This is a genomic window from Alteromonas sp. Cnat2-8, from assembly GCF_022348355.1.
In the GTDB taxonomy this organism is placed as follows: Bacteria; Pseudomonadota; Gammaproteobacteria; order Enterobacterales; family Alteromonadaceae; genus Alteromonas; species Alteromonas macleodii.
Genome location: NZ_JAKREX010000006.1, coordinates 1 through 115,343 on the forward strand (window position 1 = coordinate 1; position 115,343 = coordinate 115,343).

The 115,343-nt window shown below is 44.3% G+C and carries 107 protein-coding genes, 1 rRNA gene, 1 pseudogene and 1 other annotated feature (1 of these 110 running past the window's edge); of the genes and pseudogenes, 70 read left to right on the plus strand and 39 right to left on the minus strand.

What is annotated here, in order from left to right:
• The first annotated feature begins 7 nt into the window (after positions 1–7).
• Together rrf and MHN00_RS15910 are read left to right on the plus strand one after the other, a co-directional pair.
• Positions 8–123, plus strand: a 5S ribosomal RNA gene (gene rrf, locus MHN00_RS15905).
• A gap of 326 nt (positions 124–449) precedes the next feature.
• Entirely contained in the window at positions 450–1,187 is a 738-nt protein-coding gene (locus tag MHN00_RS15910) for a transporter substrate-binding domain-containing protein (RefSeq protein ID WP_239301756.1), read from the plus strand.
• A gap of 212 nt (positions 1,188–1,399) precedes the next feature.
• On the opposite strand, the pseudogene MHN00_RS15915 reads toward MHN00_RS15910, so the two are convergent.
• Positions 1,400–1,756: pseudogene (locus MHN00_RS15915) on the minus strand (transcriptional regulator); the annotation flags it as partial.
• A 47-nt stretch (positions 1,757–1,803) separates the two neighbouring features.
• On the opposite strand from MHN00_RS15915, the gene MHN00_RS15920 reads away from it, so the two are divergent.
• From MHN00_RS15920 to MHN00_RS15945, 7 genes are all read left to right on the plus strand, one after another.
• Positions 1,804–2,235, plus strand: coding sequence for a hypothetical protein (locus tag MHN00_RS15920; RefSeq protein WP_014976963.1), 432 nt, complete (start codon positions 1,804–1,806; stop codon positions 2,233–2,235).
• A 150-nt stretch (positions 2,236–2,385) separates the two neighbouring features.
• Complete coding sequence (locus tag MHN00_RS15925; RefSeq protein WP_039225174.1) at positions 2,386–3,237, plus strand: DUF692 domain-containing protein; 852 nt, start codon at positions 2,386–2,388, stop codon at positions 3,235–3,237.
• Positions 3,234–3,998, plus strand: coding sequence for a putative DNA-binding domain-containing protein (locus MHN00_RS15930; protein WP_239301758.1), 765 nt, complete (start codon positions 3,234–3,236; stop codon positions 3,996–3,998). The genes MHN00_RS15925 and MHN00_RS15930 overlap by 4 nt, the downstream gene beginning before the upstream one ends.
• Positions 3,999–4,151: 153 nt before the next feature.
• Positions 4,152–4,274, plus strand: a complete 123-nt coding sequence (locus MHN00_RS20500; protein WP_256253717.1) for a hypothetical protein — start codon at positions 4,152–4,154, stop codon at positions 4,272–4,274.
• 22 nt (positions 4,275–4,296) lie between these two features.
• Positions 4,297–4,833 (plus strand): adenine phosphoribosyltransferase, encoded by a 537-nt coding sequence (apt, locus tag MHN00_RS15935; protein WP_014950051.1) that lies wholly within the window; start codon positions 4,297–4,299, stop codon positions 4,831–4,833.
• Positions 4,834–4,874: 41 nt separating this feature from the next.
• Positions 4,875–7,949, plus strand: a complete 3,075-nt coding sequence (gene dnaX / locus MHN00_RS15940) for a DNA polymerase III subunit gamma/tau (RefSeq protein WP_239301760.1) — start codon at positions 4,875–4,877, stop codon at positions 7,947–7,949.
• Positions 7,950–7,987: 38 nt separating this feature from the next.
• Complete coding sequence (locus MHN00_RS15945; protein ID WP_014950049.1) at positions 7,988–8,314, plus strand: YbaB/EbfC family nucleoid-associated protein; 327 nt, start codon at positions 7,988–7,990, stop codon at positions 8,312–8,314.
• Positions 8,315–8,450: 136 nt separating this feature from the next.
• Here MHN00_RS15945 and MHN00_RS15950 read toward each other — a convergent pair whose 3' ends face one another.
• Complete coding sequence (locus MHN00_RS15950) at positions 8,451–9,239, minus strand: ferredoxin--NADP reductase (protein WP_239301762.1); 789 nt, start codon at positions 9,237–9,239, stop codon at positions 8,451–8,453.
• Between the two features lie 267 nt (positions 9,240–9,506).
• Between MHN00_RS15950 and MHN00_RS15955 the strand changes: the two genes are divergently transcribed.
• The 6 genes from MHN00_RS15955 (at position 9,507) to MHN00_RS15980 (ending at position 15,682) form a co-directional block, all read left to right on the plus strand.
• On the plus strand, positions 9,507–10,199 hold the full coding sequence (locus MHN00_RS15955; protein WP_232300868.1) for a hypothetical protein: 693 nt from the start codon (positions 9,507–9,509) through the stop codon (positions 10,197–10,199).
• Positions 10,200–10,440: 241 nt separating this feature from the next.
• Positions 10,441–11,388, plus strand: coding sequence for a hypothetical protein (locus MHN00_RS15960; RefSeq protein ID WP_014950046.1), 948 nt, complete (start codon positions 10,441–10,443; stop codon positions 11,386–11,388).
• Positions 11,389–11,393: 5 nt separating this feature from the next.
• Positions 11,394–11,993, plus strand: coding sequence for a recombination mediator RecR (gene recR, locus MHN00_RS15965; protein WP_014950045.1), 600 nt, complete (start codon positions 11,394–11,396; stop codon positions 11,991–11,993).
• 240 nt (positions 11,994–12,233) lie between these two features.
• Entirely contained in the window at positions 12,234–14,156 is a 1,923-nt protein-coding gene (htpG, locus tag MHN00_RS15970) for a molecular chaperone HtpG (protein WP_039236292.1), read from the plus strand.
• 338 nt (positions 14,157–14,494) lie between these two features.
• On the plus strand, positions 14,495–15,139 hold the full coding sequence (adk, locus tag MHN00_RS15975) for an adenylate kinase (protein WP_014950043.1): 645 nt from the start codon (positions 14,495–14,497) through the stop codon (positions 15,137–15,139).
• 147 nt (positions 15,140–15,286) lie between these two features.
• The gene (locus tag MHN00_RS15980) at positions 15,287–15,682 is read left to right on the plus strand and encodes an MAPEG family protein (protein WP_014976958.1); all 396 of its coding nucleotides are present in this window, start codon (positions 15,287–15,289) and stop codon (positions 15,680–15,682) included.
• 91 nt (positions 15,683–15,773) lie between these two features.
• On the opposite strand, the gene MHN00_RS15985 is transcribed toward MHN00_RS15980, so the two are convergent.
• Together MHN00_RS15985 and lepB are read right to left on the minus strand one after the other, a co-directional pair.
• Positions 15,774–18,368, minus strand: coding sequence for a TonB-dependent receptor (locus MHN00_RS15985; RefSeq protein ID WP_239301764.1), 2,595 nt, complete (start codon positions 18,366–18,368; stop codon positions 15,774–15,776).
• Between the two features lie 448 nt (positions 18,369–18,816).
• On the minus strand, positions 18,817–19,470 hold the full coding sequence (gene lepB, locus MHN00_RS15990; protein ID WP_061486123.1) for a signal peptidase I: 654 nt from the start codon (positions 19,468–19,470) through the stop codon (positions 18,817–18,819).
• Between the two features lie 330 nt (positions 19,471–19,800).
• Here lepB and MHN00_RS15995 point away from each other — a divergent pair, with 330 nt between their 5' ends.
• The 3 genes from MHN00_RS15995 to MHN00_RS16005 all read left to right on the plus strand — a co-directional run bounded on the left by MHN00_RS15995 (position 19,801) and on the right by MHN00_RS16005 (position 24,771).
• Entirely contained in the window at positions 19,801–22,716 is a 2,916-nt protein-coding gene (locus MHN00_RS15995; RefSeq protein WP_343213224.1) for a pitrilysin family protein, read from the plus strand.
• A gap of 257 nt (positions 22,717–22,973) precedes the next feature.
• Positions 22,974–23,819 carry a formate/nitrite transporter family protein gene (locus tag MHN00_RS16000; protein WP_014950037.1) on the plus strand — a complete coding sequence of 282 codons (846 nt, stop codon included), beginning with the start codon at positions 22,974–22,976 and terminating at the stop codon, positions 23,817–23,819.
• 91 nt (positions 23,820–23,910) lie between these two features.
• On the plus strand, positions 23,911–24,771 hold the full coding sequence (locus MHN00_RS16005) for an alpha/beta hydrolase-fold protein (protein WP_239301767.1): 861 nt from the start codon (positions 23,911–23,913) through the stop codon (positions 24,769–24,771).
• A 218-nt stretch (positions 24,772–24,989) separates the two neighbouring features.
• Here the strand turns inward: MHN00_RS16005 and MHN00_RS16010 are convergent, their stop codons facing one another.
• From MHN00_RS16010 to hisG, 9 genes are all read right to left on the minus strand, one after another.
• The gene (locus MHN00_RS16010; protein WP_239301768.1) at positions 24,990–25,817 is read right to left on the minus strand and encodes a hypothetical protein; all 828 of its coding nucleotides are present in this window, start codon (positions 25,815–25,817) and stop codon (positions 24,990–24,992) included.
• 261 nt (positions 25,818–26,078) lie between these two features.
• Positions 26,079–26,696 (minus strand): bifunctional phosphoribosyl-AMP cyclohydrolase/phosphoribosyl-ATP diphosphatase HisIE, encoded by a 618-nt coding sequence (gene hisIE / locus MHN00_RS16015; protein ID WP_239301769.1) that lies wholly within the window; start codon positions 26,694–26,696, stop codon positions 26,079–26,081.
• A complete protein-coding gene (gene hisF / locus MHN00_RS16020) occupies positions 26,693–27,505 on the minus strand; it encodes an imidazole glycerol phosphate synthase subunit HisF (protein WP_239301770.1) in 813 nt (270 codons plus the stop codon). Before hisF ends, hisIE begins: the two co-directional genes overlap by 4 nt.
• A complete protein-coding gene (hisA, locus tag MHN00_RS16025; protein WP_014979741.1) occupies positions 27,487–28,224 on the minus strand; it encodes a 1-(5-phosphoribosyl)-5-[(5-phosphoribosylamino)methylideneamino]imidazole-4-carboxamide isomerase in 738 nt (245 codons plus the stop codon). Before hisA ends, hisF begins: the two co-directional genes overlap by 19 nt.
• A complete protein-coding gene (gene hisH / locus MHN00_RS16030) occupies positions 28,224–28,853 on the minus strand; it encodes an imidazole glycerol phosphate synthase subunit HisH (RefSeq protein ID WP_039225202.1) in 630 nt (209 codons plus the stop codon). Before hisH ends, hisA begins: the two co-directional genes overlap by 1 nt.
• Entirely contained in the window at positions 28,853–29,923 is a 1,071-nt protein-coding gene (gene hisB, locus MHN00_RS16035; RefSeq protein ID WP_014950030.1) for a bifunctional histidinol-phosphatase/imidazoleglycerol-phosphate dehydratase HisB, read from the minus strand. The genes hisH and hisB overlap by 1 nt, the downstream gene beginning before the upstream one ends.
• Positions 29,920–30,999 (minus strand): histidinol-phosphate transaminase, encoded by a 1,080-nt coding sequence (hisC, locus tag MHN00_RS16040; protein ID WP_239301771.1) that lies wholly within the window; start codon positions 30,997–30,999, stop codon positions 29,920–29,922. Before hisC ends, hisB begins: the two co-directional genes overlap by 4 nt.
• A complete protein-coding gene (hisD, locus tag MHN00_RS16045) occupies positions 30,999–32,303 on the minus strand; it encodes a histidinol dehydrogenase (RefSeq protein ID WP_239301772.1) in 1,305 nt (434 codons plus the stop codon). The genes hisC and hisD overlap by 1 nt, the downstream gene beginning before the upstream one ends.
• Before the next feature lie 13 nt (positions 32,304–32,316).
• Positions 32,317–33,219 carry an ATP phosphoribosyltransferase gene (gene hisG, locus MHN00_RS16050; protein WP_014950027.1) on the minus strand — a complete coding sequence of 301 codons (903 nt, stop codon included), beginning with the start codon at positions 33,217–33,219 and terminating at the stop codon, positions 32,317–32,319.
• 50 nt (positions 33,220–33,269) lie between these two features.
• Positions 33,270–33,388: a sequence feature (His leader region), on the minus strand.
• Positions 33,389–33,618: 230 nt separating this feature from the next.
• Here hisG and MHN00_RS16055 point away from each other — a divergent pair.
• Entirely contained in the window at positions 33,619–33,858 is a 240-nt protein-coding gene (locus MHN00_RS16055) for a hypothetical protein (RefSeq protein ID WP_014950026.1), read from the plus strand.
• A 15-nt stretch (positions 33,859–33,873) separates the two neighbouring features.
• On the opposite strand, the gene MHN00_RS16060 is transcribed toward MHN00_RS16055, so the two are convergent.
• The gene (locus MHN00_RS16060; RefSeq protein WP_239301773.1) at positions 33,874–34,647 is read right to left on the minus strand and encodes a ParA family protein; all 774 of its coding nucleotides are present in this window, start codon (positions 34,645–34,647) and stop codon (positions 33,874–33,876) included.
• 219 nt (positions 34,648–34,866) lie between these two features.
• Here MHN00_RS16060 and MHN00_RS16065 point away from each other — a divergent pair, with 219 nt between their 5' ends.
• Positions 34,867–35,850, plus strand: a complete 984-nt coding sequence (locus MHN00_RS16065; RefSeq protein ID WP_239301774.1) for an MBL fold metallo-hydrolase — start codon at positions 34,867–34,869, stop codon at positions 35,848–35,850.
• Positions 35,851–35,928: 78 nt separating this feature from the next.
• Here MHN00_RS16065 and MHN00_RS16070 read toward each other — a convergent pair whose 3' ends face one another.
• The 4 genes from MHN00_RS16070 to MHN00_RS16085 form a co-directional block, all read right to left on the minus strand.
• Entirely contained in the window at positions 35,929–36,918 is a 990-nt protein-coding gene (locus MHN00_RS16070; protein WP_232375939.1) for a hypothetical protein, read from the minus strand.
• A 302-nt stretch (positions 36,919–37,220) separates the two neighbouring features.
• Positions 37,221–37,793: a YSC84-related protein gene (locus MHN00_RS16075; RefSeq protein WP_014950022.1), complete on the minus strand. Its 573-nt coding sequence runs from the start codon at positions 37,791–37,793 to the stop codon at positions 37,221–37,223.
• 180 nt (positions 37,794–37,973) lie between these two features.
• Complete coding sequence (locus MHN00_RS16080) at positions 37,974–38,243, minus strand: DUF6482 family protein (RefSeq protein WP_257721543.1); 270 nt, start codon at positions 38,241–38,243, stop codon at positions 37,974–37,976.
• Positions 38,244–38,359: 116 nt separating this feature from the next.
• The gene (locus MHN00_RS16085; RefSeq protein WP_101565160.1) at positions 38,360–38,842 is read right to left on the minus strand and encodes a DUF2244 domain-containing protein; all 483 of its coding nucleotides are present in this window, start codon (positions 38,840–38,842) and stop codon (positions 38,360–38,362) included.
• A gap of 153 nt (positions 38,843–38,995) precedes the next feature.
• On the opposite strand from MHN00_RS16085, the gene MHN00_RS16090 reads away from it, so the two are divergent.
• The 3 genes from MHN00_RS16090 to MHN00_RS16100 all read left to right on the plus strand — a co-directional run bounded on the left by MHN00_RS16090 (position 38,996) and on the right by MHN00_RS16100 (position 41,626).
• On the plus strand, positions 38,996–39,904 hold the full coding sequence (locus MHN00_RS16090) for a sulfite exporter TauE/SafE family protein (protein WP_239301775.1): 909 nt from the start codon (positions 38,996–38,998) through the stop codon (positions 39,902–39,904).
• Between the two features lie 113 nt (positions 39,905–40,017).
• Positions 40,018–41,322, plus strand: coding sequence for an alpha-amylase family glycosyl hydrolase (locus tag MHN00_RS16095; protein WP_239301777.1), 1,305 nt, complete (start codon positions 40,018–40,020; stop codon positions 41,320–41,322).
• Positions 41,323–41,407: 85 nt separating this feature from the next.
• A complete protein-coding gene (locus tag MHN00_RS16100; protein WP_110288592.1) occupies positions 41,408–41,626 on the plus strand; it encodes a hypothetical protein in 219 nt (72 codons plus the stop codon).
• A gap of 50 nt (positions 41,627–41,676) precedes the next feature.
• Here MHN00_RS16100 and MHN00_RS16105 read toward each other — a convergent pair whose 3' ends face one another.
• The 3 genes from MHN00_RS16105 to MHN00_RS16115 form a co-directional block, all read right to left on the minus strand.
• The gene (locus MHN00_RS16105) at positions 41,677–42,372 is read right to left on the minus strand and encodes a calcium-binding protein (RefSeq protein ID WP_239301778.1); all 696 of its coding nucleotides are present in this window, start codon (positions 42,370–42,372) and stop codon (positions 41,677–41,679) included.
• Between the two features lie 320 nt (positions 42,373–42,692).
• Positions 42,693–43,091 carry a GFA family protein gene (locus MHN00_RS16110; protein ID WP_014950015.1) on the minus strand — a complete coding sequence of 133 codons (399 nt, stop codon included), beginning with the start codon at positions 43,089–43,091 and terminating at the stop codon, positions 42,693–42,695.
• A gap of 47 nt (positions 43,092–43,138) precedes the next feature.
• Entirely contained in the window at positions 43,139–44,194 is a 1,056-nt protein-coding gene (locus MHN00_RS16115) for an SRPBCC family protein (protein ID WP_239301779.1), read from the minus strand.
• A gap of 161 nt (positions 44,195–44,355) precedes the next feature.
• Here MHN00_RS16115 and MHN00_RS16120 point away from each other — a divergent pair, with 161 nt between their 5' ends.
• Both MHN00_RS16120 and MHN00_RS16125 read left to right on the plus strand, forming a co-directional pair.
• Positions 44,356–45,276, plus strand: coding sequence for a cation diffusion facilitator family transporter (locus MHN00_RS16120; RefSeq protein WP_014950013.1), 921 nt, complete (start codon positions 44,356–44,358; stop codon positions 45,274–45,276).
• Positions 45,277–45,378: 102 nt separating this feature from the next.
• A complete protein-coding gene (locus MHN00_RS16125) occupies positions 45,379–45,711 on the plus strand; it encodes a hypothetical protein (protein WP_014950012.1) in 333 nt (110 codons plus the stop codon).
• Between the two features lie 157 nt (positions 45,712–45,868).
• Here the strand turns inward: MHN00_RS16125 and MHN00_RS16130 are convergent, their stop codons facing one another.
• On the minus strand, positions 45,869–46,108 hold the full coding sequence (locus MHN00_RS16130) for a hypothetical protein (protein WP_014976932.1): 240 nt from the start codon (positions 46,106–46,108) through the stop codon (positions 45,869–45,871).
• A gap of 252 nt (positions 46,109–46,360) precedes the next feature.
• On the opposite strand from MHN00_RS16130, the gene MHN00_RS16135 reads away from it, so the two are divergent.
• The 11 genes from MHN00_RS16135 (at position 46,361) to MHN00_RS16185 (ending at position 57,092) form a co-directional block, all read left to right on the plus strand.
• Positions 46,361–48,280, plus strand: a complete 1,920-nt coding sequence (locus MHN00_RS16135) for an ATP-dependent DNA helicase (protein WP_014950010.1) — start codon at positions 46,361–46,363, stop codon at positions 48,278–48,280.
• A 78-nt stretch (positions 48,281–48,358) separates the two neighbouring features.
• Positions 48,359–49,075, plus strand: a complete 717-nt coding sequence (tsaB, locus tag MHN00_RS16140; RefSeq protein WP_014976930.1) for a tRNA (adenosine(37)-N6)-threonylcarbamoyltransferase complex dimerization subunit type 1 TsaB — start codon at positions 48,359–48,361, stop codon at positions 49,073–49,075.
• Positions 49,076–49,203: 128 nt separating this feature from the next.
• Positions 49,204–49,497, plus strand: coding sequence for a hypothetical protein (locus tag MHN00_RS16145; protein ID WP_014950008.1), 294 nt, complete (start codon positions 49,204–49,206; stop codon positions 49,495–49,497).
• Between the two features lie 343 nt (positions 49,498–49,840).
• A complete protein-coding gene (locus tag MHN00_RS16150) occupies positions 49,841–50,494 on the plus strand; it encodes a Slp family lipoprotein (protein ID WP_014950007.1) in 654 nt (217 codons plus the stop codon).
• A gap of 99 nt (positions 50,495–50,593) precedes the next feature.
• Positions 50,594–51,433, plus strand: a complete 840-nt coding sequence (locus tag MHN00_RS16155) for an alpha/beta hydrolase (RefSeq protein ID WP_239301780.1) — start codon at positions 50,594–50,596, stop codon at positions 51,431–51,433.
• Between the two features lie 121 nt (positions 51,434–51,554).
• Positions 51,555–53,207, plus strand: coding sequence for a long-chain-fatty-acid--CoA ligase FadD (fadD, locus tag MHN00_RS16160; RefSeq protein WP_014950005.1), 1,653 nt, complete (start codon positions 51,555–51,557; stop codon positions 53,205–53,207).
• 62 nt (positions 53,208–53,269) lie between these two features.
• The gene (gene rnd, locus MHN00_RS16165; RefSeq protein WP_014950004.1) at positions 53,270–54,427 is read left to right on the plus strand and encodes a ribonuclease D; all 1,158 of its coding nucleotides are present in this window, start codon (positions 53,270–53,272) and stop codon (positions 54,425–54,427) included.
• A gap of 120 nt (positions 54,428–54,547) precedes the next feature.
• A complete protein-coding gene (locus MHN00_RS16170; RefSeq protein ID WP_239301781.1) occupies positions 54,548–54,844 on the plus strand; it encodes a YcgL domain-containing protein in 297 nt (98 codons plus the stop codon).
• 6 nt (positions 54,845–54,850) lie between these two features.
• Positions 54,851–55,933: a lytic murein transglycosylase gene (locus tag MHN00_RS16175; RefSeq protein ID WP_239301782.1), complete on the plus strand. Its 1,083-nt coding sequence runs from the start codon at positions 54,851–54,853 to the stop codon at positions 55,931–55,933.
• Positions 55,933–56,601 carry a fumarylacetoacetate hydrolase family protein gene (locus tag MHN00_RS16180; RefSeq protein WP_014976926.1) on the plus strand — a complete coding sequence of 223 codons (669 nt, stop codon included), beginning with the start codon at positions 55,933–55,935 and terminating at the stop codon, positions 56,599–56,601. The genes MHN00_RS16175 and MHN00_RS16180 overlap by 1 nt, the downstream gene beginning before the upstream one ends.
• Positions 56,598–57,092 (plus strand): YcgN family cysteine cluster protein, encoded by a 495-nt coding sequence (locus MHN00_RS16185; protein ID WP_014950000.1) that lies wholly within the window; start codon positions 56,598–56,600, stop codon positions 57,090–57,092. Before MHN00_RS16180 ends, MHN00_RS16185 begins: the two co-directional genes overlap by 4 nt.
• A 15-nt stretch (positions 57,093–57,107) precedes the next feature.
• Here the strand turns inward: MHN00_RS16185 and MHN00_RS16190 are convergent, their stop codons facing one another.
• From MHN00_RS16190 to nhaB, 3 genes are read right to left on the minus strand one after another with little or no spacing between them, the layout of a single operon-like run.
• Positions 57,108–57,662 (minus strand): GNAT family N-acetyltransferase, encoded by a 555-nt coding sequence (locus MHN00_RS16190; protein ID WP_101565138.1) that lies wholly within the window; start codon positions 57,660–57,662, stop codon positions 57,108–57,110.
• Positions 57,659–58,186, minus strand: coding sequence for a disulfide bond formation protein DsbB (dsbB, locus tag MHN00_RS16195; protein WP_101565136.1), 528 nt, complete (start codon positions 58,184–58,186; stop codon positions 57,659–57,661). The genes MHN00_RS16190 and dsbB overlap by 4 nt, the downstream gene beginning before the upstream one ends.
• A gap of 3 nt (positions 58,187–58,189) precedes the next feature.
• Positions 58,190–59,764 (minus strand): sodium/proton antiporter NhaB, encoded by a 1,575-nt coding sequence (nhaB, locus tag MHN00_RS16200; protein ID WP_014949997.1) that lies wholly within the window; start codon positions 59,762–59,764, stop codon positions 58,190–58,192.
• Positions 59,765–60,194: 430 nt separating this feature from the next.
• On the opposite strand from nhaB, the gene fadR reads away from it, so the two are divergent.
• From fadR to MHN00_RS16220, 4 genes are all read left to right on the plus strand, one after another.
• Positions 60,195–60,905, plus strand: coding sequence for a fatty acid metabolism transcriptional regulator FadR (fadR, locus tag MHN00_RS16205; RefSeq protein WP_069944570.1), 711 nt, complete (start codon positions 60,195–60,197; stop codon positions 60,903–60,905).
• 354 nt (positions 60,906–61,259) lie between these two features.
• Positions 61,260–63,437, plus strand: coding sequence for a S9 family peptidase (locus MHN00_RS16210; RefSeq protein WP_239301783.1), 2,178 nt, complete (start codon positions 61,260–61,262; stop codon positions 63,435–63,437).
• A gap of 176 nt (positions 63,438–63,613) precedes the next feature.
• Positions 63,614–63,973, plus strand: a complete 360-nt coding sequence (locus MHN00_RS16215; RefSeq protein ID WP_014949994.1) for a phasin family protein — start codon at positions 63,614–63,616, stop codon at positions 63,971–63,973.
• A 183-nt stretch (positions 63,974–64,156) separates the two neighbouring features.
• Positions 64,157–64,906, plus strand: coding sequence for a hypothetical protein (locus MHN00_RS16220; protein ID WP_239301784.1), 750 nt, complete (start codon positions 64,157–64,159; stop codon positions 64,904–64,906).
• A 228-nt stretch (positions 64,907–65,134) separates the two neighbouring features.
• Here the strand turns inward: MHN00_RS16220 and MHN00_RS16225 are convergent, their stop codons facing one another.
• Entirely contained in the window at positions 65,135–66,568 is a 1,434-nt protein-coding gene (locus MHN00_RS16225) for a hypothetical protein (protein WP_239301785.1), read from the minus strand.
• 78 nt (positions 66,569–66,646) lie between these two features.
• A complete protein-coding gene (locus MHN00_RS16230; protein ID WP_187446654.1) occupies positions 66,647–68,107 on the minus strand; it encodes a DUF3336 domain-containing protein in 1,461 nt (486 codons plus the stop codon).
• Between the two features lie 414 nt (positions 68,108–68,521).
• Between MHN00_RS16230 and MHN00_RS16235 the strand changes: the two genes are divergently transcribed.
• Genes MHN00_RS16235 through MHN00_RS16245 form a run of 3 tightly spaced genes read left to right on the plus strand, consistent with a single transcriptional unit; the run spans position 68,522 to position 71,902 of the window.
• Entirely contained in the window at positions 68,522–69,730 is a 1,209-nt protein-coding gene (locus tag MHN00_RS16235; protein WP_239301786.1) for a DUF445 family protein, read from the plus strand.
• Positions 69,731–69,786: 56 nt separating this feature from the next.
• On the plus strand, positions 69,787–70,452 hold the full coding sequence (locus MHN00_RS16240; RefSeq protein WP_075177515.1) for a TetR/AcrR family transcriptional regulator: 666 nt from the start codon (positions 69,787–69,789) through the stop codon (positions 70,450–70,452).
• 10 nt (positions 70,453–70,462) lie between these two features.
• Positions 70,463–71,902, plus strand: coding sequence for a wax ester/triacylglycerol synthase domain-containing protein (locus MHN00_RS16245; RefSeq protein ID WP_014949988.1), 1,440 nt, complete (start codon positions 70,463–70,465; stop codon positions 71,900–71,902).
• A 28-nt stretch (positions 71,903–71,930) separates the two neighbouring features.
• Here the strand turns inward: MHN00_RS16245 and MHN00_RS16250 are convergent, their stop codons facing one another.
• Positions 71,931–72,656, minus strand: coding sequence for a DUF1439 domain-containing protein (locus MHN00_RS16250; protein WP_239301787.1), 726 nt, complete (start codon positions 72,654–72,656; stop codon positions 71,931–71,933).
• Positions 72,657–72,871: 215 nt separating this feature from the next.
• Between MHN00_RS16250 and MHN00_RS16255 the strand changes: the two genes are divergently transcribed.
• Positions 72,872–74,524 carry a choline dehydrogenase gene (locus MHN00_RS16255; protein WP_239301789.1) on the plus strand — a complete coding sequence of 551 codons (1,653 nt, stop codon included), beginning with the start codon at positions 72,872–72,874 and terminating at the stop codon, positions 74,522–74,524.
• Positions 74,525–74,567: 43 nt separating this feature from the next.
• Here MHN00_RS16255 and MHN00_RS16260 read toward each other — a convergent pair whose 3' ends face one another.
• The gene (locus tag MHN00_RS16260; RefSeq protein ID WP_014949985.1) at positions 74,568–75,188 is read right to left on the minus strand and encodes a TetR/AcrR family transcriptional regulator; all 621 of its coding nucleotides are present in this window, start codon (positions 75,186–75,188) and stop codon (positions 74,568–74,570) included.
• 138 nt (positions 75,189–75,326) lie between these two features.
• Between MHN00_RS16260 and MHN00_RS16265 the strand changes: the two genes are divergently transcribed.
• The 3 genes from MHN00_RS16265 (at position 75,327) to MHN00_RS16275 (ending at position 78,831) form a co-directional block, all read left to right on the plus strand.
• A complete protein-coding gene (locus tag MHN00_RS16265; RefSeq protein WP_239301791.1) occupies positions 75,327–76,166 on the plus strand; it encodes a crotonase/enoyl-CoA hydratase family protein in 840 nt (279 codons plus the stop codon).
• A gap of 118 nt (positions 76,167–76,284) precedes the next feature.
• On the plus strand, positions 76,285–78,327 hold the full coding sequence (locus MHN00_RS16270) for an NADPH-dependent 2,4-dienoyl-CoA reductase (protein WP_239301793.1): 2,043 nt from the start codon (positions 76,285–76,287) through the stop codon (positions 78,325–78,327).
• A 141-nt stretch (positions 78,328–78,468) separates the two neighbouring features.
• The gene (locus MHN00_RS16275) at positions 78,469–78,831 is read left to right on the plus strand and encodes a HopJ type III effector protein (RefSeq protein WP_239301795.1); all 363 of its coding nucleotides are present in this window, start codon (positions 78,469–78,471) and stop codon (positions 78,829–78,831) included.
• Positions 78,832–78,891: 60 nt separating this feature from the next.
• Here the strand turns inward: MHN00_RS16275 and MHN00_RS16280 are convergent, their stop codons facing one another.
• From MHN00_RS16280 to MHN00_RS16295, 4 genes are all read right to left on the minus strand, one after another.
• The gene (locus MHN00_RS16280; protein ID WP_239301796.1) at positions 78,892–81,153 is read right to left on the minus strand and encodes a multiheme c-type cytochrome; all 2,262 of its coding nucleotides are present in this window, start codon (positions 81,151–81,153) and stop codon (positions 78,892–78,894) included.
• A gap of 83 nt (positions 81,154–81,236) precedes the next feature.
• Entirely contained in the window at positions 81,237–82,475 is a 1,239-nt protein-coding gene (locus tag MHN00_RS16285) for a retropepsin-like aspartic protease (protein WP_239301797.1), read from the minus strand.
• Positions 82,472–82,921, minus strand: a complete 450-nt coding sequence (locus tag MHN00_RS16290; RefSeq protein ID WP_039225244.1) for a thioesterase family protein — start codon at positions 82,919–82,921, stop codon at positions 82,472–82,474. Before MHN00_RS16290 ends, MHN00_RS16285 begins: the two co-directional genes overlap by 4 nt.
• 64 nt (positions 82,922–82,985) lie before the next feature.
• A complete protein-coding gene (locus MHN00_RS16295) occupies positions 82,986–83,696 on the minus strand; it encodes a hypothetical protein (protein ID WP_239301798.1) in 711 nt (236 codons plus the stop codon).
• A gap of 154 nt (positions 83,697–83,850) precedes the next feature.
• Between MHN00_RS16295 and MHN00_RS16300 the strand changes: the two genes are divergently transcribed.
• The 7 genes from MHN00_RS16300 (at position 83,851) to MHN00_RS16330 (ending at position 95,504) form a co-directional block, all read left to right on the plus strand.
• Complete coding sequence (locus tag MHN00_RS16300; protein ID WP_275444369.1) at positions 83,851–84,573, plus strand: elongation factor P hydroxylase; 723 nt, start codon at positions 83,851–83,853, stop codon at positions 84,571–84,573.
• Between the two features lie 13 nt (positions 84,574–84,586).
• A complete protein-coding gene (locus MHN00_RS16305; protein ID WP_239301799.1) occupies positions 84,587–85,750 on the plus strand; it encodes an ATP-NAD kinase family protein in 1,164 nt (387 codons plus the stop codon).
• Between the two features lie 96 nt (positions 85,751–85,846).
• Positions 85,847–86,140 (plus strand): YfcL family protein, encoded by a 294-nt coding sequence (locus tag MHN00_RS16310; RefSeq protein WP_014949976.1) that lies wholly within the window; start codon positions 85,847–85,849, stop codon positions 86,138–86,140.
• A 204-nt stretch (positions 86,141–86,344) separates the two neighbouring features.
• Entirely contained in the window at positions 86,345–89,098 is a 2,754-nt protein-coding gene (locus MHN00_RS16315; RefSeq protein WP_239301800.1) for a pitrilysin family protein, read from the plus strand.
• 266 nt (positions 89,099–89,364) lie between these two features.
• Positions 89,365–93,486: a hybrid sensor histidine kinase/response regulator gene (locus MHN00_RS16320; RefSeq protein ID WP_239301801.1), complete on the plus strand. Its 4,122-nt coding sequence runs from the start codon at positions 89,365–89,367 to the stop codon at positions 93,484–93,486.
• Between the two features lie 67 nt (positions 93,487–93,553).
• On the plus strand, positions 93,554–94,861 hold the full coding sequence (locus MHN00_RS16325) for a TIGR00366 family protein (protein ID WP_239301802.1): 1,308 nt from the start codon (positions 93,554–93,556) through the stop codon (positions 94,859–94,861).
• An 82-nt stretch (positions 94,862–94,943) separates the two neighbouring features.
• The gene (locus MHN00_RS16330) at positions 94,944–95,504 is read left to right on the plus strand and encodes an isochorismatase family protein (RefSeq protein ID WP_239301803.1); all 561 of its coding nucleotides are present in this window, start codon (positions 94,944–94,946) and stop codon (positions 95,502–95,504) included.
• A gap of 32 nt (positions 95,505–95,536) precedes the next feature.
• Here the strand turns inward: MHN00_RS16330 and MHN00_RS16335 are convergent, their stop codons facing one another.
• Positions 95,537–96,061, minus strand: coding sequence for a cysteine hydrolase family protein (locus tag MHN00_RS16335; protein ID WP_239301805.1), 525 nt, complete (start codon positions 96,059–96,061; stop codon positions 95,537–95,539).
• A 125-nt stretch (positions 96,062–96,186) separates the two neighbouring features.
• Between MHN00_RS16335 and MHN00_RS16340 the strand changes: the two genes are divergently transcribed.
• The 3 genes from MHN00_RS16340 (at position 96,187) to MHN00_RS16350 (ending at position 99,112) form a co-directional block, all read left to right on the plus strand.
• The gene (locus MHN00_RS16340) at positions 96,187–97,143 is read left to right on the plus strand and encodes a helix-turn-helix domain-containing protein (RefSeq protein ID WP_239301807.1); all 957 of its coding nucleotides are present in this window, start codon (positions 96,187–96,189) and stop codon (positions 97,141–97,143) included.
• Positions 97,144–97,224: 81 nt separating this feature from the next.
• Positions 97,225–98,427 carry a zinc metallochaperone GTPase ZigA gene (zigA, locus tag MHN00_RS16345; RefSeq protein WP_239301809.1) on the plus strand — a complete coding sequence of 401 codons (1,203 nt, stop codon included), beginning with the start codon at positions 97,225–97,227 and terminating at the stop codon, positions 98,425–98,427.
• A 1-nt stretch (position 98,428) separates the two neighbouring features.
• Positions 98,429–99,112, plus strand: a complete 684-nt coding sequence (locus MHN00_RS16350; protein WP_239301811.1) for a DUF1826 domain-containing protein — start codon at positions 98,429–98,431, stop codon at positions 99,110–99,112.
• A gap of 223 nt (positions 99,113–99,335) precedes the next feature.
• Here MHN00_RS16350 and MHN00_RS16355 read toward each other — a convergent pair whose 3' ends face one another.
• Positions 99,336–100,862: an ATP-binding cassette domain-containing protein gene (locus tag MHN00_RS16355; RefSeq protein ID WP_343213225.1), complete on the minus strand. Its 1,527-nt coding sequence runs from the start codon at positions 100,860–100,862 to the stop codon at positions 99,336–99,338.
• Positions 100,863–100,981: 119 nt separating this feature from the next.
• Here MHN00_RS16355 and MHN00_RS16360 point away from each other — a divergent pair, with 119 nt between their 5' ends.
• Positions 100,982–101,713 carry an SDR family oxidoreductase gene (locus MHN00_RS16360; RefSeq protein ID WP_239301815.1) on the plus strand — a complete coding sequence of 244 codons (732 nt, stop codon included), beginning with the start codon at positions 100,982–100,984 and terminating at the stop codon, positions 101,711–101,713.
• Between the two features lie 5 nt (positions 101,714–101,718).
• A complete protein-coding gene (locus MHN00_RS16365; RefSeq protein WP_075177498.1) occupies positions 101,719–102,207 on the plus strand; it encodes a GNAT family protein in 489 nt (162 codons plus the stop codon).
• A 60-nt stretch (positions 102,208–102,267) separates the two neighbouring features.
• Here MHN00_RS16365 and MHN00_RS16370 read toward each other — a convergent pair whose 3' ends face one another.
• On the minus strand, positions 102,268–102,687 hold the full coding sequence (locus tag MHN00_RS16370; RefSeq protein WP_039225572.1) for a helix-turn-helix domain-containing protein: 420 nt from the start codon (positions 102,685–102,687) through the stop codon (positions 102,268–102,270).
• A 92-nt stretch (positions 102,688–102,779) separates the two neighbouring features.
• Between MHN00_RS16370 and MHN00_RS16375 the strand changes: the two genes are divergently transcribed.
• The 7 genes from MHN00_RS16375 to MHN00_RS16405 all read left to right on the plus strand — a co-directional run bounded on the left by MHN00_RS16375 (position 102,780) and on the right by MHN00_RS16405 (position 107,209).
• On the plus strand, positions 102,780–103,277 hold the full coding sequence (locus MHN00_RS16375) for a DUF2938 domain-containing protein (RefSeq protein WP_239301817.1): 498 nt from the start codon (positions 102,780–102,782) through the stop codon (positions 103,275–103,277).
• A gap of 73 nt (positions 103,278–103,350) precedes the next feature.
• Positions 103,351–103,788: a GNAT family N-acetyltransferase gene (locus tag MHN00_RS16380; protein ID WP_239301819.1), complete on the plus strand. Its 438-nt coding sequence runs from the start codon at positions 103,351–103,353 to the stop codon at positions 103,786–103,788.
• Positions 103,789–103,833: 45 nt separating this feature from the next.
• On the plus strand, positions 103,834–104,178 hold the full coding sequence (locus tag MHN00_RS16385) for a lactoylglutathione lyase (RefSeq protein WP_039225261.1): 345 nt from the start codon (positions 103,834–103,836) through the stop codon (positions 104,176–104,178).
• A 30-nt stretch (positions 104,179–104,208) separates the two neighbouring features.
• A complete protein-coding gene (locus tag MHN00_RS16390; RefSeq protein WP_239301820.1) occupies positions 104,209–104,628 on the plus strand; it encodes a GNAT family N-acetyltransferase in 420 nt (139 codons plus the stop codon).
• 410 nt (positions 104,629–105,038) lie between these two features.
• On the plus strand, positions 105,039–105,704 hold the full coding sequence (locus tag MHN00_RS16395; protein ID WP_014949958.1) for a FlgO family outer membrane protein: 666 nt from the start codon (positions 105,039–105,041) through the stop codon (positions 105,702–105,704).
• Between the two features lie 4 nt (positions 105,705–105,708).
• A complete protein-coding gene (locus tag MHN00_RS16400) occupies positions 105,709–106,473 on the plus strand; it encodes a FlgO family outer membrane protein (RefSeq protein WP_239301821.1) in 765 nt (254 codons plus the stop codon).
• 10 nt (positions 106,474–106,483) lie between these two features.
• Entirely contained in the window at positions 106,484–107,209 is a 726-nt protein-coding gene (locus MHN00_RS16405) for a FlgO family outer membrane protein (protein WP_049587774.1), read from the plus strand.
• A gap of 125 nt (positions 107,210–107,334) precedes the next feature.
• On the opposite strand, the gene mnmC is transcribed toward MHN00_RS16405, so the two are convergent.
• Both mnmC and MHN00_RS16415 read right to left on the minus strand, forming a co-directional pair.
• Positions 107,335–109,395 (minus strand): bifunctional tRNA (5-methylaminomethyl-2-thiouridine)(34)-methyltransferase MnmD/FAD-dependent 5-carboxymethylaminomethyl-2-thiouridine(34) oxidoreductase MnmC, encoded by a 2,061-nt coding sequence (gene mnmC / locus MHN00_RS16410; protein WP_239301822.1) that lies wholly within the window; start codon positions 109,393–109,395, stop codon positions 107,335–107,337.
• 3 nt (positions 109,396–109,398) lie between these two features.
• Complete coding sequence (locus MHN00_RS16415) at positions 109,399–110,673, minus strand: galactose oxidase (RefSeq protein WP_239301823.1); 1,275 nt, start codon at positions 110,671–110,673, stop codon at positions 109,399–109,401.
• Positions 110,674–110,896: 223 nt separating this feature from the next.
• Between MHN00_RS16415 and MHN00_RS16420 the strand changes: the two genes are divergently transcribed.
• The 4 genes from MHN00_RS16420 (at position 110,897) to MHN00_RS16435 (ending at position 114,847) form a co-directional block, all read left to right on the plus strand.
• A complete protein-coding gene (locus tag MHN00_RS16420) occupies positions 110,897–112,459 on the plus strand; it encodes an AMP-binding protein (RefSeq protein WP_239301824.1) in 1,563 nt (520 codons plus the stop codon).
• 296 nt (positions 112,460–112,755) lie between these two features.
• Positions 112,756–113,970: a beta-ketoacyl-ACP synthase I gene (gene fabB / locus MHN00_RS16425; RefSeq protein WP_014949953.1), complete on the plus strand. Its 1,215-nt coding sequence runs from the start codon at positions 112,756–112,758 to the stop codon at positions 113,968–113,970.
• A 353-nt stretch (positions 113,971–114,323) separates the two neighbouring features.
• Positions 114,324–114,554: a type II toxin-antitoxin system ParD family antitoxin gene (locus MHN00_RS16430; protein WP_239301825.1), complete on the plus strand. Its 231-nt coding sequence runs from the start codon at positions 114,324–114,326 to the stop codon at positions 114,552–114,554.
• Positions 114,551–114,847: a type II toxin-antitoxin system RelE/ParE family toxin gene (locus MHN00_RS16435; RefSeq protein ID WP_239301826.1), complete on the plus strand. Its 297-nt coding sequence runs from the start codon at positions 114,551–114,553 to the stop codon at positions 114,845–114,847. Before MHN00_RS16430 ends, MHN00_RS16435 begins: the two co-directional genes overlap by 4 nt.
• Positions 114,848–114,888: 41 nt before the next feature.
• Here the strand turns inward: MHN00_RS16435 and MHN00_RS16440 are convergent, their stop codons facing one another.
• Positions 114,889–115,343, minus strand: the 3' portion of a protein-coding gene (locus MHN00_RS16440) for a Crp/Fnr family transcriptional regulator (protein ID WP_061486089.1). It continues 235 nt past the right edge of the window; 455 of the gene's 690 nt are visible here — the last part of the coding sequence; its start codon lies off the right edge, out of view; the stop codon is at positions 114,889–114,891.

Genomic DNA, 115,343 nt, shown 5'->3' on the forward strand with positions numbered 1-115,343 from the left:
AGTTTTTCCTGGCAGCCATAGCGATACGGTACCACCTGACTCCATTCCGAACTCAGAAGTGAAACGTATTAGCGCCGATGGTAGTGTGGGGCTTCCCCATGTGAGAGTAGGACACTGCCAGGTCCCAATTAAAGAAACCCGCCTAACGGCGGGTTTTTTGCTTTCTGCAGACAGAAAAATAATGGGGTCAGAGTACATTAATCCCCATTCCCCCCAGCAAAACCTCAAATTGGGGTCAGAGTACTTTATTACTTTAAACATCAGAACATAGTCATTCCCTTATCCTCCAGTGCCGCTAAATCAGAGAAATGTACTCTGACCCCATTTCTTGTGTGCTTGTGCTGTAAGCATATTTTGACTGGGAGAGATCTAGTAATAACATCTCCTTCCTATTATTTATTCGCAAAATCCTATATAAGTAATTTATCAGTGAATAAATAGGTAAAAATGTGAAACGTAAGGTTCTTTTAGGTTATTGCTTAATTCTTATTTCTTGGGCGTATTGCGCAAGCTCTGAAGAAAATTTAAAAACAGAAAAGTCTATTACGCTTGGTGTCGTTGAGTTCCCACCATTAGTGATTAAAGAACCCGACTCTTCGCGTTGTCATGGTGTAGCGATAGATGCAACTGTAGCCATATTGACTAAAATGAATTATCACGTGTTAGTTGAATGCATGCCTCCGGCCCGTTTGTTTGAACGTGTGAAGACTGGGAAGGTCGATGTCACAATTAATGTCAGAGGTACTTCAGCGTTAGATCAGAACGCTACATTTATAAACGCTCCATTTGTTTACTTAACTATTGTACTTCTACATAACGGACAACTTGCAGATGGTAAGTCAATTTCGGCAATTCGCGGCTATGACTATTTAGGGATTCGACAGGCACTTAAGCAAGAAGGTTTTGAATTTTTTGATATGCCGACAAGTAGCGACGCGATTCACCTTTTTGATGTTGGAAGAACGTCTTATCTAATTAGCTACAAACAACCCTATCAATTTTATACAGAGGTATTAGGTAGTCGATTAGTTGAGGTAAGTATTTCAGACAAATTGACCGTACCTTCCTATTTGGCAGTATCAAATCACAGCAGGTACAAAGATGAACTTGTTGATAGTTTGAATCTGGTTACTACATATATAAGTGACTCTACAATATTAGAATCCTATCGAAGTGCGAATAAATAACTCTTTCCTTACCAAGCTGCACAACTGTTGCCTATACGAATCGGGCGGCTCAGTGTCAGGCACTTCATACTTGTGTCAAATAAAAAGCTCACAGTTAATATGGGAGTGGCAGCGAATGAAAATCTTTGTTATGAGAACATAACTTCTCTGTTGCAAGCGGCTGATACGCTTTTATATAAAGCTAAATTTCGAGGTAGTGAACAAATATGTTTAGGCCAGCACTGAGCAACGATCTCGTCAGAGGATACTACTTCTCCTTTTTGCTGACACAACAGCAGCAGAACATCCATGGTTTTCGGCTCTATAGTCCTCTTAAGCTTGCCGAGAGATAGAGTATTGCTGGTTACATCGACTTGCCATTGACCTAGATAAAATTGTTGCTTCACCGCGTTTACCCTGTACTTTTTGTAGGTACTGTACTTAACTTTTCCGGTTAACTTATTGTAAAAGTATGCAGATACACTTTTGTTAATATAAAACCTTTTAATATCAATGCCATAAAAATTAATTGTAAAAAAATTAATTTTTGTGAAATATCCTTTAAGCCCACAGGGTCTTTTAAAGTACACGTGCTTACTGTACGTCAAACATGACTAATATTATTGAGGGTACATCAATGAAACAAATCAAAAAATCATCAGTAGCGACAGCGTTGGGTGCAGTTGTAATTGGCTCTTTGGCGTCAACGGTTGCAGTAGCAGATGTAAATCCATTTGGTATGCAAGCATTAGAATCTGGTTACAGCCAATTCGCTGCGGAAGGCAAGTGTGGCGAAGGAAAATGTGGCGGCGACAAAGCAGAGAAAGAAGGCAAGTGCGGCGAAGGTAAGTGTGGCGGCGACAAGAAAGCTGAAAAAGAAGGCAAGTGTGGCGAAGGTAAGTGCGGCGGAGACAAGAAAGCTGACAAAGAAGGCAAGTGCGGCGAAGGTAAGTGCGGCGGCGACAAGAAAGCTGACAAAGAAGGCAAGTGCGGCGAAGGTAAATGTGGCGGCGATAAGAAAGCTGGAAAAGAAGGAAAGTGCGGCGAAGGTAAATGCGGTAGCATGTAACCGCCATTCAAAAAACATCGTGTAGCTTGAAAAAGAATGATGAAGGCTACACGAGTTACGCTTAGCAATAAAATGGCTGTCGAATGATGGCCTTTTTTGTCTAATAACGTACGTTACTATTGTGCAATCCCATGCGGTAAAGGGGAAGATATGAAAAACATCTGTGGCGCAGGTCTTGGCTTTCGTCGGGAAATGCTAAAAGCGCTTTTACCTACATTGCCATCTGAAGTCGATTTTTGGGAAGTAGCCCCTGAAAATTGGATCCCACTTGGTGGGAAGTACCAAGAACAATTTCAGCAAGCGTCTTCGCAAGCTCCCTTTACAACTCATGGTTTATCTTTGTCTATCGGAAGTAGCGACAAACTAGATGTCGAGTTTGTAAAAACCGTTAAGCGATTTTTAGATGCAAACAATATTGCATTGTATAGCGAGCACTTAAGCTTTTGTTCTGGCAACGGGCATATGTACGATCTGATGCCAATTCCTTTTACTGAAGACGCGATTAAGCACGTAGTATCTCGAATTGTTCAAGTTCAAGATATCATCGAACGACCGCTGGTCTTAGAAAATGTCTCTTATTACATTGCGCCAGGCCAAGAGATGGATGAACTTGAATTTACCAAGAGCATACTAAATGAATCGGGTTGCAAAATGCTTCTCGACGTAAACAATGTTTACGTGAACAGTATCAACCATAAATACGATGCGAAAGCGTTCATTAACGGCTTGCCCTCAGACAAAATTGTGTATGGCCATATTGCTGGTCATTATGATGAAGCAGAGGATTTGAAAGTTGATACTCACGGGGCTGATGTCATTGAGCCAGTTTGGGCGCTGTTGGAGCATGCTTACCTTACTCACGGCGTATTTCCGACTTTGCTAGAGCGTGATTTTAATATTCCCCCGTTAAGCGAATTATTAGCGGAAGTGAAGAAAATTAAGCAAATTCAAGCAAAATGCGAAGCTGTTCAAGCATCAAACGTTAAAGGAAGTGTCGCGTGACTCAGTCATTTCAAACCACTCAAAAAACGTTCGTTGATGCGATCAAAGACCCACAGACATTTTGTGATACCGACGCTGATCACATTCGTCGTATGAAAATCTATCAATCCCTGTTTTTTAACAACATCGATAATTTCGTCAGTACCGGTTTTCCCGTTTTAAAATCTATTGTGGTAAAACAGTATGGTGAAAAAGGATGGGAGAGTATTGTGCGTCAATTTTTTATTGAGCACGAATGCCGCTCTCCTTATTTTGCTGAAATAAGTAAAGAGTTCGTTGAGTACCTTTCAACAGAGCCAAACTTCGATATTACTCTGCCTGACTTTGCTGCGGAGCTTGCTCACTATGAGTGGCTTGAGCTTGACGTTAGTATCAGAAAAAACGAAGACGACATTGAATTTTATCAACAAGGAAACAATGTTACCGCAATTAGGGTGTCACCGTATGCCTCGTTGGCGGCATATCAGTTCGAAGTCCATCTAATTGGTGAGGATTATATCCCAGAGCAACCTGCCGAAGAACAGCAGTTCTACGTTGTTTACAGAGACCGTGAGTTTGACGTTCAATTTGCTCATGTTAATCCGGTGACGGCTATTTTAGTCAACACGCTGGAACAAAATGAACTGGGAATGGAAATAGAACAATTAGCTGAGTCGTTGTGTCAACAACTTCCCCAAATTCCTTCAAACGTGCTTATAAATGGTATGAACCAGACCCTCACTGACATGTTACAAAAAGGAATACTGCTTCCAGTATCCTAAGTAACCATTACTATTTACCTGCTTTATTTTAAACTTTCGCCAGGATCTGGTCTGAAAGTGAGCGATCGATCATATTAGCGCTGTCAATCGGGCTTGCTTTCGATTAACATTTAGCACCATTTTTTTGTTCACAAAATTGTTTAGGTAGTGCAAATGGCTGACAATTCAGATTTCAAAGAAGTCTATAACAAGTGGTACTTTCTAGCATCGCTAGTAACTCTAATCGCGTTCCCGTTGATGCATATCATCGCCGGCTGGTTCACCTTCTGGTTATAACGCAGACATTCAAGGCATAATTGTGACTGCAGAATATATTAAATCAGTAGTGAAAACCGTACCTGACTATCCAAAGCCAGGTATTTTATTTAGAGATGTGACCAGCGTTTTAGAAGATCACAAAGCATTTAGTAGCTGTATCTCGTTACTTGTAGAAAAGTATCAAGGTATGGGATTTACCAAGATAGCAGGTACTGAAGCACGCGGGTTCCTTTTTGGTGCGCCATTGGCCATCGAAATGGGCATTGGTTTTGTTCCAGTGAGAAAACCCAACAAACTTCCTCGTGAAGTAGTTAGCGAGAGCTACGAGCTTGAATATGGCATGGATACATTGGAAATCCATAAGGATGCCATTGAGCCAGGTGATAAAGTCCTTCTTATTGACGATTTACTTGCAACTGGTGGAACGATAGCCGCTTCTGCGAAACTAATTCGTTCACTAGGCGGTGAAGTAAACCATGCAGGTTTTGTTATTAACTTACCGGACCTAGGTGGCGAGAAGAAATTGAGTACGCTTGATATAGAAAGCTACTCTATTTGTGAGTTTGAAGGCGAATAATCGCTATAAAGCATAACTAGCAAAAGGCGAAATACGTAATAATGAGTTATCAGGTACTAGCAAGGAAGTGGCGGCCGGGCAAGTTCAGTGAACTTGTGGGTCAGGAACATGTTGTCTCTGCCATTTCAAATGCTTTGGATAACGATCGTCTACACCACGCTTATCTGTTTACAGGTACGCGAGGCGTAGGTAAAACTACCATTGCACGTATTTTTTCGAAAAGCCTTAACTGCGAAGAAGGACAAGGGGCAAACCCTTGCGGTCAATGTAACACCTGTAAAGAGATAGAGCAGGGGAACTACGTTGATTTGTTAGAGATTGACGCTGCATCAAGAACCAAAGTTGAGGATACTCGCGAGCTTCTTGATAACGTGCAATACAAACCCACTCGCGGGCGTTACAAAGTGTACCTTATCGATGAGGTACACATGCTTTCAAAACACAGCTTTAATGCGCTGTTAAAAACGCTGGAAGAGCCACCTCCACACGTTAAGTTCTTACTGGCGACCACCGATCCTCAAAAGCTTCCGATAACCATCTTATCCCGTTGCTTGCAGTTTAACTTGAAAGCCATGTCTCGGGAGCAGATTGTTGGACAGCTGCAGCATATTTTAGAGCATGAACAGCTGCCTTTTGAGCCACAAGCGCTAGCGCTTTTGGCAAGAGCCGCCCAAGGCAGTATGCGTGATGCGCTGAGTTTAACTGACCAAGCGATTGCACAGGGTGGAAATCAAGTGCTGGCATCGGTGGTAACCGATATGCTGGGGCTGATGGACAAGAACCAGTTGCTTAAAGTGGTTCATGCTGTGGTAAGTAAAAGTCCTGCTGATGTATTGCAGTTGGTCAATGACATCGCAGAGCAAGCCCCCGATTATGACAACGTACACAGCGAATTGGCTAGCCTGCTGCACCAAATAGCATTAACGCAATGGGTGCCTGAAGCATGTAAGCTAGAAACCACATCGGCTAAAGCGATATTTAAATTAGCGAAAACTATTCCAGCTGAGCAAGTGCAGCTGCTTTATCAGATTGCACTGCAAGGAAGAAAAGACTTACCGTTTGCTGCGGATGGAAAAAGTGCGTTTGAAATGACATTGATGCGAATGATGTCGTTTGCTCCAAATACCCCCATCGACGACACGGCAAGTGAAATTGAAAACGGGAGGAGTGAGCATAGTTTACCTGTAGATCATGCTTCTTCCAGTGGTGGCCCGGGAAACGTCGGTAAGCAGGAGGAAGCGCCGTTAAGCGAAACTTCTGCAACCAATGTGCAGGAGGAGACGCCTTCACATCTATCGGTTGAATCTACCTCTGAACAGTCGTTAGAAAGTGCACCATCTACCCCAGATTCACTTGCTACATCAATAATTGAAAAAGAGCAGCAAGAACAATCGACGTCTCCATTTGAATCACAGCAAGAGCAGGAACACGCAGCCGCTGATGAAAGCGAGTTGAGTGGAAGTGATACTCTGTCGGCGCTACCTCATGCAGAGTCAGGTGCAACGACAACTCAAACAACAGCACTTGAGCGTGATGCTTCACATGATCATGAATCCGTAAAGTCAGCTCCAACTTCGTCTATTGAAGAACTACCCGTAGAAAACACCGCGGTACAAGCGGTACAAACAGAAAGCGTTGCTGCAGAGCTTGAACCAACGCCAAGTGAAGTCAGTGCGCCCCATAACGAAGCCGCGCAACATTTCGATGGACCTCCGTTAGATGCGTACATGGACGATATGCCACCTCCGTCAGAAGATGATGGCTCCTTAGGTTTTGAAGGTTTTCATAACGCTGAGGGTTTTCATAACGCTGAGGGCTCTCATAACGCCAAAGGCTCTGACAAAAACAGCGAGTCGTTGGCACACGAGAACGAACCGTCCTCGTTAACCGCCGAAGAGCAGCTGACTTCTACGGCTGATATGTTGGCACTTCGTCAAAAGTTAAAGCAAAGAAAAGCACAAGACGCAGAGGCAAAAAGTACAAGCGCAGCAAATGCTAAGACCGAAAGTGCAAGTGATATTCAAGCGCGCTTTACCAGAAGTAAAGCCGAGGCTTTGAGTACTTCACAAACTGCACATGGAGTTAACAAGGGTAGCGATAATAGTGCAGGGCAGGCTAGCGCTGATAACGAAATCAAGAGGGGCGATTTAAACCCCGTTGGGCATGAAAACAGCCGTGAGCTGCAAGACCATAGCCCTGAGCCGCTAAATAATAGCCCAGAGCGTAGAGAGAACAGCCCGGAGCGTATAGATAACGGCTCAGAACATAAAGATAATAGTGTTGCGCGCGGTGACACTCCTCAACTGGAAAGTACAAATTCAGGCTCGTCCTTAGGTAATACTTTCGCGCATTCTTCTGACGCTATGCATACTAGCGAGTCAGAAAAGAATCATTCTAGCTCAAACCATACGAGCGATTTCTCGCTTGATGAATTTGAAGAGGATATGCCTTTTTCAAATGACGAATCTGAGGCGCAATCAAACTCGGAAACACCGGTTGAGGATATGCCACCTTGGGCTACTGATTACGATAATCAACCATCTCAACACGTTGAAGGTGCTGACTATGTTGAAGCTCCCTCAGATAGCAGCTCCAATTACGGCAATTCCCCAGAGCAAATGGAAAGTGCGGGAGATCGGTCTTTTGCACGGGATGCTCTAAATTTTGATACGCCGCTTAGCAGTACCTATGACGGGCAGTTAAAAGCGTACTTAAATGACGGAAGCAAATTAACTCACGCTAGCCAAATTGACGAATGGAGCAATCTAGTTGAGCAAATGCCGGTTGCTGGTCTACTCAAACAATTGGTGCTGCACGCATCATTTTCTCGAGCGGGCAATCAAGTGTCCCTTGAAATTGACCATAGTCAGACGCATTTATTAAATGATAGTGCGAAAAAGCAATTGGTTGATGCAATCCATCATGGGTTGGGTGAAAACGTTGAAGTAAATATCACGTTAGGTGAACCAGCATCTACACCTTTTGCGTTACAACAAGAGATTCATGCCATGCGCCATGCGCATGCACACTCGGTGATTAAAACCGACGATACAATTCAAGCATTGCTATCGACTTTCGATGCGTCAGTGCTAACCGATTCGGTTAAAGCGCGATAGCAGAATTATTAACACCAAAACGAAGCGAGACAAAAATTATGTTTAAAGGTGGAATGGGCAATATCATGAAGCAGGCGCAGCAAATGCAAGAGCGCATGCAAAAAGCACAAGACGACCTAGCCAAAATTGAAGTAACAGGTGAAGCGGGTGCAGGCATGGTTAAAGTAACCATGACGTGCAACCACAACGTGCGTCGTGTAGACATTGATGAGTCATTGATGGACGACGACAAAGATATGGTTGAAGATTTGGTTGCTGCAGCATTTAACGACGCGGTACGTCGAGTTCAAGAAACTAGCAAAGAGAAGATGGGTGATGTAACTGGCGGAATGCCATTACCTCCTGGCTTCAAAATGCCGTTTTAAATAATTATGTAAAGCTAGAAGCGAAACAGCTTGCAAGTATTTTGCGAGTGAAATCATAGAAAATTGCCGGCAACACGCCGGCGATTTTTATTGAAAATCTAAAATTTTGCCGATGGTCAGGCCAATGCGTTGCGCATTACTTTTCTATAAATGCTTGTTCGATTACATAATGCCCCTGACGGCGCGAGTTAGCTTTCGCGAAGCCCTTGTCGTCTAGCATAGACATAAGGTCTTGTAGCATGTTGTCGTTGCCACATAGCATGAATCTGTCATTTTCAATGTCTAATTCAGGCATACCTATATCATCCAGCAACTTTCCGCTTTCAATTAGCTTCGTTATCCGTCCTTCGTGAGCGATACCGTTTTTCTCATAACTTTCTCTCGTAACAGTAGGATAGTAAATGAGTTTTTCACGCACTTCGTCACCGTAATAAGGGTTGTTAGGAAGTTGGTGCTCAATTTCGTTTTGATAGGCAAGTTCAGAGCGCCAACGCGTTCCGTGAACTAATATAATTTTTTCAAAGCTTTCATAAATGAAAGGATCTCTGATAATACTCATAAATGGTGCTAGACCTGTACCAGTGCTGAGCAAATAAAGATGTTTTCCGGGTAACAAGAAACCAGGCACGAGCGTACCTGTAGGCCTAACATTAATCATTACCTGGTCACCAGGTGCTATATTTTGAAGGCGAGAAGTAAGCGCACCATCTGGCACCTTAATACTAAAAAATTCCAATTCCTCATCATAATTTGGGCTTGCGATGCTGTAGGCCCTCATCAGTGGCTTACCATCTACTTCAAGACCAATCATAACGAATTGACCACTTTCAAAACGAAAAGATGATTCTCTCGTTGTTTTGAAACTAAACAGAGTGTCATTCCAATGGTGAACTTGGGTTACGGTTGCGTTTATAAGATTTCGCATTCGTTTTCCTACTTACTTAGTCATCAAGCCATGCTGCCATTCTCGCACACTTTACAATATGATAATAGTTATCATTAACGTTTGTGGTGTCGGTATACGCACGTAAAATCTAACGTGCTATCAGTTTTAAATAAGTATTTTTAGCAATAGTTCAACCAGGCCTTTCTTCCGTAACATTAAAACACTGTCACATTCAGTCATTTAGCTTGCGCATAGCAAAGGAACACAAATAATAGAATGTGGCAGTTCGAAATGAGGGAGGACGCTGTGTTAGCAAAAATGTTAAAACGCTTTCAGGCCCAACGTGATTGTGCCGTCGAAAACCCGTCTATCAATAATACCGCTGTATCCCTTTGGAAGGACACAGGCCAAGTCTACTATCTAGAGAACACGCTAAAGCTTACTTATCAGTCCAACGCGGGAAAGATAACAATTGAAAAGCTCTCAATGACGTCTTTACCTCAAGTTCTTGCTGAGCTTCAAGCATTGGATACCGTCTCAACGCTAGCGCGAAAGGAAACTGCTAATCAGGTGGATGCATTTAGTGTTAGTGTGTGTGGTGTAACTTGGCAAACCGCAGACAATGGTCAGAGCATCCGTATTAAAGCGCTTCCAGAAGCTGCTACTCTGCGCAGCCCTACTGCCTGCTTCACAAAGTCTCAAGCAATTTTCAAACACGCCTTTATGCTTGAACATGATGACTTACTCACACCTGCATCATTGAGTAAGCCCGGGATCTTTACATACAATCGGATATCGTTAAATGATTTCATTAGTCAGTTAGCGCTGGCTAACGAAAAGTTAGCAAATGGGCAAAAAGCTACAGTGAGCGTTGGTCACCAGAATTTTGAAACTGCATTTACTGACCATGAGCAGTCAATCATTGAAAAATTCATAAAGCACGATGAAACCGTATTCAATAAAGATGGACGTCAACGTCTACTTACTGATAAAGGTTAGGCTTGTTTTCAGCATGATACGTTGATAATTATGGGCTGATACACAGCTTACAAATATTGAGCGCATGCCCAACTCATCGACATTAACAGTAAAATCTCATTTAACCGTTGTTCCGTAGAAAAAGTGTCCCAAATAGTTGAATGATCGTTGTATCATTGCGTTTTTTATCTTTCAGAAAACTCAACGTGTTCAGTTAACCGCTAATCGCGAAAGTTAACTCGTTAAAATAGAGGTTTTAGTAGTGCTAAGGAAAGGCTTAGTTATCACCACGGTTATTTTACTACCCATCGCAACCGTGTTGTTTTTTATGAGTATTCACGACCTGTTTAAAATGAAAACAGTAACGGTCGACCCGAAGCTTAAGGAAATTTCAGGTATAGAATACGATAAATACAAAAGGCTTTGGGCCATTAACGACAGTGGCGATGGACCTATCCTTTATATGCTCAATAAAGATGGAACTATTGAGAGGGAAGTGACAGTTACAAATGCCAAAAACGTCGACTGGGAAGATATGACACAAAACAGTTTCGGTCATTTCTTTTTAGGAGACTTCGGTAACAATGACAACAAGCGACGCTGGTTAACGATTTATAAAATTGAAAACCCCATTGACATAAAAACCGATACCACAGAAGCAGAAATCATTAAGTTTACTTACCCGGAAATGGGAAAAGGAAAAGTAAAACCGAAAGACAAGAACTACGATTTGGAAGCGTTCGTGGAGTACAAGCGTAACCTCTACCTGTTTACAAAAAATAGAACAAAACCCTTCGATGGCATCACCAAGTTGTATAAGGTGGGGGACCATGCCGCTAACTTTGACGCACAGCTCATCGGCGAATTTAAAACCTGTACCACCCTTGAAAAGTTATGCTGGATCACATCGGCTGCAATAAGCCCTGATAGGACTAAACTGGTGCTGTTAGATTCAACAAGCCTGTGGTTATTTGAAAATTTTGAAGGCGATAACTTCTTCAGTGGCGATGTGTCGCGTATTGATTTAGGCGTAGTCACACAAAAAGAGGCAGTGACGTTTTATGACGACAACACGCTGGTTTTCACCGATGAAGAGTACAAGGGGTTATTTGGGGGCAACATTTATGAAGTTAAGCTCGACCAAGCAAAGCGGAACGTGATTAAATACCGCGAAAGCTCGAATCAAAAAGAAAAAGCACCAAAGCAGTAAATACTATGAAGTTCAGTCCGCTACTCTCAGAATTAATTCAGGCACTAACGTGTCTTCCCGGCGTTGGCAACAAGAGCGCTCAGCGTATGGCATTCCACCTATTAGAGCGTAATCGTACTGGGGCAATTGATTTAAGCAACGTATTACACAATGCCATGGAGCATATTCATCATTGTAAGCGCTGCAGAACATTTACTGAAGACGAGCTATGTGACATTTGTCGTCACCCTGAAAGAGAAGCAAGTGGCTTGTTATGTATTGTTGAAAGCCCACAAGACGTACTAGCAATCGAACAAACCTTAAGTTACAAGGGGCAGTATTTTGTGCTTATGGGTCATTTGTCTCCTATTGACGGCGTTGGGCCAGAAGAAATTGGTCTTACTGAGCTTGAGGCTCGTCTTGCCGCAGGTGGGATAAATGAAGTTATCCTCGCCACAAACCCGACAGTAGAGGGGGAGGCCACGGCACATTATATCGCTCAACTTTGTGCGAGTCATAACGTTGATGCGTCTCGAATTGCCCACGGCGTGCCGGTTGGGGGAGAGCTCGAGTATATTGATGGTAATACTCTCACCCACGCATTTTCGGGTCGCCGCAAACTATAGTACTGTAAATTGGGGTATACCCATTCTTAGTAATTAAAACACTCAACGTGGGTCTGCATCTGGCGGGCCTACGTCACGTTCTCTCTTATCGCTCGCCCACAAAATACTCAACATCAAACTTTATTGAAGACAAATCTCCTTATAAAAAATAAATTTTCGTTCTAAACGTTGAAAAGTGCGTTGAGCGACCTTACCTGTTTAACATCAAACGTGATCCATTCAACGAGGAGATATTGGATTATGGCTGAAGCAGCCCAAAAAGAAACCCACGGTTTTCAAACAGAAGTAAAACAGCTTCTTCATCTGATGATTCACTCTTTGTATTCAAACAAAGAAATTTTTCTACGTGAGTTAGTGTCAAACGCGGCAGATGCTGCGGATAAGTTACGCTTTCGTGCGCTAGAAAATGACAGTCTTTACGAAAACGATGGCGAGTTAAACGTAAAGCTTAGCGTCGATAAAGAAGCAAATACCGTCACCATTACCGATAACGGTATTGGTATGACTCGCGATGAAGTCATTGCGAACTTGGGTACAATTGCTAAGTCAGGCACTAAAGACTTCTTTAGCAAACTTTCTGGCGATAGCGCTAAAGACTCACAACTCATTGGCCAGTTCGGTGTTGGCTTTTACTCTGCGTTCATCGTAGCTGACAAAGTAACGGTGCGAACTCGTGCTGCTGGTGCAGATGCATCGCAAGGTGTTGAGTGGATTTCAGACGGTGAAGGTGAATTCACTATTGCCGAAATCAACAAGCCTACACGCGGCACCGAGATTACGCTTCACCTACGCGAAGACGAAAAAGAATTTGCTGATGCATGGCGTTTACGCTCTATCGTAAGTAAGTATTCTGATCACATCAGTATTCCTGTGCAGATGTGGAAAGATGAAGTGCCTGAAAGTGAAGGCCCTGATGGCGAAAAAATTGAAGGCCAGCCTGGTGAATGGGAAGTTGTAAACAAAGCCACCGCTCTTTGGACTCGTGAAAAGTCTGAGATTACTGATGATGAGTATAACGAATTCTACAAGCATATCTCTCATGACTTTGCTGATCCTCTTGCATGGGCGCATAACAAAGTAGAGGGTAAAACAGAATATACAAGTTTATTGTATATCCCTTCTAAAGCGCCGTTTGATATGTGGAATCGCGACCAAAGTCATGGTCTTAAGCTTTACGTTCAACGCGTTTTCATTATGGACGACGCCGAACAGTTCATGCCTACTTATCTACGTTTTGTTAAAGGTTTGCTAGACAGCAATGATCTTCCGCTTAACGTGTCTCGTGAAATTCTACAGGACAATAAGATAACGCAAGCGCTACGCCAAGGTTGTACTAAGCGCGTATTACAGATGCTTGAAAAAATGGCGAAGAACGACAATGAAAAATATCAGTCGTTCTGGAATGAATTCGGCAACGTGTTAAAAGAAGGGCCGGCTGAAGATTTCAGTAACCGCGAGAAAATTGCTGGCTTGCTACGCTTCTCTTCTACACACGGTGAGTCTGATGCACAAACCGTATCATTAGCTGACTATATTGAGCGAATGAAAGAAGGCCAGGATAAGATTTACTATGTGACAGCAGATAGCTTGCAAGCTGCCAAGTCTAGTCCTCACCTTGAGATTTTCCGCAAGAAAGGAATTGAAGTGCTATTGATGGGCGAGCGCATTGACGAATGGTTAATGTCTCACCTTACTGAGTTTAACGAGAAGCAGTTTGTCTCAATTGCGAAAGGAAACTTAGATTTAGGCGACTTAGAAGACGAAGAGTCTAAGAAGGCGCAAGAAGAAGCAGAAAAGCAAGTTGAAGGTGTTCTTGAGCGAGCTAAAACTGCACTTGGCGATAAGGTTGTAGACGTTAAATTTACTCATCGCTTAACAGATTCACCTGCGGTCATCGTAGCAGATGACAATGGCATGACTACGCAAATGATGAAGCTTATGCAGGCAGCAGGGCAGACCGTGCCAGACGTGAAGTATCACTTTGAACTTAACCCTGAGCATAGCTTGGTGAAGCTGCTGGCGGATACCCAAGATGAAGAGCTGTTTAATCAGTGGGTAGGCGTATTGTTTGATCAAGCTGCACTGTCAGAACAGGGGAGCTTGAAAGACCCATCTAGTTTTGTACAGAACTTGAACACACTTCTAATGAAGTTAGCTAAATAAAGCAATAAACCATTAGGTTTACATTTAAAAACGGGCGTAATGCCCGTTTTTTTATTTCTACGACTAACAAAAGTAAGTTTAGCCATTTTATTGTGCTATATTTTGGCGGTCTAAAATTTCAAGTTAATCATATTAAGAGTTAGCTTATTCATCTTAAATAAGATGAGTTACTGAATGGGTGTAGGCGCAAATTTACAAAAGTGCCTATAAGCTGAACATATATTCGCCATTAGTCTTAAGATTAACTTTACGGTACTGCTTACACTTGTCACCCCAGTGTTGAATGTGTAAAGTGCCCGAAGTAAAAAGTTTAAAAATCATAAGCGGAGAACGCACTCATGCGAATCATTCTTCTCGGCGCTCCTGGCGCGGGTAAGGGCACACAAGCTCAGTTTTTAATGGGCAAATATGGCATTCCACAAATTTCAACGGGCGACATGCTTCGTGCTGCAATTAAAGCAGGTACAGAGCTAGGCCTTGAAGCAAAGCGTGTAATGGATGAAGGCAAACTAGTATCTGATGAGATCATCATTGGCCTAGTAAAAGAGCGTATTGCACAAGATGACTGTAAAGACGGTTTCTTGTTAGACGGTTTCCCTCGCACTATTCCTCAGGCTGACGCAATGAAAGAAGCAGGTGTCACTGTTGATCATTGCATCGAGTTTGACGTTCCTGATGATGTAATCGTAGAACGTATGGGTGGTCGTCGTGTACACCCTGCATCAGGTCGCGTTTACCACGTTGTTTACAACCCACCAAAGGTGGAAGGTAAAGACAATGAAACAGGCGATGACCTTATCGTTCGTGATGACGATAAAGAAGAAACAGTGCGCAAGCGTCTTGCGATTTACCATGAGCAAACAAAGCCGCTTGTGAACTACTACAGCGCTGAAGCGGAAGCTGGAAACTGTGAGTACCACAAGCTTGACGGTACGCGCCCAGTTGAAGAAGTGAGTGCTGAACTTGCTGAACGTTTAGGTTAATTGCCAACAACGTCAACAAAAGGTCGCTTAGGCGGCCTTTTTTGTTGCTTGTAACTTATTAGTGGATAACGTTTAATGACAACCATGAATGTTGAATTAAGCGCTGATTAATACAACGCGATATAACTAGAACATGTGGAGTAGACCATGGTTTTGCCAATCACGGCGTTTTACGCCAGCTTACTGGGTATTTGCTACCTGTATTTGTCGTTTTTAGTCATTGGCGCCAGACGTCGCCATCAAGTGGGAATTGGCGATGGTGGTCACGAAGACCTGAGTCGTTTGACAAGAGCACATGGCAACTTTAGCGAGTACGTACCCATCACCCTTATTATGATAGCGTGTTTTGAAGCTAATACTGGCCAAGTGTGGGCTGTTCACGCATTGGGGAGCGCACTGTTATTTGGCCGTGTATTACATGCCTATGGCTTAGGTCGTCACTCAGGCGTTAGCTGGCAGCGCTTCGCGGGTATGATCCTGACTTTCCTTGCTATGCTGTGTGCAGCAATAGGTAATTTGGTGCTCATTCATTTCGGATTGTAAGCGTTGCAAAAAATTCTACGTATAGATAAAAAGCGCTCAAGGCATGCCATTGTTAAGCAATGCCGTTGAGCGCTTTTCGTCTTATAGGCTTTTAGAAGCGGTAAGTTAGTTTAGAGTATACGAAGCGGCCACGCGGGTTGTGCACGCCGCCTACATAGCCGTATAAGTCGCCATCACCATCACCGATAGCAAACGGAGGCTCTTCGTCAAGCAAGTTGTTTGAACCAATTACAAGGCGAAGGTTATCGCTGTAGTTGTAACCAAACTGCAAGTCCACCAACATTTGAGAATCAACCGTTCTCGAGGTGTTTTCTTCAAAGTCCAACACACCGTCGAAATCAATGTCAGGCGTGTCTTCAAACTCACCAACAAAGCTAATGTTCAAGTTGGCATCGAACGCACCTTTAGACCAGGTTGTGCCGAATAACCAACGGTGTTCTGGATAGCCATATTCGCCAGTGTACTCAAGACCGTCTTTTTCGAACTCGTTCATGTAAGACCAATCAAGGTTAAAGCGTACGTTACCGAACTCTTGCAACTCCATACGGTAGTTAGCGCTGAAATCAACACCAGACGCTTCTTGAGATGATACGTTTTGGTAGGTGTTGAAAATCTTTTGAATTACACCTAATGACTCGCCTGGCTGCGGATCTAAGCGAACACAGATTGTGCTGTCTTGGTTATTACATTCCGCGTCGTAAACTAAACCGAATTGCTGCTCATCAATTTTGTTATCCTGCGTAATACTCCATACATCAATGCTCAGGCCTAATTCTTGAGTAGGTGCGTAGATAACTCCTACGTTCCAAGATTCTGACTCTTCTGCATCCAAGTTAGGGTTACCCGCAAACTCGATATTGTAATCCAACGATTCACAATCTTGACCTGTTGCATCACAGCGATATTTGTCTACGAAGAAAACACTTTTCTGTGATGGGCCGAGGCCAACTTGTGCAAGAGACGGTGCTCTAAAGCCCTGAGCCCATGAACCGCGCACGGTTACTTCATCACTTGGCGCCCAACGTAATGCTATTTTAGGGTTAGTTGTACTACCAAAGTCACTGTAATGGTCGTAGCGGCCAGCTAGTTGAAGCTCAAGCTGTTCAGCTAAGGGTATAGATAGCTCTAAGTATGCAGCATACTGGTCGCGTTCAGCAGAGGCAGAAACCGATTCTGTACCGAAGATTAATCCGCGCTGGAACTGAACATCAGGAACGTCAGATACTTGCTCTTCGCGATATTCAACACCTGCTGCCATCATGACAACATCGTCGCCGAAGCTGAATGCTTCACCGGTAATGTGAGCGTCAACGCTGGTCATTCGAGATTCACCACGGCGCACAAGGCTAGTAGTAATATCATCAATTACACTTTGTGGGTTAGTAACGCCACCAAACGGGTTGTAGTTACCAAGGTTAATTTGTTCCTGAAGCCAGTCAACGCGAACCCAACCTTGTGACTGATCACCACTTTGTTCTGAACGGCTGCGGCCTTTTTGTACAGATGCTTCCCAATCGTAATCATTGAACGTGCCACGAAGGCCAGCGACTAAACGAAGGGTGTCAGATTCGATATCCCAGCGACGGGCACCTGCGTCAACAGGGCGGTAGCGACCAATTTCAATGTCTTGTCCAAACGGGTTATCAGGATGAGTACCCGGAACGGTTAAACCAGCATCTTCATCAAGAGGTGTTGCTGCACCGCCTGCTTCAGACGTGTTGTGCTGCATTGCAACTTCCATAAATGCTGTGGTTTCGTCGCCAATTTTATAGTCGAACTGACCAATAAAGCCTACGCGCTCAGAAGCCGGGATGGTTAAACCAAATGGGCCATAATCGAACAGACAGCTGCCAGACGCCGTTGCGCTATCTTCTGGACAATCAGGGTCGATAGTTTTAACACCATCCACATAGAAGTAACCTGGGTAACCTCGTGAAGAACGGAAGTCCATACCACCATAAGGTGATTGGTTAGCTGTTCCGAATCGACCCATTTCGTCAGCGCCAAGCGTGCTGTTGTTGAAATAGTCGATGATAACTGTAGCACTGCTTTTTTCGCTTTGAGAGCCCCATAGAATACTGGCGGTGGTCTCATCATAGCTTGGGCCTGTTGTACCACCATAACCTGCATTAATCTCTAGACCTTCGTAGTCTTTCTTCAGTACTACGTTTACTACACCAGCAACAGCGTCTGAGCCGTAAATCGCAGAAGCGCCATCTTTTAATATATCGATTCGTTCGATGGCAGATACAGGAATAGAGTTAATATCAACAAATGAGTTAGTGATACTTTCAGCAAAGGCACTTATTGCCACGCGACGTCCGTTTATTAGAACAAGCGTTGCATCTGGTCCCATACCTCTGAGGGATACCGCTGCCGCGCCATTGGCTGTTGAATCTTGGCTGTTATTACGTGTCGAGAAAGTACCCGCACCTGTGGCCGGCATACGCTCGAGTAATTGTTGAAGGTTTTCATAGCCCATGCCTTCAATCATTGTTGCATCTATTGATTGAATAGGTGAAGGGCCTTCCATATCTGTACGTTTGATACGAGAACCGGTGACTGCAATTCGTTCAAGGTTGGCTGCTTCTTCGTCAGCTTGCTGTGCATACGCAGGAGATAGAGAGGTTAATCCTGAAAGTGCTAATCCCACTGCAATTGCACTTACTTTACGACCTTGTTTCATTGTTATTTCCTTATTTCCATTTTACTTGTTGTGTGTTTTTGCAACACGATGATGTTGCAAAATTATGAATAGCACTCCTAATACTTAAGTTGCAATAGGGGAAAACACGAAAGATGTGACACTTGGTTACAAAGTGTGTAAACCATGTATTACTTTTTTAAATGTGAAGCGGGATGAAGCAGCCGTGAAGTTAAACTAAAAACAGCGTAAAAATAAAGGGTTGCGGCTTAGTTAATTGGTGTTGAGGAAATGGGAATTTGATAAGGAACAAGACCGCTATTTGTAATTCATTAGTAAGAATTTACGTATATGCAATTGCCCCTACATTTTTCTTTATATACGTAAATATCACCGCTTTATCAGATCTGACCAGATTTTTTTTGCCGAAAAATTGAACGCAAGTAAAGGTCTAGCTTGGCCTTTTTGCAAGTAAGGGTATTGTTCAGCCCTACTGAAGTGATGTGAAAAGCCTGTCTTTTCGCGGTAAATACATATCGTCCGGATCTAGTGAAAATGCAACTGAGTTGGCTTTGCCCTGAATTTCTTCAATTGGAATGAAGCCATAATAACGAGAATCAACGCTATTGTTCCTATTATCCCCCATTGCCAGCACGTGATCTCTGGGCACAGTGATCAAATTAAAGTTTTTCGCAGGGCTAGGTAATGGGTTAAGCGCTATGGTTCGTGTTTGGCCTAAAATCTGCTCGGAATAAAGATTGTGACCTTTGACGCTTAACGTTGCTTTTTCACCATTGATAAAAAGAACGTTGTTTTCTAATTTGACCTTATCACCTTCAATGGCAACCACACGTTTAATGAGTCTGGTATCAGCTGCATTACTGTCAATGATTACAATGTCACCGCGATTGATGTTACCAGTTTTCGCGACAACAACGTCTGTGAACGGCAGTTCTAGCGTGTAGGCTGATTTATCAACCACTACGCGGTCGCCTACTTGTATGGTGGGCTCCATAGAGCCTGTAGGGACATAATACCAATCAGCAACACTGCTTCGAAACGAGAAAAGCAAAACCATAAATAAAATGAAAGGCAGGTTGTTCTTAACGCTCTGTTTTAGATTTAACACGGCTTCGGTTCTCACTTTTCGTAGATTGCTCGTTAGATCAAAGTTTTATCACGACATGGCTTGTGTAATAGATGTAGATTGTAAATTACCTAATTTGTTCAAAATTGAGGTGTGGAAAATGTAACGAACTATGTCGGTAGCTAATTAAGGTTGCTCTAGCTATAGGGTATTGAGCGTTGAAAAAAAGCAATAAAACTCATATCAATCATATGTTTATATTTCACTCTGTAAAAGATGAACGCCGCCCGTTTAGGCATGCTTAAAATGTCTGAAATAGGAATGTCATGGCACTGGTGGTGCACTTGTGGTACTTGTTACATTTTTGACTGGCAAAGAACATACATAATGCTTGAAACATTCAAACGAACAAGAATGTACACTGCAATTGCTGTAATAACATTAAGTGCAGTTTCGACAGGGTGTACGCATAACACCAATGATCCACAAAATGTACGAACTGCTTCCGATATAACCAGCGAAACAACCACTAATGCAGATAATAGTACTGCTTCCCTAAATACGTCACTGTTCAACGTGGACTACGAGCGTTTTACTCTGGATAACGGGCTTACCGTTGTACTGCACGTTGACAGGTCTGATCCCGTTGCTGCAGTCGCCCTCACTGCGCATGTGGGTTCAGCCAGAGAAAAAGAAGGGCGAACAGGCTTTGCGCACTTGTTTGAACACTTACTTTTTCTCGAATCAGAGAACTTGGGAAAAGGCGGTCTTGATAAACTCAGTGCGAAAATTGGCGGCTCAGGTGCAAATGGCTCGACGAGTCGTGATAGTACCAATTACTTCCAAACTGTACCCATTGATGCTTTAGAAAAAATGATCTGGGCTGAAGCCGATAAGTTGGGATTTTTCATTAATACCGTAACAGACCCTGTGCTCGCCAAAGAAAAGCAGGTGGTGAAAAACGAAAAGCGCCAGAGTGTGGATAATCGTCCTTATGGTCACAATCAATATGTGATTGATAAAAACCTTTACCCTGAAGGGCATCCTTATAGTTGGCAAGTGATTGGGTCGTTAGATGATCTGCAAAACGCAACGCTTGCTGACGTGAAAGAGTTTTTCAAAAAATGGTATGTACCTAATAATGTGGTGCTTACCATCGCGGGTGATATTGACGTAAATCAAACTAAAGCGTGGGTTAAAAAGTATTTCGATGAAATTCCTGCGGGAGAGCAAATCAATAAATTACCGCCTCAACCTGCGAAGCTCAATGAGACTAAAAAACGATTCCATATAGATAATTTTGCACAAGCGCCACTTTTAACTATGGTGTGGCCAACCGTACCTGAATATCACGATGACTATTATCCACTTCAAGTACTTTCTCAGTATTTAAGCCAAGGCAAAAATGCTCCGCTGAACAAGGTGCTTGTTGACGAGAAGAAGCTCACCAGTGATGTTTATCTTTATGGCTATGATGCTGAGATCGCTGGACAGCTACAGCTGCAGGTTATGGCATTTAATGGCGTGAACTTAAACACTGTTGCAGATGGAGTTAACGAAGCGTTCGCCCGCTTTGAGAAAGCCGGGATTTCTTCCAAGGATTTGGCGCGCATAAAAGCAGGTCAAGAAACAGAATTTTATCAAGGACTTTCAAGCGTCTTAGGTAAAGGTTTTCAATTGGCGCAATACGAAATCTTTGCGGGCGGGGCTGAATTTATCAGCCAAGATGTTCAGAAAATTCTGGGCGTTTCACAACAAGATGTAATGCGTGTTTATAGCACCTATATCAAGGATAAACCGTTTGTCGCCACTAGCTTTGTACCTAAGGGACAGCAAGAGTTGGTGTTAAGCGGCTCTACTGAAGCTAATGTAGTGGAGGAGCAAATTGTCGCGGGTGCGGAAGAGAGCTTTGATGCGTCAGTTGCGGCTGAATACGAACGTACTCCGTCATCGTTTGATCGCACGAAAGAGCCTGCTTATGGTGAATCAATAGAAATTACACCACCTAAGGTTTGGCAAAATACACTGTCGTCTGGCATCAAAATAACGGGTATTGCTAATGACGAAGTGCCATTGGTCGCGTTTGAGTTAAAGCTAGATGGTGGCATGCTTCTAGACTCAGAAGGTAAAACAGGAACCGCCAATTTACTTGCCGCAACCTTGCTTAAAGGTACGGCGGAAAAAACACCCGAGCAGCTGGAACAGGAAATTGAGCTTTTAGGCGCTTCTCTGGAGGCCAGTGCTTCTGAAACTGACATTACTATTAGCGGAACGGTATTGTCTAAGCACTACAGTGACTTAATGCAGCTTGTCACTGAAGTGATACTTTCTCCTCGCTTTGATGAACAAGAGTTTGAATTAGCTAAAGACGATACAATCAACCAGATTGAACAAATAAAAGCGAACCCTAATGCCATTGCATCGGTTGAGTTTAAAACACTGCTTTACGGAAAGGCGCATCCGTTTGCTCAAACGGTTCTTGGTGATAAGCAAACTGTAGATGACACAACGCTCGAAGATGTTAAAAAGTATTACGAGAAATACTTCACACCGTCATTGGCAAAGTTCCATGTTGTGGGAGACATCAAACAACAGGACGTTGTAAAAAGCCTAGCGCCACTTAATGCGCGATGGTTACCAAAAGATGTTACTTTTGCGAAGGTACCAGAGCCCAAGCTGCCAGAAAGCGCCCAACTCTTTTTCTATGACGTTCCTGGGGCTAAACAGTCAGTGCTCTATTTCGGCCATTCCGCCCCGAATGTTACTCATGATGATGCTTATAAAGTCAGTGTGATGAATTATCGTTTAGGCGGGGGCGGTTTCGCCTCACAGCTTATGCAGGAACTACGTGAAAACAAAGGCTACACCTATGGCATTCGTTCATCGTTTTCTAGCGATCAATATACGGGTGAATTCACCATACGAAGCGCCGTAAGGTCGAACGTTACCTTAGAAGCAACGCGAGCTATCATGGATATATTAGCAGCGTTTGGCACAAACTATTCAGATGAAGATTTAGACGTTACGAAAGGGTTTACACTTAAATCTGGCGCTAGGGCGTTTGAAACGTTAGGCGCTAAATTGAATATGGTTAGCGAAATTAGCGACTTTGGCTTGCCCAATGATTACGTTTTACAGCAAGAAGCTGAGGTAAAAGCGTTAACCGTTGGTGAGATAAAGCGCCTTTACGGTAAATATGTACATCCTGATAGAATGATTTGTTTGATAGTAGGGGACAAAGATACCCAGTTCGAACGTTTAGATGCGCTTGGATTAGGGAAACCAACCTTGCTGAACCCTTAATTCATATTTGACGTTTTGCGAGCATTATAAGGCTCGTCAATAAACCAAAGCCCGTGTGAAAAGCGTTCACGCGGGCTTTTTTATTAAAATGAGTGCTATATCTGAAATAGGCAAAATTATTGTGACCAAAAACGTGCTTAATCAACGTAACCGAATAGGGTGGTCTGTTAGTGCCTGTTAAATAACTGTGTCGTAGACCAAATACTATGTAATTGAGGCAAACGTCCTAGTTAAGCAAAGAGATGCAGGAGACATGAGTGACGGAAAAAATAAAGGAGTCTGGGCGCCAAGAGCAAGACGTTGCCCTTAGTCATACTGAAGAAAAAGATGTACGAGATAATCAGAGCTTAAATTCTGTTTCTTTGTACGCCATTGTCCACAGGGAAGGGTTAGAAGAACTTCAGCGTCCTATGATGTCATTGTGGTGGTCTGGTGTGGCGGCAGGCATTGGCATCTCGATTTCAATTCTTGCTGAAGGAATTTTGCATCACCTCTTTGCAAATTCTCCCAATCAGTTTGTTATCGAAAACCTGGGCTATACGGTTGGTTTCGTGCTGGTGATTGTTGGTCGACTTCAATTGTTTACCGAAAATACGCTTTCGGTCATTCTACCCTTGTTGAGTAAACCTTCGTTCAATATGGGCTTTTGCATTGCGCGCCTGTGGTTCATCGTTTTCACCGCCAATATGTTCGGCACCTTTTTGGCTGCGTTTTTCAGCTTTTCGCTGCAATCTGTTCCACCAGAGCTGGTTGAAGGGATGACCGCTATTTCTGAACATTATGCCAAGCTATCACCATCAGACGCTTTCTCATACGGCATTACGTCCGGGTTTATCATTGCCGCTATTGTTTGGATGAAGCCTTCGGTTAAGCATTCTCAAATATTGATGATAGTTATTTTTACTTATTTAATTGCTATAGGAAATTTTACGCACGTGATAGCCGGTTCAACAGAACTTTTCTTGTTAGCACTGCAAAATAAAATAAGCGTTCTTGAAACACTCTCACTAATTGGTGCAACATTACTAGGAAATATTGTGGGCGGAACGGGGCTGTTCGCGCTGCTGGCTTATGGCCAAGTGGTAAGGGAAATCGAGAAATAGAGAAGTCAAAAAGTGCCCCTTGGTGTGCAAACAGTGGTTAATTGAAATTAGCTGCGTTATAACATGCCGTTTAAACCACTAAGGGGTTACGGTGCTTCGCTTTCTAACAACAATAATTCTTGTCGGAAGTGCATTTTCATGTGCTTTTGCTGAATCAATCATTAAACCTATCATTTCTGAAGCGTCTGTTTCGTTACCTAGAAGCAAAATGGTGACAATAGAAGATACGGAAACTGCACGTAAATATACGTTATTTGTACAGTTGCCAAAAAGCTATAACACATCTCCTTCCAAGGATTACCCCGTAATATACACAACAGATGCGCCTTACAGTTTTCCTATTATCGTAGGCTCTATGCGAATGCCAGTAAACGTAGGCCAAATGGAAGAAGCGGTCATAGTGGGGTTGTCTTATTCCCTAGAATCAAAAGGCGTAGAGAGTAGAGTAAGGGACTACACTCCTGCCATAGCCAATAGTTGGAAACTGGAAACCGGTCTTGCTGCTGAGTATCTGTCATTTATTAGACGAGATGTATTAACATTTATTGAGTCTACATATCGAGTAGACGCCAATCGACGGACTTTTATTGGGCATTCATTAGGCGGGCTATTTGGCGGCTACGTGCTCATGCAATCTCCTGAAACCTTTTCTAACTATGTGCTTGTTAGCCCTTCAGTGTGGTTTAATGACGATTACTTACTAACCTTAGAAATGGCTGAAACTCAATCGCCCAAGCGTGTTTACATTGGTGTGGGAAGCTTAGAAACGCCTGAGTTTGGCGAGGGTCAAGATATGGTTGCGGGGAGCAAAGCATTGGCAAGTAAAATCAACGCTAAGGCAGATCAAAACATAACACTACAATTGCATGTTATCGGCGGTGCGTCACATGCGAGCGTGTTTCCCACCGTTGCTATCCAAGGGATCGATTGGATATTGGGAACGCCGCGCTAGTCGCGTTTCTTTAACCGAGGGCTCACTTTTTGTTCGATTGTTAGACAGGCTAAGCAGTGTTAATTTCAATAAAGTGCAAAGCTCTGCGATACAAAAATGCCCTTCGTGTAGAAAACGAGAAGGGCATTTTTATATAAGAATGTAATTTAAATCAACGCCTTAATCAGTACGCTAGTTACCGAGTTGTTGAAAGTAGAAACATTACTGCACTTTGAGAGTTAAGACCTCAAAATTTGCTTTTTTCTTCGAAAAACTAAAAAAGCTAAAGCACTCATCATTAAGCTAAAGGTTACTGGAGCGTTTACAGGAGTGTTTGTTGGTATTGAGGATGTATTTGTGAACGTGGCCGAAAGTATTCCATGAGTACTTGCATAGGAGCCTGTTCCGGATGTGAATCCCAAGAATGCATCGGTTGAACCTAAAATAGAGGCCACATCTAAAATTCGTGAAATGCTACCTCCTTTCGTTGAATCGGTTTCCATGGACCAAGAAACATCGAAAAGCTTGCTAATTCCGTCGAAAGTTATCAGAACATTCCAAACATCGCCTTCATTGAATCGGAATGGTTCATTGACGTTATTAGAGGTATTAACGTTGCCGTTAATACCTATGCCAACGTGGTTGCCGTTATTATTATCCCAACTGGTGTTATTAAAGGTATCAAACTCAACCGCAACTGAATTATTTATACCTTGATATCCTAAACCACCACCAGCACCGCCCACGTTTGCATTTTGTGTCTGTATTACAAAAGCAAGACCGTCTGCTCCTAAGCCGTCAGTATCACCGCCTAAACTGTTATTGTCTATTTTGAAAGAAAAGCTTGTCGCAAATGAAGAGTCGTTGATGAGAGAGATTGCATTTGTGGTAAAAACTGAACCGCCTTGCCACGCAATATTATTCGTTAGCTGCAGGTTGTTATTTACTACCTGCGTGTTGCCGTTTAGCGTAAGCCCCGTAGTGTCGGAGAAATCATTGTACTCAATGACTGTTGCAAAAGACGAGAAGCTTCCTAAAAGCAAAAAGCATGAAAGTACTTTTTTCATTACATATCCTTATGTGGTTAGTGAACATTGTTAATTAAACAATCACAGTGTAAGCATTATCCATGCCTTCAGGTAATCACATTGAAAGTATGAGATTTTTTCTGCGAATACGAACTCATTGTAAAAAAAGTGGACAATTTTAGAGCGATGTTTAGCTTTTTGAGGAGCGTTGGGAGATGTATTTAGGAGTTCAAAGGCCTCTAATACGTGAACGTTTAGAGGCCTTGATGTTAACTTTTGCGTAGATCGCTGTTGCTATTATTATTTATGACGCTCACGCAGCACGTTAAGTGCATCGTTAAGGGACATATCGCTCGCCTGAAGCAGTACCGTCAAGTGGTACAACAAGTCAGCGGCTTCGTTTTTAAGCTCTTCTTTGTCGTGTACAGTCGCAGCCAATGCGGTTTCTACACCTTCTTCGCCCACTTTCTGCGCTATGCGCTTAATGCCTTTGTTGTAAAGGCTAGCGGTATAGCTACTTTTAGGATCAGCGTCTTTACGGGAAGCCAATACACGCTCTAAATCTGCAAGAAACGTAAAGGCTGGTGTGTTGCCGTCGAACCAACAGCTTTCAACACCAGTGTGGCATGTCGGGCCGTTAGGGTTGGCAAGTACCAACAGTGAATCTTGATCGCAGTCACAAGCAACGCTCACTAAATCTAGCGTGTTACCAGATGTTTCACCCTTGGTCCAAAGACGCTGTTTTGAACGGCTGAAGAATGTCACTTTGCCCGTTTCAAGGGTTTTCGCCAATGCGTCTTGGTCCATGTAGCCCTGCATTAATACCTTGCCAGACAGTGCGTCTTGCACAATGGCGGGTAGTAGGTTGTCCATTTTGTCCCAAGCTAATTTATTGCTGTTTTCGTTAGTAATGATCACGGGTTTACTCCTTCTGCTTGCGCCGTTAATCCGTGACGCTTACGCATGGCAACGCTATTGCTGGTCAACTCTGCTTTCAACTCATCAATGTTGATGATGCCTTTGTGAAATACTGATGCTGCAAGCGCGCCATCTACGTCAGCCTGTTGAAACACATCCGTAAAGTGGGCAATTTCACCTGCGCCACCCGACGCAATTAGCGGCACTTCACAGACATCGCGCACTGCTTTCAGCTGTTTCACGTCGTAGCCTTTGCGCACGCCGTCTTGGTTCATGCAGTTCAGAACAATTTCACCCGCACCGCGCGACTGAACTTCTTTAATCCAATCGATGGTCTGCCATTGGCTTTTTTGAGTACGCGCTTCATCACCAGTGAATTTGTACACTTCGTATTGGTCGGTTGCTTCGTTATAGAAACTGTCGATACCAATCACGACGCACTGTTGTCCATAAACGTCGTGCAACTGGTTAATAAGGTCTGGATTATTAAGGGCAGGGGAGTTAATCGAAATCTTATCTGCACCCATTTCCAAAATGCGCCCAGCGTCTTCAATACTCTTAATGCCGCCAGCAACACAAAAAGGGATATCAATAACCTGTGCTATACGGCTTACCCAGCTCTTGTCTACCACGCGGGCATCAGAACTTGCGGTGATATCGTAAAATACCAACTCGTCGGCCCCCGCTTTTGCGTATTGCTCGGCAAGAGGCACAATATCACCAATAATTTCATGATTTCTAAACTGAACGCCTTTAACGACTTTGCCGTCGCGTACGTCTAGGCACGGTATTATGCGTTTTGCCAGCATGCAATAGCCTCCTTCACCGTGAATTTACCTTCAAGTAGTGCGCGGCCTAAAATTACGCCACCAACGTTTGTGGGTTTTAGCGCTTCGATATCAGCGATGCTGCCAATACCGCCAGACGCTTGCCAGCTAACGTGTGGGAAACGGGCTGCCATTTCTTGATACAGCTCAGTGTTCGCACCTTGTAGCGTGCCGTCGCGGCTAATGTCGGTACACAGCACATGCTTTGCGCCTACTGTAGCGAAGTCTTCAAGCAAGCCTTCAAGGGCTACGCCAGAATTCTCTTGCCAGCCGTGGGTAGCAATAAGCTTTTCACCGCTGTCGCTAATATTGATATCAAGGGCCAATACAATGTGCTCTGGGCCGTATTTTTCTACCCAAGACTTCACAAGCTCGGGTTGTTTTACCGCCAAAGAACCAATCACTACGCGGCTTACGCCCGTTTCTAGTAATTGCGCCACTTCTTCTTCACTACGAATACCGCCGCCGGCTTGAAACTGCATGCGCTTGGTATCGACCATAGACTTAATTAGTGAAAGCTGACGTTTGGTTGTGTCTTTAGCGCCTGTTAGGTCAACAATGTGCAGCCAGGTTGCACCTTGGTCGGCATAGTCGTGAACCACGTCTACTGGGTCCAGTTCGTATTGGGTTTTCTGCTCGTAGTCGCCTTGATAAAGGCGTACTACGCGTCCGTCAATAAGATCAATCGCTGGAATAATCATTATAGGTTCACAAAGTTAGTCAGTAATTGTGCTCCGGCCTCGCCAGAACGTTCTGGGTGAAATTGCACCCCGTAAAAGTTGTCTTTATTTATCGCTGCTGAAAAAGTATTACCATAAGTGCAGCTTGCAAGCGTGTGCTCGTATTCAGGAACGGCAAAACTGTGCACAAAGTAAAAGTAGGTATCTTGTGGGATGCCCTTAAATAAACTTTCTTCTTTATGAGAGACTGTGTTCCAACCCATATGAGGTAAGCGCACGCCTTTTGATTCCATGCGAGCCACATGACCTGGCATTAGGTTCAAACAGTCGATGTTGCCTGTACCTTGAAAACCACCTTCAGCGCTGGTTTCAACCATAAGTTGCATGCCTAAACATACGCCTAGCACAGGTTGGGTAAGCGACTGCAGGGTTTCCACTAACGCTTTTTGCTTAATGCTTGCCATCGCTGCTGCCGCTGTTCCTACGCCGGGTAAAAACACTTTATCAGCGCTTTTAATCACGTTTACATCGTCAGATACGTCCACTTCAACGCCTAAGCGCTCAAGGGCAAAGCGTACCGATGAAATGTTCGCGCAGCCGGTATTTACTATGACTATTTTTTGTCGCTGGCTGGGGTTTACCACTGACATTACAGGGCTCCTTTACTACTTGGTAGCGCGTCGCCTTGGCGCGTAATGGCTTGACGTAGCGCACGGCCAAATACTTTAAACAGGCTTTCTACTTGGTGGTGTGCATTACCTTCGCTGGTGGAAAGGTGTAGCGATAGCCCCATGCTTTGTGCAAGTGAATAGAAGAAGTGCGGCACCATTTCTGTGGCCATTTCACCTACTTGGTCGCGGCTAAATTCAGCATCAAATTTAAGGTGTGGACGGTTTGATATGTCCATAATACATTCCGCACGACATTCATCCATTGGCAACGCGAAACCAAAGCGACCAATACCGCGTTTGTCGCCTAGTGCCTTTTTAAGCGCTTCACCAAGGGCAAGCGCGGTGTCTTCTACACTGTGGTGATCGTCAATGTGCAAATCGCCATCGGTAGTCAGGTTTAGCTCGAAGCCACCGTGGGTCGCAATTTGGTCAAGCATGTGGTCAAAAAAGCCCATGCCGGTTTGAATTGTCGACTTAGCCTGCGAATCAAGATCTACACGCACGCGAATGTCGGTTTCAGAGGTGGTACGTACCACCTCTGCAATACGTGAAGACGCTAACAAGCTTTTCTGAATATCGTTCCAGTTTAAGCTTTCACGGTTGTACTGAAAACTGCGAATTCCCATGTTTTCAGCAAGCTGTACATCGGTAATTCTGTCACCAATAACAAACGAACGAGTGAAGTCCACTTTGCCTTGCTGTAGGTATTCTTGTACTAAGCCAAGCTTTGGTTTGCGGCATGTGCAGTTATCAGCATCGAAGTGCGGGCAAATAAGCACGTCGTCAAACACTACACCCTGGCTTTCGAAAATGGCCATCATGGCATTGTGTGGCTTGTCGAAGTCTTCTTGCGGGAAACTGTCTGTACCCAAGCCGTCTTGGTTACTTACCATCACGAGTTTAAACCCAGCTGCTTTTAGTTTAAGTAGCACAGGAATAACGTTTGGCTCGAAAACAAGCTTCTCTAAACTATCTAATTGCTTATCTACTGGCGGCTCTTCTACGAGTGTACCGTCGCGGTCAATAAATAAAATGGCTTGCTGACTCATGCCGCGTCCTCATTATTTTTAAATTCGTTAATTAGCTGCATTAAACGCTGGTTTTGCTCTTCAGTGCCTATGCTTACGCGTAAACAGTTTTGTAAGTTAAGCTGTTTTGATTGATCGCGAATAAGCATGCCTTGGCTTACCAAGTACTGCATTAGGGCTTGCGCTTTTGCGTAGCGGAATAAGATAAAGTTTGCTCGTCTATCACCCACTAATTCAAAGCCTTCAATAGATTTCAGCGCTTCGGCTAGCGCCTCTTTTTCACGGTTAATGGTAGCCACCTGAAGCTCAAGTAACGTTAGCGACTCAGCCGACAATGCTTGTGCAGCAATCTGCGCTACTGGCTCTGGAATGGGATAGGGCGCTATCACTTTAAGTAGTGCTTGGATGACGGGTGCCTGAGCAAGTGTAAAACCACAGCGAAGACCGGCAAGAGCAAACGCTTTAGACAGCGTACGAAGTACCACCAAGTTTGGATAGTTGTTTATTTCATTTGCCCACGTATTGTCGGCATCGAACTCAATATACGCTTCATCTACAACAACCAGTGCTTTATCGGCAAAGTGATTGAGCACGGTTTTAATGTCTTCACGAGCAACTGGCGTACCGGTTGGATTGTTGGGCGCACAGATGAAAATCACGTTAACGTCATCTTCAGCGCATACAGCATTCACGTTAAGGCTAAAGTCGTCGTTAAGCGGCACTTTCTTAATGCCCACATCACAGGTTTCAGCACTGATTGCATACATACCGTAGGTAGGCGGGCATATCAGAATGCTGTCTTTACCCGGCGTGCAGAAGGTGCGAATAAGCAACTCAATGCCTTCATCTGCGCCGCGGGTAACAATAAGCTGCGATTTGTCTAGCCCGGCGTAGTTTGCGTAACCACTGACTACCGCTTCGGGCTGACATGACGGATAGCGGTTAAAGTTACTGCTATCTACGCTGTATTCGTTGGCATAAGGTGACTCGTTGGCATTAAGCCAGTCTTGACCGCCTGAAAACAAGCGACGAGCCGATTCATACGGCTTTAGCGGCACTAAATTTTCGTTAATTAGGTTATCGATAAGTGCCGACATTAGGCGTCTCCTTGCTTAAGTGCCTGCATGCGAAGTGCAACGGCCTGTTCGTGTGCATCCAAGCCCTCGGCAGCTGCAAGTGCCATAATCGCAGGGCCTAAATTACGCATGCCGTCTGCGCTTAGTTCTTGAATAGTGTAGCGACGCATAAAGTCTAATAATCCAAGGCTAGAGTAATTCTTAGCATAGCCATAGGTTGGCAGTACGTGGTTAGTGCCCGACGCGTAATCACCTGCAGATTCTGGTGACCACGGGCCTAGGAATATAGAGCCTGCGTATTTAATTTGTGGCAAATAATCACGGGTATTCTCTATTTGTACAATTAAGTGCTCAGCAGCGTAGGCGTTACTTGCTTCAATGGCTTGCTCAATGGAATCAGCCAAAATATAACGCGCATTTTCCATAGCAGGGCGGGCAATCTCAGCGCGAGATAGGGTTGCTAATTGACGTTCAACCGCGGCTTTTGCTTCTTCAATAAGTGTAGCGCTGTTAGACACCAAAATAGCCTGCGAGTCTGGACCGTGCTCGGCTTGGGAAAGCAGGTCGGCCGCTACAAACTCAGGGTTTGCGAACTCATCAGCAAGTACCAACACTTCTGATGGGCCGGCCGGCATATCAATAGCTGCACCATCAGCACGTTGGCTTACTTGCTGTTTAGCTTCAGTCACAAAGCTGTTACCCGGGCCAAAAATCTTATCTACTTGAGGAACGCTGTCTGTTCCCAAGGCCATAGCGGCGATTGCTTGGGCACCACCACACAAGAAGATCTTGTCGATGCCGCATTTTCTGGCCGCATACGCAATTTCAGGCGCGATAAGCTGTTCTTTGTTTGGTGGAGTACAAAGTAGCTTATTTTCGCAGCCCGCCACCAATGCAGGTACGCCTAGCATCAATACGGTAGAAGGAAGCGGCGCGCTGCCGCCTGGAATATAAAGACCCACTGCATCAAGGGCGGTGAAGCGCAGCTCGCATTTAACACCAGGCGTTGTGGTTAGCGCGATATCACTAGGCATTTGCGCTTCGTGAAACATTTTTATGTTGTTGAACGCAGTATCGATAGCACTTGCTACCTCTGGCGTTACCTTCGCAGCAAGAGCATCAATGTTTTCTTGTGAAAGTACAAGGCTAGTTAAGTCTGGGCAGTCAAATTTACGTGTGTAATCAAGTACTGCCTCATCGCCTTCTTTTTCAACGCGGGCGATAATGTCGCCCACGGTCTGCTTTAACTGTTGGCTATTGGCCATAGCCGGGCGGGCTAGCGCCTGTTTTTTCTCATTTACCGAAAGAGATGACCAAGTAATCATAATTGCCTGCCTTTTAGCCCATCATTTTTTCGATTGGCATTACAAGAATAGAGCTACAACCAAGGGCTTTAAGTTTCTCCATGGTTTCCCAGAACAAGGTCTCTGTAGAAACAACGTGGATAGCAACTTGTTCTTCATTTCCAGCAAGTGGTAGAACCGTAGGATTTTCAGCACCTGGAAGTAGGCTTTTCACCTGCTCTAAATACGCTTTTGGTGCGTGTAGCATGATGTACTTGCTTTCTTTTGCTAGTAATACGCCATCAACACGTGGCATTAGTCGGTTAACCAGTGTTTCTTTCTCGTCGCTAAGCTCGCCATCAGCGCGCTTAATAAGTACCGCTTTACTGCGGAAAATAACGTCTTTTTCAACAAGACCGTTAGCTTCAAGGGTTGCACCGGTAGATACAAGGTCACAGATAGCGTCAGCTACACCTGCTCGTGGGGCCACTTCCACAGAACCTTGTAGCATTACAGCCTTTGCATTTATGCCTTGTTCTTTGAAGTAGCGCTCAAGTAGGTAGGGGTAAGTTGTTGCTACTTTTTTGCCTTCTAGCGACTGGATTCCTTGATAATCCATCTCATTAGGTACCGCAATAGACAGGCGGCAGCCGCCGTAGTCTAGACGACGTAATACTTCATATTCGAATGGCTTGCCCGCAGCTTTACGCTCTAGCATTTTCTCTTCTAGCTCATTTTCGCCAATAAAGCCTAGGTCTACTACACCATCCATAACAAGACCTGGAATATCGTCGTCACGCACGCGAAGCAAATCAATAGGCTGGTTCGTAGAATGCGCAATCAGCAGGCGATCACGAATATTGAGTTTAATGCCTATAGCTTTCAGTAGGGCAATGCTGTCATCGCTCAATCGACCTGATTTCTGTACGGCAATTCGAAGTCTTTTGCTGTTACTCATTGAAACGTTCCTTACACGTTGTGTTTTAACTTTTGATTGCGCCTAAAACGAAAAAACCCCGGAAGTTTCCTTCCGAGGGTCGAGAATTTGTTTTATCTGCGCCACTGGAAGGATACATAGACCTTCCAGCACGAACCTGAAAGGTTATGCTTTGTGGTGATGGTGATGTTTCGTCGCGCAGTTAATCATTTTGAAAATTTTAATTCCTAATTTCGAACAGCTGAAACATTAGCGTTTTGAATTAGGATTTGCAAGGCTAAAGTGAACTCTTTTGGCACATTAACTCTAATTTAATGTGTATATAATAAAACAATTCGTTATGAATTAGTTTTGAACCGTAATTTTAGGCAACTCGTTGCCGATAAGTTATAGAGACAAATGCAAACTTCTGGAGGGCGTATGAGCAACGATCTACTGTTTCCCATTTTGCCTCGCAACACAAAAGTGCCGATTGAGACGGACGACCGCGTGAAGAAAGTGCAAAAAACCAAAAAGTCCGAGCACTTTAGTGAAGAAGAGCGCGATCAGTTTCAAGACGTGAAGCGAACTGAGATTATCGAAAAATCAGCTGAAAACTCGAAAGATAAAGAGCGAGGTAACAGCGAGGGTGGGCTTAAGCATATTGATATTGATGTTTAGCGAAACTTGTTAGCGTTAGGTTTTGCTCGCATTGAGTTCTTCAAATAAAGCCGCAATTTGATTCGTCACTTTGTGCTTAGGTAAGTAGAAAGGCAGCGGCATTCGCTTAGAGTGAGACTCTTTCACTTTTACCGTGGCACTTATATAACTTTCTAACACTGGCAAATCTTGCTGCTTAAGTGTCTCAATTAACTCTCTTGGAAGCTTTGCTTGGCTATTGAATTGATTAACAACAATACCCAACAAACGCAGTTCAGGGTTGTGGTCTTCTTTTAGTTCCATTGCATTTTCAAGTAAACGCTCAATCGCCTGTGCCGAGAAGTCGTCGCAATCAAAGGGGACGCAAAAGCCATCAGCAGCAATAAGTGCCGCTTTAGAATAAAAATTAAAATTAGGAGGCGTGTCGATAAAAATGTTGTCGAATTCGTCTTTTAACTCCTTTAACGCGTCTTTAAGTTTAAAAATTTTGTATCGTGATTCGAGCTCTCGCTCGACTTCTGCCAACGCAGGAGAAGAAGGCATAACGAAGAGGTTTTCATAAGGCGTTGCATGCACGAACGCGTTAGGCTTCTTGGCTGTTCTGAAAATGCCAACTACTTGTTTGAACATATCGGCCACGGTAAGGCTTTGTTCTCTGGCGTTAAATCCCACGTAGTGAGTACTATTTCCCTGAGCGTCTAAGTCTACCAATAAGGTCTTATGACCCAGCTTAGCGCTTTGCGCAGTTAAATTGGTGCTAATGGTCGATTTGCCTACGCCGCCTTTTTGATTAAACACCACGATTATCATAAGAAATCCCTTCGTTAGTTGTGTTTAAAATATGCCCAATTAAAAGTGCTTATGCAAAATATTGTTTATGGTTTAATGCAAACTGAATACAGTTGTCCCAAACAGTGAAAAAATCAACATCGTAAAACAACGTGGTTTTATATACCTAGAATGGAAAGCGTTATGGTTAATATAAAAAAGTCTGTATGGCAGCTTGCAATAATGCTTCTGGCGGTTTGGATGTCCAATAATACTTACTCAGCCGATGTATACACTGCGCAATATTACGCGGATAAAGGATTGAAAAGTGCTAAGCATTTTCCTGGATTGGCGAGTCTTTGCGATATTAGTCAAGAGCCGCGGAATATGTTCGTTATTAGCGAAAATCGGCGCGAGAGATCCAAGCGCAGTAATGGTGTTAGCGAAGTAAAAGGAAATGCTAAAGTCCGTCGTCACATTCCACCTCAACAGGTCTTCGATAACCTTTATTATGTCGGCGCTGGCAACGTAGCAAGTTGGGCAATTGATACGGGCGAAAGTATAGTTTTAGTAGACGCGCTAAATAATAACCAACAAGCTCAACATTATATCCTTAACGGACTTTCGGCACTCGGGTTGGGAGATAAGCCGATTTCCCATCTAATCATATCTCATGGACACGGGCATCATTACGGTGGTTTTGGGCTGATTAAATCAGTTTATAGTCCACGTATTGTGATGAGTGAAATTGAGTGGCACGTGTTAGAAAACGACGCGTTTGCAAGCTATCGCTGGGGAGCAAAACCTGAAAAAGATTTACTGATTGAAGATGGGGATGTACTCAACGTGAATGGCACTGAGTTAGCGTTTTATGTAACGCCAGGACACACACCGGGTACGCTTACTATCGTTCTCCCTGTGATCGATGGAGATGAACGGCATCGCGCTGTATTATGGGGCGGCACAGGGCTCAATTATGGTCCGGATGTCGCAAGAATAAAGTCTTATACAAACTCGGCCAATGCAATGAAAGCGTTGGTGAAAGAACAAAATATTGATGTATTTTTGTCAAATCACCCTGGAAGAGACGGAACAAGAGATAAGCTTAAGGCGTTAACGGATAGGAAAGATAATCAGGCACATCCATTTATACAAGGAGAAGATGTGGTTGTTGAAGCATTTGAGCTTCTCGAGAATTGTACAAGAGCACAGTGGATGCAGATTGAGGAAAACCGTGCTCAGTAAAATGTGAGCGATATGATTCTCAAGGCAAGAAAGAGAGAAACCGTAGACTTGCTCCTTCTGCCTTGAGATTTTCAAACGTTATTTCTGTAGCATTTTGTGTTTATTAAATCTTCTTGCACTCAATAAGCCTACTGCGAAAATAAAAATTGCAAACGTAGAGGGTGCACTTACCTCAGTTGAAGAAGAGGTTGTAGCAAACGAGCTAGCTAAAATGATCTCGCCGTTGACAATAGGGTTGTTGGTCAAGTTAAACACAGGCCCGGTTAACGGCCCGCCAGCAGGGAATAGCGCATCGTAAAATGCATTTAGTGAGAAATCATCGAAAGATACTCTAACCGCGTTGCGTGATTCTGTGCAAGAGGTGTTGGAACACGACTTTTCGACTTCATTAACAAATATTCCCAAGCCAAAGTCAGCGATATTCAAACCTGCAAAGAGAGACTGATTTTCAAGTGCAGTAGCCGTTACGGTATTTCCCCAAAGATTCACTTCCACATCCACGATGTCTGATGAACCTGCTGTAGATAGATTCACGTTTGAGCCGGTCGTGGCGTTTCCGTCAATTTGCGAGACTGTGGAAAGTACATCAGCACTTAGCGTTAAAAAGCCACTTATTCCAAGTAAGTCTGAAAATAAGTCAAGATTAAGGTCGTTTATGGTTCCGCGGCCTGACGTAAAAAAGCTTGCCGGAACAAAACTCGTTAAAGACGATTGAGATTCACCTTCAATAATGGCGGTGGATAGTGCGCCATCAAACTCTGTAACGTCGATGGGGCTGCCCAACGTACCCGAAGCATCTGCGCTTGCGCCAATGATAGTGTCAATCTGAGAATAATTTTCAGGAGCACTACCGCTGGTATGAGCTAAGTTGATAGTTGAGTTAGCGATTGCAGAGACCATACCTCCTATATTACTTGTAATGGAAAGATCGACATGGACTGCATTCCCATAACTGCTGCCTATTATTGCCGCGTTAGTTGAAAAGCCTACCGTCGCCGAAGCGAACAATGCGCTCGTTAATATCGTTCTTACTACTGCTCTTATCACTTTGTTGTTTTGTGGTTGCATGATGAAACCCTCGTTTATGGCTTAGCGTGCTGCTAAGCGAGCCTTTTACAAGTAAAGCGTAGTCACGAGTGTTCAATTCAGTTATGAGGGTTTCCCCCTAAATTTAGACTTTCGTATACACGGCGGTGGTAAGAGAAGCTATGGGAACACGACACTGCTTATTACTGTGATTCAGACAGCCTAAAGATTTAGAGCGGTAGCTGGCAGTTGTGCAGAAAAAATAAAAAGGCCTCTTGCATTCAAGAGGCCTTCGTGTGTTGGAGCGCTAATCGCTAATATGGTTAGGAATAGTTAGGGCAGAATTAGTTTAGTTCTTTATCTACCCAAAATTTCGTGCCTTTAACAGTGGCCTGTAATGTAAGGCCGCTTTCAGTCATAGTATACACTGTGACGTTACCCAAGTAGCCTTCGCCTTCTGCAGATGCACCTTTGTTACCGGCTTTCGCTGCTACATCCGCGTTACCACCTACGGTCCATCCATTTTCAATAAAGTGATTCATCGCTTTTTGTGTGTGGAAAACCATAACAATTCGGTAATCTTTTGCGCCTAAGCCAAGGCCTACGCCACCTTCGGCCATATTCATATATGTTTTTGCGCCGGTTACATTATTGTTTACAACACCATAGCCTGTGCCCGCCGCCACAAAGAATACGTTGATGTTAGCATTGGTAAATACGGCGTAGCCGGCAGCGTCTTTTACCTGAGAGCGCGTATCGGGCTTTTCAGAATAAAGGCGGGCAAGCGCGTTATCTTGCATATCTAAAATAGCTTGTCGCTTTTCAGCAACAGTTCCGTCGCCCATCGAAGCGCACGCCGTCAAGGCTAACACGGCAGCCACAAACACAGATTTAATAGCTAACTTACTTATTTTCATGCAATTCTCCTTAGCATGTAGGTATTTTATTAACTACAGAAGAAGACCATTCTTACTGTTTCTAATTCAATAAAATACCGTTTTAATTTACGTCACATTAGTTGTACGCAAAAAACGTGCTAAGTGGTGCATGGAACATTGTAAACTATTGGTCTTACTTGCTAGTACACCTGCAAGTCGCTACCACTCAATTTCAAGCTCTAACGCACCGGGATGATCGGTTTGACCAACCATTTCTTCATACGGTGTGCTTTGACGGAGCCAAACTTTCTCAAAGGCTTGAGAGTCAAAATGCTCCCTAATCTCGTTCAAACAGTGAAACGTTTTAGGTTGCGACTTGTTGTCGCGAACCAAGGTGCGTGAGGCGCCCATACCGGTTGATGCGAGGTAATTGCCGCCTTCTAGTGACTCGATGTATAAGTTCATAGTGTAACCCTCATTAGGTCGCAACTCGTTATCGCTGCGTCTTATATCTAATTAGTCGAAAATAGCCACAATGATCATTAATTTTGTGTCATGCACGATAAGGAGCCTTACGCATTGGTTGCATTTCAAAGCAACACGAATTACCACCACTTATTCGAACATACTGCGATCCCCGCCTTTTGCATACATACATGAACACGCTCTTTGTCTTCTAAATTTAAAAATGATCCCACTTCAAATTGCTGCAGAGGGGCTTGTAGCACAAGCTGTGGCGCACATTTTAAGCTCAAGTCTTTTTTATAGTACAAGGACGTATCAGGGCGGAAGAATTCTATGCTGATACCGTTTGAGCTAGTGACTTGAATGCTGTTTGATGAAATTAAGAGCGTCTCCCAGCGGTATGTTGCTTTAGAAACCAAATACATAATCAGTGCCAGTAACCCGACCTCCAATCCTGCAAAAGGTAATATGACCCACGCACCGGCCAGTGACCAAGCAATAGCTATCGAGCTGATAAAAAGGGCAAAAGCTGCAATAAGGTGCTTTGTCTGTTGCCATGTTGCTGAGCGGTTTGGCGAAAGATGCAGTTGCACCTGGTGCTCAAATGTAGATACTTCAACCATGTTTTTTAAAATGCTGTATATGATATCTGTGTAAGTAAAACCTTATACGTAGTGGGATAACAATAGTTTGAAAATTGTACAGGTGCTAGTTGGCTGCGTACTTAGAAAAGTCATGCCGTGTAACTTGCCGTATTTTCTGCCTTAAGGACGTATGTGATTTCTCTCATCAAGCAAAACGCTGGTAAAACAGCGTTGATAGTACTTTTATTTTTATGGATCGGCAGTTTGCTAGCGCAACCAGCCCCTATTGAGCTTGTTAAAGAGTTCGGGCTTTTCAGCGTTCTTGGCGTTATTGGTGCTATATTTGCGAATGCCACTGGAGCTGGCGGTGGCGTGGTTTTCGTTCCGTTTTTTAACTACCTGTCATTTTCTGCGCAAAGCGTTGTGGCAACGAGTTTCGCCATCCAATGCTGTGGTATGACCGCGGGGGCACTAACTTGGGCCGCGTATTATAAACACCAGCACAAGTATGATCAGTATTGGAAGGCATTACCCAGTGTACTGATGTTAACGGTTCCCTCGTCAATATGCGGCATAGGATTCGCTCAGTATTCTTCTCAAAGTACAAGGCTTCTAGAGCATTTGTGGGGTGGGGCCAATAACCTTCACATCGCTTTTGGTAGTTTTTCTATTCTATTAGCAATCGCAATATTTGCTTCTATTCCGCTAATGAAGCGTACCCATTTCAAAAAAGACTTACATACGAAAGATCTTTTGCTTTTACCTTTCATTGGTTTTTTAGGCGGCATTATCACCGCGTGGCTTTCGGTAGGAGTAGGAGAGTTAGTCGCTGTTTACCTCATAATTCGAGGGTTTAATGTAACTTTGTCTATTGCCAGCGCGGTTATCTTGTCGGCTTTTACTGTGTGGTCTGCATTGCCGTATCACGCTTTTATAAGCGAGTCTGTGGTATGGCAGGTTGTTTTGTTTGCTGGGGCAGGTGCAATAGTCGGTGGAACGTTTGCAAAGTTTGTTGTTTTAGCATTTTCGGTTCAGCGTCTAAAACTTTTTTTCGGTATTTGGGTACTAATTTTAGGTGTTACAAGTTTACCTATTCTTTAAGCCACGAGCTTGCGGCAGTTAAAAGCCCAGCTCGCTGCAATTTGAAGCCTAAAGTAACGCGACGCAGAACCAGATTCTTTTTCTAAACGCTAATCTCGATAAGGAAAGATAATATGGATATCAATCCTGTTCCTAAGAAACGATATAACGTGCTTCAGCCAGAATGGTCATCTCACGCAGTTATTTATCAGGTCAACACTCGACAGTTTTCAGAGCAAGGTAATTTTGAAGGAGTGAGAAAAGGGTTAGCTCATATTAAGTCACTCGGCGCGGATATTGTTTGGCTAATGCCTGTACATCCTATTGGGGAAAAAAACAGGAAAGGGGAGCTTGGTAGCCCCTATGCAGTAAAAGACTATCTGGCCATTAACCCTGAATTTGGTAGCGAAGAGGATTTCAAAGCGCTGGTGGATGAAGCGCACAAGCTTTCGCTAAAAGTCATCATAGACTGGGTGCCAAATCACAGTGCGTGGGATAATCCTTTGGTTGAACAGCACTCCGAGTGGTACGCCAAAGACTACAAAGGAGATTTTCGTCCATCTCCGTGGTGGGATTGGAGCGATATCATAGAGTTTGATTATGAACACGTTGGCCTTCGCAAATACATGATTAACGCGTTGTGTTATTGGGTTGAAAAGTTCGACATTGATGGGTTTCGCTGTGATGTAGCGGGGTATGTCCCCAACGATTTTTGGCAGCAAGCAGTGCAAACGCTAAGCGCAATCAGACCAGTCTTCATGTTGGCTGAATGGGAGAATCGCGACCTTCACGAAAATGCGTTCAATATGACATACGCATGGAGTTGGAACGAGACGCTACACGAACTCGCACACGGACAATGTTCGCTGGATAGGTTGCGCAAGTATTATTCGTGGAACGAACGCAGCTGGCCTCACTCCGCTTACAGAATGACCTTCGTTAGTAATCATGACAAAAATGCCTGGGATGGCACTCAGCGCGAACAATTTGGTGATGCGCTTGAAGCCTGCATTGCGTTGTCTGTGGTAGGTGAAGGTATGCCGCTCATTCACAACGGACAAGAAGCTGGGGAAACCAAGCGTTTAGCGTTCTTTGAGCGCGATCCAATACACTGGCAAAAACATGAAATAGGCAACTTGTACCGCAAGCTAATTGCTCTTAAAAAGTCCAAAGCTGTGCTAGGGAACGGAGAGTACGGGGCAAGAATGATACAGGTGCCAAACTCTAAGATGGATAAGGTTTTTAGTTTTGTACGTTGTAATGAAAATGAAAAAGTGTTCGTTGTGATTAATTTTTCAAATGAGCAGCTTGATGTAACGTTTGAAGAACCATTGTTTGAAGGTGAGTATGCGCACTGGGAGCGGGACGAAAAGAAAATCTTCGGAGCTGATTCAGTGTGTAGACTCACGCCTTGGCAGTTCGAGATATGGGTGGCATAACGGTGTGATCGTTTAGTGTCATCTTTAACTACAAAAGGTAAAAAGCACTAATGTTTTTTTACTAAGTGAAAATTAAGGATGAACGATGACTGTGAATGATTCAGCTGAAAAAACAGAAGACCGCTCGTTAAATAATCATGCAGCGCTTAAAACTTCTATTGCCAATGGTGATGTTGAAGAGGTAAAAGCGCGACTTGAAGGACACACTTTGGATAAGCTAGAAAAAGGTTATCTTATCGATCTCGCACGCTTGAGTGGTAACAGTGAAATCGAGGAAGTGATTAAGTCAACACCCGAAAGTTAGATGCTAAAGAATCTAGCTCAGACCTAATCTGAGCTAGTACAACTTAGTCATTACTCTTCAGAACTATCACTTGAGTTACTTTCAAACTTACTCTGATAACGCTTAAATTCCGTACGCGTAATTAATTCATCGTCATTTGCATCAATATTATCAAAATCACGTGTTACACCACTTCGCGAGGCTTCAGCTTTAGTAAGCTTACCGTCGCTGTTAGCGTCCATCATCTCAAATTTACTGCGCGCAATGACCGCTTCATCTGCGATAACCGTATTATCGTGAACAACAGTATCTTCAGCGACTTTGTCAACGTTTGTCTTTTCTAAGTTTCCGTTAGCCTTCAACTCAGTCTTAGCTCGTAGTTCGTGAGTCAGCCTTTTGTCTTTCGTCGCGGCAACCACTTCATCGACATCAGTATTAACTTTAACTTCCGTTTCCATTGTACCTTCTGTACCCATACTCTCTTTCATCGATTTTACCGTTGCAAGCACGTCGTCATCGAAATGTTGAGGGTGCTTCGTTACATGAGCATTGAACTCTTTAATTGAAAGCTGCATGTCTGAATTGGTATCAATTTTGGAAAAGTGCGCATAAATCTCATCGTCGTCAGCTTCTTCTCGTGAAATATAGCCGTTGTCATCGTTATCCAAATCGGCAAATGTGGTATCTATTTTTTCGATACCATTGCCGGCAAACGCGGCAGTAGAAAGTGCGGCGCTGATTAGTGTAGCAATTGTTAATTTTTTCATATCTAACTCCTTGGTTTTTCGGCCTCCATACTGCTTAAAAACGGAGGAGAGTATTCACATGGAGTTATTCACAGCATATGCCATTTCAATAAAATGTTTTTAGATCATTGGTTTATGTTTTTTGAAAGGTTGGGTGACGACAGGCGGAATTGTGAGATCTATAGAATTTTCTGAAAAAGTTACTCGCTATTTTTGACAAAAATGGAACACGTTAAGCGGAGAATGTTGTGAATGCGAGCAACAATCGACCTGCCGTTATTCAAGCAGCGAATTTTGTTTAGTATAAAGCCATTAGGTTTCGAATGAGTATTCAATGTTTGTTACGGTAAACGTTCAAATTTTGTGATGGTTTCTAAGTTTTCTTCCCACGCAGCTTTGCTTACGCCGAAGATATGTGCAGTAGGTTTAATCAGTAGTTTTGTATCCAGACACCCAGCGGGTACGGCTAGAATGTCACCGAGTTGAGTACAAGGAAGGGCTGAACCGCAAATTTTACAGAAACTTTTGCTATGACGCGTGTTCTCGAGCGTGAAGTTGACTACAGCGTCAACACCCGATGCCCAAGTTAACATAGCCGAACTTGAAAACAGGTTGGCTGCGAAGGCCGAACCTGTATCCTTTTGACAGTGTTTGCAGTGGCACAGATAAAAACTGTCAAAATCACCCTCAATTTTAAAAGTTACCGACCCGCACAAACAAGACCCTTTGTAATTGTTCATCAAAACTCCTTTTTTGTGAAATACCACTATTTAAAGCACTAAGACTGCTACTGTTTAGCAAGCCAATCGTAAAAGTGCGCCACGCCCGCTTCTAAAAACGGTTCTATGGGACCGTGTTCTTCTTCGCCTGATAAATAAAGTGCTCGTCGACCTTTTTCTAGCAATAGGCAGGCTTCTTCATCTTCTAGCGCTGTTTCCATATAGGCCGCTTTTTCCGCTGCAAAGTAGTCTGGCATATCTTTATAAAGTGCTTCGGGATAATAAAATTCAACGTGGTTTACACATGCGCCGGCACCCTTGGGGTAAATCGTGCTGACGACAATAATATCTGGGTACCACTCAATCATAATATTAGGGTACAAAAAGCACCATATTGCGCCAAAGCGAGGAAGTGTTTGCCCGAATCGTGCCAATAATGCGTCTTGGAACTCTCTGTAACGCGGTGTTGTGCGCTTGGTAAGCTGGTCGCCTAGCCCAACTTTTTGAACTGAAAAATCATCGCCAAACGACCATTCTAAATCATCGGGTTTAACAAACTGGCGAAGCCCAGGGTGCATGGAGTACACGTGATAGTTCTCTAGATAGATTTCGATGAATGTCTTCCAGTTAAATTGATATTCCGTGGTTTCAGAACCGGCGTAAAAGTAATCGGTAAAGTCGAGATAGTCCTCAAGCCCAAGGGCAGATAAGTCCATATTAGGAGATCGCCCTCGAAATAGAAGACCGTTCCACACTGACAGTGATTCCTTTTTCAACTGACCGCTAGGGGCATCCTTAAAGTGGGGCGCACCTTTAAGCTGGCCTGTATTGTCATAGCCCCAGCAGTGGAGTTTACAAACTATGCTGCGTGCCCGGCCTTGCCCTTCAAGAAGTTGAGCTTGTCGATGTAAGCAAACATTGGATATAAGTTCATAATTCTCACCCTGATTAAACAACGCATAACGGTCGTTAAAGTGAGGCAGTACTTGATAGCTAAACTTATCTGGCACCATTAGGGAATGGCCCGCATAAGCAAGCCCTCGAGAGAATGCCTGCTCGACTTCCTGCCGGCTTTCATCAGCATTAAAGTAACTTTTTATAGAAGGATGGGTAACGATTTTCATAGTTTAAAACGGGTGCTAAAAACGCAGTGCGTTGAGTCGAAATAATATAGGCGCTATGTATCACTGAATTGCTTAAAAAAATAGCAATATTTTATTTAAAGCACTATTTTTTTTAAAATATCGGAGTAGAATCCGCGCACCTTAATTTCGAAGTGATTTTCATGGACATTGGCTTCCATCACCTTGAAGAAAAGCGTCTATTAACGCTTTCTTTTTATATTGCCGGCGCATTTGTCATTATTGCGCTTGGTTTTGCCATTTTAACGAGCTCAGGCGCTATTTTATTTGATGCCGCGTACTCGTTAATCGCTTTTGTTATGTCAATGCTAACGCTTAAAGTGGCCAATTTGGTTCAACGCCCTGACGATGACCGGTTTCACTTTGGTTACACGGCAATTGAACCTACGCTAAACATGTTTAAGTCGCTTATTATCATTGCCACGTGTGTGTATGCCGTCGCGAGCTCTGTTCAGAGTTTATTAGCAGGTGGGCACGCAGCTGAGTATGGTATTGGTATGGTCTACGGTGTTGTGGCAACGGTTGGCTGTTTTAGTATCTCTCTGTACATGCGAGTAAAAGGTAAGCATTTACTGTCCGACTTAGTAAAAGTGGATTCTCACACTTGGATGATAGACGGCGTGCTAAGTGCATCCATCTTGTTCGCTTTTATTTTGGCCTACGCGTTAGAGTTGACGGAATATAGAACACTGTCGCCGTACGTTGATCCTGTTTTATTGATTATTCTTGGTTCGGCAATGTTGCCGGTGCCTTTTAAGATTTTGCGTGAAAGCCTTAATGAAGTAATTAACAAAGCGCCGCCTGAAGCTATCTCGGCGGTAATCGAGAAAAAATTCAAAAAAACGTTGGCTGACGTCCCATACGAACATGTGGAAGTGCGAATTAGTAAGCGGGGTAGGGATGTCTATCTGTTAGTCCACATTATCGTGGATGACGCATTCTCGATTGCAACGATCAGTGAGTTAGACGAAATTCGACTGAAATGCGAAGCAGAAATGCGCGAGTGGGATCCTGCAATCATCATGGACATCTTGTTCATAAAAGATCCTGAGCTTGCAGAGTAATGATACGGGTGAGTGTGAAATTTCTCGCATTCTCCCCTTACTTGGCTGGCAAAATCCTCCAAACTTTCCGATAATCAACTCTTTAAGCTAATTGAAGATGTGATGGAAACGCGACTTCCGCTATATAAAAAGCTGCTGGTAATGTACCGCATAGAACCGGGATGTCTTGGGCCGCAAGGTGCTGACTACGTTGAGGAGTTTTGTGTATTTGCCAAAAAAAGGCTAAAAGACAACCATGGTCATTGTTTGCGATGGACCATTAAGCCCCGCTACGACAAGACACTGCCCGAGCTTGAATTTCAGATAAAAAATGCCGTTCTTTCCCGTGACAATGCGGCTAAATACATGGATAGCTTTGGTATTGATATCGATGCTTTCGAAGAAGAGCTAGAGGAGTCGCTCGCCGATTTGGTTGATGCATTTTTTGAACGCTGATGCGTTTAACTAAAGCCACCTTCGCATGCATTGCTATATACAATGCTAGAGAACTTGAAAAGGCACTTCAAATGCAGAGCACAAAAAAGCCCCGCCATTTCTGGCGAGGCTTTATCATTCATTCAGTTAAAGTGAATCAGTAACTCACCTTAATAGATCAGTTTAAAGATTTCAGTTTCTGGTAACCTTCAGCTTCTAGCTCATCATTTACGCACTCTAATACAAATACGTCTTCCGACTTGCCTTTTGTGCCTTCTTCTTCAGCGATTTCTTTACAGAACTGGGTTAATTCCGCTACCAGCTCTGCAGGTGCTTCGTCTGATGCAGCTGCAATTACAGAGAACGCCATTGCGCTTAAACCTACTAAGCCTAAACCTATAAAGCGTAAACCTTTCATAATTACCTCGTTTAATAGTTGAGTATAAACATTTACGAGCTGGATATTGCGCCTAAGTGTTAAGATTAAAAAGCTAATTTTTTTGTTCTAGAAGACAAATTCTTTTCATCAAAAATTTAACAATTGTTTTGACTCTAAAAGGCGTCAGGTGGCAAATGCTGACGCTAAAATGCAAACCTTTAATGGGCATTCTATAGGCTTTTTGGCATAATGCGCGGCCTAAAGTAGAAAAGTAATGACAGCGCTTAAACCATGCCCACAATAAATAACGTATTCTCTTCAGATGGCCTCCTTGCAGGTGCTATCAAGGGGTTTGTACCTCGCGAAGCTCAAACTGAAATGGCAAAGGCGGTTAAGCGCGCTATTGATACCACAGGTAGTTTAATAGTAGAGGCAGGTACGGGAACGGGAAAGACTTTCGCTTATCTCGCTCCGGCACTGTTGAGCGACGGAAAAGCCATTGTTTCTACAGGGACTAAAAACTTACAAGAGCAGCTATTTCACCGCGACTTACCGCTGGTAAAAAAGGCCTTAGGCAGCAAGCGAAAAACTGCACTGTTAAAAGGCCGTTCAAACTATCTTTGCCTACACCGTGTAGCGCAGCACAGCGGCAACTCTACACTGGTTGAAAAAGAGGTATTGGGTCAGCTTTCAGAAGTGAAACGTTGGTCTAGTACTACGAAAACAGGTGATATGGGGGAGCTTAAAACCCTTCCCGAAGATGCCCGTGTTTTACCGCTGGTTACCTCTACAGTGGATAACTGCTTGGGCCGCGATTGCCCAGATTATGAAGATTGCTACTTGGTAAAAGCGCGCAGAAAGGCGCTGGATGCTGATATTATTGTGGTAAACCACCACCTTTTCTTTGCTGATATGGCACTGAAAGACACAGGGTTTGGCGAACTTATCCCAGAAGCTGATGCGATTATTTTTGATGAGGCTCATCAAATTCCCGATATTGCCAGCGATTACTTTGGCGAGTCACTTTCGACAAGACAAATTCACGATATTGCGAAAGATATCACGCTGTTGTTCAGAACAGTGCTAAAAGATGCTGGTCAGCTAGATAAAGCGGCTGACAAATGCAGAATGATTGCCTCTGATTTACGGTTATTGTTCCCGGATACGGCTGAACGCGGCAACTGGGCTGAGGCGTTAGACCGTGACGACGTGCGCATGCAGGTGGGAAAGCTGGCCGAAGCGCTAGGTGTACTGCATGAAGTGTGTAAGCTACATATTGGCCGCGATAAAGATTTAGACAACATGTACGAACGTGTTGTGGCTGCAAGAGAGCAGTTAGATGCGTTAAGCGACAATAAGCAAGAAAATGTAAGTTTGTGGTATGAAACTACTCAGCGCCACCTCATTATGCATTTAACGCCCTTATCAATTGCCGCTAAATTCAGACGTTTCGTATCATCGCCGCCGCGCGGGTGGATTTTTACCTCTGCAACTTTAATGGTAAACGGCGGTTTTGATCACTTTCAGCGCCGCATGGGCTTAGAAGACGCAGAAACGTTAGGATTAGATAGCCCGTTTAATTATCCTGAACAGGCCATGCTGTGCGTGCCCCGCTATTTACCAGAACCAAACAGCTACGCTATGCGCGAAACTTTGCTAGAAACAGCCAAACGGCTAATCAAAGCAAGTCGCGGCAGATGTTTCTTGTTGTTTACTAGTCACGCTATGCTTCGAGAAATTGCGCAGAAGCTAGAAGATGAGATAGATAATCCGCTACTGGTGCAAGGGACTACCACCAAGCAAGCATTGCTGGATGCGTACCTTGCAGATGAAAAAGCGGTATTAATGGGCACAGGCGCTTTTTGGGAAGGAGTAGACGTACGCGGCAACGACTTGGTTTGCGTGATGATTGATAAGCTGCCCTTTGCGTCACCTGATGACCCGCTGCTTCAAGCGCGTATGGAAGATGTAAAAAAACGTGGAGCAAACCCGTTTGGTGTTATTCAAATTCCCCAAGCTGTTATTACGTTAAAGCAGGGCGCGGGAAGACTCATCCGAGATCCTTCAGATAAAGGCGTGCTGGTTATATGTGACAATCGATTAGTGACGAAGCCTTACGCCAAAACCTTCGTCGGAAGCTTGCCAGATATGAAAAGAACAAGAAGCTTGGACGAAGTGGAAAAATTTTTAGCCGGCATTGATGAAGCCTAAGTTAAAGCACTGAAAAAGCGGTAAGCGTGTATTACGCCATTAGCCCCGTTTTCAGCTTATATGAAATAAGAGATAAACATGAACATTTTAGCTATAGATACCGCAACCGAAGCTTGTTCGGTTGCGCTTCAATTCAAAGACACCGTCATAACGCGTTTCGAGATATGCCCTCAGCAGCATAGTCAGCGACTTCTTCCCATGGTCGATGAGGTGTTAAAAGAAGCAAAGGTTTCGCTGGGCGACCTAGATTTACTGGCTTTTGGTCGAGGCCCAGGCAGCTTTACCGGTGTTCGCATAGCGACGGGAATGATTCAAGGTTTAGCGTTAGGGACAGGCTTAAAAGTAGCGGGCGTGAGTACGCTCGAAGCTATGGCGTTTGAAGTAGCGTCTAAAACTCAGCATAAAGATGCATTGATTGCCGTCGCGTCTGATGCGCGTATGGGTGAAGTGTACTTCGCGGTTTACTCTCAGTCGCAAAATGGGCTTGTACTTTGCACTGAAGAGCAAGTTTGTCCGCCCGAATTGGCTATTGAACAGCTAAAAGTACTTAGAGAAGAAAACGGCGCGACTGTAATTGCAGCTGGCACCGGCTGGTCTGCCTACGAGGAGCTTGATAACTGGAAGTCTGAAGTATGTGGTGAGGTAGCGTCTGACATCACACTTCCAAACGCGCAATACATGCTTAAACTTGCAATAGATGCACATAGTAAAGGCGAAGTATCTGACGCTGTGAATGTAGAACCTGTATATCTGCGCGATAAAGTTACGTGGAAAAAATTACCTGGCAGAGAGTAACGACACGCCGCCAAATATGGGGCGCCCATTACTAACAATAAATAAATCGAGCAACGGGAAAAGAGGAGAGAGTCTTAAGGTTAAAGCTCGCTTCCCAATGGTACGATTCTTGCCTCAGTTAACTTTGTATGATTATCAATAATAATTTCGCTGTACCGTCTTCCGAACCTTCGCAAGGCCGTGTCGCTAAAATTAACAAAGACCCTGAACAGCAAAGTAAAGGGCAAAGCGAATCGTCTGCTAGGGCGATTGTTGTTGCGCCCGACGAACAGGGAACGGATAACGCCAAAGCGTACCAACAATTTATTCGTGAAGATGGCAACACGTATTCTCAAAATGCCATAGCGTCATACACAAGCTTTGAAAAGCAGCAGCAACGCGAGTCTATTCAATCTATGTTCGGCGTGGACATCTACGCGTAGTTCAATTCCAAGCACCATAATTCACACCGTAGATAAATTTAACAAATTGTTAAAACCCGCTGTGTATTTTGAACAAAAGCCTACCGTGTATACTCTACAAATTGTTGGTTGGGATGATCTATCTCATTTAAGCGACATAGTGTTTGAACGGCAGTGGTTGTCCATTCGTATAAATGCTAATGTTTGGTTGTTGGTATTCGGTTTTTCTTTTTCTCATAAAGAGATACATGAAAGTAGAGGCGGGTTGTAATCGAAATTTTACTGTATTTTTTAAACAACCCAGTGCTTGTAGACTGACTTTTATTCAAACGCAGCATTTTCTAGGATTTATAGGAGCTCGTCGATGTCTCGGTATTTAGTTTTACTTACAGTCTTTTTATTTGCGGGCTGCACAATAGTCCCAGATAGCATAGAAGTGCCTGAAGGAACGCAGCTAGTTAGCTATTCGAAAGCGGTTACGTCGGGGGCGAACGCGCAAGGCCAAAAGGCCAGATGGGGAGGAATGATTGTTGGTGTTGAAAATAAGCCCAACAAAACGTTCATTGAACTCGCTCATTTTCCGCTAAATCATTATGGCAAGCCTTCAACAAATGGAGAGACGTCGGGTCGATTCAAAGTACAAATTGATGGCTTCGTCGACCCAATTGTTTTTGAAGAAGGGCGTGCGGCAACGTTTCTAGGTACAGTTACCGCTCCAACTGCGGGCATGGTGGGTGAGCAGCCCTACATTTATCCGACGATCATTGCCGATGACTACCACATGTGGAGGAAGCAAGAGGTTTATGATGTAAATACTTACTTCTTCAATTACCACACAGGTTGGTATTCACCCTTTTATCGCTTCAATGGCCCTTGGATGTATCCGCATTTTAATCGAACGCGCGTAATTCGTTACGAAAATGCGCCGAGCAAGGCCACGCTTCCTTCTAAATCTAAGTCTACACGAAGCAAGACAAAAGCAACGATACAGCCCGCAAGGCAGGATAAAGCGAAGTAAAAATCTCATCATGGAGGCGGCAAAATATTGCCGCCTTTTTTTTATTTTTAGGACGGTCATGGAAAGCGCGCGGCGATTTATTGCCGCAAAGGATGAAAGATGATTGAAACAGAATTTAACATTGGGGCATTACATTTAGCTGCGTTAGATAATCAAGGTGCCGGCAAAGTCGTACTTGGTTTACACGGCTACTTGGATAACGCAGAGAGCTTACGGCTGTTAGCACCCTACCTACAAACTCACCGCTTGATTGCGCTAGACCTAGCTGGTCATGGTCGTTCTGGTCACCGTGCACTAGGCGCACATTACAATCAAGCTGATTACCTGCAAGACCTTTATGCGCTAATAGAATCTCAAGAGTGGGAAGAAGTCATTTTATTAGGACACTCTCTCGGCGGAATACTAGCGAGCCTTTTCGCCGCACTTTTTCCGGAAAAAGTCACTGCTGTAATAAGTATTGATGCTTGTGGGCCGCTTACCGAAACTGAAGAAACAACCGCAGCACAAATGCGTGACGCAATAATGAGTCGTCACGCGAAGTCGCGAAATAAACTGCGAATCGTTGATTTAGACGACGCAGTTAAAGCCAGGTGCAAGGTATCAGATATTCCTGCCGAACACGCGCGTTCTATTTTATCGAGAAATTTGACCCAAGATGCAGGGGGACATTGCTTCTGGTCGAGCGACCCGAAGCTTCGTACAAAATCTACACTAAGACTCACAGAAAAGCAGGCAGAATCGCTAATGCGTGCTATTGTATGCCCAATTCTTTTTATTGGTGCATCTAACAGTTTTAAAAACCTTGAGACTGTTTTCCCCAATCGCAAGGGGTGGTTTTTAAATGCGCAATACGAACAATTAGTAGGCGGCCACCATATTCACATGGAAAATACTGACGATGTAGGGGTATTAATTCGTCATTTTGTTGAGCAATTGTAAATTGTGCCGTTTATTTTTTTTTACACATCCTATACTATTCGCAAGTTATCAGACCAGTTATATAAGTGCAGCTCCCCATGCGCTTATAAAATAGTATAAGAATAAAGTAGAGGAGGTTTTGGTGGAAAAAACCTGGCTTAAGCATTACGACCCTCGCGTTTCCGCAGAAATTGATGCCGATCGTTACGCATCTGTAGTCGACATTTTCGAGCAGTCGGTAAAGAAGTTTAAAAACAAAGAAGCCTTCATTAATATGGGGCATTCAATCACGTTTGAAGAGTTAGATACTTTATCAGCTCAGTTTGCTGCTTATTTGCAAGCAAGCGGACTAAAACGCGGTGATGCTGTGGCAATCATGATGCCCAACCTTCTTCAATACCCTGTTGCCATGTTTGGTATTCTGCGCGCAGGGATGGTTGTGGTTAATGTAAATCCTCTCTATACAGCTCGTGAGTTAAAGCACCAACTAAATGATGCTAATGCAAAAGCCATCGTTATTGTTGAAAACTTCGCGTGTACTCTAGAAGAAGTCATCGCAGATACAAATCTACAAGAAGTCTTTCTGACCGCTTTAGGCGATATGCTTCCGGCACCTAAGCGCTGGATTGTGAACGCAGTTGTGAAGTACGTTAAAAAGATGGTGCCTTCGTTTAATTTACCTGAAACGACATCGTTTATGTCGGCAGTTAAAAAAGGGCAATCCCTTGAATATAAACGCCCAGATATTGATAGCGGTGATTTAGCGTTTCTTCAATACACAGGTGGCACAACGGGTGTTTCTAAAGGTGCCATGCTTACTCATCGCAATATGGTAGCGAATTTAGAGCAAGTGTCAGGTATCTTAGAAACAGTGATTGAAGAAGGCGAAGACTTTGTTGTTACCGCGCTTCCGCTTTACCATATTTTTGCGCTACTGGCGAACTGCTTGATGTTCGTTAAATACGGCTGCCGTAACTTGCTTATCACCAACCCGCGTGACATGCCGGCTTTTGTAAACGAACTTAGCAAATATCCGTTCACCATTTTACCGGGTGTAAATACCTTGTTTAATGGCCTGTTAAATACGCCTGGATTCAGCGAACTTGATTTCAGCAAGTTTAAGTTTGGTTTAGGCGGCGGTATGGCTGTTCAACGTCCCGTAGCAGAAAAGTGGGAAAAGGTCACCGGTACAGTGCTTCTTGAAGGATACGGGCTAACAGAGTGTTCGCCTGTGGTAGCGGTTAACCCACCACAGATTGAAGCTTATAAAGGCGCAATCGGTATGCCTGTTCCTTCTACAGACATTAAGCTTCTTGATGACGACGGTAATCCTGTTGAAAAAGGTGAGCCTGGTGAAATGTGGGTGAAAGGCCCTCAGGTAATGAAAGGATATTTGAACCGACCAGAAGCAACAGAAGAAATTCTAAAAGACGGTTGGTTAGCCACAGGTGACATCGCAACGGTAGATGATGAAGGTTACTTCTATATTGTTGACCGTAAAAAGGATATGATCCTAGTTTCAGGCTTTAACGTGTTTCCTAACGAGATTGAAGAAGTGGCTGCAATGCATGAAAACATTGTTGAAGCAGCTGCGGTTGGGGTTCCTCATGAAGTCAGTGGTGAAGTTGTGAAATTGTTTGTAGTTCGAAACAGCGACTCACTTACTGAAAAAGACGTTATCGCGCATTGCCGTAATCACTTAACGGGTTACAAAGTGCCTAAGCAAGTTGTTTTCAAAGACGACTTACCAAAAACCAATGTAGGTAAAATACTGCGTCGGGAGCTTCGAGACTAATTTCGTTGAAATAGTTTTGTGAAAGCCGGCGTAAGCCGGCTTTTTTATTACTGTGCAAAAATATGCAATATCAATTAATTACAACATCTGAACAACTCGAAAAAGTGTGCACTGCCGCACAGCGTCAAGAGGCGGTAGCCTTAGACACCGAATTCGTAAGAACGAAAACCCTCACTCCTCATTTAGGCCTTATCCAGCTCTATGATGGCCATCAGCTGGTACTCATTGATCCGCTCGCCATAGACAATATGCAGCCATTTATCGATCTCATGGAGAATACCGAAGTCGTAAAAGTACTGCACTCGTGTTCTGAAGACATTGAGGCGTTCCTTACCGCCTTTGATACCGTACCAACGCCTGTGTTCGACACGCAGCTTGCGGGAAGTATTTTGGACATGGGACCGTCACTTGGCTATGCAAAGCTTGTAGAGTTGCTGTGTGATATCAGTTTGGACAAAGGGGAGTCGCGAACCGATTGGTTAGCCAGACCTCTACGTGAAGCGCAGCTTAGCTACGCAGCGAATGATGTGCTGTATTTACTGCCTTGCTACCAACAGTTAGCCAGTAAAGTACAAGAGGCGGGGAAAGTGCACTGGATTTACCAAGAGATCGCTTTGCTAGTTGATAAGAAGCGCGCTCAAATGCCTGAAGATTTTGCGTACTTAAGCATTAAGAATAACTGGCGATTGAACAGCGAGCAGCTCACCGTATTACAGGCACTAGCGGCATGGCGCTTGAATACCGCACGAAAAAAAGATCTGGCCCTAAACTTCGTGTTTAAAGAAGGGCATTTGTTTGAAGCGGCGCAGCGTCTTATCGATAGTAAATCTGGCCTTTCGCGTATTAACGGCGTGAATCATCAATCGGTACGCCGCTATGGCGACACCATCATCACGCTAATTGAAGAGGCGAGAGCAAAGTACGCGCAAACACCAGAAAAGCTCAGACTTCCGGTTGTGCTGCGGTTAATTGATATCGCCAAGTACAAAAAAACGCTGGCCGAGCTTAAAGTTATCAGCGACCAGATAGCGAAAGACAATGCTGTAAATAGTGATGTTATTGCCTCTAAAAAACAGCTGAATCAACTGTTAAAATGGTACTGGTTTTCGGTTGATGAGACCCGCGTGCAGGGACTAATGCCCGATGTACTGTCGACGTGGAGAGAGCCATTGTTTCGCTCTCACGTAACTCGACTACTTGGCGACGCTCCGGCCCAATAGTGCCTTAAAAGCAATATGGGTGAGCAGTATTGGCGAGAGGTGTATGTTCTCTGGCCAATTCAATCTGCATAGTGACCCCAAAAGAACTAAACAAACGAATTAAGAAAGAGTAAAAATTCTATGTTATGCGCAGTTTATAAAACGCGAAAGAAAGACGGCATGTATTTGTACGTGCCAAAGAAAGACCATTTTGAAGACGTGCCAGAGCCGCTTATGGCAAAGTTTGGTCGTCCAGAGCTAGTGACTATCATCGCCCTAGAAAAGCGCGAGAAACTTGGCATGGTTGATAAGCAAAAACTTATCGACGAGCTTAATGAAAAAGGCTTTTACCTTCAAATGCCGCCAAAAGAAGATAACTTGCTAGAGCAACACCGTGAATCTCTTGGGCTGTCAAAAACGCCCGATAAGAAGTTTTAAATTTCCATGTTATTAAAGACTCTAAACCGCTTAGTTAACCGAATTACCTTTATAGCTAAGCGTAAAAACCGTAGCTTATTTCCTCAACCGCGCAATATTGCCCTAGTTTTATCGAGTATAACCTTAAGCTTTTCACTGACAGTTCATGCCGAAAATCAGCCAAGTAATGACAGTGGGCTTAGTGAGACGGGCTTCAAAAGCTACGTTGCTCAACTGAAAAAAGAAGCGGCCGAAAAGGGCATAGATAAGACTAAATTAGATTTAGCGTTTGCTGACATTACTTTCAGGCCCACGGTGGTCAAGTCTGACAAAAGCCAGCCAGAGAAAAAAATTACGTTAGATGATTATCTAGCAACGCGAGTACCCGACTGGAAAGTGAAGCAGGCGGTTGAGCAGTACAATGAACACAAAGTACTGCTTGACGAAATTGCTCAGAAATATGGGGTTCAGGCCCGCTTTATTGTTGCGCTGTGGGGTAATGAGTCTAACTTTGGTAAAATTCAGGGCAACTTTAGTGTGCTGTCTGCACTGGCATCTTTGGCGTATGAAGGGCGAAGAGAAAAGCTGTTTAAAGACAATTTTTTTGCGGCACTTCAGATTCTAGATGAAGGGCATATCTCTGTAGAGGCGCTTAAAGGCTCTTGGGCCGGTGCGATGGGACAAACACAGTTTATGCCCATATCCTTTCTAAATTACGCAGTGGACTACGACGGCGACGGCAGAAAGGATATTTGGGGGACCAAGGCAGACGTATTTGCGTCAATCGCCAACTATCTATCATCTGAAGGTTGGGATAGTGAAGGGACGTGGGGACGCCAAGTAATACTAACCAAACCAGTACCTTTTTCAGGGTTAGCGAAATCTAACATGAAGCCGTTGGCCTTTTGGCAGCAGAATGGCGTCAAGCGCTACAACGGAAATGAACTCCCCAATGCAGAAATTAGTGCATCGCTTATTATGCCAGATGGTGAGCAAGGCCGAATTTACTTGGTGTATAACAATTTTCACACACTGATGAAGTGGAACCGCTCGTCTTACTTTGGCGTTTCGGTTGGGTATTTATCAGAGCGGATAAAACGAGGTTACTAATGGCTTATCGTCACATCGATTCTCAAGGCAATGAAATATCACTACCCGTTAGTAAAGTAGTGTGTATAGGTAGAAATTACCTCGACCACATTCAAGAAATGAATTCTACCGTATCTGAAGCACCCTTGCTGTTTATGAAGCCAAAGGCTGCCTTATGTTATATGCAGAAGCCTATTGCCATTCCTACCGACAAAGGCGAGTGTCACAACGAGCTTGAAGTCGCTGTGCTGCTAAAATCATCATTGAAGAATGCGAGTGTAGATGACGTAAAAGCCGCGATATGGGGTATTGGACTTGGTCTCGATTTAACCCTTCGCGAGGTTCAAGCCGAGCTTAAAAAGCAAGGCCAGCCTTGGGAAAGAGCGAAGTCTTTTGATAACAGTGCACCGCTGTCAGGCTTTGTGCCGTTAAGTGAAATAGAAAACTTGGAAGACCTGCGTTTTACCTTAACCATAAACGGGGTGGTTAGACAGCAGGGACATACCGAGCTGATGCTACACAAAATCATCCCACTTATCGCTCATATGTCATCTATATTTACGTTAGACAGCGGCGACGTGATCCTAACGGGCACGCCCAAAGGGGTAGGTAAGCTTTGCTCACAAGATACGATTGTTGCAACGCTAGATAATCATTTAACCGTGGAAACTGAGGTAATAGCAGAATGACGGCAGCGTTTTGGGAAACCAAATCTTTAGAAGAGATGACCCAAAAGGAATGGGAATCACTTTGTGATGGATGTGGTAAATGTTGTCTGCAAAAATTTATCGATGATGACGCGGTAGAAGAATACGAAGTCACCGATCATATTAACGATAATGAGAAGATTCACTATACCAATATTGTGTGTACGTATTTGAACACAAAAAAATGTGAATGTACCCAATATGAAAGGCGAACAGAGCTGGTGCCTGATTGCGTGAAGCTGACAAAAGAGAATCTGAAGGATATCTTTTTTATGCCTAATAGCTGCACCTATCGCCGTCTTTATGAGGGAAGGGGCATACCATCGTGGCACCCATTGTTAAACAAGGGGAAGAAACACGTGATGCACGCAAAGGGCATGTCGGTACGCAACAAGACTGTTTTTGAAACCGATGTGGATTTAAATAACTTTGAAGACTATATAGCCATTTGGCCTTTAGAAGACTTAGATTAACGCGCAGAACGCGCGTTAATCGCCATTAACAATCGCATAAAGCAACGCATCGCGCCCGAATACGCGTTTGCGACAAAGCCCTTCTTTTGTACCACCAATTCGCTCTGCTACACGTATACTTGCCTTGTTGTTAGGCTCTATAAAGCATTCCAATCTATGCAAATTCATTTGAGAGAACGCAAGTTTCTTCAAGGCTTCACAAATCGCGGTAGCTAAACCTTTTCCGCATGCGTCTGGTCTGAGCCAGTAGCCAAGGTTAGCGGTAAGGTGCGTGTGGTGAATGTGGTTGATAATGCCCATACCTAAGCATTTTTCTTCGTGCATTAGTAAGTAGGTAAGTCCATATCCTGTATCTCGTGCCTTTTCCATGTTGGTGATGCACTGCTTGGACAGTGCAGGCGTAACAGGGCAAACCGCTGAACCAAACCAAGGTTTTACGTGATGGATAGACTGTTGTCCAGCCTCACAAAGCGCATAGCAGTGTTTCTCTGCAATGCGCTGAATGGAAATGGGGCCTTGTTCCGTATGTATCGGAGGTAGGCGAGACGGTAGAATGGATAAGTCGATCAAAAGGGTTTCTTATCCAATAATCGACATGCAAACACAATAGCGAACACAGCAAAGTAGGCAGCAAAAATAATTTGCATCCACTCAGCCATTCCCATAGACAAAAACTGCCACGAATCTTCTAAACAGTCACCTTCAGCAGCAAATACAGCGGGTAGCCACTCGTGAAGTTGTAACCACGAAGGGAAGTTTGGCACAATTTCACAGCTGGCAAAAAATGGGTTCGCAGCATTGAGAATGCCAACGTGCTCTTTGGCAATTAAGAAGCCCCATCCTGAAGATACAGCCCAGCCAGCGAAACCAAGCATGCGAGTAAAGCCATTGTTTTTAATAACGACAATAAGTGCTGACAACACAATACCGTACATGGCGGTTCGTTGATAAATGCACATAATGCACGGCTTTAAACCCATGCCATACTGAAAGTAAAGCGCAGCAATTTCTAATGCCAATGATGTGGCGAAAAGCACAAGCCATGAAGACTTGTGCTCTGCCCATTGGCTAATGCTGTGAATGATTCCGCGCATAGACTAGTGACCTACCGCTTGAGCACCCGCTTCAGCAGCGGTGTGGTGTTCAATGAGGTGCATGTCGTAAAGCACCTGAGTAGCATCAGCAAGTCCAATGTAAGTTGCTAACAAACCAACAATGGTCAGCACGATGGTATATGGCAATGCCATCATAACCATACGGCCGTACGACAAACGAAGCAGTGGCGCGATGGCTGAGGTCAGCAAGAATAGGAAAGCAGCTTGACCGTTTGGTGTCGCCACACTGGGTAAGTTGGTTCCCGTATTGATTGCTACAGCAAGCATATCATACTGGTCACGTGTGATTTGACCGGCCTGTAGAGCCGCTGTGACTTCAGTGATATAAACAGAGCCCACAAACACGTTGTCACTCACCATCGAAAGCACACCGTTAGCAAGATAGAACATAACCATTTGCGTTTCGCCTTCAAACGACAGTACCCAATGGATTACCGGCTGGAAAAGGCCTTGGTCAATGATAACGGCTACTACACCAAAGAATACGCAAAGTAATGCGGTAAATGGCAGTGCTTCCTCGAACGCTTTTCCAAGTGCGTGTTCTTCGATAACACCGCTCATAGAAGTAGCAAGTACAATAACTGACAGACCAATAAGACCCACTGACGCCATGTGCGTAGCAAGACCAATGATTAACCAAACACCTATTAGTGCTTGTACTACCAGCTTAGCGGTTTCACGCTTACTGCGGCCCTTGTCCATATGGTCGTTATAGTCGACCAAAATCTGTCTTACCGCTGCAGGTAATTTTGCGCCGTATGAAAACATACCGGTTTTTTCCAGAATTACGGTAGTAAGTAGTCCAAATACGAATACTGGGATAGTAACAGGTGCCATACGGATGAAAAATTCAACGAAGTCCCAGCCAGCCTTGTCTGCAATAATCAGGTTCTGTGGTTCGCCTACCATGGTCATAACACCACCAAGGGCAGTACCTACCGCTGAGTGCATCATAAGGTTGCGTAGGAAAGCTCTGAAGTCTTCTAAGTCGTGGCTACCTAACTCATCGTCGCTAGTGTGGTCGTGATCAGAGTGAAATTCCTTGCCCGACGCTACTTTGTGATAGATAGAGTAAAAGCCCAGACCTACACTGATTATTACTGCAACAACCGTTAATGCGTCGAGAAACGCCGATAGAAATGCAGATGCAAAAATAAACGATAGGGATAAAATTAGCTTGTTGCGAACCTTAATCACCAATTTGGTGAACAAGTACATAAGCAGGTCTTTCATGAAGTAAATGCCCGCTACCATGAATACCAGTAGCAATAGCACTTCTAAGTTAACTTCAATCTCATGCATCATATGGCCAGGCGATGTCATGCCTATAAACATCGCTTCGATGAGCAGCAGGCCGCCTGGTTGAAGCGGGTAACATTTCAATGCCATCGCTAAGGTAAAGATGAATTGGATTACAAGCGTCCAGCCCGCTACATATGGGTCCACCATAAAGATAAAGGGATTAACAATGAGAAAGGCAATAATGGTTTTTTTATACCAGTCGGGCGCATGTCCCAGGAAATTCTTATAGATCGCCGCGATCATTGAGGTTTGCATGAGTTCCTGTTCCTTTTACAACAAAGCACGCATTTTTGCGCATCTTTATACTGTGTAGTTCCGGTTATTGCATACATAAACTGCTGGCGCTATGCGATTTATTTCGCCTTACCGCGGTTTTGCTGCTGTCATTATAGTCGGAAATTAAGCGTACATGATATTAACGTCTTGAGAAAGCAATTCACAGACCCCACCATGTGAAAGTCACTGAATATTTATCACTTTTTTTATGATAGTTATCATTGAATTTGAAAATACGTAATATTTCGAACATAAAATGTACAAGCAGTGTTTAATGGTGTTTGAAATAACACTTTAATTTTAACAAGTTGTTAAAACCTTTAGTGGACGAGGCATAATTCATTGTGATAATAAAACAGCATCTGGTACAATCAGTTGCAAAATAACAATAACGTGCAGGCGATTAGTTATGATTTATAAGGCACAGAGTCCAGCTGGATTCGCCGAAGAATATATTGTTGAATCTATTTGGAGTGGAAGATTTCCACCTGGCACCATTTTGCCTGCAGAAAGAGAGCTTTCTGAGTTAATTGGTGTAACGCGTACTACACTGCGTGAAGTACTTCAGCGTCTAGCTCGTGATGGTTGGTTAACAATTCAACACGGCAAGCCGACCAAGGTTAACAATTTCTGGGAAACGTGTGGGTTAAACATTTTAGAAACTCTCGCTCGTTTAGACCAAGAAGGGATCCCTGAACTGGTTGATAATTTATTAGCAGCGCGCACTAATTTAAGTGCGGTTTTCATTCGAGGCGCAATTCGAAACAACCCTCAAGAGTCTGCTGCAATTATTGCCCGTTATAAAAATGTGGAGCAAGAAGGTTTAGCTTTTGCCCAGTTCGACTATCAAATGTCACATGACTTGGCGTTAGCGTCTAACAATAACGTATTTGTTTTGATGATGAACGGTTTCCGTGGTTTGTACTCGCGTATTGGTGGCTATTTCTTCTCGCACCAACAAGCACGCGACGTGGCAAACAAGTATTACGCAGACTTGCTTGATGTTGCTGAGAAAGGCGAATACGACCGTGTCCCTGTAGTAGTTAGAAAGTACGGTATAGAAAGTGGAAAGGTGTGGCTTGCTATTCGTGATGACATGCCTAAGGATTTGGTCGACTAAACACTAGGATGCCAAAGGCTGTTGGTTTCCATACGACGGCTTTTACAATAAACAACAAAAGCGCCGCATTATTTCTGAATATGCGGCGTTTTTTTATCGCTTTCTACTAACGCTCGTTGGTGAATTTACAGCGATGAAACACAGTTTCACATATCTTGTAACATTTTAACCCTTACTTAGTCTCATTCGCGTTAAGTAACGCTAGACCCTAAATCGTAATTATATATACTCACTTTACTTATAAACTTCGCTTAGTTTAGCTGCTTTCTTAAATCTTCAATGATCAAAAGTCGATTGTCTTCAATCGCTTGGCGGTAAACAAAGCGCCAATAAAAGTGCACAACAGGAATAATAATGAAATATCTATGGATAGCACTTGCCGCAGGTGGCTTGGTAGCAGGCTGTGGCGTCGAAAACAAAACTGAAAATCCTCAACAAGTAGCTGAAAGTGCAGCGCCATCCGTTATGCTAAATACTCAAGTAAGTGCGCCTGTGGCGAAAAAAGTGCCGCATGAAATGACCGCGCATGGTGTCACCCGTAATGACAATTACTATTGGATGCGTGATGACTCCCGCACCGACGAAGAGATATTGTCCCATTTAGAACAAGAAAACAGCTATGTTGAGACTGTTTTGGCTCCTCTTAAGAAAAACCGAGAAGCGCTTTATGAGGAGCTCGTGTCTCGGATTGAGAAGGACGACTCAACCGTTCCCGTTCTCGACAATGGTTACTGGTACTACACCAGCTACTCAGGTGAAAACGAGTATCCTATTTATTTAAGAAAACCTTCACTTGACGCTGAACCGCAAGTATTGCTTGATGCAAACCGAATGTCTGAAGGGCATGATTATTTCAGTATTGGCAGTTACGCGGTGAGCAGCAACAACAAGTTGCTTGCGTATTCTGAAGATACGCTTAGCCGACGCATCTACACTGTGTATGTCAAAAGCCTAGAGAGTGAAGAAAAGCTTGATGACATTTTAGAAGGTACGTCTGGAAGTGTAGTTTGGGCGAACGATAATACCCACCTCTTTTACGTGAAGAAAGACCCGCAGACTCTTTTAGGATACCAAGTCTATCGCCATAAATTGGGCACGTCTCAAAGCGAAGATGTTTTAGTTTATGAAGAAAGCGACCCTACCTTTTATACCTATATCAGTAAAAGTAAAGACGATAGTGTCATATACATTCACCATGACAACACCGAAAAAACAGGTGTGACTTTGATTGATGCGAATAACCCAACGTCTCAAACAAAAGTATTCTTGCCCATTGAAGACGGACAAGAATACAGTGTAGCAAAAGCGAGTGACGGTTATTTTGTGTTGACCAATATTGGTGCGAAGAATTTTAGAGTGATGAAAGCACCATTAGACACCACTAACGATGTGTCGAAATGGCAAGAAGTGATTGCACATCGTCCAAACGTTTTCCTTCAAAGTATTGAAGTAATGAACAACCACTTAGTGGTTAAAGAAAAAGAAAACGGCATGCTGCGCTTGGTCGTTCACAATCTAACGTCAAACGAAGAGAAAGTTATTCCAACTCAAGACCCAATTTACGGTGCGTATTTTAATGCAAACCCTGAAATGGATACCAATAAGCTTAGAATTTATTACAGCTCGTTGACCACGCCTGGTTCTATCATTGATATCAACTTAGATACCCTTGAAAGCGAGGTGATGAAACAAACCCGTGTATCTGACACCTTTGACTCTTCTCTCTATGCCTCTGAGCGCGTGATGATTGAAGCGAGAGACGGTACGTCGGTTCCCGTTTCGTTGGTTTATCGCAAAGATAAGTTTAAGAAAGACGGCACCAATCCATTATATCAATACGCCTATGGCTCATACGGTTCGACTGTAGACCCAACGTTTAGAAGCAGCTGGTTGTCTTTGATAGACAGAGGTTTTGTTGTCGCGATCGCACACATTCGCGGAGGTCAAATGTTGGGGCGCGAGTGGTATGAAGACGGCAAAATGCATCAGAAAATAAATACCTTTACTGACTTTATTGACGTTTCAAAAGGACTTGTGGCAAAGCAGTATGTAGACAAAGACCGCGTCTTTGCTATGGGCGGCAGCGCGGGTGGCTTATTAATAGGCGCAATCGTAAATATGGCACCTGAACTCTATCAAGGTGTGAGCGCGCACGTTCCATTTGTTGATGTAGTGACCACGATGAGCGATGCGTCTATTCCGCTGACTACCGGCGAATATACCGAGTGGGGTAACCCAGCCAACAAAGCTGAGTTTGACTATATGCTTTCCTACTCGCCTTACGATCAGATTGAAGCAAAAGACTATCCACATATGTTGGTTACAACCGGACTACACGACTCACAAGTGCAGTACTTTGAGCCAATGAAGTGGGTGGCGAAGCTAAGAGAATACAAAACAGACGATAATTTACTGCTATTCAAAACCGACATGGAAGCGGGTCACGGTGGAGCTTCAGGACGTTTCAAACGATTCGAGTCTACCGCGCTTGAATATGCGTTTGTATTGCATCTTGCAGGTGTTCCACTCTAACTCTACACCCACCTTTTTAAAACCAGTCTCCTCTGGTATTTCGCCCGAACAAGTTAGCGCTTTTTCGGGCATTTTTATGTTTTTTGTGTTTTTAGTATGCGGATTCTAATTGTTAATCGTAAAGTAAAGCCATGGTGTTGAAATACACTCTCATTTAGCATTCATAGGAGCTGAACATGACGACTACTGACACAATTAAAGGTAAAATCAACGAAGCCGAAGAAATGGCACGTAAAATTTGGTTAGCAGGCTTAGGCGCTTATGGCAAGAGCGTTGAAGAAGCGCAGGGGCGTTACGAGAAGCTAAGCGAAGAAGCGAACAAAATGTTTGACGAGCTAGTGACAAAGGGCGAAACGCTAGAAGAAGACGCAAAGAGTAAGTTCAAATCTACGACTAACGATGTTGAAAATCGCGTTGCGGACGTGCGCAAGAAGCTTGGCCTTGATTCAGAGCCAGCTGATCAGCGCATCGAAGAGCTTTCAGCAAAAATCGATGCCTTGACTGAAGCGGTTGCAAAGCTAGCTGCCAGCAAGTAAAACGGTTTTCCTTCCGGGCACCATTTTGTGGTGCCCTCCATGCAGTTTTCATAAGCTTTTCAGTGCTGAAAGCGCGTTTTAAAAGCTGCAATTGAGTGACAGCGAAGCATTTTTACAAAGTTCAATGACTGTAGAAACCGTTTTATGCTGTCATGCTTAGTAAATCTCCGTATTGGAGGCGTTATGAGCAACAAAAAAATTCCATCTACAGAATCTGTGTCGACAGTCGATCAAGATTCATCAGTACTTAACGGTACTGCTACTTCACCTCTTAAATCGTCACCTCTATTTGGTTGGCTTTACGCTGGCTCAGATTTGTTATCGGCGAAATTAGATCACGCTGCAGGCGTTGTTAGTCAGAAAATTGATGACACGCAAGAAACCATAAATTCGATGCAGGCGAGAGGGCTTGAGGTTGAAAGCGAGTTAAGACGAACACTTAATCCCTTTGCCTTGGTTGATGCTGCTCAGAAATTAGTGGCGTCAACGCCGCTTTTTTCTGCATTCTCAGGCGGCCAGAAGCGCCAGCAAAAAGAGCAGCAGCTTGAACTATTAAGCGCAAAAGTTGACTTGCTTGTAGAGCAGGTCGCCCTTTTAGCAGCAAAAGAGGCTGCTAAAAAAGCCGAGGCTAAAAGCGCTGCTAGCAAGACTGCAGCGCCCAAGAATACCTCACCAAAGTCTACGCAAGCAACGAGGAGTACATCGACAAAGTCGTCTTCGACCACTTCTTCAACTTCTCGTGCTCGCAAAGCCAGTACAACCAAATCGGCAGCTGCATCATCAAGTACGACTAAAAAAGCTTCTGCGGGAACAACTAATAAGCGTACTGCGGCCAAATCGACAACTACTAAGAGTGCGGCACAAAAGAAAGCGGCTAGTGCAGAAGCAACGTCGACTAAGAGCGCGACTGATACAACCAAGAACGACGAATAAAAGCACTTCCTAAAGATAAACCTCGCTTTCGGCATGAGCGCCAATTAACTACATACGTGGTTAATTGGCGCAGCTTCGTCCAGAAACGCTTTAGATAGACATAGTGATAGCTGTAGCTAAGTTTAGTTTTACATTTTCTTGAGAGGTGTTTTGTAGAAGTTGTACTATGAGCTTTTATTGAAGTGAAACTTCAATTTTTCCATTACAAACTTCACGTAACTAAGCCCACTATTTATTTTTCGCCCACAAATTCTGATGCTTTTTAAAACCGAAGAAGTCATAGGGTTCCCAGAAACTCGGTACTAAATCGTCAAGTGCGTCCGGAGTAAAGTTGCTCGACAATTGACTCATAATTTCACTTAGTCTGTCTTTTCCTACGCGCATGAGTTTCTTGCGGTTAGCTGGGAAATAAAGGTTTCTTCCTTTGGGAATGATTTCTTGCGTACCGCTGGTAATGTACTTCTGATTTCTTGTTACCACTTTACATAAAGGCTCAGCTGGATTTGCAGGGTTGAGACCGATCACTATTGCACATTCGTACTGGTCCTTTTCATGACCTTTCTCATTCATCGGTATGTAGGTAATGCCGAACCCTTGTGGGAAATACCCGACAAGCTCAACAAAATCCTGCGCTAACTGCTTATTTAAGCCGCCTTTTTTCGCTAATTGTTCAATGAGCATGTAGCCTTTAGGCAAGCTCATACGTGAGTAGTCAGACTTAGTTGAAAGCACAATCGAAACATAAATTTGAGGGATCTTTACAATTTCTCCCAGCCCCGTTTTCGATACAAATGCATCTTTTACCAGCTGCTGCAAAAATTCATTGGCCTCTTTGTGAGTTTGAACAAAGCGATCCCTTTCTTCTTTGTTGTTTCCTACATACTTAGGTAGGCCTAACCCCTCAGATAAGTACTTTAAAGTGAAGTGATAGTTTAGCTTCAGAAGATCCTTTCGCTGCGACTCTTCCAGCAAACGAAATTCGTCTAAATCGCCATTTTCCCCTTTCAAGATGGTAAGTGCGGCAGGGCTTTGCAGGCCAATATCTTGAAGTAACGCTGCGGTTATTAGCGGTCGTCCAAGCTCAGTTTTCCATTTATCGCGCCAATATCGGTTCCCACGAAACCGGGATGCAGCTTCGCGATACTTCGAGAGATATTTGTGAGCAATCGTGTCGTGCTCTAAAAGCCTATCGACTAAGCGCAGTGTAAGCACCGCTTTGTAGAGCGGTTTGAAGCGCATGTGCACACGTGCAAAGTTGCCCTCTGGTCCTCGTGTGAGCAGCATAAGTGTACCAAGTAACTTAGCGCTAAGCTGTTGTGTTTCTTGCCAGTTATCGCCCTCACAAAGCTCAATAATTTTGGTGCTTACAGCGTCAAGCCGCTCTATCCTTGCCAGACGCTCTTCTTCAAGCTTTTCAGTGCTGTTTGATATTTGCTTGGTCAGTTGCTCTGCAAGCACCTCTTTGTTTTTATTTCCCTCAATTTTCTTAAGCTGAGCTTTCAAGTCTTCAATGTGCTGCTCAAGAGAGGGGGTAAGCGAAAAATAGTGACTCGCATCCTCGAACACCGAACCGTAGCCCGTTTCTTGAGGATAAATCATATTGATTAGTTGTTTTACTTGCTGCGTGTAAATGCTGTCGGGGTTTTGGCTTTGTGCGCTCACCGTTTTCCTTTCAAAAGATGCTGCGAATTGCCATTACTTTGCTATTGGCAATTCAAGACAGGTCAAGCGACGCACACGCTATCTTACTTCGTGCCCAAGCTCTACTGCCTCACGTTTTTTCAATTGGCCTAAATGATACCGTAAATTTTCGCTAATTTTGGTATTTCTTTTAATAACATGAAGTTGCGGCCATGATGCCCGTTCTCCACTGACAATCAACTGATTGATGCTTTCGCGCGTTGGATTAGACAACACCTGCGATAAATTTCTAATTTGGCGCTTGGGTAAAATATTGATGTTACCTACGTATTGCTGATCAATGATAGAACGAACTTTATGAATAGCCAATTTGGCACTTTTATTACCGGTTAATCTTTCAATGATATCAATGGCGAAAATACTGTTAGTTTTCGCTAGTTGGCCAAGATGGCGCGCAGACATGTCCCACAGCGAATTGGGGTCAATGCGGTTTGCGGAAATGAATGGCACTGCCAACGGGTTTGTTTGGCTCACGATACTGTGATTGACGCCATATAGCCTCGCTAAGCGCTCGAAGGGAAGGTCGGCCATTAATGAGCCATCGGCAAAACGACGGTTGGGAATATAAGGCACAATATCGCCCGAGGGCGTTTTCGCTCGTAACTGTACAGGGCTAAAAATGATGGGAACTGCACAGGATGCACGTACCGCTTGAGTAATAATTGCGTTCGGTGAGGTTTTAGCATTTAACAAGCGCGAATGTTGATGGAGGTCGGCAGGGGATACCGTCACAGTAATGTGTCGACCTGTTTTCTTAAAGGCTTCCTCAAAAGTGGTAAGGTCGAAAAGTTCAATCAGCGCATTTTCGAGCACGGAACTATCAAATAGCCCTTTCTTTCCAAGACCGGCAAAGCTTCGCCAGTGTTTAAAAGTCTCGTAAATAAAGTCGGCGCTGAGTGCTTCTAATAATTGGTCGTGAGTTCGTGTACCCAACATGGCTGCGATGATAGAACCAGCGCTAGAGCCAGACACTACGGTAGGTAACAAATTCTTTTCGTTTAATGACTTAACCACGCCAGCATGGAAAAAGCCTAAGCCTGCGCCACCTGAAAGCATAAGGCAGCTGCGCCCGAAGGCGTGTGCAGTCTCTTCAAAAAATGACAGTTTCTCGTAGAAGTCTACGTCTTGTTCATCGGCGTGATAAATTTGTTCTAGCGCCAATATCACTTCGTCAATAAACTGTTCAATAAGATATTTAGTGCCTATTTTACACTGGGTAAGTAATACGGGGTTGGCAATATTGCCTAAATTGCCGTGTAGCCCCTCGTGCAGAATCGACATAAGCGCATGTAAATCGCCTTTGCTTCTGGCAAGCTGTAGGCGCTGAACTCGTTTGCGAATTAGTTTGTAGTCGTAGTCATCGCTAGCGTCTTCGGCTTTCCATTCCTCAGCACCAGACAATGCATCGTGCGCTAAGCACGCGGCCTCATATTCATCATAATTGCCTGCATGCTCGATTTCATGTTCAAGCTTTTTTAACCGCAAGTCGAATACTGCCATGACGAGTACCTATTTTTGATTGATGAGGGCTGTGCCTTCTACTCATTTGAAAAAGTACACTGACCCGAAAAACACCAGCAAAACGATAGTTTTCACTTAGAACGCAGTTCTCAAAAATTACAGGTCATTAAATGTCCATATAACGAAGACTCAAAGCAAGGGCATGAGAACAGCGGTTCATACACTATTTTGAGTGTATGGCGTAAATTTAGAATTCACTACCTAATCGTTTGTTGTTGAGAAAACTGATGCACTTTAGGTGAATCACACAAGGTCAAACGTTCTAACTTTTAGACTTTCATTTAGCTGTTTTCAATCAACAATTAGCAGTAATTTTGTTTTTTACATTGACCATTTCATAAGCACTCAGTAGCCTGAGAGAGAAAATAATTATGTGGATCTCTTTTTTGTAGTATGGAATGGAACTTTGAAACGCTGAGTCTGCTATCAATTCCTTTAATTAGCGCTATCGTTGGGTGGCTAACCAACTATCTGGCGGTAAAAATGATGTTTTACCCCATTGAATTCGTCGGTATTAAGCCATTCTTTGGTTGGCAGGGACTCATTCCTGCGAAGCGCCGCCAAATGGCCGAGATTGAGGTTGAGCTAGTTTTAGGCAAATTGCTGAGTGTTGAAGAATTAGCGCAGCGCTTAGATGCAGATGAGCTAACGAAGGCTATTGAGCGCCGCTTAGGGCAGGTTATACGCAAAGTTGTTAATGACGTAATGGCCGAATCAGCGCCTCAACTTTGGGCAGCGTTGCCTGTGCAAGGTAAAAATTTAGTTTACCAACGCATAGAAAACGACATCCCTAATGTGGTCCACAAAATGGTGGACGACTTCCAGCACAATGTTTCAGAAATTCTAGACATAAAAGAGCTGGTGGTAGAGCAGCTGGTGAATGCACCTGAGCTCGTTAATGAAATTTTCTTAACGGCGGGCAGCAAAGAGTTTCCGTTTATAGTGCGCTCTGGCTTTTACTTCGGTTTCCTATTCGGCTTACCAACCATGCTGCTTTGGTATTTCTACCAAGCATGGTGGATTCTGCCGTTAGGTGGGCTGCTCGTGGGTTATGCCACTAATTGGATTGCTATCAAAATCATATTCGAACCCAAACGCCCAAGAAAACTGGGGCCGATTACTATTCAAGGTATGTTTTTAAAGCGCCAAAAAGAAGTGTCCGAAGTCTATTCAAACATTATTGAAGAAAAGCTTATAACGCCTAAAAACATCACCCATGTAATCTTGCATGGTTCAGGCTCAGCCCAGCTTTTAGAACTCATTGAGCTTCATGTCAACGACGCTATTGAACGCTATGTTGCTATAGCGCAACCGTATTTTGCGTTGGGTGTGGGGTCAGAAAATTACCATAAAATGAAGGCACTAGCGGTGCGTCAGATATTTGATAATTCTGATAAGTATCTGCTTTATGCGTTTGATTACGCTAATAATGCTATGCAGATTGGGCACGATTTAAGTGAGCGCATGCAGGCGTTAAGTGTTGAAGAATTTGAAGGCGTTTTGCGCCCAGCTTATCAACAGGATGAGTGGAAGCTCATCGTAACCGGCGCTATTCTAGGTATGGTAGCTGGTATTGCTCAACTCTATCTGGTGTTTATGTAGCGTGTTTCACGAATAAAAGATTAACGCACTGGGTTGGCAAAGGATTGAACTAAATTATGAAAACCGCGCAGAAAATACTTCTCACCGCGCTAACCTTATTTAACGAGCACGGCGAAAACACTGTTACCAGTGTTGATATCGCCATTGAGCTGGATATTAGTCCGGGGAATCTCTACTACCACTTTAAAGGCAAGGACAGCCTGGTTAACGCGTTGATGAAAATGCATGAGCAGCAGATGCAGAAGATACTAAGCCGAGAAAAGCTTGATACACTTCATCCTGAAGAAATTATGTATTACCTGTATTTGCTTATAGACAGTATCCATGTATTTCGCTTTTTCTACCGTAGCCCGGCTGACTTAGCAGAGAAATATCCCAGTATCCTGCGCCCTAGACAGCACATATTGTCTAGCTTGAATAAACAATTAGCGTTTCTTTTTGAGTCACTATCGAAACGAGACATTCTTATTGCCTCAAAGGCCGACAGGGCACTTATGGTGGATTTAATGTCCTTAATCATCACACAATCTTGTCAATTTGATGAATTAAACAGCCATATGGATAGTACGATGCAGCGCTATCATGCTTTGTCGCTAATGATGGTAAGCGTATTGCCAAGGTTGGCACTGTCCGATGAGCAAAAACAGCAGTTAGAACAGATGCTCGACTCTCATGACTTTATGAGAGATGCCTCAACCCCGTCACCCCTCGACTTCGCGTAAAGGAATAGTAATGGCAAAAACGCTCAGTTTCTTAGATAAGTCATTTTGGATAACCGAGTCAGACGAGAATCCAAAACACGTAGCTTGCTTGCAGCTACTTGCCATACCTAAAGGGGCAAAAAGTACCGAATATGTCCCTCAATTATTCCAGGAAATAAGAAGCTTTGCCCGTGCTACTTCTCCCTTCAACTGTGCGGTAAAAACGGTATTGGGGTACCCGGTGGGGTTTGCGCCGGTAAAAAAGCTCAACATGGATTATCACGTTCAAATTCATCGTGTGGCTGATGTTACAAACCGCGAAGCACTCGATGCGTTTGTAGCAAGATTACATGCTTCGCGGTTAGATCCCGACAAGCCCCTTTGGCAATACCATTTCATCTTTGATGACAACAGCGAGACGTTTGCTATTTATGCGCGGGTTCATCATATGTATGGCGATGGGGCAACCTTAGTGCGCTGGTTCCAAGCGGGATATGTATCAAACTCACATGAGACTAAGTTCACACCAGTATGGGCAGTAAAACGACTGCGCCATAAGCGCAGAGAGCCTGTGAGCTTTTACAAGCGCTTAGTGGGAGTGGGTTACGCGCTTAAAACCGCGCTCGATTTGCTAATTATCTTTATTCGTATATTCATGAAAGTGCTGCGAGTGAACCCACACTATATGCCTATTCCTTTCACTGGTACGAAAACAGTGCTGACTGGACAAGTGAAAGCGGGAAGGGCTGTGGCTACCATGGACTTAGACTTTAAGCGTGTGAAAGCCCTGGCAAGGCGAACGCGCTCTACGGCAAACGAGGTATTACTATGTGCCTTCGATATTGGCGTACATAAACTGCTGCAAGACCACGGGCAAGTATTTAAAAAAGCCTTGTTCACCAATATGCCAATCAATTTGCGTAAACCCGGCGAGAAAACCACGGGCAATAAGATAGCTATTGTGCCGGTGCAGCTTGCTCACGGCGAAACTGATCCTTATTTACGCTTGCGCCAAATCGTAGTGAACCACCGCATTGTAAAACATGCAGCGCAGCACGCGCGGCCCGCAGCTTTTAGCGGCTATACCATTGTGATTCAATCGCTTGCGCTGGTCTTTGAGTGGTTAAGGCTATCTAGCGTAGTCAAACCCATTGCCAACATCTTAATCTCCAATGTACCTGGGCCAAAAGATACGCGGTATTTAAAAGATGCAGAGCTTCTGGCTTGTTACCCCATTTCTACCATGACGCCTGGTGGCGGGGTAAATATTACGCTTATGACATATGCAGGCACGGCAAATGTGGGATTAGTGTGCTGCAATAAAAATATTGAATCGCTACAGCCGTTAGCGCGCTACGTCAAAGAGGCGTTCGATATGCTTGAAGCAAGTGTGGACGATCCCAGGCTAAACATCGACGATATTGGCGAACAGGTGGATACCGTCCCTGTTTCTATTGTGTCAGATCACTAGCGTGCATTGCTTCAAACAGTAAGCGCTGTCATTCAATGAGGTAAAAGCGCAGTACGTCGTCTTCTACACGCACGTTTTGGCCAGCTTTTGAGAACAGAACCTCGCGCCAATGATCGTTACGCATGGTATGGCTTAAGTCTTCCTGCTTAATTTGCTTTTTAATGGCGTTGTTAATGAGAGGGATGTGGTAGTCCAACACTGCTTGTTTCGAGCCAGATAAATAGACCTTTAGATAGTCTGCAGCCATATCGGATGTGCCGGCGCTAAACAGTGATAACGCTGATTTTAAAGAGCCACCAAGCAAAGAATTAACGCTTTTGGGGAAGAGTCGCGACATCAGAAATTGCGTGTCTTTAATCAACGCGTAATCATCGTTAACTAAGGTGACGCTATCAGTGGCAACGCCAGTCAAATAGAGTGTACTCATATTTTTGTCGTAATAGGGTGAAGCCGACACGGTAAATACAACATGAGCGCGATAAATAGTCGTGGTGGCAACCACAATATTAAGCGCAGCGAGGCACTGCAGACCAATACGGTTGCTTTCACTATCTAGCGTGATATTTCCTTCAAGCACGGTAACCGTGCCAGTTCCCATGGGGATATCGAAAGTGAATGAGTAAGGAAAGCTGCCTTTTACGAGGTCATGAAGCTCTGATTTCGTGAAGTCGTCGTGCGTCAGCTTGCCCCATTTCACAAGCCATTGTGAAAGGTAGACTTTACATTTGTCTTTAAACGATAGGTTTTTGGTCAACGTTCATTCTTAGCCTAAATCTACTAGGCGGTGGCTTGTTGTTAGTTTTTTCAGAGTAGGGGGCTACTTCGATATAGCACTTAAGTTATCAGGATTATTAGATTTTTTAAATCTTACAATTTAAGTCTTTTCTTGGCGAAGTGTTGTTTGGTAATCTGGTCGTACCACAACGTTTTTTTAACATTTAATAGTCTTGCCCTCAAGGAGTTGGCGAAATGAGCGAAGTACTGAGCAAATACGATTACATTATTGTAGGCGGCGGTTCCGCAGGCGCGGTGCTTGCCACCCGTTTATCAGAAAACCCCGCGTTAGATATTTTGCTATTAGAGGCTGGCTCAAAGGACACTAATCCGCTTATTCATATCCCGTTTGGGTTGTCTTTACTCAGTAGATTTGAGGGGATTGGCTGGGGTTATCACACAGCACCCCAAAAAGAGATGTATGACAGAGAACTGTTCTGGCCCCGCGGTAAAACCTTGGGCGGCAGCAGTTCGGTTAATGCGATGTGTTATATTCGCGGGCAAAAAGAAGACTACGACCGCTGGGCCAATGAAGAAGGGGCCGAGGGCTGGTCATTTGAAGATGTGCTGCCTTATTTCAAACGCTCTGAGAACTTTGAAGAAGGTGCTGATGAATACCATGGCACAGGCGGCCCACTCAATGTTAGCAAGCTTAGGCATACCAGCGTGCTGTCAGACGCATTTGTGAACTCAGCGTCGATTGCAGGCTATCAACAGCTCGACGACTTTAACCGAGACGACAGGGAAGGGTTAGGGTATTACCATGTTACGCAGGCCAACGGGCAACGCTGTTCAACGGCGAAGGGGTATTTAACGCAGGCCAAGCATCGCAACAATTTAACTGTACTTACTAGAGTCGCAGCCGAAAAAGTGCTGTTAAAAGAGGGGCATGCAATTGGCGTTCAGGTACGTGAAAAAGGCGTAGTAAATCGCTATTTTGCTAAAAGCGAAGTTATCCTGTGTGGCGGCGCGATTAATTCACCACAACTTCTTATGCTTTCAGGTATAGGACCCAGAGCAGAGCTAGAAGAAAAGGGGATTTTTGTTCAGCAAGATTTGCCTGGTGTGGGTCAAAACTTACAAGACCATCTTGATGCAATTGTACAATATACTTGTAAAGCGAGAGAGGGCTATGCCGTGGCGTTAGGGGCCTTGCCTTCCTACGTAAAAGCCACCGCAGACTATGCGTTTAGGCGCAAAGGTATTTTCTCGTCCAACATTGCCGAAGCAGGTGGCTTTGTTAGCTCAAGCTTAGCGACACAAGGTCCAGACATCCAGTTTCACTTTCTACCGGCAATTTTAAACGACCATGGAAGACAGTTAGCTTTTGGTTACGGTTATGGCCTTCACGTATGCTGTCTATACCCCAAAAGCCGCGGCACTATTTCGCTTCAAAGCAACCATCCTGCTGATCAAGCCCTTATTGACCCCAATTATTTGACTGCAGAGGAAGATCAGCAAGTCATGATTGAAGGTGTGCGCATTGCCCGTAAGCTGCTATCTGCATCAGACTTCGACAAGTTCCAAGGCAGTGAACTATATCCTGGGGTAGAAGCACAAACAGATGAAGAAATTTTAGAGTTTTTACGTGAGCGTGCTGAAACCATCTATCACCCAATTGGTACCTGTAAAATGGGCAGTAATGACGATGAGATGGCAGTGGTTGATACCCAATTGCGGGTAAGAGGTATAGCAGGTCTTAGAGTGGTAGATGCTTCTGTGATGCCCAGCCTAATTGGCGGCAATACCAATGCGCCCACCGTCATGATTGCTGAACGTGCTGCTGAGTTTATTAAAGCGACGCACGAAGGCCAGCCAGTATCTATGGCTAAAGCGGAATCGGCGTAACTAAAAAAGTGCTACGAGCGAGTCTTCGTCTCGCTCTGGCAATTCATCCGTTATAAGCATCCATTTGCTTTTGCATAAACAAATCTGCTGCACAATCACACATTTCCTCGATATGACTGCTGTCAGCGTAGATACCATCAATGAGCAATCGTGCAATCCCGTGTAACGTGCCCCAGGTAACCTGTGCGAGTCTCAGCGCATCCTGATTATTTGGGAGAAGCCCTTTATCTTGCCAATAGCGCGTCATCGTCACCTGAAACTGAAAGCAGGGAAATGCAACCTCTTTCAGATCGTTGGTCGCCGCTTGGTTTTGCCATATAGTGCGACCAAACATCAATTCGTACATCTCTGGGTTATCGGCAGCGTAGCCAATGTATTCGTGCACGAATTCGCGGAAACGTGCCTGCGGTGTTTTGTCTTCTTGTTCGAAGATTCGTTTAGCTGCGGTATGCCAATCGCTAAAGCCTTTGGCTGCAATGGCGCTTAAAAGCGCACTCTTGTCCTTAAAATGGTGATAGGGCGCAGTACGTGACACTCCGGCATCTTCTGCCAGCTTTCTGAGAGATAAACTATCAACGCCGTATTCTGACAGACGCGCCGTTGCCGCCTCTATCAGTGCGCTGCGCAAGTCGCCGTGATGGTAGCTTTGTACTGCATTAGCCATAAACCCGATGTTTCCATTTTCAAAATTAAGACGAATAGATAACGTTTTATCTTGACACTGTCAACATAGCCTTTTATCTTGACGCTGTCTAGTTTGCAAATTTGTTAACAGGAACAGCCCAAGGAGACAGCGCAAACCATGAAGTACTCTACATTAGAAGTAAACCAAGAGGGTCATATTGCCCACGTAGTACTAAACCGCCCCGACGCAATGAACAGCATGATCCCAGAGTTCTGGACCGAATTGCCAGCGGCTATTCGTGAAATAGACGATGAAGGCAACGCCCGTGTCATTGTTATTTCATCAACGGGTAAGCATTTCTCTGCCGGTATGGACTTATCGGTGTTCCTGAACATGAAAGAAGACTTTAAGGGCTACCCGTCGCGCAGAGCAGAGCGTATGCGCCGTATGGTGATGTTGCTTCAAGATACCTTTACCGCCATAGAGCAGGCACGTATGCCGGTTATTGGTGCCGTGCAGGGCGGGGCAATTGGTGGTGCAGTAGATTTGCTTAGTGCATGCGACATGCGCTATTGCACCCAAGACGCCTTTTTCACCATAAAAGAAACCCAGTTAGGTATGACGGCGGACGTAGGCACACTTCAGCGACTTCCAAAACTCATTCCCATTGGCATAGTTAAAGAACTGGCTTATACCGGGCGCAACTTTGGTGCCGCAGAAGCGCAGCAACTTGGCTTTGTGAATCAGGTATTCGATGACCAAACTGCCATGCTAGACGCGGTAATGAAAATAGCGCAGCAGATTGCAATGAATTCGCCGTTAGCAGTTTCAGGCACTAAGACTATGATTAACTACGCGGTAGAACACACGGTGGCAGAGAGCTTGACCTATATGGCCACATGGCAAGCGGGCATGTTCCAAATGGAAGATGTGTTTAAAGCCATGGAAGCACAGAAAACCAAAACGCTGCCGGAATATCCGCCATTACACCCAGCCATTAAGAAAATGAATTCGTAAGTGAATGTAATTCGTTGAATTACATAGCGCCTTCAGAGAATGAGCGCATTAGATAAGAATATTTAAACAGGCTTTTTAACGGCTTTTACCAAGCCAAAACGACTTTCAGGAATGTATCATGAATCAGACCGTTACCGATCATCCCGTTTACCCTCATTTATTTCGTCCTTTAGACTTAGGCTTCACTACCCTAAAGAACCGCGTGCTCATGGGTTCTATGCACACGGGCTTAGAGGAATTACCCGACGGCCATAAACGTATGGCGGCATTTTATGGTGAACGTGCCAGAGGTGGCGTAGGGCTTATCGTTACAGGTGGTATAGGACCAAACGAAGAGGGCGCTACCCATCCGTCAACGTTTCGTTTAGATACAGACGAAGCGGTGAAAAACCACAAAGAAGTGACTGACGCGGTGCACATTGCTGGCGGTAAAATCTGTATGCAAATTCTGCACACGGGCCGCTATGCGTATAGCCCAAAGCTAGTGGCACCATCTGCGGTACAAGCACCAATTAACCCGTTTAAGCCAAAAGCACTTGAAGCTGACGAGATTGAAAAGCAAATTAAAGATTTCATTACTGCCGCAACTCAGGCTCAGCGCGCGGGTTATGATGGTGTTGAGATCATGGGGTCTGAAGGCTATTTCCTTAATCAGTTTATTGCAAAGCGCACAAACCACCGTGACGATCAGTGGGGGGGCGAATACGAGAACCGTATCCGTCTGCCTATTGAAGTGGTACGCCGCGTGCGCGAGGCGGTAGGTAAGAACTTCATCATTATTTATCGCTTATCGATGCTAGATCTGGTGGAAGGTGGCTCTACTTATGATGAAGTTGTGCAGCTTGGCAAAGAAATTGAAAAAGCCGGTGCGACTATCATTAACACCGGCATTGGTTGGCACGAAGCGCGTATTCCAACCATTGCCACTAAAGTACCGCGAGCGGCATTTACGTGGGTTACCGCAAAATTCAGAGAGGCGCTTTCAATTCCAGTGATCACATCGAACCGTATCAACACGCCTGAAGTGGCTGAAGAAGTGCTGTCTCGCGGCGATGCTGATATGGTGTCTATGGCACGTCCATTCTTGGCAGACCCTGATTTTGTGCGCAAAGCCCAGCAAAATAAGGCCGACGAAATTAATACCTGTATTGGCTGCAACCAAGCCTGCCTTGACCATGTTTTCAACGGCAAAATGACCAGCTGTTTGGTAAACCCTCGTGCCTGTCACGAGCTTGAAATTAACGTAAAACCAGCAGAAACCAAAAAGCGTGTTGCAGTGGTAGGTGCGGGCCCAGCTGGATTAGCAGCGGCAGTGACTTCTGCCAAGCGCGGTCACGACGTGGTGATTTATGATGCATCTAGTGAAATTGGTGGTCAATTTAATATCGCCAAACAAATTCCAGGCAAAGAGGAGTTCTACGAAACGCTGCGTTATTTCAAGCGCCAAATTGAGCTTCATAAAAATATTACCCTTAAACTCAATACTTATGTTGATGCGGCTGCGCTAAACGACGAAGGTTTCGATGAAGTGATGATTGCGACGGGCATTAAGCCGCGCACGCCTGCGATTGAAGGCATTGAGCACGAGAAAGTGCTGACCTATATCGAAGTATTGAAAGAAAAGAAACCCGTTGGCAATAAAGTGGCCATTATCGGCGCTGGTGGTATTGGTTTTGATACCGCTGAGTACTTGTCTCATGGCAAAGAAACGCCAAGCCAAGATATTCCAGCGTTTATGAAAGAGTGGGGCATTGATATGACCTTCTCTGCTCGCGCAGGCATTGAAGGCGTTAAGCCGCAGCCTGAGCCATCGCCAAGAGAGATTTTCCTATTGCAGCGCAAGACAACCAAAGTTGGCGCAGGTTTAGGTAAAACAACGGGATGGGCACACCGAGTAGGCCTGCTTGCCAAAGGCGTGACCATGATCCCAGGTGTAAGCTACGATAAAATTGATGACGAAGGGCTACATATTACGGTTGATGGTAACAGCCAAGTATTGCCGGTAGACAACATTATCATCTGTGCAGGCCAAGAGCCGATGCGTGATATCGTTGAAGGTTTAAACATGCCTTATCACTTAATTGGTGGTGCTGATGAAGCGTTAGAGCTAGACGCAAAACGCGCCATCGACCAAGGTACGCGCGTGTGCGCTGCGGTTTAACGAGCTAGTAAACCCAACCTTGTTAGCATTATAAGCGCCTCATGAAGAGGCGCTTTTTTTGTCTATATTAAAAGTGAACCTGTTGTGGACTTTTGTAATGACATAGACCTGTTATTATCGTTTTCTTTTTTTGAGATAAACATGGCATACAGCAGCACCCAAGACTTAGTTCAAGCAGTCACTAATTCCCCAGATACTATCGAATTTAACAACGTTATCACGCTCGTTGATAGCGCATTTGTTTTCACGCCCACCGCTTTCACTAATGGTGACGTGAAAAACGAAGCCAATCAGAACAATGGCTCTTGCAAACTGCTCGCACTCGGTCAGCACTTAAACCTAAACCAAGCGCAAACCCTAGCCTTATTTGGGCGTTTTTATCGAGAAGACGTGCTCAATAATCCGAACGGTAGCGATCACGCTAATATCCGCAATTTTATGAAAACGGGGCATGAAGGGGTGGTGTTTGAGACGTTTCCTTTGGTACCAACTCCTGCTATGTAGTGGTTGAATCTAGTATAGCTCGGCCGCTAGTTTCCCTCACAGTCAAACTGAGGGAGCAGGCTATTGTCTCATTTTTGATTGAAAAAAGAGGGTTGAGGCATCATCGCCGAGTTTCCGTGACAACGACAAGCCTAGTTTAACAAGAGAGCTGTCTGGGGTTGTGATAATGACATTTTTCAAAATACTAATCCCAGTTTCAGTTTCTCCGATACTATCAAGTGCAAGTGCATAGATATACCAGTTTTGTGGATTATCCGGTGCAAGTTCTGTGGCTTTCTTAAAGTAAGTAATCGCAGTTGGCTTTTCTTGATTTCGAATATAAAACATCCCGAGAGCGTAATTAAATAGATCGCTTTCGGGCATATTTTCTGTCCCATTTAGTAAGATCTGCTTTTCCAACTGTGTTTTGTGTTGAGTACGGTAAAGCTCTGCAAGATTTATATAGTTGGCTTCAAAGTATGGGTCTACTCTGACACCTTGTTTTAATAATACTTCTGTCTGACCAACATTTCCTAGTTGGTATTCAACTAAACTTTGATTCAGGCTACCTTCACCACGCCATTGATTTACCTTATTTGACAGCGTAAGTTCCGACAGTGCGCTCTTAAAGCTTTTACTTTTTTTATCGGAGCCAATTAGGTTGTTTGCCGCCGCAATGCGAATGGCTCTATATTGGTCATCAAGCAGTTTGACATACGATTTCATCCGTTCATGAAGTGGAAGAGCTCGGCCGGCTTGCGCTGCTGCTAATCTAATTAGCGGTTCATTACTTTGAATGAAATGTCGTAAATCTTTGTTACTGAGCGGCTGATTTGTTAAAGGGAGCATGGTTATCGCCGTTGCTCGCTTTATTACAGGCAACGATGCTGAATGTGCAATACGTAATATAGCTTGATTGCTAAAACTATCGCCGTGCATAAGTGACACGTAATCTTCTTCAATACTACTTAGCGTAGAATCTCTTCCGTACCATTTTGTTAGCTGCTTCGATACCCACGCGTTGTCTTTGTTATGGCAATTCAAACATGCATTGGGTGAACCTGTTATAGCAGAAACCTGCGGAGTTGGAATACTGAAGCTATGATCTCGTCTAGCATCAACCCCCATATAAGTGCGGCTAGGCATATGGCAGTTTATGCACTGATTAGCACCTTCACTTTCAGCATGTCTACTGTGGATTTTACCTTGATACGTGGCGACTGAGTGGCATTGCAAGCATAAGCCGTTACCTTCTATTTTAAGCTTCATAGAATGGGGATTGTGGCAGTCATTGCAGTTAACGCCTGCCTCATACATCCGACTTTGCAAAAACGAGCCATAAACATACACCTCTTCTCGAATCTGGCCGTCAGCAAAGTAAAGAGGGGAAAGCAGCAGCGAAGGGGAAAACTGGTCTAAGAAAGGCTGCTGTGGCTCGATACCATCAGTAAGTGCACTGCGAAGTGAATGACAGGCGAAACAGGTATCCATAAACGAATTGTCCCGGGAAGCTGGAACAAATTCGCCATCTTTTTCTTCATGCCATGTCGCAATACGACTTCCTTCTTTTAACAGCCATTTTCCTAGCGACTTTTGCTCATTTCGGGATAACGTGGGAGAAGTATTGGCAAGCGTGGTACCTGAACTTTTGTGAAATTCATCAGCAGGTTCACTTAAGCGGTAGTGGTTCCCCTCGTTTTTCTCAAATTCACTGTTTTTAACGTCAACGTGTGACAACATCTCGCCGTGGCAAGATTTACATGAGACGTTGATTTCATCAAACTGGCTATTAAATGAGAGGGAGTCAGTATCAAAATTACGCGTTAAGCCGCTAGAATGGCAGTCAGCACACATACCGTTCCAGTTTTGCAATGGTTGTTTCCAATGCAACCTGTCGTTGGGCGCTATATCTTCTGATGAATAATTGGGATACCAGCGTTGACCGCCTTCTTTCTCGTCACGTGCATCCCATGCGAAAGGAAAAACCTGAAATTGCCCGTTCTGTGTTTCTACTAGATATTGCTGCAGCGGATAGTGCCCAAAGACATAGGTGATGGGGTAGGTTGTTGTAACACCGGCTTCAGTTAATTTTGCGAAGAAATCGCCACCGTTTTTGAAGAAGTACGAGGTTTGTGTGAAGTGTGTGATGGTCGCTTTTTCAAAGTTACCAAGTACTGACGAGTCGGTAGCATGGTCCATCGCTTTGGCATGGTCAGATATTTTCCACTGTACAACTTGCTCTTTGTGGCAGTTTACGCAATTTGCTGCTTCTTGTGCTTGTGCAACAACAAAGATATTTGTTGTTAGCGTTAATAAAACGAAGAGTGAGAACAACCGCGACACTACTACATCCATGACTTTCGATTACAGCTAATATTTTATCACAATATTAGTTTTTATATTGCACGCTTTCATTGATTAGAGTGTTACTCATCACGCTCTGTCAAAATCAACTCACTAGACTGGGGCATTATTGCAAAGTCAAACTGACCTAGAACGTTCATTCCCAACAATCCGTCGGCATCGGGTAGAGCGTCTTCGGGCAGCACGATGGCAGAAACATCGTTGAACTCGTAGCCAGCAAAGTAAAATCGGGGTATTTGTACCAGAGGGGCTTCAATGGTTCCTGACGCGGTTCTAATGTTGAAGTTACCAATGAACGTGAGGTTTCGCATACGGCCTAAACGCGCAAAGAGTCGCGATGATATTGCGGTGGTACTGGCACCCGTATCTAAAATCATGGTGGCTTTTTGGTTAAGCGCCTTTACATCAAGGCGATATTGATCGCCAATGCGCTCTAAGGCTACACGGGTTTGATAACGTGCGGCTTCAGCGCCTGTTGGCTCTATTTCACTCTTGTTCGGCGTAGCGTCTGCGTTGGCAATATCGCGCATTTCATAGGCTTTATTGCGAATGATATTCGCGTCTCTGTCGTTTGATGGAAGGGCAGCAAGCACGTCTTCCATTAACGTAAGCTTTTGCTGATAAGCGTACGCTTCAGCCAAATTAAGGGTGTAGTGCCTAGCGTCAGGTATGCGTTGATACAGTGGCTCATTTAATCTGGCAACCAATTCCCATTGTTCGTCTTGACTTAACTGCGTCTGCGCCTGTTGATACAAAGTGGCAATTTTTGCGTCAATAAATGAGAGAGTTTCAGTTGAAAGAGGCAGTTCGGCCAAGTCGTAGTAGTGCACTATGGCCGTTGAAAGAGGCTTGGTTAACTCAATCAGTTCACCCTCTAGCAACAACAGAGATGCGTTGAGCGGGTCATATTTTAAAAGGTTTGTTAATTCAGTGGCGAGCAACGCGTATTGTTCGTTATTGAGTAGGGTAGTCAGTGACTCTAATTGCTCTTGATTAACGAGTGGTGAAGAGGTGCGTAGATCGTCAAGTGCGTTGGGTGCCGTGTTAGTGCCTGTCATAGGTGAAAAGTTGGCGGGAGAGCGTTCATTGTTGAAGGGCTCAGCTTTTTCGTTTACCTGAGTTTCATCCACCAACTGTGCTTGGGTTTCTAGCTGCTTGTCACTATCTAAACGGTGTTCATAACTGGCCTCTAGTGCATAAGCTTTATCATTGTGCTGCTTTAAACTAAGCCATTGGTAAACGTTTATGCCTAACGACACAATAAGGAAGAGCGAAAGCACTATCGCTAGCCACGTTTTCATTGCGCCACACACGCTTTGCCATAGATGTCCACGAATTGTTTAGGCATTCGCTTTGGGGCGCCAGTATCAAGGCTAACACATACGAATGTGGTCATAGCATCAAATACGGTTTTGTTTCGCTTTGGGCAGATAAATTGAAACTGGCGTTTCAAAGTAAGTTTGCTGTCGCAATGCACTATCCATGTAGCGCATTCTAACGTATCTCCAAGATGTGTTGGCAGGTGGTAGTTTAGCTCGTGGCGCTTAATGACCATGCCACGGTTAAGCGATTGATAATCGGCAAACTGCAAGCCAAGCGCGTTTGAATGGGCCCATGCTAGGCTTTCTAATTGCGACAGGTATGCCACATTATTAACGTGCTGATAGTGGTCGATGTGCGTTTCATCAATATGCCACTGCTGCACATAGGGGGCGTCTAACATCCAATTAAGCGTTGGGGTGCTCAAATCTTTTCCTTATTCATATTTTTGCTTTGATCTACTCTGCTTCTTCACGTTCAGGCATTGTGCCTCATACCACAGGCAGGGGATTATCTTCAGGTAACGTTAAATCATCGCTTAACAATAATTGCATTATCGCTTTTTCTCTCACCAATACGGGGTCAATAAAGCTCTGCACGTCACCTATCGCTTTAAACGCATCAAACCCTCGTTCCAAAAATTCATGCAATGCGAGTAATCCTGCTAATTTAGCTGGACGACGGGACAGTGAAATTAACATACCTATACCACGAATTTTTATAACGTCGGCGAGTTGATCGCCCAAATGGGAAATTATGTCGATTTGATGCTTTCTATCCTCAATTCTGCCCACATTACGATACGCCAAAGCGTAGTTATCTCGGTTGATAGGTTCTCCGGGAAAATGGCTTTGTAAGTACTGAGCCATCGCCATATCTAAATCGAACGATAGTGCATTTAACGACAATGCGTCGTCCATAGCGTTCATAGCTTTGTCAGGCAATACTTTTGCGAGCTTCGGAATGACTCGCACTAAATCAGCGTCCCGTTGGCTAAAATCTTTTGGCCCGTACAATTCATCTACAAAAAAAGCCATGGCTTTTTGGTAACGTTTTTGCTGTGCTAAATCGTCGTGCGTGACCAGTAAGCGTTCGCATTGCCAGTGTTGCAATTGATGAATGACAGGCATTACACCCAACTGATTGGCTAAGTCACGAAGGGCATTGACCCGATGAATATGTTTAATTATCTCTTGCGCCAAATGACAAACTCCCTGTTGAGATAGTGTGGCTAATTCGTTGTTGTAAACCTAGATTGACCTAAGCAAGCGAGCCTTTCAAGTGAGAAGACAAAGTTTTACTGGTATACTCCACCGCCATTGAAATAGCTCTGTTATGTAGAATTTATTAGCCGCCATGAACATCGCAAGTCATCACGCATTGTTTGCCAAGACTGAAACTAAAAATACCGATACTAAAGGCTCAAACGTTGGAAGCCTAAAAAGTGAATATCCGGGCATGCACCGAGAAACGACTACGGGGTCGGATCACTCAGAAGCAGACGTTGATGTACCTGTGTTAATCGCGTTGTTTAATTCGACATTTGAAGATTTTAATACGCGTTTGGTTTTAGGTGATGACGAACCCATTTACATCCCAGCAGACAGCGCAACACCTTATCATCAAGTCGTGTTTGCTCATGGATTTTTTTCAAGCGCTTTGCATGAAATTGCGCACTGGTGTATTGCGGGTGAAAAGCGTCGACTATTAGAAGATTACGGTTACTGGTATTGCCCAGATGGCCGCGATGCATCACAGCAAGCTGACTTCGAAAAAGTAGAAATTAAGCCCCAGGCCATTGAGTGGGCGTTTACAGAAGCAGCAGGAAGAAAGTTTCAGGTAAGCACGGATAACTTAAACGGCGCTGAGCCCGACAGAGAAGGTTTTACGCGAAACGTAGCCGCACAGCTTGAACGCTATAAATCTGAGGGCTTTCCGCCTCGGGCTGAACAATTTATTAATGCGCTGTCATCTGCGTTTGGTAAAGGTAAGTCGTCTGGTTCATGTAGCAGCATAATAAATAGCACGGTAACAGACACGTCAAAAAATACGCTAACAGCAAATTGGGTGGCGGGATAGGAGTAGATGCCGAATGAATCATACTGATCTTAGCCAATCAACGTTTGATAACAAACCCAAATTCAAATTGGGTGTTGTGGTAAATCCCTTTGCCGGCATAGGCGGAGCACTCGCGCTTAAAGGCAGCGACGGTGCAGAAATTCGCGAAAAAGCACTGGCTATGGGAGCAGAGAAAAAAGCCAACGAAAAAATGGCGAAAGCGCTCAGCATTCTAGAAGCCTTATCTGGGCAATTTACCGTCGTGACAGCATCGGGCGATATGGGTGAAACAATCTGTGAATCTCTAGGTATTCCTTATGAGGTAATCTACACGGCTGATGCCGTGCAAACCGAGGGCGAAGATTCAGAGCGTGCAGCTAAAGCAATGGTGGACGCCAACGTCGACTTACTGCTTTTTGCCGGTGGCGACGGCACAGCCCGTAATATCTGTAGCGTAGTTGGCACACAGGTGCCCGTGCTAGGTGTGCCTGCAGGTTGCAAAATTCACTCTGGCGTTTACTGCGTGTCGCCGTCAGCGGCAGGGCAGGTAGTAAGTCAGATGATCGCAGGCGAGCTTGTGAGTGAAATGGACGCCGAAGTACGTGATATTGACGAAAACGCGTTTCGCGAGGGCAAAGTTATTGCCAAACACTATGGTGAAATGCGCGTACCCGCAGAGCTCACTTACGTTCAAGCAGTAAAAATGGGCGGGAAAGAAGACGAGGCCTTAGTGCTTGACGACATTGCCGCTTACGTTGGTGAAATTATTGACGATGAGCCTGATACCTATTTTGTCATGGGATCCGGCTCCACCGTAGGTGCGGTCATGGACTTTCTTGGCCTAGAAAATACCTTGTTAGGTGTGGATGTGGTTAAACAAGGTGAGCTAATCGCAAGTGACGTTACTGCGAGCGAACTGATTGCGCTGACTCATGACAAGCCCACCAAAGTCATTTTGACGGTGATCGGTGGTCAGGGTCACATATTAGGTCGCGGAAATCAGCAGCTTAGCCCTGCTTTTATCCGTCAAATTGGCAAGCAGAATATGCTCGTTGTTGCCACTAAACAAAAATTACAGGCATTAAACGGTAAGCCGCTTCGCTTAGACTCAAGCGATGCAACGCTAGACGCTGAACTCGCAGGCGCGTTCACGGTTATCACTGGGTATAAAGATAGAGTACTTTGCCAAGCTGTTTAAAGACGTAGTTTGATACAACACGGCACATGTATAGCCATAAAAAATGAGTTTATCTCGAACTAAGATTTGATATTTAAAAACAGGAAGGAGTAAGACGTGTTACCACCTGCTGCAGCACCAGAAAGTGTCGTTAACGCCATCGCAGATATTGAGGCATCGCTTGATGACGTGGTAAATCACGGTAGTGATGACGAATTGTTTATAGCCAGCTACTTGCAAGGTCACTTTGCAGTAGAGGCTCGCCAGTTAGAAATGCAAGAAGATGCTACGGTTGCGATGCTTAATGATAAAATGCTCGAGAGCCTAAATAGCGCATTCGCCAACAACGAATTAGAAAGTGAAGACGCTAAACAAGTTAAAGCGCTTTGGGCACGGCTAGTCGCAATATAATTGCGACTTTCTTCCTTACTTTTCCCCTATCAATTTTTCTTCGTTCGTCGTTTATCCTCTCTTTTACAATCCGTTACAGTTTTCTGCATCGTAACTCTTTATAAACTACCAAATTGATTTATGTTTAGTATTGGCGTAAAGCCGGTTTGTGGTGCCTGGCACATTTTGGTGTTCAGCACAGATAATAAGATTAAGGATGACGAAATGACTGTACTTAAGCATCTCACCAAGCGCTTAAAAGTAAGTGTAGGTGTGCTGGCAGTAAGTAGTACGCTGGTTGGCTCAGCGTTTGCTAAAAACGATATAAATATCGACTACGAAAAGTTCACTACCGATAATGGGTTAACGGTAATTGTTCATGAAGACCGCAAGGCCCCAGTGGTTGCCGTTGCGGTTTGGTATAAGGTGGGTTCAAAAGACGAACCAAACGGCAAATCAGGGTTTGCGCACCTATTTGAACACTTAATGTTTAACGGCACGGAGAACTATGACGATGAATGGTTTGGGCCGTTACAAGAAGCTGGGGCAACAGGATTAAACGGTACCACAAACTTTGACCGTACTAACTATTTCCAAACCGTTCCGACACCTGCACTAGATCGTATTCTCTGGATGGAATCTGATCGCATGGGGCACTTGTTAGGTGCGGTGACACAAGAGAAATTAGACGAACAGCGTGGCGTTGTACAAAATGAAAAACGTCAGGGCGAAGACCAGCCTTACGGAAGCGTATTCACGCATATTTTTGAAGGCTTATTTCCCATAGGGCATCCTTACCATCATACGGTGATTGGCTCGATGGAAGATCTTAACTCCGCATCGTTAGACGACGTTAAAGGCTGGTTTAACCAATATTACGGACCGAATAACGCAATACTGGTGCTAAGCGGCGATATTAACGCAGAAGAAGCCAAACCTATGGTTAACAAGTACTTCGCTGATATTGAGCCGGGCCCAGCACTGTCTAAATGGGAAGCATGGGTACCCAAGCGCAATGCAAATACCCGAGAAGTAATTCAAGACAAGGTGCCACAATCGCGCATTTACCGCCTTTGGGTTTCACCTGAAAATACCTCTTCAACCGCAACAGACTTGTTCATTGCCGCGAGTGTCATGGGCGATGGTAAAAACTCACGCCTTTACAAAGAACTGGTGTACGACCAACAAATTGCTACCAATGCCTCGGTGTTTAACTACGAGCTACAAATGGCGTCTATTTTTGGTGTGACGGTTGACGTAAAAGACGGCGTTGACGTTGCGACAGTGGAAAAAGAAATAGATAAAGTCATTAGCGAGTTTTTGCGTAAAGGTCCAAGCAAAGACGAAGTTAAATTGGTGTCGACTAAGCGACGTGCTTCAATTATTCGCGGGCTTGAAGAGGTTGGGGGCTTTGGCGGTAAAGCCGATACGCTTGCTAGTGGTGAGTTCATTGCTGGCGACCCTAACTACTTCAAAACTGAATTGAGTGAGCTAGGACAGGCTACTCCTAAAGGGGTTAAAGCGGCTGCGAATAAATGGCTAAAAGAAGGGTGGCATCAAATCACGGTTGTTCCGTTTATTGAGCACACAGCATCTACCGAAGGCGTTGACCGCAGCTCTGGCTTGCCTTCAATCGATGCAGAGACTCAACTGAGCTTTCCTGAGGTGACAGAAACAACGCTTTCTAACGGTGTAAAGGTAGTATTTGCAAAACGCTCTACGGTTCCATTGGTGAATGTTGCGGTGCAATTCGACGCAGGTTACGCTGCTGATGCGGGTGGCAAGTTAGGACTTGCGAGCTTCACCACACAGATGCTTGACGAAGGCGCGGGAAAATATGACGCGCTGGAGCTTGCGGCAGAGCTTGAGCAGTTGGGTACTGATTTAAACGCCGGCTCAAACCTAGATACCACCACAGTTACCATGTCAATGTTAACAGAGAACATGGAGCCTTCTTTGGCGCTGATGGGGGATATCTTGAAATCACCAACGTTCAAAGAGGAAGAGATTGAACGTCAACGAGCGCTTATATTAAGTAATATTGCACAGCAAAAAACACGCCCTGTAAGTATTGCGCTTACGTTACTTCCGCCTCTTATTTACGGTGAAGGCCATGCGTACGGTATTCCGTTTACCGGTACCGGAACTGAACAAGACGTACAAGCGATTACGCGAGATGACCTTGTTAACTTTAAAAATACGTGGCTACGCCCAGACAATGCGACAATTTTTGTTGTTGGTGACACCACGTTAGGTGCCATTAAACCCATGCTTGAGAAAGAGTTTGGCAAATGGAAGGTAGAAGGTAGCAAAGGTGCGAAGCAAATTGCTGAAGCGTCAATGCCTGAGCAAGGCCAAGCGATTATTATCGACCGCCCTGGTGCACAACAGTCGCTTATTCTGGCTGCACATTTAGCGCCACCAACAGGGGCTGACAACAATATTGCAATTAATGCCATGAATTTAACCTTAGGTGGTGCTTTTACTGCTCGCGTTAATATGAACCTACGTGAAGATAAAAGCTGGTCTTATGGCGCGTACACCTTCCTGCAAGATGCTAGGGGACAGCGCCCGTTTATGGTTTATGCGCCGGTGCAAACCGATAAAACAGGTCCATCACTGCTTGAGCTTAAGAAAGAGCTTAACGCTTACTTAGGTGAAAAGCCGCCAATGGCGAATGAACTTGAAAGGGCGCGGTTAGACGAAGTTCGCTCTTTGCCAGGTCAATTTGAGACGGCTAACGCGGTATTGTATAGCTTACTGTCGAGTGAAAGATTTAACAGACAATATAGCTACCCAGAGTCTTTGGTCGAGAAATACAACAGCTTGTCTTTAGACGATTTGAGTAACGCGGCGAAAGAAGTGCTGCACCCAGAGAAATTAACCTGGATAATCATCGGAGATGCCGAGAAGATTAAAGCAGAAGTTGAAGCGGCTCAGCTCGGGCCTGTTAGCGTGCAAAGCATGAATTCATTGTAATTGGTAAATAATTAACCAAGAGATAAAGGGCCGATATCATTTTCGGCCCTTTTTTATGTGACAAATGCGTCTTTTGTAGAATAGATTGCGTTCAATAGATGCTTTATGGTTAAGAAAGTTTAATTTGATGTCTTGATTCTACTTTGAAGAATGCCTTCTTTGCGAGCATAACAAATCCTGTACTTGCACCAGTGCGCTTGTTTGCAATAGCTCTTCTCTGCCTGTTTTATATTCCCTGTGTTTATCCATCTAATGCAGACAAGCTGATGAATGAGTATTCGGTTGAGCTTTTAACTGCCGAAGATGGCTTCGTCTCATCAGAGATTTATTCTATTATCCAAGATCGCCAAGGCTTTTTGTGGTTTGGTACTGCCGAAAACGGTGTAATGCGTTACGACGGTCGTAGAGTTACGTTGTTTGAGTCTGACAGCGATCCTAGCCAAGGGCTATCACACAACGACGCTGGCAATTTGATGTTGGATACAGAGGGCAATATATGGATTGGAACGTGGGGAGGTGGAGTTAACAAGTACGACCCAACAACAGGTCGCTATTCTCGTTACTTGAATGATCCAGACGACCCTCGCTCCATATCTTCAAACCGAATCCAATCACTCTTCCACGATAAAACAGGCCAAATTTGGCTAGGTTCGTATGATCAAGGTTTAAATCGTTTTCTAGGAAATGGGGAATTCGAAAGGGTTCAGAAGAAAAGCAATGAGGACCACAGTCTGTCTCATAATCGCATTTGGGACATTATGGATAATAATGACAACAGCCTGTGGGTAGCCACCAGTTTTGGCTTGAACTTGCTAGACAAAAGAACTCTCACCGCCAAACACTTCTTTCCCGACCCTGATAATCGTACTGCAACAGGAGCCAATGAAATACGTAGCTTGCTGCGTACGTCGTCAAGCCAATTCTATGTGGCGACTCAGGAAGGCCCTTTTCTTTTCTTTCCAAGTTCAGGCGTGTTCCTTGCACAAACTACGCGAGACGGCAAAGCATTAGGCCAAGTGAACTCAATGATTGAAGATCACGAAGGGTGCATTTGGTTTGTGACCACCACGGGTCTTTATAGACATACAGGTGAGGGAAATTACGTAGAGAAGATGGACTTCGGCTATGACAACGGACTTCGCATAATATATGAAGACCACACTAAAACAAAATGGGTAACCAGTGAAGTTCACGGCATATTTAAACTATCTCCTCGCCGTAAAATCAAGCAGATCAACAGTGACTCATTAGTTTCACCCAGTGGCATTGAGCTAGATACTTTCAAAAATAGTGGCGATGTATTGATTGCTACTGCAAATGCTGAAATTTATACGTGGAAAGTGAAAGAGCAAATACTCCAAAAGGAATTCGACTCGGTATTTAAAGAAGACAGTGAATATTCAAATAGGGGAGTTATAGAACGACCTATTATTGTCCCCGATGAACACGGCAATATTTGGGTGGCACAAGACAACTTTATTGCACGTGTTAACAGAAAGAGTGGAAATGTAAGTCGCTTAGAATATCCCAGAGAAGACAGCAAGTATCGCCAATTCAGAGAATTCAGAGCGTTAGCGTTAGATAACGAAGGCAATGTATGGATAGGTACCTACAAGCATGGTGTTTATATATACAACGTGCAATCTGGCGTCTTTAGGCATCTTTCAACGACTGACGGTTTAGCCCACCCAGAGATTCACGCCATTGTAAATGACTCTCAAGGAAATATGTGGATTGGCACTGGAAGTGGCGTAAATTTATGGTCCATTCAGGACAATACTTTCACTCAGATTGAGTACAATAAAGATCACAATGCAGGTCTGTTGGGCAGCATTGTCGAAGATATTCATGAGACCAAAAACGGCCAAATTTGGATTGCAACCCAACGGGGGTTGAACCTTTATAAGCCCGAATCGAAATCCTTCGAGTGGTTTGGGGAGCAGAAAGGGTTGCCCGCTACCTTAGTAAGAGCGATTGCAGACGGCGACGAGGGCCAGCTCTGGCTTACCACGAATAAAGGGATCTTTCTTTTTAATCCGGCTACTGAAAGTGCCATTAATTACACTAGCACTGCCGGGGCTGTAAGTCAGAATTTCTATTCAAACAGTTTACTTAGAGCCACTAACAACTCGTTCTTTACCAGTAGCCAGCGAGGTATTGAATACTTTGAGTATGTGCCAGGACAGTCTGAGTTGGTCGATTCTAAAATTGTGCTAACTGGCTTCAACAAAATGGGCGAAGCAGTAAGCCTTGATAAGCCACTATCCTACGTTACGGATATTAATCTTTCCTACGAAGACTATTTCTTCTCATTAGACTTTGCTCTTCTAGACTTCTCTGATCCCAAGCGTTCGCATTTTTCCTACAAATTAGAAGGATACGATGAACAGTGGATTGATATCGGAAATCACAACAACGTTTCATTTACTAACCTAAATGGCGGCACCTATACATTGCTGGTCAAAGCAATGAAGCCCAATGGTGAATGGGGCAGTGAAGTCATGTCGGTTAATTTGCATGTAGCAGCAGCTCCTTGGAAAACATGGTGGGCATACAGCATTTACATTGCGTTTTTACTCGGCATTGTTCTGATGATCATTTATTTAAGAACCCACTTACAGCAAACAGAAATTACCAAGCAGAAGCGCTTTGTTCAGGCGCTAGAGCAACAAGTTTCAGAAAAAACAGCTTCGTTGAAAGCACAGGCCAACGATTTGAAAAAGGCGCTGGAACAAGCCGAAGAAGCAACCAAGTTGAAGTCTGAATTCCTTGCAAATATGAGCCATGAAATTAGAACGCCAATGAACGGCGTGATAGGGATGCTGGGTCTGCTTAAGAAAAGCAACCTAACTACTGAGCAATCACAGCGCGTCAACATCGCAAGCTCAAGCGCTAATTCTCTACTGGCCCTGATTAATGATATTTTGGATTTCTCTAAAATAGAAGCGGATAAGCTCGAGATTGAGTCCGTTGAATTTGATGTAAGGGAATTAATTGAAAGCATTGCTCAATCGGTTGCGCATTTAGCGCAAGAAAAAGGGCTGGATGTTGTTGTAGATTTGTCAAAGGTCAGTGAGTCGAAAATAAACTCAGACCCCAGCCGAATTCAACAAATCCTCACAAACCTTTTAAGCAACGCCGTTAAATTTACCGAGCAGGGAGAGCTCTCTGTCACGGCAGAATTGCTTCCTACTAACAATCAGAATACTGCGCTTATGCATATTGCGGTGGCAGATACGGGCATTGGTATTCCCGCGTCAAAACTACCTCACTTGTTCGATGCGTTTACACAGGTCGACGCTTCTACAACTAGACGCTATGGCGGAACAGGGCTTGGGTTGAGCATTACCAAAAAGCTATGCCAATTGTTAGGAGGAGACATAAGTGTTACCACCGAGCTTGGCAAAGGCAGCCGTTTTGATGTGACATGCGAAATTCGCTACGCCGAGCAACGCAACGCTGTGCGCCCTAAGCTTGCTAAACAAGACATGTGTTGCCTGATTATTGACGACAATGCTTCAACAAGACGTGCCATGCAAAGCCAGCTGAAACTTTGGGGAGTGCTTACGCTGACCGCATCTTCGATTGAGGAAGCGATTAGCTTATATTTGAAAGACAGCGAGCAAGAGATACCGGCAATACCCATTGATGTTGTATTTCTGGAGAAAGCAGAAGAGGAAGAGTTTTCACAACACTTCGGCCAGATACTTTTAGATAACCCCAGAACAAAACATACGCGTTTGGTATTAATGACACAGCTAAGCGACATGGAGAGCTCTGTTGTCTATGGCGGAATAGACGTTGATGAGAGTCTTCCTAAGCCACTGACCTCTTCAGATTTAATTCGAATTGTAGAGGAATCAGTAAATACATCTGACTATGAAGCTAAACCACGCTTTAGAAAACGCGAGGATGATCCGGTTCATATTATCGAAGGCAACACTCAGCACGTTCAATCACCTGAAGAAAACGCAAAATCCACCTCTGATGACAATGCTTATCGAATCTTGTTAGTAGAAGACAATGCCATTAATCAAATAGTGGCCACCAATGTTCTAGAAAGCGAAGGGTATGTGGTTGACGTTGCCAACAACGGTGTAGAAGCGTTAGAACTGTTAAAAAGCAGCAAGCTAAAGGCGCATTACAGCGCAATTGTCATGGATTGCCAAATGCCGGAAATGGACGGGTTCGAAGCAACCAAGCTTATTCGCTATGGTTCAGCCGGCGAAGTTTACAAACGTGTACCCATCATAGCGATGACGGCGAATGCTATGCAGGGCGACAAAGATATGTGTATGAAAGCCGGTATGGATGATTTCCTCACCAAACCCATAGAGCACAATAAAGTAACTTCAACATTACAGCACTGGCTCAACAAAGTTAATTAGACCCTCGCCAACGAGGAAATAAACGCGTTAATATGCAACAAGTTTTTAACATGTTGTGAGAGCGTTAATGCTAAACCGAGCATCAAAACCCTTCGTCAAACTCGTCGAACGATATCTTCCTGACCCCTACATTTTCGTTTTATTACTCACCCTAATTACGTTTGCGTTTGCAGTGGTCATTCAAAATCAGTCTCCACTTACAACTATTCAACAGTGGGGTGACGGATTTTGGGGGCTGCTCACATTTTCAATGCAAATGCTCTTGGTGCTAGTCACTGGGTTTATGTTGGCATGCACGCCATTAGTAAAAGCCTTACTTGAAAGGCTTGCGAGCTTAGCAAAAAGCCCTGGGAGCGCCATTGTGCTGGTCACGTTGGTGTCGCTTATCGCAAGCTGGATAAACTGGGGCTTTGGTCTTGTTGTAGGCGCGTTGTTCGCTAAAGCCTTAGCAAGAAAAGTGTCGGTTGATTATCGGTTATTGGTGGCAAGCGCGTACTCAGGCTTTATTGTATGGCATGGCGGTTTAGCGGGCTCTGTGCCCTTAACTATTGCAACGCCGGGACATTTTTCAGAAGCACAAATTGGCGTAGTTGGCACTGGAGAGACTATTTTCAGTGGATTTAACTTGCTGTTATTAGCAATCATGTTCGTGATTATTCCTCTTGTTAATCGTTTAATGTTACCGCCTGAATCTGAAAGCATTATTGTCGATAGCGCCAAGCTAAAAGACGACACTTTGCCTTCGGCAACAAACGAGCGGCCTGCCGACAAACTTGAAAACAGCAAGGTGCTTGGGTTACTCCTAGGCTTTGCAGGGCTTGCTTATCTCACTAACTACTTTGTTTCAGGGGGCGGACTTAATCTCAATATCGTTAATACGCTATTTCTCTTTCTCGCTATTGTCCTTCACGGTACACCACGCAATGTACTGCACAGCCTGCAGCAAGCCGTTCAGGGCGGTAGTGGTATTGTTATACAGTTCCCATTTTATGCGGGGATCATGGCGGTAATGGTTCAATCAGGGTTGGCCCAAACCATGTCAGAGTGGCTGATTAGCTTTGCATCTGCAGAGTCGTTGCCAGTATGGAGTTTTATTAGCGCAGGCATTGTTAATATTTTTGTGCCGTCGGGTGGAGGGCAGTGGGCAGTGCAAGCCCCAGTAATCTTGCCGGCTGCTGCTGAACTTGGAGCCGAAATAAATAGAGTTGCCATGGCGGTAGCGTGGGGTGATGCGTGGACCAATTTGATTCAGCCATTTTGGGCGCTACCCGTACTTGCCATAGCTGGCCTGAAAGCCAAAGACATTATGGGCTTTTGCTTAGTTCAGCTTATCGTAACCGGTGTCATTATTTCCTTGGTATTGCGGTTTGTGTGAGGATTTAGAGAGCAATTTAACGCCGTCAAACAAGGCGAATAGAGCCGAATATGAAGCCACAACTTAAATACAAGCGGTGTGAATGATGCATTTAGACGAAGAAAAGGTAGGGTTGTTGATCGTAGATGTTCAGGGCGCGCTGGCTCGAAAAGTCAATGATAGCCAGACAATGATCTGCAAAACAGTAAAGCTAATACAGTGTTGTAAATTGCTCAATATTCCCGTAGTTGTACTTGAGCAAAATCCTGATGGCTTGGGGAAAACGGTCCCTGAAATTGAAACTCATGTCGCAAGCGATCCTCATTTTAAGAAATTTACTTTTAACGCTGTAGCGGGTACTGACCAGTGTTCGTCCGAAATACTGGCGTACATTGGTGAAATGGAATTAAGTCGATGGCTGGTTGTAGGAATTGAAGCGCACGTATGCGTTTATCAAACGGTAACGGGTTTATTGGAAAATAATCACACTGTGGAAGTAATACAGGACTGCATTTCTTCAAGAGAGTCTTCAAATGCTGTGCTCGCCATCCAAAATATGCGTGAGCAGGGCGCACGGATCAGCAGTTTTGAGATGACACTTTTTGGCCTTTTAAAATCATGCCAACATCCAAAATTCCGAGAAGTGTTAGCGCTCATCAAATAGTCGAACAACGTGATGAGCGAAACAAGTCGGAGCTAAGCGAATGCGGTTTCTATCGATACAATGTCAATACCACGCACTTGCATAGAATCCAGCGCCAATAGATGACCAATGGCGTCACGCGTGCAGGTGCAAGGTTCAATGACTTTGGGGGAATACTTGGCAGCAGCTGGTGATAATGCTGTGTGAGTTACGCAGTTGTGCGTCATCATACCTGCAAGAAGAATTTCATCCACGTCCAATGACTGTAAGGTTTCTTCTAAATTGGTGTTCTCAAAACAATCGGCGTGTTGCTTTGTGATGATGGGCGCATCCGGGGCAGCGGCTATCACCTCTTTATGAATTTCAGCGCCATGAGATCCTTCATAGAAAAACAACCCTTCTCCAGCCTCAACAGGCACAAGGTGCTGTATGTGAATAATCGGAATGCTCTTTTCCTTTGCAATAGCCATCGCTTTAAGTGTTTCTTGCATCGCAAGCTCTGGTTTGTGTAAAGGATACTTCCCTTCAGGAAAGTAATCGTTTTGAATATCTATAACAACAAGTGCTTGTTTAACCACGGTCTTACCCTCTTTTTCCAAGATATAGTCTCTAGCACGGTTTAAGTTGTGCTTACTCGATATTGACTATTTTGCAGATTTTCACGTGTAATAGAGAGTGACGATAATGACAAAAAGCGCGCCAAATGCGACAGCGTTCACAGAACGACAATGAAACGATGAAAGAAATAAAAATAGCAGTAATAAACTATCAAACCGCAAGCCAATCTGCGCTTTACGGCATCGTTGAGATGTTAGAGTTAGCAAATACGATGTGTGAGCAAATCAACGCTGATGTGGCATTTAGCGCGAGTATTTACAAAGCGGAACAGTTGAATTCAAATGCACTGGTTGATGTCGTCATATTGCCGCCAAGCATGAGTGAAACATTTTTTGAGCATGACTTCACATCACTTATCAACTATATGGAAGTCATGCAGTCCCAAGGTGCGTTGCTCGCATCTGCTTGCGTAGGTGCATTTATTCTTGGCAAAGGGGGCTTTTTAGATAACAAAGTGTGTACTACACACTGGCGAATTGCCGATCACTTCATGGCAACCTTTCCCACAGCAAAACTAGATGCTAAGGCTATCGTGGTAAACGGGGAGGGCGTAATAACAGCTGGCGGGAGAATGGCGTGGATTGATCTTGTGTTTGAAATCATATCGACCTTAAGTTCACCCACCATTGCCTTGAATCTTTCTAAAGAGATGGTGGTGGATACAGGTTACAGGGAGCAAGGCTTTTATCACCAGTTTTCACCTAAAAAAGATCATGGCGATGCTCTCGTTGTTAAAGCGCAAAATTACTTGGAAAACCATTACAGTCAGCCAATTTCTCTTAGCGATTTAGCCAGCCACACTTTCGTTAGTCAGCGAACCTTACAGCGAAGATTTGCGCAAGCGTTAGGTATGTCAGTCATCGACTATCTGCAGAAGCTGAGACTTCATCATGCTTGTCAGCAAATTGAAGTATCTACGCTTAGCATTGCTGATATTGCATTCAACGTGGGCTATCAAAACGTCAATGCGTTTAGGAAGATATTCCGTAAAGAGTATGGGCTTAGTCCGGTGGAATACCGCAAGCGTTTTGCAATAAATTGATCATATCATTATTTTCATTTTAATTGTTATGTTATAACATTTATTAAATTCGATATTTAAAATGAAACTTAGCGAGTCGTTATGTCAATTCAAACTCAGCTTCCCGTTACCGTACTTTCGGGCTTTCTAGGCGCCGGTAAGACCACGGTTCTAAATTATATTCTGAATAATCGTGATGGATTAAGAGTAGCCGTTATTGTTAACGATATGAGTGAAATCAATATCGATGCTGCTACGGTGAAAAATGAAATTAGCTTTAATCGAGCCGAAGAAAAGCTAGTTGAAATGAGCAATGGCTGTATTTGTTGCACGTTGCGAGAAGATTTGCTTGAAGAGATAGAGCGTTTAGCGCATGAAGGTAAATACGATTATCTGGTAATAGAGTCTACAGGTATTTCGGAGCCTTTGCCTGTAGCTGAGACCTTCACGTTCGCCGATGAAGACGGTAAAAGCTTGTCGGAAATATCACGCCTCGATTCGATGGTTACCGTTGTCGACGCATTGAATTTTCTTAAAGACTATGACGAAGCTAAGTTTCTCAACGAAGTGGGTGAGAGCTTGGGGGAGGAAGACGAGCGAAGCGTGGCAGACTTGTTGGTCGAACAAGTGGAATTTGCTGATATATTGCTAATAAGCAAAACCGACTTAGTCTCTGAACAAGAGTTGGCGCGCCTTAAAAGTATTCTGCAAACCCTTAATACCGAGGCTATTCAAATTCCTATCGAGCATGGAAAAGTGCCCCTCAACAAAGTGCTGAACACAGGGCGGTTTAGCTTCGAGCGTGCTCAGCAGTCGCCCGGTTGGCTGAAAGAAATGCGTGGCGAGCACGTACCAGAGACTGAAGAGTTTGGTATAAGCAGCTTTTCGTACGAAGCGCGACGTCCGTTCGATCCGCAGAAGTTTTATGATTTTATTCATAGTAAAGACATTGCAGGTAAGTTAATTCGTTCAAAAGGCTTCTTCTGGCTGGCAACACGCCCTCAATTAGCGGGTAGCTGGAGCCAAGCTGGCGGTATGGCAAGATACGGGGCTGCTGGGCTGTTTTGGAAAGCCGTACCCAAAGAGCAGTGGCCTGAAGACCCTGAATACCTTAAAGCGATTGAAGAACAATGGATGGAGCCCTTCGGTGACATGCGTCAAGAACTGGTATTCATTGGACAAGGGCTTAATAAAAACGACATTATCGAGCGGTTAGATCGTTGCTTGTTAACAGACGAACAGCTTATTCAAGGCCATCATGTTTGGGCTGAAATGCCTGACCCATTTCCTGCGTGGGAGCACTAATATGCAGGCGTTAAAAGACCACATTACTTCCTTTGAACACAGCGACTCTTGGCGTTCAAGCGCCGATGCTATGGTGTTGGGCGATATCTTTGATAAAGGGATTAGCGTTGCGGTATGGACAAGGCCCGAAACGCCACTCATCTCGCAATATTATGACGACATTTTTAAATCATTAGGAATGGGGATTCGCGGTGTTTTCTCTTTAACATCACTGAAAGAGGAAATCGCAAAGCTTTTACCTGATGGAAGAAATAGTGCCGGGAAGCAGGCTGCCATCGACGATATTTATTTGCTGTCTGACATGCTCACCACGTTATTTGACTGTGACAGTGTGGGCGTAAGGTTAGTGCCCCTTTCATCAGCAATGTGCCCAAGCTTTCATGTGGACAATATTCCTGTTCGGTTGGTGAATACCTATTTGGGCGAAGGTACAGAGTGGCTGCCGAAAGAAAGTGTGGTTACACGCCCAATGATTGGTCTTAACGACGCGAATACGCAAGGGCTTACTAAGAATAGGTTGGGCCAGCACTATCGAGAGAGCAGCGTTAGGCAAATGAACGCGTTTGATGTGGGTTTACTTAAAGGTAAGTCGTGGCAGGGCCATGAAGAATTTGCCGCCGTGCATCGGTCCTGCAAAGTCATACCTGGTACTCATCGCGTGTTACTTACCCTGGATCCCATGTAGTTTTTAAGTTTTTATTGTACCTCACCCTCGGTTACTTCGGCGCTATCACTTTTTCCATGAGTTTTCCCTTGTGATAGCGCTTTTTTCTTTCTCGGTACCTAGCCTCGCTAATATTTTTAAATATTAGCTTTTAAGCTTCCAGCTTTAAGGCTAATTGTCTTACAGGCAAGTGCCACACCTTTTTAGCGAAAACTTGAAAAGCCAAGGTTTTCAACATATACCCTTAAACATTATAGTCTTTCATATTTAACGTATTGTGAATGCTAGGAATGCGTTCTTCTGCATGGTGATTCACATACAGCAGTGTACTTGTGCCAGCCCTAGCCAATATATCAATAAGCTTAAGCGCTTTTTGGCGGTTGAAGTCGTCTAAACCATTGCAAGGTTCATCCAAAATAAGCACGGCGGGGTGCTTAACCATAGAACGTGCAATAAGTACTAATCGCTGGTCACCAAAAGACAGTGACTGAAACGGCGTGTTCTTTTGCTGTTTCAAACCCAGTACTTCAAGCCACTGCTCTGCCACCATGCGCTCCGCTAGCGTGGGGCGAGTGTACAGACCAATACTGTCGTGAAAGCCTGAAATGATAACGTGCTCAACACTTGCATTCACTTTGTACTGCATGTGGAGCGCATTCGACATAATTCCAATGTGCTTTTTAATGTCCCATATGCTCTCGCCTGTGCCACGTTTTATGCCAAACATTGTTAAATCGTTGGTATAACAATGGGAATTATCACCGGTAAACATTTGAAGCAAACAGGTTTTGCCTGACCCATTTGGACCAGTGATCTGCCAATGCTCATTTTTGTTAAGCGTAAAGTTAAGCTTTTCAAATACGGTTCGCTCATCGAAGCGCACGAACCCATCTTTAAGCTGAATTAAGGTATGAGGTAGTGAATCTAACTCACTGTTTTGCTCATTAAGGTTTCGGTCATTGCGATTGGGGTCATCGCCGTGTTTGTCTTTAGCGTTGAGGGCTGAGGGAACATCGATATCATCAGACTCTAGTGCAAACCAGGTGCTTAGTTCTGAGCGCAAACCGTCATAGTTAAGTTTATCTTCAGATTTCCACGTAATAGCCAAGTCATCCATAACAATCAACTGGGCTTGCATATTCTTGGGAATATCTGCGAGTTTGTTGGCGGTAAGTACTAAAGAAGCTTGCTGCTGAGAGACAAGAAAGCGACTAAATGCGCTTATCGCTTCAACATCTAAACCTTCGAAGGGTTCATCAAGCAAAATAATAGAGGCATTACTTAACCATGCCAACATGATAATAATCTTGCGGGTTTCACCTGTTGAAAGTGAAAGAAACCCATTATATAGCAAATGCTCAATTCTAAGCGCAGAGGCGAGTTCGTTGTAATAAGGGTGGTTTTGATAATCCTCATTAGTCTGTGCGAATAGTTCGCGAACCTGTGTTGGCTCAGCTATTACGTCTAAAATATCTGCACTGTCTTTTTGTTTTTCTTCTTCAATTATCGCTTGCTGTTTAAAAACCGATACCTCTGCAACAACCGAAGTACATTCACGACTACCGCTTGCTACCTTCCCATTACCGGCAAGCGCGGAAATTAAGAGTGACTTTCCGCTACTGTTTCTACCTGCAATAAGGAAGTGGGACGGCGCACTTTCAGTACAGAGCGCTAGCGAAAATGCAGGAGTAATGTATTGATTAGGAAGCTTTATTTGAAATTCAGAAAGGTACAGCATTAATGATCGCGAGTGAATATGGAGTAGAACCATTGTGAAGTTTTCTGATTACGTGTCAATGGTGAATAAGACTTTCTGAAGCCAGAACTAGCTGGTAAGTTAGTCTTATAAAGTTAGCGCCACGTTCAATGGCCAGTTAAGGGAATCAAATTGTGGGCAAGGTAGTTATTGTCACAGGTGCTAGTCGTGGTATTGGTGCTGCGACTGCTAAATTGTTGGGAAGTAGTGATTATAAAGTTTGCGTTAATTACCTATCAGATAAAAATGCTGCGGATAGGGTGTGCGCGTCGATAACTGACAACGGAGGCATTGCATTTGCTCATAAAGCCGATGTTTCAGATGAAGCGCAAGTGCTGGACATGTTCGAATATGTAAGGGAACAGTGGGGGGAGGTAACGCATTTGGTTAACAATGTGGGTGTTTTATTTACCAAAACTGAGTTAATTAACGTCAGTGCAGAGCGCTTCACCAAAGTACTTAATACCAATGTGCTTAGCGCATTCTTGTGTTCAAAGGCTTTTGTAAAACAAAGCGTTGCAGGAGGCGCAATCGTTAATGTTTCGTCCATTGCCTCTCGTACTGGTGCTCCTTTTGAATACGTCGACTATGCGACGTCGAAAGGGGCAATGGATTCATTCACCAAAGGGCTTTCATTAGAACTTGCTGCGAAGAACATTCGTGTAAACAGCGTCCGGCCTGGTTTTATTAAAACAGACATTCATGCCGATGGTGGTGAACCTGGCAGAGTAGAACGGTTAAGCTCACAAATTCCTATGCAGCGGGGCGGTACAGCAGATGAAGTCGCACAGGCGATAGCCTGGCTTCTATCACCTCAGTCTTCATATGTTACAGGGTCGTTTATTGATTTAGCGGGTGGGAAGTAAAGCGCGTGATAACACTCAGAGATTTTAAAATGAGCGATGTAGGTAGACTGGTAGATATTTTGAATCAACCGTCGGTCACGCAATTTCTATCGACAAAAATTCCCAGCCCTTATACAAAAGAAGATGCCACATGGTGGATTCAAGAGGGGAGCAAAGAGGGTTTTATAAGAGCTGTAGAGTACGACGGCGAGTTAGTAGGGTGTATTGGTGTTAACCCAGGAAACTTTGAATATGAAAGAGCCGGAGAGGTCGGATACTGGCTTTGTTCATCACATTGGCGAAAAGGGATTATGCGTGACGCGCTGCGCCAAATTATCGCCCTTACTTTCTCAAACACAAGTATAGAGCGCATTTTTGCCTGCGTATTTTCATCCAATCTTGCTTCGCAAAAGCTGCTGTTAGATGCAGGGTTTAAGCAAGAAGCGATATTGCAACGCGCCATTTTTAAAAATGGACGGTTTTACGATAGCCATATTTTTGCCATTTTGAGGTAGCTCTGCGATGGTGACTTTAGTACCCGCAAAGCGCTGAGTGGTTTCCATTGATACGGATTTTTATTTTACTGCTTTATTCGCGGCAACGCCTTCAATCACCCCTGCGGCTGCAAGGTTCATCAATCGACGAAACCTCGGACATTCCAAATGACTTGGTGCTGTGCAAGCAGCTGCATGCTGCAGACCATCACGCATTGCTCCTAATTTTTTAATTGTTTCATCTAATTCGTCCGCTTTTTTAAGTAGTAGATCGCGATCTATATCAGGCTTTGCATCGGTTCCTAATATTCCTGCAATTTCTTCCAGTGAAAAACCAGCTGCGCGGCCTAGTGCGATTAATTCAAGGCGCTCTAAAACGTTTGAGCTAAATACGCGACGTATACCTTGTCGACCAATAGATTTGATAAGGCCTTTTTCTTCATAAAAGCGCAGTGTTGATGCCGACACTCCTGACTTTTTTGCTACTCGAGATATTTCCATACTTGTTACCCATAAAGGCACTTGACTTAAAGTTAACTTGAAGTTGTAGGCTAGCATCTCATGTTAATTGAAACTAGTTATTGAGAGTGAATATGGAAAGTATTGTTTTTATCTTGCTGATAGGTATTGGAGCTACTTTAGTGATGGATTTATGGGCCTTGTTGAGAAAGCAATTGTTTGGTATTGCCCCTACTAATTGGGGCATGGTGGGGCGCTGGATAGGGCACATGAGAAAAGGGCAGTTTCGTCATACTTCTATTTCAAGTGCCCATGCTGTTCACGGGGAAAGTACTATTGGGTGGACAGCCCATTACCTAATTGGAATTGCCTATGCAGCACTGCTTATTTCCATATGCGGAGAATCCTGGTTGTTCGAACCGACGCTAGGTCCAGCAGTGGCGCTCGGTATCGCTACGGTCGTTGCACCGTTCTTTATATTGCAGCCAGGTATGGGCGCTGGTGTTGCCGCATCGAAAACGCCTAACCCTAATACCGCTCGGTTACACAGTATTATTAATCACGTCGTATTTGGCGTTGGGCTGTACCTTTCGGCTTTGTTAATTAGGCTTTTACTATCAATATGGATATAAACGACTAATGATGACTTGAGTGAACTTCAGCTTATAATAGCAATAAAACAGCATGCTTTTATAAGAAGACAGGATGAGAATTTCACTGGAAGAAATAAACAAATCTAACTATGAGCAGGTTTGTGACTTGGATGTGGCGGATGATCAACAAGCGTTTGTAGCGTGCAATATGTGGTCGTTGGTTGAGACTTTCTACAACGATAACCATACCTGCAAAGCCATTTATTGCAACGACCAGCCCGTAGGGTTCTTGATGTGGGTTCAGGAAACGCCAACCAAAGTGTCCATTTGGCGCTTTATGATTGATGAGAGCCATCAGAATAATGGAATTGGCAGACTTGCTTTATCTCAAGCTATCACGCTTATAAAGCAAACTTCTGAGCTCAAACAGATAGAGATATGCTATAACCCCAAGAATCCTGTCGCCAAAGCCTTCTATTCAAGCTTTGGTTTCGAAGAGGTGGGGTTAGATGAAGATGGCGAAGACATGCTTGCTGTTATTGCCATTTAGCCACGACTTAAATTTAAAGCAGCGAAATGCGAGGGATCTCAAGATATGGACGTCATAGATATTAAGACTTTTATTCCAAGCAAAAACTACGACATTTCTAAAGCATTTTATTCTGAGATTGGATTTAATGCAGAGTACGTAAATGAAGACCTAACACTGTTTGAAAATGGTGATTGTCTCTTCTTTCTTCAGCGCTTTTATAATCCTGAATTGGCGAATAACTTTATGCTACAAATATGTGTAGCAGACATTCAGGACGCTTTTGATTTGTGCTCGCGCTCGTTACATAAAACGAAAATTTCATCAATTGAGCAACAACATTGGGGAAGTGTTTTCTATCTATGGGGCCCGTCGGGCGAACTACTTCACATTACCGAATTAGGTAGCTAGCTTTTGCGAAAACGAGGGGCGGAATGACGAATGATGCATACCAATTACACCGTTAAAGAAAGTCCTCCGTCAGCTGAAGACTTTACCAGTCTGAGAAAATTGATTGGATGGAGTAACCCGTGTTTATCGGTTGTTCAAAAAAGTATTGATGCCTCGTTGTTTTGGGCAACAATTTACCTCGACAACAACCTTGTAGGCTGTGGTCGGGTGATTGGCGATGGCGCAATGTATTTTTATATTCAAGACGTCATTATTCATCCAGAACATCAGAATAAAGGCTTGGGATCGAAAATAATGAACACGTTGATTACACATTTGGAGTCTTGCTGCGCACCTGGCGCAACCATTGGCTTGTTGGCTGCGCACGGTAAAGAAAGCTTTTATCTTAAGTTTGGCTTTAAACCTCGCGATGGCCAGAGCTTAGGTTTAGGCATGTGTAGGTTTATTTAGCTACTTGGTCATTAACGCGGCATGAGAGTCCCGGGAGTTCTCAAGTTTTTTTGATCACTTGGCATTGTGATCATTGCCTATTTAATTATCGGCAGCTTTCTGTCCTAAGGCGGCAAGTCGCCTCCGCTTTTCATGCACGGCCTGACGATAAACATCAAGTTCTTTTAACACTGAGAAAGGTATATCTCCTTAAACTAGGCGCTTTACGTCACTTGGTTATCAGCAATTTTATCAATGTAACCTTCAATGTAACGGTCAATGCTGCTTGTAGCCTCTCTTTGGTGTGAATTTTGCAAAAGCATGTTTAAAGGCACTAAAAATGTCGGTTTGCGTAGTAGCTGATCACTGTTTTTCGATGAGTTTTTGCTTCTTTCCGATAGAAATTTGACGTTTTTCACTGGACACGTGTAATGAAAAGTATGACAAAACCTGTCTCTCACGCTTTGCTGACAGAAAATGGTCGCTTAGTCGTGAAAGCCTTGGCATATACCGCGCTTCTCATGGGCTTACTCTCTGGTTGCTCTTCATCTGACGAACCTAAGAGTCAATTTGCGCAAACCGATGCCAGCGACGTATCTGCATTGGGGAATGTGGAATACCATACCTATATGTTGGCAAACGAACTTTTTGCTGATGTGGGTCCAGCACGTCAGTCTCGCTATGCGGTAGTTGGCTTTGTACCTGCTGATACTATGAAATACAGTGCTGGCCATCAACATCCGCTAATGTTGTTGGGCCATCAACTTGAACAAGGAATGATTACTGAGGCCACGAAAAGAGGCTTTTCTACTCAAGAATTTAAGCTTTCGAACGATATAATTGTTAGTAACGAGAGCGACAGAGTATTAACCCGCGATATCGACCAGCTTTCCAACATTGAGCGCGTCGATTTTTATATTACCGGCACCATGGTTTACCAAGAGTCTGGCGCGGTGGTTAACGCTCGAATTATCAACGCTAGAAATAAAAACATTGTCGCAGCAGCAACACGCTTTTTCCCTGCCGAACTGTTTTGGCGCGAAGAACAAGTAACCACCAGAAACGGCAAGTTATACAGAACTGAAGGTACGAGGTAACCCCATGAAAAGACGAAATCAATACGCGGCGCTTTCGCTTTGTGCTTCACTGCTAAGCGTCAGCGGGTGTTCTATGATGATGGGGGAAGAAGAGGTAGCCGAACAAGCGCCTCAGCGCCCGGCCATGAACGTGATTGATATTACTGCCGCCGACCGCGCTCCCTCAAACCCAGTTGAAAATACCAGTGATACCCAGTCTCAGGGTATGGACGCGTACGGCGCTATCGGTCAACCTCCTTTGTATTCGAGCGTACAGGGCGCGTATAAAGGTCGACCTCTAACCAAGCATATTGGCGACTATGTGAAGAACATGGCGCAAGACTTAATTGCCAATATGGAATATGTGAATAACAAGACACCTATTGGTGTAACCCATTTCGCACTACTAGATACTGACTTGCAGAAAACAGATTTGCTTGGCCGTCAGATGGCGGAATCTTTTGTTCACGAACTGCATAAATTCCGCGTGCCGGTTATCGACTTCAAAGCCACCGAGTATATTCGCATTACTGACGATGGCGATTTTGTATTAAGCCGAGACTATCTGGAATTGAGCAGCAGCCTTCCTATTGAATACGTGTTAACCGGAACGATGACAAAGCACCAAGGTGGCGTGTTAGTTAACGCTCGTATTTTGGGCATGGAGTCGCGCGCAGTTGTGGCAACTGCGCAAATGTTAGTGCCGTTCTACGTAGTAGATGCACTTATTCCAAGTGACGGTAGCCAGCAAAACGGTATGCGCGATGGCGTTAAGCTAAGTCGCGGCTAGGAGTTTCAGCATGGTGTTTACAAAGAAGCTTGTGTCAAGCAGTTGGGCAGCCGTTGGCGTAATGCTGAGTGTATGTATGACAGGGTGCACTAGCACAGAGTCTATTGGCTCATTTTGGTTAGGTGAAGACGGTGAAATTACTCATCACGCCGAGCCAGTGCCTGTACCAAGCCGCTCAGGGCTGGAGTACACACCAGATTCTCGCGATAGACAATATCAACAGCACGTGGAAGTCGAACCCGGCTATAAAGACCCACTACATCATGGCTATTCACCTTCACAAACGCATAAGCGCTTAAATGATTACGCCTCGCAACTTGCGATGGAGTTAATGGACAATGCAACCCGTCTTACGCAGCAAGATATGGTGGGTGTGGCGAGCTTTGTGAGGCTTAATCAGTCGTTGAGCGACAGCACCGTGTTAGGCAATCAGCTTTCAGAGTATCTAATAGCCGAGCTACAAGACTTTGGGTTAGCGGTTGTCGACTTTAAGCTTGCAGGTGGCATTACCGTAACGCCAATTGGCGATTTCGTACTTACTCGAGATGGTACTGCACTCGCTAAACAGGTTGAAATGGACCATGTTGTAACAGGCACTATCATTGAAGATGACAGAGGCGTCCGCGTAAACGCCCGTATCGTGTCGCTGGAAAATAAACAAGTGGTGGCAAGCGCCAACGTATACATTCCTGCGTTTATCGTGATGGATTTAAATAAAATGGCTAGCGTAAACTAGCCATTTACTTCCATTGGGCTCTGTTTTTTCAAAGCGAATTCCTTTCATGTTCGCTTTAAATCCTCTAAACGTCCGATCTTTTGTGTCTAGGCACAGTAGAAGTTTCACAAAGACCTCTCCGTTTATTAACCCTGACTTCTTATTGCTTCGCGAGTCATAAAGCGGCTTGTGTTTACAGCATTAAGCAGATCGTTGCTTAAAGGTAGCGGCTCCTTACATAGACTGCTCACCAAGACCTCTGCCATTAAAGGCGCTGTGGTTAACCCTCGCGACCCTAAGCAAGTAAGGGTGGAAACTACGCTGCTTGGTAACACTGGCGCGCTAGTCAACGGTTTGCCCACGCCTAGCATAGTGTAGTGTTCTTTTAATGAGTCAAAATTATGTAGTGCACCGACAACAGGTTGGTGGTCGGGTGAACCTAAACGCGTAGCCGCTCTGGCTTTACCGTCATGTTGTAATGCTTGCACGATGTCGGTGTTTGCCAGCGCCTGTTCGTGTGTGGCGAGGTTCATTTCAGTTTCGTCACTTCTCACATCGGTACTTAAGTCGTTTTTAACGTAGGTTGAACCTAACGCGTGCCGACCTTCGAATACAGGTGTCATATAGCCTTTGTGACACAACACAGTGTTAAGCTGTTCAATTGGCATTTGGGTGGGAATAGCTTCAACCTGGCCGCGAACGGGGCGAAGGGACAGGCTGTCAAAATCGCTAGCGTTTACCGCACCTGCACCAAGGGCAAGGATAAGGTGATCGGCAGTAATAACTTCTTCATTCTCAGCGCTATCTAAGTTAAAACGAATCCGCACCTGCTGCTTTGTTGTCTCAACTGCCTCATGAGATACATAGGTATGATTGGGTTTCAGCTCGAGTTTGCCACTTTGAAGTGCTTCTTCAATCATGGCCGCTACTAGCTGTGGAGGAGAAATCCATCCGCCCAAGCCAATGTATAAGCCAGAGTAGGGAAGAGTTAGGTTAGCGATATCGCTCACTTCTTTGCTGTTCACCGGCTTGATCAAAGCTTCAGGCCATACGTCGGCAGCAGCCAATTTATTTTGGCGTTCTGCTACCTTGTCGTTAAAGCTTAGTTGAATAACGCCACAGAAATCGTGGGCAACGTCGGCTAGGCCACAGGCTTTTGCATGTTCAATAGTGTGGTCGTAGGCTTGTCTAGCATACAAAAAACTGTGTGCCTGAATGCGGCTGGCAATACTTGCTTCGCTATGGAGCTGCGGATAAAAGCCGCCTTGCGGGTTGCCAGAAGCGCCGCTTGCAAGGGTGTCACCATCAAAATACAAAGTAGTGTTAATGCCGCGTTTTACTAAAGCCAGGCATGCCGTAGCTGCTGCAAGGCCGGAGCCTACCACTGCGACTTTACTTGTTTTATCTAAACTGTCGTTCGCGTACCTGTAATAGGGGCCAGCAGGTAGGCGAAGTTTATGCTGCACATTCTCATTGTCTTGGTTAAAAACGCCGGTCAGCATGTCGCGCTTACGGCCAAAACCGTTGCGTTTTTTAATGGTAAAACCCACACCAGCTAGCCCACGCTTTACGATGCCTGCGGCGGTAAAGGTTCCAAAGGTAGTTCCGGTTTTTGACAAGCGAGCCATTTGGCTAAACAGAGCATCTGTCCACATATCAGGGTTTTTGCTGGGTGCAAAACCATCTAAAAACCAGGCATCGATGAGGCCATTTACAGGGGAATGCCACTGAGGTAGAAGTTCGTGAACATCACCAATCCACAAGTCGAGTGTGGTTGAATGGTTATCAAAATGAAGGCGATGACAACCTTCTAGGCCCATGGGGTAAAGTGAGGCGAGTGCTTCCGCTTCGTCTTTAAGAGCAGGAAAAGCTGCTAGCGCACGCTGCATATCCTGTTGAGGCAGTGGAAACTTTTCTGTGGTGATAAAATACAGGCGCTTTAACGGATGGTCAGGGTTTGCTGCTTTAAATTCGTTAAAGGCACGCATCGCGACCAAAAAGTTCAGCCCAGTTCCAAAACCTGTTTCGGCGATGACAAAAGTAGGATTGCACCACTGTTGCCAGCGCTCATCAAGGTCGTTGCCTGCAACAAAAACGTGTTGGGTTTCATCAATTCCGCTGTCGTTAGAAAAATAAACGTCGTCAAAATGGTCGGCGACAGGCGTGCCGCTCTCATTAAAATGAACCTGTGCATGCTTAGATTTCACTGTTTATTTTTCTCCGTTTATGTCGTTTCTGTGTTGGCACTTTGAATTGGTAGCAGTTTTCACTACTTCATCAGCTTGCCCGTCCGATGCTTGTTTTGAAACGTCAGAGCTAGTCTGCCTTTTAGATAAACAAGACACTTCTGCGAGTGTTGAAAAGTGCGGGATTACTTTACTGATCACGTGCTGTGCGCCAAGCATACCGCCAATGGTGCTCCACGAACCATTAACGTTAATTAACCCGCGGTGATCCATTGTAGGTATTTCAGCATCTGTTTTTGATATAGCCCAGGTTTCTTCGGCAATATCAAAGATCCAGATGGCGTCATCTGCAGTTGAAGGCTCGCCGTTATAGCCAATGCCATTGTAGTTGTACGGATTAGTTGAACCGCCCACAAAATAGATTTTATTCGTGGCCTTATCGCCCGCTGCCGCCATGCGATAGCGCGCAGTACCCGTTGGATGGTCAAGCGTACGCCAATCAATCTTGAATGGATTTTCCTTGTCAATATCACCTTTAAAGCAGGCAGTTTCTGGCGCGAAGCTGCGGCGTTTATCGCTGTGAGGTGTTACTGATACGCCGTCACATATTACCATAGTGCTGTTAACGATGCCGCCAGCTTGCCCGAATACCGGACTGCCAAGAAAAGGGCTCGCCTGTTGCCATTGGCCGGTTTGCGTATCGTAAACCTGCACAAGGTTTACGTTCCCATCGTTGTGCCAGCCAGAAATTAAGTACACGTAACGGTCTTGGTAAACTAAAGCAGTTGCATCATCAACAGGCACGGGCATAGGCGTTAATAGCTTATATTCCCCTGTTACAGGAGCGTATTTATAAACATCTGGCGTACTAATCTCATTGTGATCTTCATCAACCGTGTAACCGCCAAAAATATAAACGCTGTCATTAACGCCCACTGCTACGGAAGCCAAACGACCTTTTAGTGCAAGGCTGGATGGAACTGGGGGAAGGGCTTGCCACTGCAAAGGTTTATCTTTGCTATCAATAGGAAGCTGCCAAGCACGGTTGTGCACGTCTTTATGGGTCTTGACTTTGCCCAGCCCCATAAAACTAAATATATATTGCGTGTCGTCTATGGTTACAGAAGCTACGGCATTGTTTGAAACTGGCTCTGGTAGCGCGGGGAGGACGATAGGCGCAGCTGTTGCAGAGATAGTCGCTGCAGAAGCAATGATAAAGGCAGCCACTACGAAAGAAAGTCGGGGGACCGCACTTTGGAAAATGCGTAGAGCAATGGTTCTTGGCTTTTTTAATAACACAGCAATCTTCAGTTTTATCTAAATTTCGAACGTTTGGCTGCGTATTCTACCTGTCACCTTTTTGTTTTTCCGCAAAAGTTTGTGCCTGCTTAAAACTCTTCTTTTCATATTGCTTCTGCAAATAACAATCTATCAGTAAAAACAATACGTTTATTTAATTGTTGTTGTAAATATTTTGTTAAATTTAGCGCTAAGTCTATTGAGGATAGTTCAGGGAGAAGGTATGGCGGGCGTGTTTCACCAATGTGGTCAAAGCATTTGCAAACGCACTAGAAACGAAATGGATGATCGTGCACGTATCATCGCACGTGCACTGGCTGAGCAAGGTGTGTGCGATAACGATGTGGTAGCTATTCTTATGCGAAACCACGTCGATATATTCGAAATAGTAGAGGCATGCCGATATGTGGGTTCGCGCTATGTTCTGCTTAATTGGCACAGCCCCGTTGCCGAACTTTTGCCTATTTTAGACGACTGTGGCGCTAAAGCACTGTTCGCTCATCGCGATTTATTAAAGGGGGAGAATGACCGCCAAACCTTATTACAAGTTTCCACCTTGTCAGTGATATACACGATTAAAACGCCGGAAAGCATTTTAGAGCGCTATCATTTAACAGATAATTCACTGTTAGCATCAGAGGCGAAAACTGGGGAACAGTACCAGTGTCTTGATACGCTATTAGCTGCCCCAAACGCAACGCGCCACGATGAATCGCCAAAACGCTTTAAGGGCATGTTTCCCTACACATCTGGCAGCACCGGAAAACCCAAAGGTATTAAGCGAGATGAAGACCTAACGCGGCCAGACCCTTATTTAATATTTAAAGGGCTGTCTGAAGCGTTAATGCAGCTATCAATAGGTGATCGCTTTTTCGTCTCGGCACCGCTTTATCACAGTGCACCGCACGCGCTTACGCTCTGCTGTTTAGCAGCGGGTAATATTGATGTATACATTGAGCCTCAATTCGACCCCGAACGCTTTTTACAAGACATAGAGCGGTTTAAGCTGACTCACGCCTATATTGTTCCCACTATGATGGTGAGGCTACTTAAACTGCCCGAGTCGATAAGAAGCAAATACGACACTTCAAGCTTGCGATTTGCCTTATCAACCGGGTCCGCACTGCCAAGCGATGTGAAAGAGGCAATGATTAACTGGTTTGGTCCAATTTTCTATGAATCTTATGGTGCTAGTGAATTAGGCTTTATGACCCTAATTTCATCTCAAGAAGCATTAGATAAGCCAAATTCTGTGGGTAAGCCCATTCCCGGTGCCGCGATTAAAATACTGAGCGACGATAAAGAGGAGTGCGAAGTAGGTGGTGTTGGCGTTATATATGCGCACCTTTCCATGTTCGCGCCATTCAAATATACCAATACTACGGGCACGCAAAGCGACTTACATGTTGGTGAATTCACGACATTAGGTGATATGGGTTATGTGGACGAAGATGGCTACTTATATATTTGCGATAGAAAAAAAGACATGATCATCTCAGGTGGCGCCAATATATTTCCTGCTGAAATAGAAAGCGTCATCATCGAAATGCCTGAGGTTGCAGACTGCGCGGTATTCGGTGTGTCTGATGCTGAGTATGGCGAGAAAGTGGTGGTGGCTGTTCAATGCTCACCCGACAACGCGCTGTCGATTGATGCGCTACATGGGTATTTAGATGGCAAACTGGCGCGGTTCAAGTGGCCTAAAATGTTGCAAATGCTCGATACTCTGCCCAGAGAAGATACGGGTAAAATATTTAAGAACAAACTTAGAGCCCAATTTACTTAATAAAAGAAACCGCTAAAGCTATTTTGAAGGTTTTGTGAAGGTATAAATTAACGCTGGTCATGACCCTGTGCACTCGTGCTACATTGGAAATATTCTGAACAAGAAAGCTTAGACAAAGACGGAAGAAACGAAAAAGAAGGGAAGTGGGAAACTACCTGTTTATATACATAAGCCCAGAATTGAAACAGGTACTGCAACGCTGAAGTTTAGCAAATTTGAGTATGGCAATTGGCAGAGCAGACCACTTTACCATTCAAAATCGTTACCATAAGCCGCAACAACGCAAAGGGTAAACTATGAGAAGAGCAGTTATCACCGGTCTTGGTATCGTATCAAGCATCGGCGTAAATAAAGAAGACGTACTTGCTTCACTTAAAGCGGGTAAGTCTGGAATTACATTTTCAGAACAGTTCGCCGAAATGGGCCTTCGCAGCCAAGTTTGGGGCAACATCGACATCGATTTGAAAGACCATATTGACCGTAAAGCTATGCGCTTTATGGGCGATGCGGCAGGCTACGCATACGTGGCGATGCAACAAGCCATTGCAGACTCTGGTTTAGAAGAAAGCGACATTTCAAACGAGCGTACAGGTATTATTGCTGGCTCAGGTGGCGCGTCTTCTGAAAACCAAGTGCTTTCTGCTGATATTCTTCGCGAAAAAGGCGTTAAGCGTGTTGGTCCATACATGGTTCCCCGCTGTATGGCATCTACGGTATCGGCTTGCTTAGCAACACCGTTTAAAATTCGCGGCGTGAACTATTCAATTGCCTCTGCGTGTGCAACTAGTGCCCACTGTATTGGTAATGCGCTAGAGCTTATTCAGCTTGGTAAGCAAGACGTAGTATTCGCCGGTGGTGGCGAAGAATTACATTGGTCACTATCAAGCCAATTCGATGCTATGGGCGCACTAAGCTCTAAATATAACGACAATCCTGCTGTGGCATCACGTACTTATGACGCAGCACGCGACGGCTTTGTAAGTTCTGGCGGCGGCGGTATGGTTGTTGTTGAAGAACTTGAGCACGCGCTTGCTCGCGGCGCAAAAATCTACGGCGAAGTAGTAGGTTACGGTGCTACATCAGACGGTTTCGACATGGTTGCACCGTCGGGTGAAGGCGCAATTCGCTGTATGAAGATGGCAATGCAAAATATCGATGCGCCTATCGATTACTTAAATACCCACGGCACATCAACGCCAGTAGGTGACGTGAAAGAACTTGCGGCTATTCAAGAAGTGTTTGGCCAAGCGGGCGTACCTATTAGTGCAACTAAATCACTGACAGGGCACGCACTAGGTGCGGCGGGTGTAAACGAAGCTATCTATAGCTTGTTGATGATGGAAAATAACTTTATCGCGCCATCAATTAACATCGACACGCTGGACGATGCAGCACAAGGGCTAGATATTGTTACCCAAGCACGTGAAGCAACGTTAAACACTATTATGTCTAACAGCTTTGGTTTCGGCGGCACTAACGCAACGCTTGTTATGCAGCGTTACAACGGTTAATTAAAACCGCTTGAACCAGTAAGCTTTTTTAGCTTCAGTTAAGAAGTTTCAAAGAAAACAAAAGGGCGTAAACCTGAGCACCGTGGGTGCTTGTGTTTACGCCCTTTTTTTATTGGTATTTTTTAAATAAAACCTGTGTTTTCAGAAGCGGCCGCTTAAGCGATTGTAATTGTGTGTTTTGTCCGTGAAGCAGAATGTCAAATTTTTATTAAGCGCAGTGTTTCGAGTGACGCTAAATTTGTCGTTTAACTAAGTGCTCTGAGCTATCGGTTAAACCAACTTTCATTACTCAATCGGCAATCTTTGTCAATGTTTGCCATAATTTGCAAATGGTGGACATTCGGAAATAGACAATGGCAACTTTAAATGTGTCGCTTCCTGACGAAATGCGTACGTGGATTGATGAACAAGTAAAAACTGGCAAATATGCTAATGCTAGTGATTATATTCGCGATTTAGTGCGTCGCAATCAGAGTGAGCGAGAGGCAATTAGCTTAGCTCTCATAGAAGGTGAATTGAGTGGGAAAAGTGATAAGAATGTTTTAGATATTATTCAAGCTAAGAAAACTCGAGCCTCAGAATGAATAAATATATCCTCTCCAATAAAGCAGAGGAAGATATCTCTGGGATTTACGATTATTCAGCCAATATTCATGGCGTAACTCAAGCTGAAGCCTATCTTGTTGCCCTCCACGAAGCTCTAGTTATTCTGGCGGAAAACCCTAGTATCGGTACTTCAGCTGAGGATATCAGAAAGACTTACTTTCAACTGCCAGTTCATAGGCACATGGTCTTCTATAAAAAAGTCGATGACGGCATTTTCGTCATTAGGGGACTTCATCAACAGATTAAATACTCTATACATCTATGCGATTGAAATATAAAGGGAAGGCCCAGTAATGTGGCGAAAGTGCCAAGTCAAATAAACTGATAACGACTAAACAAGGTATCTGGTTCGGGAATAGTGATTTTCCCGTAATGCCGTTTTACCAAACCTTCTTGTTGAAGTTCACCTAATAACTGGTTCACCGTCTGCCTACTGCTATTTATCATTTGCGCTAAAGACTCTTGCGAAAGCGTAAGTGTAATCGCGTTATGTTTGGGCAAATGCTGACCGTAACTGGTGGTAAGCATTAAAAGCCGTTTTACAAGCTGGTGCTTAAGGCTAAGACCCGCACTTGAGTCAATAAACTGAAACGCGCTGCGCACTCGCGTGCATAAAAGGCGAGTAAAATGCGGGTAGAGTTCAGGATATTGCTCAAGCAGTGCTTTAAACGCGTTCTTTTGAATAATCGCCACCGTGCAATTTGTCTCGCAGAAGTTGTCGTGAGTACGAGGGAGGTCGTCAAACATCGATATCTCACCAAACCAGG

Bases quoted from the DNA above. Each gene is read 5' to 3' on its own strand.
- MHN00_RS15920 (WP_014976963.1), top strand. From the start codon at position 1,804: ATGAAACAAATCAAAAAATCATCAGTAGCGACAGCGTTGGGTGCAGTT.
- MHN00_RS15925 (WP_039225174.1), top strand. From the start codon at position 2,386: ATGAAAAACATCTGTGGCGCAGGTCTTGGCTTTCGTCGGGAAATGCTA.
- MHN00_RS20500 (WP_256253717.1), top strand. From the start codon at position 4,152: ATGGCTGACAATTCAGATTTCAAAGAAGTCTATAACAAGTGGTACTTT.
- dnaX (WP_239301760.1), top strand. From the start codon at position 4,875: ATGAGTTATCAGGTACTAGCAAGGAAGTGGCGGCCGGGCAAGTTCAGT.
- MHN00_RS15945 (WP_014950049.1), top strand. From the start codon at position 7,988: ATGTTTAAAGGTGGAATGGGCAATATCATGAAGCAGGCGCAGCAAATG.
- MHN00_RS15950 (WP_239301762.1), bottom strand. From the start codon at position 9,239: ATGCGAAATCTTATAAACGCAACCGTAACCCAAGTTCACCATTGGAAT.
- recR (WP_014950045.1), top strand. From the start codon at position 11,394: ATGAAGTTCAGTCCGCTACTCTCAGAATTAATTCAGGCACTAACGTGT.
- htpG (WP_039236292.1), top strand. From the start codon at position 12,234: ATGGCTGAAGCAGCCCAAAAAGAAACCCACGGTTTTCAAACAGAAGTA.
- adk (WP_014950043.1), top strand. From the start codon at position 14,495: ATGCGAATCATTCTTCTCGGCGCTCCTGGCGCGGGTAAGGGCACACAA.
- MHN00_RS15980 (WP_014976958.1), top strand. From the start codon at position 15,287: ATGGTTTTGCCAATCACGGCGTTTTACGCCAGCTTACTGGGTATTTGC.
- MHN00_RS15985 (WP_239301764.1), bottom strand. From the start codon at position 18,368: ATGAAACAAGGTCGTAAAGTAAGTGCAATTGCAGTGGGATTAGCACTT.
- MHN00_RS15995 (WP_343213224.1), top strand. From the start codon at position 19,801: ATGCTTGAAACATTCAAACGAACAAGAATGTACACTGCAATTGCTGTA.
- MHN00_RS16010 (WP_239301768.1), bottom strand. From the start codon at position 25,817: ATGAAAAAAGTACTTTCATGCTTTTTGCTTTTAGGAAGCTTCTCGTCT.
- hisF (WP_239301770.1), bottom strand. From the start codon at position 27,505: ATGCTGGCAAAACGCATAATACCGTGCCTAGACGTACGCGACGGCAAA.
- hisA (WP_014979741.1), bottom strand. From the start codon at position 28,224: ATGATTATTCCAGCGATTGATCTTATTGACGGACGCGTAGTACGCCTT.
- hisH (WP_039225202.1), bottom strand. From the start codon at position 28,853: ATGTCAGTGGTAAACCCCAGCCAGCGACAAAAAATAGTCATAGTAAAT.
- hisB (WP_014950030.1), bottom strand. From the start codon at position 29,923: ATGAGTCAGCAAGCCATTTTATTTATTGACCGCGACGGTACACTCGTA.
- hisC (WP_239301771.1), bottom strand. From the start codon at position 30,999: ATGTCGGCACTTATCGATAACCTAATTAACGAAAATTTAGTGCCGCTA.
- hisD (WP_239301772.1), bottom strand. From the start codon at position 32,303: ATGATTACTTGGTCATCTCTTTCGGTAAATGAGAAAAAACAGGCGCTA.
- hisG (WP_014950027.1), bottom strand. From the start codon at position 33,219: ATGAGTAACAGCAAAAGACTTCGAATTGCCGTACAGAAATCAGGTCGA.
- MHN00_RS16055 (WP_014950026.1), top strand. From the start codon at position 33,619: ATGAGCAACGATCTACTGTTTCCCATTTTGCCTCGCAACACAAAAGTG.
- MHN00_RS16060 (WP_239301773.1), bottom strand. From the start codon at position 34,647: ATGATAATCGTGGTGTTTAATCAAAAAGGCGGCGTAGGCAAATCGACC.
- MHN00_RS16065 (WP_239301774.1), top strand. From the start codon at position 34,867: ATGTCCAATAATACTTACTCAGCCGATGTATACACTGCGCAATATTAC.
- MHN00_RS16070 (WP_232375939.1), bottom strand. From the start codon at position 36,918: ATGCAACCACAAAACAACAAAGTGATAAGAGCAGTAGTAAGAACGATA.
- MHN00_RS16075 (WP_014950022.1), bottom strand. From the start codon at position 37,793: ATGAAAATAAGTAAGTTAGCTATTAAATCTGTGTTTGTGGCTGCCGTG.
- MHN00_RS16085 (WP_101565160.1), bottom strand. From the start codon at position 38,842: ATGGTTGAAGTATCTACATTTGAGCACCAGGTGCAACTGCATCTTTCG.
- MHN00_RS16095 (WP_239301777.1), top strand. From the start codon at position 40,018: ATGGATATCAATCCTGTTCCTAAGAAACGATATAACGTGCTTCAGCCA.
- MHN00_RS16100 (WP_110288592.1), top strand. From the start codon at position 41,408: ATGACTGTGAATGATTCAGCTGAAAAAACAGAAGACCGCTCGTTAAAT.
- MHN00_RS16105 (WP_239301778.1), bottom strand. From the start codon at position 42,372: ATGAAAAAATTAACAATTGCTACACTAATCAGCGCCGCACTTTCTACT.
- MHN00_RS16110 (WP_014950015.1), bottom strand. From the start codon at position 43,091: ATGAACAATTACAAAGGGTCTTGTTTGTGCGGGTCGGTAACTTTTAAA.
- MHN00_RS16115 (WP_239301779.1), bottom strand. From the start codon at position 44,194: ATGAAAATCGTTACCCATCCTTCTATAAAAAGTTACTTTAATGCTGAT.
- MHN00_RS16120 (WP_014950013.1), top strand. From the start codon at position 44,356: ATGGACATTGGCTTCCATCACCTTGAAGAAAAGCGTCTATTAACGCTT.
- MHN00_RS16125 (WP_014950012.1), top strand. From the start codon at position 45,379: ATGGAAACGCGACTTCCGCTATATAAAAAGCTGCTGGTAATGTACCGC.
- MHN00_RS16130 (WP_014976932.1), bottom strand. From the start codon at position 46,108: ATGAAAGGTTTACGCTTTATAGGTTTAGGCTTAGTAGGTTTAAGCGCA.
- MHN00_RS16135 (WP_014950010.1), top strand. From the start codon at position 46,361: ATGCCCACAATAAATAACGTATTCTCTTCAGATGGCCTCCTTGCAGGT.
- tsaB (WP_014976930.1), top strand. From the start codon at position 48,359: ATGAACATTTTAGCTATAGATACCGCAACCGAAGCTTGTTCGGTTGCG.
- MHN00_RS16145 (WP_014950008.1), top strand. From the start codon at position 49,204: ATGATTATCAATAATAATTTCGCTGTACCGTCTTCCGAACCTTCGCAA.
- MHN00_RS16150 (WP_014950007.1), top strand. From the start codon at position 49,841: ATGTCTCGGTATTTAGTTTTACTTACAGTCTTTTTATTTGCGGGCTGC.
- MHN00_RS16155 (WP_239301780.1), top strand. From the start codon at position 50,594: ATGATTGAAACAGAATTTAACATTGGGGCATTACATTTAGCTGCGTTA.
- rnd (WP_014950004.1), top strand. From the start codon at position 53,270: ATGCAATATCAATTAATTACAACATCTGAACAACTCGAAAAAGTGTGC.
- MHN00_RS16170 (WP_239301781.1), top strand. From the start codon at position 54,548: ATGTTATGCGCAGTTTATAAAACGCGAAAGAAAGACGGCATGTATTTG.
- MHN00_RS16175 (WP_239301782.1), top strand. From the start codon at position 54,851: ATGTTATTAAAGACTCTAAACCGCTTAGTTAACCGAATTACCTTTATA.
- MHN00_RS16180 (WP_014976926.1), top strand. From the start codon at position 55,933: ATGGCTTATCGTCACATCGATTCTCAAGGCAATGAAATATCACTACCC.
- MHN00_RS16185 (WP_014950000.1), top strand. From the start codon at position 56,598: ATGACGGCAGCGTTTTGGGAAACCAAATCTTTAGAAGAGATGACCCAA.
- dsbB (WP_101565136.1), bottom strand. From the start codon at position 58,186: ATGCGCGGAATCATTCACAGCATTAGCCAATGGGCAGAGCACAAGTCT.
- nhaB (WP_014949997.1), bottom strand. From the start codon at position 59,764: ATGCAAACCTCAATGATCGCGGCGATCTATAAGAATTTCCTGGGACAT.
- fadR (WP_069944570.1), top strand. From the start codon at position 60,195: ATGATTTATAAGGCACAGAGTCCAGCTGGATTCGCCGAAGAATATATT.
- MHN00_RS16210 (WP_239301783.1), top strand. From the start codon at position 61,260: ATGAAATATCTATGGATAGCACTTGCCGCAGGTGGCTTGGTAGCAGGC.
- MHN00_RS16215 (WP_014949994.1), top strand. From the start codon at position 63,614: ATGACGACTACTGACACAATTAAAGGTAAAATCAACGAAGCCGAAGAA.
- MHN00_RS16220 (WP_239301784.1), top strand. From the start codon at position 64,157: ATGAGCAACAAAAAAATTCCATCTACAGAATCTGTGTCGACAGTCGAT.
- MHN00_RS16230 (WP_187446654.1), bottom strand. From the start codon at position 68,107: ATGGCAGTATTCGACTTGCGGTTAAAAAAGCTTGAACATGAAATCGAG.
- MHN00_RS16235 (WP_239301786.1), top strand. From the start codon at position 68,522: ATGGAATGGAACTTTGAAACGCTGAGTCTGCTATCAATTCCTTTAATT.
- MHN00_RS16240 (WP_075177515.1), top strand. From the start codon at position 69,787: ATGAAAACCGCGCAGAAAATACTTCTCACCGCGCTAACCTTATTTAAC.
- MHN00_RS16245 (WP_014949988.1), top strand. From the start codon at position 70,463: ATGGCAAAAACGCTCAGTTTCTTAGATAAGTCATTTTGGATAACCGAG.
- MHN00_RS16255 (WP_239301789.1), top strand. From the start codon at position 72,872: ATGAGCGAAGTACTGAGCAAATACGATTACATTATTGTAGGCGGCGGT.
- MHN00_RS16260 (WP_014949985.1), bottom strand. From the start codon at position 75,188: ATGGCTAATGCAGTACAAAGCTACCATCACGGCGACTTGCGCAGCGCA.
- MHN00_RS16265 (WP_239301791.1), top strand. From the start codon at position 75,327: ATGAAGTACTCTACATTAGAAGTAAACCAAGAGGGTCATATTGCCCAC.
- MHN00_RS16270 (WP_239301793.1), top strand. From the start codon at position 76,285: ATGAATCAGACCGTTACCGATCATCCCGTTTACCCTCATTTATTTCGT.
- MHN00_RS16275 (WP_239301795.1), top strand. From the start codon at position 78,469: ATGGCATACAGCAGCACCCAAGACTTAGTTCAAGCAGTCACTAATTCC.
- MHN00_RS16285 (WP_239301797.1), bottom strand. From the start codon at position 82,475: ATGAAAACGTGGCTAGCGATAGTGCTTTCGCTCTTCCTTATTGTGTCG.
- MHN00_RS16300 (WP_275444369.1), top strand. From the start codon at position 83,851: ATGAACATCGCAAGTCATCACGCATTGTTTGCCAAGACTGAAACTAAA.
- MHN00_RS16305 (WP_239301799.1), top strand. From the start codon at position 84,587: ATGAATCATACTGATCTTAGCCAATCAACGTTTGATAACAAACCCAAA.
- MHN00_RS16315 (WP_239301800.1), top strand. From the start codon at position 86,345: ATGACTGTACTTAAGCATCTCACCAAGCGCTTAAAAGTAAGTGTAGGT.
- MHN00_RS16320 (WP_239301801.1), top strand. From the start codon at position 89,365: ATGAATGAGTATTCGGTTGAGCTTTTAACTGCCGAAGATGGCTTCGTC.
- MHN00_RS16325 (WP_239301802.1), top strand. From the start codon at position 93,554: ATGCTAAACCGAGCATCAAAACCCTTCGTCAAACTCGTCGAACGATAT.
- MHN00_RS16330 (WP_239301803.1), top strand. From the start codon at position 94,944: ATGATGCATTTAGACGAAGAAAAGGTAGGGTTGTTGATCGTAGATGTT.
- MHN00_RS16340 (WP_239301807.1), top strand. From the start codon at position 96,187: ATGCGACAGCGTTCACAGAACGACAATGAAACGATGAAAGAAATAAAA.
- zigA (WP_239301809.1), top strand. From the start codon at position 97,225: ATGTCAATTCAAACTCAGCTTCCCGTTACCGTACTTTCGGGCTTTCTA.
- MHN00_RS16350 (WP_239301811.1), top strand. From the start codon at position 98,429: ATGCAGGCGTTAAAAGACCACATTACTTCCTTTGAACACAGCGACTCT.
- MHN00_RS16355 (WP_343213225.1), bottom strand. From the start codon at position 100,862: ATGGTTCTACTCCATATTCACTCGCGATCATTAATGCTGTACCTTTCT.
- MHN00_RS16370 (WP_039225572.1), bottom strand. From the start codon at position 102,687: ATGGAAATATCTCGAGTAGCAAAAAAGTCAGGAGTGTCGGCATCAACA.
- MHN00_RS16375 (WP_239301817.1), top strand. From the start codon at position 102,780: ATGGAAAGTATTGTTTTTATCTTGCTGATAGGTATTGGAGCTACTTTA.
- MHN00_RS16380 (WP_239301819.1), top strand. From the start codon at position 103,351: ATGAGAATTTCACTGGAAGAAATAAACAAATCTAACTATGAGCAGGTT.
- MHN00_RS16385 (WP_039225261.1), top strand. From the start codon at position 103,834: ATGGACGTCATAGATATTAAGACTTTTATTCCAAGCAAAAACTACGAC.
- MHN00_RS16390 (WP_239301820.1), top strand. From the start codon at position 104,209: ATGATGCATACCAATTACACCGTTAAAGAAAGTCCTCCGTCAGCTGAA.
- MHN00_RS16395 (WP_014949958.1), top strand. From the start codon at position 105,039: ATGAAAAGTATGACAAAACCTGTCTCTCACGCTTTGCTGACAGAAAAT.
- MHN00_RS16400 (WP_239301821.1), top strand. From the start codon at position 105,709: ATGAAAAGACGAAATCAATACGCGGCGCTTTCGCTTTGTGCTTCACTG.
- MHN00_RS16405 (WP_049587774.1), top strand. From the start codon at position 106,484: ATGGTGTTTACAAAGAAGCTTGTGTCAAGCAGTTGGGCAGCCGTTGGC.
- MHN00_RS16420 (WP_239301824.1), top strand. From the start codon at position 110,897: ATGGCGGGCGTGTTTCACCAATGTGGTCAAAGCATTTGCAAACGCACT.
- fabB (WP_014949953.1), top strand. From the start codon at position 112,756: ATGAGAAGAGCAGTTATCACCGGTCTTGGTATCGTATCAAGCATCGGC.
- MHN00_RS16430 (WP_239301825.1), top strand. From the start codon at position 114,324: ATGGCAACTTTAAATGTGTCGCTTCCTGACGAAATGCGTACGTGGATT.
- MHN00_RS16435 (WP_239301826.1), top strand. From the start codon at position 114,551: ATGAATAAATATATCCTCTCCAATAAAGCAGAGGAAGATATCTCTGGG.